This is a genomic window from Pseudomonadota bacterium (assembly GCA_023229365.1).
In the GTDB taxonomy this organism is placed as follows: Bacteria; Myxococcota_A; Polyangia; order JAAYKL01; family JAAYKL01; genus JALNZK01.
This window is the reverse complement of record JALNZK010000012.1, coordinates 1-82,833: the sequence shown is the minus strand read 5'-3', so window position 1 is coordinate 82,833 and position 82,833 is coordinate 1. Positions and strand designations below refer to the sequence as shown.

Genomic DNA, 82,833 nt, shown 5'->3' with positions numbered 1-82,833 from the left:
GGTCGAATAGCATTCGTACGGGCAGACGTCGGCATCCGTATCCGTGTCCGTATCCGTGTCCGTGTCCGTGTCCGTGTCCGTGTCCGTGTCCGTGTCCGTGTCCGTGTCCGTGTCCGAATCGGTACCCGTGTCGCTCTCCGTGTCCGAATCGGCATCCGTGTCCGTATCGACGTCGGTGTCCGTGTCGGAGTCCGAGTCCGAGTCCGAGTCCGAATCCGGTTCGCCGACGTCCGCCTCCATGTTGGCGCAGCCCACCAGCGCGTGCACCCCGCAGAACAGGGCGACCAGAGCGACGCAACGCTTCAACGTATCGATCCTCATGAAAACGCTCTCCCTTCCGCCCCCGTATCTATGACCTCATAATCTAATACATTTGTCGCATAACCTTGCGTCGGCAATGAAATCCAACGTGAATATTTTCTCCAAATGGATGATAAACCATTCGGACGTGTTACCGGAAGAGAGGTCCCAGATGGAGAAGACGGCACACGAACGAACACGGAACAAGGCTCTTCTGCAGTGGGTCGACGAGATCACGGCGCTCTGCACGCCGGATCGGGTGCACTGGTGCGACGGTTCCCAGGAAGAGTACGACAGGCTCTGCGCCGAAGCGGTCGAGGCGGGGATGTTCACCCGCTTGAACCCCGACAAGCGGCCGAGCTGCTTCCTCGTCCGATCCCACCCGAGCGACGTGGCGCGCGTCGAGGAGCGCACGTTCATCTGCTCGCCCGAGAAGGACGATGCGGGTCCGACGAACAACTGGATGGCCCCGGACGAGATGAAGAAGACGCTCCGCGCCTCCTTCGAGGGCTCCATGCGGGGCCGCACGATGTACGTCCTCCCGTTCAGCATGGGGCCGCTCGGCTCCAAGATCGCGCACCTCGGCGTGCAGATCACGGATTCGATCTACGTCGCGGTCAACATGCGGATCGTGACGCGCCTGGGACAGGCGGCGCTCGACGTGCTCGGCGACGGCCCGTTCGTGAAGTGCCTGCACTCGGTGGGCGCGCCGCTCGCCCCCGGCCAGAAGGACGTGGCGTGGCCGTGCGAAGGGGACATCGGCAAGAAGTTCATCAGCCACTTCCCCGCGACCCGGGAGATCTGGTCGTACGGCTCGGGCTACGGCGGCAACGCCCTGCTCGGCAAGAAGTGCCTCGCGCTCCGCATCGGCTCGACGATGGCGCGCGAGGAGGGCTGGCTCGCCGAGCACATGCTCATCCTCGGCCTCGAGTCGCCCCAGGGTGAGAAGACCTACATCTCGGCGGCGTTCCCGAGCGCCTGCGGCAAGACGAACCTCGCCATGATCGTGCCCCCCGCGGGCATCGACGGCTGGAAGACGACGACGGTCGGCGACGACATCGCCTGGATCAAGCCCGACAAGGACGGCACGCTGCGCGCCATCAACCCCGAGAACGGGTTCTTCGGCGTCGCGCCCGGCACGTCGTACAAGTCCAACCCGATGGCCATGGACTCGATGACGCGCAACAGCATCTTCACCAACGTCGCGCTGACCGACGACGGCGACGTCTGGTGGGAGGGGATGGACGGCGAGCCGCCGGCCCACGCGATCGACTGGCAGGGCAAGGACTGGACCCCGGGCTGCGGCCGCGTCGCCGCGCACCCGAACTCGCGCTTCACGGCGCCCGCGTCCCAGTGCCCGACTATCGATCCGGCGTGGGAGGACCCGCACGGGGTGCCGATCAGCGCGTTCGTCTTCGGCGGCCGCCTGTCGAAGACGTTCCCGCTCGTCTACGAGGCGCACGACTGGAAGCACGGCGTGTTCATGGCCGCCACCATGGGCTCCGAGGCCACGGCGGCGGCGATCGGCCAGGCCGCGATCCGGCGCGATCCGTTCGCCATGCTGCCGTTCACCGGCTACCACATGGGCGACTACTTCGCGCACTGGCTGTCGATGGAGGGCAAGGGCTACAAGCTGCCGCGGATCTTCCGCGTCAACTGGTTCCGCAAGGACGCGGACGGCAAGTTCATCTGGCCCGGCTACGGCGAGAACATGCGCGTGATCCTGTGGATCGTCGACCGCGCCCGCGGCCGCGGCGAGGCGGTCCCGAGCCCGTTCGGCCTACAGCCGCGGTACCGCGATCTCGACTGGCGCGGCCTCGACTTCAAGGAGACCTCCTTCCGCAGCGTCACCGAGATCGCGAAGGTCGGCGCCCTGGCCGAGGCCGAGGAGATCAAGGCGCACTTCGCCAAGTTCGGGAAGAAGCTCCCGGCGGCGCTCGAAGAGCAGCGCGTCGCCCTGCACGACCGGGCCGCGGCCGCGGGGGAGATCTGGAGAGCCGAGTAGGCATGGACACCTTCGGAATCACCGGCGTCTGGGATCTCGTCAAGGCCGGCGGCTTCGCCATGTGGCCGCTCATGATCTACTCCGTCGCCCTGTGGGCGGTCGTGTTCGAGCGCATCTGGGCGCTGTGGGGGATCCTCGACAAGTGCCGTGAGTTCCAGGAGAAGGTGATCCCGGTCCTGGCCAAGCAGCAGTCCGACATCGCGACCGACCTGTGCAAGGGCGAGCGGCTCCCGGTGGAGAAGCTGTGCCGGTTCGCGATCTCCAAAAGGAGCACCCAGAACGTCGCGGAGAAGGTCGAGACCAAGCGCAAGCAGATCGTCCACGACCTGAAGCGGCCGCTCTGGATCCTGGCGACGATCGGGGCGAGCGCGCCGTTCATCGGGCTGTTCGGCACGGTCGTCGGGATCATCCGGTCGTTCCACAGCATCGCGACGACCGGGGCGAGCGGCTTCACGGTCGTCTCGGCCGGCATCAGCGAGGCGCTGATCGCCACCGCGGCCGGCATCGTCGTCGCGGTGATCGCGGTGATCTTCTACAACTACTACAACATGAAGATTAACCGGATCGGGCTGTACCTGAAGGGGTTCTCGGACGAGCTCCTCGAGACGTTCGGGAAGTAGCGCATGGCGAGCAGGGGTCCAGACGACGCGGACGACGACGATGTCGGCTTCTCCGAGATCAACATCACGCCGCTGACCGACATCTTCCTCGTGCTGCTCATCATCTTCATGGTGACGAGCACGGTGCTGAGCCAGAGCGGCATCAAGGTCAGCCTGCCCAAGGCGTCGAGCGACACGACGTCCGTGCAGCCCGACAAGGGGATCACCGTCGCCGTCAAGTCGGACGGCAGCATCTACCTGAACGAGAAGAAGACCTCCCTCGAGACGTTGACCGCGGACATCCAGGCCGCCCTGCCCCTCTCGAAGGACAAGCTCGTCGTGCTCGAGGGCGACGAGAAGATCCTCCTCGGCACGGCCGTGATCGTGATGGACAAGGCGCGCAAGGCGGGCGCGCAGCGCTTCGCCATCGCCACGAAGAGCGAGAAGTAGAAGAGGCCCGAATCACTGCGGACGTGCCGCTTCCACCAACCTCGCGACGAACAGCTCCTTGAAACCGGCGAGTTTCTGCGCCTCTCCTCCATCGATCCCGCTCGCCATCGCGAGCTTTGCGACGTCGAGATCGCGCAGCACCCACGCCAACGTCATGGACGAAAAACCGGAGTCGACGAGCGGGGCGGTCTCCATCCCCCGTGCGAGATCCTCTCCGCTTTCCAGCAAGGCGCGAACGTCGATGAGATCGCGGATCTCGGCCCGGCTCATGAGCGTGCAAAGCTTGGCGGCGAGCAGCTCTCCGCGAGAAGCGATCTGCACGGTCGCATCGCCCAACAACACCTCGATCGGCGGGCAAGGCGGCTCAGCAAGCTCGCTGACCAGATCCACGATGACCGTCTCTTCGGCGGAAGAAACCGACAGCCGGACGAAGTCGCGGGTCGACCTGATGCTCGTCGCCTTCAGCCCTTCGGCTTCGATTAGAGCGGTAACTTGGGAACCGAGATCGCCGAGCCCGTCGCTGCGCCGGAAGAAGAGATCCAGGTCGCGTGTCGTCCTGTGACCGAAGTGGAAACCGGCGAGCGCCGCGCCTCCGACCAATGTCCACGGGGGGCTCAGCCGCGCGAGCAGAACCAGGATCCTGGTCTGGAGCCCGCTCAGCCTACTCTCGGCCATCGTCGCCCGTCTCCCACTGCTCGAAGAGCCAGCGCCAGTGCTCTCGCGTGCGCCCGAGGTGCCGCTCGAGGTGGGGCCACAGCTCGCGAATCCTCGCCCTCGTCGTCAGTTTGAAGACGTCTTCGGGCCGCGCTTCGCGCATCAGCTTGGCGTGGAAGTAGCCGCTCACGACGGGATCCGGATCGGCGAGCCGCTGTTCGAGCGCCTCGAGATCCATGTCGACATCCCACAGGAAGTAGGGACGACCTTGAGCGTCGAGGAGCACGTCGTGTTGAGGTTGGCCGGGCATCCATTTTCTCCTCTGCGACTATATCTTGGTCGACGCGGGCCTGCAAACGAAGGGGGATGGGGCGGAGGCATCGCCCCGTCCCACGGAACGACGACGTCGCTCTTTGTGCCGTGATATAGTTTCGGAGGGGTTGAAGCTCGTCGATGTCAAAGCTGTTTGATTGGCGGTTGGCCGGCGCGCAGCGCTTCGCCATCGCGACGAAGAGCGAGAAGTAGGGGGCGACCAAAGCGTGATCCGCGGAGCAAAACGTCTCTGGATTCCCTTGTTGGGGCTTCTCATCCTGGCGGGGCTCTGCGAGCCCACCTCGGCTGAACCCGTCGACCGGCGAAAGTTCTATGCCACGGTCGGAGCGACGGGTGGCTACGCCTTGTTCAAGGAGAAATACGGCGGAGAGCTGCAGGGAGAAACCATAGAGAAGGAACGTTGGTACGGCGGAGCGTTCGGAGGCGTCGAAGCCGGATTGATGTGGCCCGTGGCCACGCGATTGGACTTGGGGGTGCGCCTCGGTCTCGACTTCGGCCGCTTGCGTACGGCGTGTGAATCAATGGCGTGCGGGATGTGCCTAGACGACTCGCAAGACGACACCCTCTGTGATGAGTCGAGCACGAGCTCCGTGGACTGCGTCTGCGACTACAGCAATCGCTTCGCTGTGCTCGGCGCGGCGACCGCGGTGCTGGCCGTGCCTCTGGCAAAACGGATCTGGCTGGAAGCGCAGCTCGGGCTGCTCTTGTGGGTGGACGGGAAAACCGAACCGTCGATGAGCCTGCTCTGGGCAGGCGCGGTGGGCTTCCATCTCGCCGATTTCGGGCGCGTGCGCTTGTTCCTCCGCCTCGAGATCGATGGCGCCTGGCGTATCGATTCCGATCAGCTCGGGCTCCTGCCGCGCGCGGCGATCGGCGTGCGGTTCTAACGAATCTCTGGGTCCAAGGAATTCCGGGGACGGTCCTTAACAGTTTAGTAAGCTCCGGGCGGCTACAGCTCGGCGTCCTTCTCCCGCTCGAGCTCCTTCGCGGCGGCCGCGGCCAAGGCGAGGCGCTTCTTGGAGGCGACCTTGGCCTTCCAGACGATGTAGACGATGTACAGGAGCACGAGCCCGCCGAGCACGGAGAAGGTGATCGTCTTCCCGCGCTGGATGTAGCCGAGCAGCGTGTCGATCTCGTTCCCGAACTTGGATCCCACGAGGAGCCACACCGGGACGCTCACGAGCGCGGCGATCCCGTCGTAGGTGATGAACTTGGCGTAGCGCAGGCGTGAGCTGCCGGCGACGAAGAAGATCGGGGCGCGCAGCCCGGGCAGGAACCGCCCGACCAGGATGATCTTCGGCCCGTACTTCCTGTAGTACGCCTTGACCTTGAGGATCCTTTTGGGCGTGGTGAAGAACATGACGAGCCGGCTGCGGAGCAGCTTCTTGCCGAGCCGCTTGCCGAACCAGTAGATGATCGTGTCGCCGACGAGGACGCCCGCCATGCACACGAGCAGCGCGATCACCCAGGTCGTCTGCTGGAGGTGGATGAGGTAGCCCGCCGAGATGAGCGGGATGTCCTCCGGGATCGGCAGCCCGAGCCCGCACAGGAGCAGGACGCCGAAGATCGCGAGGATCCCCAACCCGCCTTGGAGAGAGGTCAGCTGGAGGAAAAGATCTTCCAAGAAGTCTCCGGCGGCGCGCCGATCCGGCCCGAACCGCGACGCATTTTAGAGCGTGCCAAGCGCGGACGGCAAGATCTTTCACCTGCGGCGACAGCCTTGAACCGCGCGCGGCGAGGGCACATACTCTTGGAGGACCCTCTGGGGTGTACGTTGCCGGGGCGATGAGAGTAATCCCGCTGTACCAAAACCCCGGGGCCTGTTCCTCGTCGCGGTGTGCAGACCGGTCATTGCGTATCGGAAGCCTGAAGCGGCGACACGGGACCCACGTAGAACGGACGCGGGGTTTTGACGCCATTCGGGACGGCACATCCGGAGGGTCCTTTTCTATCTTCCCCTTGAACCTGCCCCGCGGGATGGTATGACGGCTCTCGCGGCCCTTCTACGACTCAACGCGGAGGTGATTCGATGAGGAAGTACTTCGAGAAGATGAACGACATCGGCAAGGCGCTCAACCCCAAGGCGATCGAGCGCAACCGAGACAGCGTCGAGAAGATCCGCGGTGTGGAGGCGGTGCTCGCGGCCGAGATCGAGCGCGTGAAGAGCGCGGGGATCCCGGCGGCGGATCTCAAGAAGCGCGGCCAGATGACCGCGTGGGAGCGCCTCGACTACCTCGTCGACGAGGGCACGTGGTGCCCGCTGCACACGCTCTACGATCCGAAGGGCAACGAGGAGGGGACGACCGGCGTCATCGACGGCCTCGCGAAGATCTCCGGCAAGTGGGCGGTCGTGATCGCCTCCGACAACAAGGTGCTCGCCGGGGCCTGGATCTCGGGTCAGGCCGAGAACATCCTGCGCGTCACCGACCTCGCGAAGCGGCTCCACCTCCCGCTCGTCTGGGTGCTCAACTGCTCCGGCGTGAAGCTGCCCGAGCAGGAGGAGGTCTACCCGGACCGCCGCGGCAACGGGACGCCGTTCTACCGCCACACGGAGCTCGAGCAGCTCGGCGTGCCGGTGCTCGTCGCGATCTTCGGGACCAACCCGGCCGGCGGCGGCTACCACGGCATCAGCCCGACGATCCTCGTCGCGCACAAGGACGCGAACATCGCGGTCGGCGGCGCCGGGATCGTGGGAGGCATGGCGCCCAAGGGCGGCTTCGATCTCGAGGGCGCGCAGCTGATCATCGACGCGCAGAAGAAGCTCCGCGCCACTCCGCCGGGGCGCGTGGAGATCCACTACAACGAGACCGGTTTCTTCCGGCACGTCGAGGAGACGGAGACCGGCGTCCTCGACGTCATCAAGAAGTACATGGCGGACATGCCGGCGTACAACCCGAGCTTCTTCCGCGTCGCCGCCCCGGCGGAGCCGAGGTTCCCGCCCGCGGAGATCGACAGCATCATCCCGTTCGACCAGAAGCAGACCTACAAGGTCGAGGAGGTCATCGCGCGCCTCGTCGACAACTCCGAGCACACGGAGTTCCGGCCGGGCTACGGCCCGGAGATGTACACCGGCCTCGTCAAGATCGACGGCTTCCTGTGCGGCCTCATCGCGAACCGGCAGGGGTTCCTCGGCGCGGGCTACCCGGAGTACGCGGACTACGCCGGGATCGGCGGCAAGCTCTACCGCCAGGGGCTCATCAAGATGAACGAGTTCGTGCCGCTCTGCGGCCGCGACCGCCTGCCGATCATCTGGCTGCAGGACACCTCGGGCATCGACGTCGGCGACGTCGCGGAGAAGGCGGAGCTGCTCGGCCTCGGGCAGTCGCTCATCTACTCGATCCAGTCGACGGACGTGCCGATGATGGCGGTGGTGCTGCGCAAGGGGACCGCCGCGGCGCACTACGTCCTCGGCGGCCCGCAGGCCAACGACAACAACGCGTTCACGCTCGGCACGCCGACCACCGAGATCTACGTCATGCACGGCGAGACCGCGGCGGTCGCGAGCTTCTCGCGAAGGCTCGTCAAGGATCAGGAGGCGGGCAAGGATCTCCAGCCGACCATCGACAAGATGAACGCGCTCGCCAAGAAGTACCACGACCGCTCGCGCCCAGAGTACTGCGCCAAGCGCGGCTTCGTCGACGAGACCGTGAAGTTCGCCGACCTGCGCAAGTACGTCGTCGCGTTCGCGGCGGGGATCCACCAGAACCCGATCTCGTTCTGCCCGCAGCACCAGATGCTCCTGCCCCGCATCATCAAGGGCTGAGCGCGCGACGGGCGACTTTTGACCGCTCGACTCTGCAGCCAGTGCGAGGCCCCGCTCCCGGAGGGCGCGCCGGGAGAGACGGTCCGCTGCGCGTTCTGCGGCGCCGCGCACGGGCCCTTTCTCTCGTCGGCGCAGCGCAAGGCGATCGACCTGATCGGGGCGCTCGAGGCGGCGAAGCGCGAGGGGAGACCCCGGCGCAGCCTCTTCCCGCTCATCCTCGTGATCGCCGGCCTCGCCGTAGCCGCGGCGATCGTGACGGGCGTCGTCCTGGCGGCCCGCTAGCCGTCCGCCGAGTTCGAAACATCCGGGAGCTTCGTTCGTTCCCACGTATTATCATGTAGAAGCTCCGCGAACCCGAGGAGGGCTGAATGCTGACGTTCAAGGCGCGCTTCCTGATCCTAGTCGGCCTCTTCGCGGTCACGGGCTGCGCCAAAGGCGAGATGGCCGGCGGCGGCTCGTCAGGCGATTCGGATTCGGACTCGGACTCGGACTCCGACTCCGACACGGATACCGATACTGACATCGACACGGACACGGATACGGACACCGACACAGACTCCGACTCCGACACAGACTCCGACTCCGACTCCGACTCCGACACAGACACCGACACCGATACGGACACCGACACCGATACGGACACCGACACCGATACGGACACCGACACCGATACGGACACCGACACCGACGACTGCCAGCTCTCCGCGATCGCCGGCGGCTGGGCGTCCGGCGACGACGGCTGGAGCTACGGTGACAACTGGGTGCGCGAGAGCGGCTACATGCGCTTCGACGACGACCCGCACGACACCGGCTACACGTCGGACCTCACCTCGCCGACCGCGAACCTGAGCGGCTGCGCGTCGGTCGAGCTGACCTACGCCATCACGCTCGACGACTACTACGACGACTACTACGGCTACGACGAGGAGATGAAGCCGCAGTGCTGGAACGGCTCCGGCTGGGCGACGCTGACGACGTACACGGACGGCGACGACACCTGGGACGAGAGCTTCGCCTGGACCGTCGCGACGCACGCGCTGCCCGTCGAGTGCCGAACCGCGGCGGCCCAGATCCGGTTCCGGGCCGTCGGCGACGACACCTGGGACATCGACTACTGGGGGATAGACACGGTATCGTTGGGGCCGTGAGCGTCCAGGCAGGATCGAGACGACGGCGCCGGCGGGGAACGCTGTGGCTCGCTGCGGCGATCTGCTCGCTCGGCTGCGAAGTCGCGCCGGAGGGGGATCTCTGCGCGGCGGCGGCATCCAAGATCGATCTTTGGACGAACGGGGCGTGCCTGCGCGGCGCCAACGTCTACCAGCGCCGCGTGTACCCGGAGATCGACGGGACGGGCCTGGGCGCCGGCGCGGTCGGCCCGCCCTACGGCGCCGAGGATTTCGAGGGTCTCGCAGCAACGGGCGCGAACGTGGTCGACGTCTCCCACCCGGGCATCTTCTCCGAAACGGCGCCGTACGATATAGACGAGGCCGTGCTCGAGAACCTGTACGCCGCGGTCGACGGCGCGGCGGCCGCCGGGCTGTTCTCCGTGATAAGCTATAGGACCGGTCCCGGCCGCAACGAGTTCGTTTTCCTCGACGAGGAGGACCCCGAGTGGGTCGGCGAGAGCCTCGACGACGAGACGCTGTGGCAGAGCGCCGAGGCGCAGGACGCGTGGGCAGCGATGTGGCGCGCGACGGCGGAGCGCTTTCGCGATCACCGCGCGGTCGTGGCCTACGACCTGATGGTCGAGCCGAACTCGAACGCGCTCGTCGGCGCCTATTCGCCGGAAGAGTTCTACCCGGCCTACGACGGCAGCCTGCTCGATTGGAACCGCCTGTACCCCCTCCTGGCGGCCGCGATCCGGGAGGTCGACACCGAGACGCCGATCCTCGTCGGCGCGCTCGGCTGGAGCCACGTCGGCTGGCTCGGCCACCTCTGGCCGATCGACGATCCGCGAGTCGTCTACGCGGTGCACCAGTACGACCCGCGCGCCTTCACCTCCCAGGCGCCCGGCGACTGCCTGGCCTACCCCGGGTGGTTCGACGCGGACGGCGACGGCGCCGAGGAGGACGTCGACGAGGACTGGCTGCTGGAGGCGCTCGCGCCCGTCGACTCCTACCGGCAGCTGACCGGCGCGCCCTTGGCCGTCAACGAGCTCGGCGTCGCGCGGTGGGCGCCCGGCGCCGCACAGTTCCTGTCGGACGAGATCGACCTGCTCGAGCGGCTCGACACGGGCTGGGCGATCTGGCTGTGGTACCCGTCGTTCGAGCCGTGGGCCGAATACGACGAGTTCAGCGTCCTGAACGGGCCGGACCCCGCGAGCCACGCCCCTTTGCAGGACAACGAGCTGCTCCGCACGGTGGAGGCGGCGTTCGAGCGCAACGCGATCTTCCCGGACACCGCGCCCTGGTGACGCTGAACCGGAGCTGATCTCACACCGATATCCGCGCCGCGATCCGGACCTCGACGTCGCCCTCGAGCTCGCCGTGGGCGATCACCTCCGCCGCGACGCCGTGCGCGCGGAGCGCGGCCGCGAGGGGGCGCCGCACGCGGGGCGGGACGAGGAGCAAAGGCTTCTCCATCGCGCCGAGCGCCGCCGCGCACGCCGCGACGACGCCGCGGAGATCGGCCTCGGGCATGGCGAGCCGCTCGCCGTCGGCGGTCCGGCACAGCGCGTTGTCGAGCACCGCCTCCACGTCGCGCTCGAGCATCGCGACGTCCACGCTCCTCTCTGCACCGACGAGCCGCGAGGTGATGACGCCCGACATCCGGCGCCGGAGCCGCTCCGCGAGCTCGACCGGGCCGCCCTCGCCGCCGTCCCGGGCGAGCGCCTCGAGGAGGTCGCCGAGGTGCCCCTCATCGAGGCCGTCGGCGCGCATCAGGGTGAGCAGCTCGGCGAGCGCCGGCAGCCCGACGAGGCGCGGCACGGTCTCGCGCACGAGCACCGGCTTCTCGGCGGCGAGCGCGTCGACGAGCTCCTGTGTGCGATCGAGATCGAAGGGGCGGCGCGGATCATCCACCTCGACGGCGCCGTTGCGCGACGCCGTCCTTCCAGCGGCCAGCGCCGCGCGCAGGTGGAGCGCACCGGGGATCGCGAGCAGCGCGCCGACGACGGCGAACGGCCACACCGGGAAGCCCGGGAGGGCGGCCAGCGCGATCATGGCGGCCGCCGCGACGAGCAGCGCGAAGGGCTCCTTCCCGAGCTCTGCCGCGACCGCGCCTCCGAAGCTCTTATCCGCGTCCCCCTGCCCGAGACGGGTGACGAGCAACCCGGCCGCCGTCGAGATCAGCACCGCGGGCAGGAGCGTGACGAGCCCGTCGCCTATCGTGAGCCGCCCGTACGTGTCGAGCGCGGCCCCAACCGACATGCCGTGCCGGAGCGCGCCGACCGCGACACCGCCCACGAGGTTGACGCCGATGATCGCGAGGTTGGCGATCGCGTCGCCGCGGACGAACTTCATGGCGCCGTCGAGCGCGCCGTAGTAGTGGCTCCGCCGCTCGAGCTCGGACCGCCGCCGGCTCAGCTCGCGCGCCGAAATGGCGCCGGAGCGGAGGTCGGTCTCGATCGCGAGCTGCATCCCGGGGAGCGCGTCCAGGCTGAACCGCGCCGACACCTCCGCCACGCGCTCCGCGCCCTTCGTGATGACGAGGAAGAGCACGATCGCGAGGATCCCGAAGGGCACCGCGCCTATCAGGATGTCGCCGCCCACCGCGAAGCTCCCGAAGGCGCCGATGATCTCGCCGGCGTCCGCCTCGGACAGGATGAGCCGCACGGAGGAGACGTTCAGCGCGAGCCGGTACAGCGTCGCGACGAGCAGCAACGTCGGGAACGAGCCGAACGCGAGCGGGCTGCGCATGGAGAGCGCCGCCGTGAACAGGACGACGGAGAGCCCGAGGTTCACGGCGATGAGCAGGTCGAGGAGCGCCTGCGGGATCGGGACGACGAGCACGACGATGACCGCGATCGCGAGCGCGGCGACGCCGACCTCACCGGCGCCCGGTGCGCGGGGGAAGAGACGGCGTCTCGTCGTCTGGGTCATTCGCATCGCCCTCACGGATGCGGTCACATAGCACGGTCCGGGCGGGGCCCGCCATACCCGATCTCGGCGCGCCGGCCGAGGAGCGCGCCCGGCAGGAGCTCGGCGCCGTCGACGAGGAGATCCGGACCCGCAGCCTCGAGCGCCTCCCGCCCGCCGATCCCCCAGGTCACGGCGCAGGTGGCGCAGCCGGCCGCGCGGCCGGCCGCGACGTCCATCGCCGTGTCGCCCACCATCCACGCCGCGGCGGGCTCGACGCCGAGGCGGTCGAGCACCGCGCGGACGACCGCGGGATCCGGCTTGTGCGGGATGTCGTCACACCCCTGCACGACGGCGAAGTGGCGGGAGAGGTCGAGCTGCTCGCACACGCGGACCGCCTGCCGCGTCGTCTTCGTCGTCGCGATCGCGAGCCGGACAGGCGCGAGCCGCTCGAGGCAGCCCCGCACGCCGGGGTAGAGCGCCGAGCTGCGGGCGCAGTTTTCGAAGTAGAAGCGCCGGTACGCGTCGACGGCTTCGGGCAGCAGCGCCGCGCGATCGGCCGGGAGCCAGCTTCGAAAGATGGCGTCGAGCGGCTCGCCGATCCGCGGGACGATCTCCGCGAGGCGCCGCGGCGGGCACCCGATCCCTGCGAGCGCGGCGTTCACGGCGGCGGCAATGTCGTCCCGGCTGTCCACGAGCGTGCCGTCGAGGTCGAAGATCACGAGCTCCACGCGGCAGGGTTCGGTTGGCATACGCGGCACTATAGCCGAGCCGGATCCGGGACGCGATCTCCCGGAGTCGCCTTGTCCTACATTTCTTGACATTTGACTACAACGGCGTCACACAGATCTCATGACGTTCGGATCCCGTTCCCTCGCCTTGCCGTTCGCAGCCGCCGCGCTGTGCCTCGCGACCTGCGGCGCCCCGCCGAGCACCGAGCGCGCGGCCGAACAGCCGGCGATCCGGCGCGCCGTCACAGCCGACCAAGCGGCGCTCCCCGGCCAGCCGATGACCTTCCTGTGGCGGATCGCGTCGCCGACGGGTCCGCGGAAGACCGTTTACCTCTTCGGATCGATCCACGCCGCGACGCCCGACTTCTACCCGCTCGATCCGGTGATCGAAGAGGCGTTCGACGCCTCGGACGCGCTCGTCCTGGAGCTCGGTCCCGGCGATCTCGATCCCGGCGTGGTCAAGGGCGCCGTGGTGAAGCGCGCGCTCCTTTCGGCGGGCGTGACCATCAAAGATCGCCTGAGCCCCGAGACGTGGGGCGCTCTCGAGAGCTGGCTCGAGGAGAGGAAGATCCCGATCGCCATGGTGTCGAACTTCGAACCGTGGTTCGCGGCGCTGTCCGTGATCCAGATCCAGACGAGCGAGATGGGGCTCGACGCGTCGCTCGGGATGGATCGTCACTTCATCGATCGCGCCGGCGCTGCGAAGCCCATCGAGGCGCTCGAAACGCTCGACGAGCAGCTCGCCGTCTTCGACGGCCTCTCGCCAGCGCTCCAGGAGTGGGTGCTCGCCGACGCGCTCGACGACCTCACACCCGAGGGAAGGGCGGAGCTCGAGCGGCTCGTCGGGGCGTGGAAGGCCGGCGACGCCGCCGCCGTGCACGAAGTCTCGCGGGCGCCGTTCACCGAGGATCCGAGGCGCGAGCCGCTCTACGACGCGATGTTCACCCGCCGCAACGCGGCAATGGCCGACGCGATCGACGCGCTCACAGAGACGTGGGATCGTCTCTTCGTCGTGATCGGCGCCGGGCACCTCGTGGGCCACGACGGCGTCGTGGCGCTGCTGGACCGCCGCGGCTACAGCGCGGAGCAGATCCCCGCGAGAGGCCGCTGAATCAACCCTCCAGCTCCTCGAAGAACGCCGCGACCGTCTTCACGCCCTTCCTGAAGCACCCGAGGCTGAGCCGTTCGTCCGGCCCGTGGGCGCCGTCGTCCGGCAGCGCGAACCCCATGAGAACCGCCGGCGCACCGAGCGCCTCGACGAGCACCCCGACGATCGGGATCCCGCCGCCGCACAGCGATCGCAGCGGCCGCACGCCGAAGCCGCGCTCGAACGCCCGCGACGCGGCCCCGAACGCCGGGCTGTCCCCCTCGAGCAGCGTCGCCGCGAGCCTGGCCCGCTCGGAGAGCTCGACCGTCACCGCGGACGGCGCGCGCTTCGCGACGTGCGCCGCGAGGCAGCGGCCGACGTGCTCGGGTTCCTGGGCCGGCACGAGGCGGCAGGTGATCTTGGCGCGCGCCTCGGCCGGGATGATCCCCTGGAACGCCGCGCCGAGGACACCACCCCACATGCCGATGACGTCGAGGGTCGGCCTGGCCCCGATCCGCTCGGCGGGGGAGAACCCGGGCTCCCCGAACGCGGCCGGGGCGCCGGTCTCGCGCAGGATCCGGGCGTCGTCGATCCCGAGCCTGCCCAGCTCGGCGCGCTCCGCGGCCGGGAGCTCGCGGACGCCGTCGTAGAACCCCTCGACCGCCACCCGGCCCGACGCGTCGTGGAAGCTCGCCACGATCTCGGCGAGCGCGTGCAGCGGGTTCATGACGACGCCGCCGTACGCGCCCGAGTGCAGATCCCTGGCGGGTCCGCGCACGACGAGCTCGCCGGCCCAGATCCCGCGCAGGCCGCAGTCGACGCTCGGCCGGTCCGGTGCCGCGATCGCCGTGTCCGACACGAGCACCGCGTCGGCGCCGAGGCCGGCGGCGTTCTCCCCAACCCAGCGCGCCAGGGCGCCGCTGCCGACCTCCTCCTCGCCCTCGTACAGGAAGCGGACGTTCACGGGCAGGCGGCCCAAGGTCGCGAGCAGCGCCTCCACTGCCGCGAGCTGGATCGCGATCTGCCCCTTGTCGTCCGCGGCGCCGCGCGCGAAGAGATCGTCGCCGCGCTCCGTCCTGCGGACGCGGGCCTCGAACGGCGGTGCGCTCCAGGCCTCGAGCGGCCCGGCGGGCTGCACGTCGTAGTGGCCGTAGCAGATCACGGTCGGGCGATCCGCGCCCGCGCCGAGCCAATCGCCGCGCACGATCGGGTGGCCGCAGGTCCGGACGACCTCCGCGTTCGCGACGCCTACCCTCCGCAGCCGCGCGGCGAGCCACTCGGCGGCGCGCACCAGGTCGCCGCGGCGCTCGGGATCGGCGCTCACGCTCGGGATCGCGAGCCACTCGCCGAGCTCGGCGACCAGCCGGTCGAAGGAGGAGTCGAGCCACCTCGCAACGGCATCGTCGGTCTCGGTCATGTCCCCTCCTCTCGAGCGCCCAGCGCGCGCCGGTGTTCTGTGGTACCGTGTTTCGAGACGCTGGAGAAGGCAAAGACAACGAGGGGAGGAAGCGTATGCGAACACTTCGCTGGAAACACGGGCTCTTCGTGTCGGCATCGCTGCTGTGGCTCGCGGCGCTCGGGTGCGCGGAGTCGGCCAACGAGCCGTCCGCATCGGACTCGGACTCCGATTCCGACACCGATACCGACACGGACGTCGACACGGATTCGGATTCGGATTCGGACACGGACACCGATTCGGACACGGACACCGATATCGATTCCGACACCGAGGCCCCGGACCAGGACTCCGACGGCATCCCGGACGACGATGACGCGTTCCCCACCGACCCGTCCGAGTGGGACGATCACGACAGCGACGGCACCGGGGACAACGCGGACACCGACGACGACAACGACTCCATCTCCGACCTCGAGGAGGCGGACTACGGCGCGGACTGCGTGATCTCCGATCCCTTCTCGGCGGACGGAGACTCGGACGACATCCTCGACGTCGATGATCCGTACCCCCTCGATCCGTTCCCGGAGTACATCATCCAGGCGAACAACAACGGCACCTTCTACTTCTACCTGTCGAACCAGGACGGCACCTTCCAGGATCAGATCGAATGGCCGGCGGACGACATCGACGACAACTACCGCGCGTTCGCGATCGCCGACTTCGACGACGACGGCCGGACCGACTTCATCGCCCACGACGCGACCGCGGACGGCACGACGGGCGATTTCGAGATGTACTTCTTCTACCGCACCGACAAGGAGGACGAGTTCGTCCAGATCGACGTCGGCCCCACCGCCTTGCGCGCGGGCGGCATCGTGGCGGACGTCAACTCGGACAACCTGTTCGACCTCGTCACGGCGACACGGTCGCCCTCCTCCGGGTACATCGAGTCGATCACCGGCTGGGTCTTCCTGAACAACGGGACGATCCGCACGGCGGACTGCGCGGTCGCGGACTACCCGGACACCTCGTGCGCCTTCACCCTGCGCGAGGCGTTCACGCTCGGCACGGGGAGCGTCGTGGACGGCCAGTGGGGCTACTCCCAGAGCCGGCAGGCGATGGACATCACCGGCGACGACGTTAAGGACATCGTGTTCGCCGTCTTCGCGAGCGGCGGCGCGACCTCGGCGAACGTCTACCGGCTGGACGGGGTCGGCGACGGCACGTTCAGCTCCACGCCGACGTCCGTCCTCACGCACAACTACCCGGTCAACTCCACCGTGTTCGCCGACTTCACCTCGGACGACAACGGCGATGTGCTCATGGGATTCGACGACGACGGCGATCCGGGGCAGAGCTGGTACTACGTCGGCGACGGCTCCGGCGGGTTCGCCTCGACGGCCTACCCGGCGATCGACCTCGAGCCCGCGATCGAGTCGGGCTCGGACTCGCCGGGCGTGACGAGCAGCGCCCAGGTCTTCGATTTCGACTTCAACGGTGACATGGACGTCATCGTGGGCCACTGCTACTCCGGCGACGCGTGGACGGGCCCGTCCATCCTGGAGATCTACATGGGCAACGGCGACGGGACGTTCGACGCGCCGTACCAGGTCGGGCCGCTGTTCACCGACTCCCTCGCGCAGTCGTTCGAGATCCCGAAGCGGCTGTGCGACTGGTACGAGCCGTAGGCCGATCCGTGGCGAGGCTCACCTGGCTGACGATCGCGGCGCTGTGCCTCGGCTCGGGCGCCGCCGGCTGCGGCGACGGCGCGGCGGGCGACTCGGACACCGACTCCGACTCCGACACCGACTCCGACTCGGACACCGACTCCGACTCGGACGCGGACGCGGATTCCGGTTCCGATTCGGACGCCGGCCCGGACGGCGGTACGGACACGGACACCGAGATCTCCCCCTGCCCCGCCGGGATGGCGCTCGCGGGGTCGGCGTGCGTCGACAGGTGGGAGGCCTCGCTCGTCGACTGGTCCCCCTACGACGTCCCGGAAGACGGAGTCGCGACCTCGATCGGAGGTGTCGTGCCGCAAGGCTACATCAGCGGCGACGTCGCGGCGACGGCGTGCGAGGCCGCGGGCAGGCGGTTGTGCACGCTCGACGAGTGGCTGCGCGCCTGCCAGGGCCCTCTCGAGTGGACCTGGCCGTACGGCGACACGTACGTCGACGGCGCGTGCAACGACACGTACCCGGGCACGCACCCCGTTGTCGACTACTTCGGCACGAGCGATGGCGTCTGGGACGGCGAGCACATGAACGATCCGGGGATCAATCAGCAGGAGGACACGGTCGACACGACCGGCGCGAACCCCGGCTGCGTCACGGCCGAGGGGATCTTCGACATGCACGGCAACCTGCACGAGTGGATCGCGGATCCGGACGGCACGTTCAAGGGCGGCTTCTACGCGGACGGCTCGATCAACGGCCCGGGGTGCACGTACACGACGACCGCGCACACGACGACCTACCACGACTATTCTACGGGCTTCCGCTGCTGTGCGGATCCGGTGTTCTGACCGGCGTTCCCGCCCTTCAACCCGGTGCCCTGCCGCTCGCCTCGATCAGCTCCCGGATGGCGCCGACGCGGCGCAGGGTGAGCTCTCTACCCTCGAGCCGCCACTGCCAACTCCGGCCGGGCGGGCTCCCGGGCGTGTTCATGCGCGCCTCGGAACCGAGGCCGAGCAGATCCTGCATCGGGATCACGGCGAGCCGGGCGACCGATTCGAGCGCGGCCTCGACGAGCGTTCGCGCGATCTCCCGCTCTCCGCCGCGGACGCGCAGGGTCCGCCGCACGTGCTCCCGGACATCCGCACCCGCGGCCCGCCACCAGCCGACGAGCGTGTCGTTGTCGTGCGTGCCGGTGTAGACGACCTGCCGCTCGCGGTGGTTCTCGGGCAGGTGCGCCGCCCCCGCGCCGTCGCCGAAGCCGAACTGCAGCACCGCCATGCCGGGCAGGCCGAACGCGTCGCGCAGCGCGAGCACGTCCTCGCCGACCAGGCCGAGATCCTCTGCCACGAACGGCGCGCGGCCGAGCCGGGCCCTCGCGGCCTCGAGCAGCTCGCGACCGGGCGCCCGCACCCACCTCCCGCGCCGCGCGTCCCGCGCCCCGAACGGAATTTCGTAGCACGCGCAGAGGCCCCGGAAGTGGTCGATCCGAACCCAGTCCGCGAGCTCGAGCTCCCGGGCGAGCCGCGCGGTCCACCAGCGGAAGCGCTCCTCGCGGTGCGCGCGCCAGCGGTAGACCGGGTTGCCCCACAGCTGGCCCTTCTCGGAAAAGTAGTCCGGCGGCACACCGGAGACCGCGCGCGGGCGCAGCTCGCGATCCAGCGCGAAGAGCTCGGGCCGCGCCCACACGTCGACCGCGCCCCGGGCGACGTAGAGCGGCACGTCTCCGAAGAGCCGGAGGCCGAGCTCCCTGCATCGCGCCGTGAGCGCGCGCCACTGCACGTCAAACAGGAACTGGATCGCGCGGTACCGCTCGACATCCCCGGCGAGCGCGGCGCGGGCGGCGCGGATCGCGCGGGCGCGGCGGCGCTTGAGAGGAGCCTCCCACCGCCACCACGGCGCGCCCCGGTGCCTTCGCGCGAGCGCCGCGTAGAGCGCCGCGTCGTCGAGCCAGGCGGGCCCCGCCTCCTCGCAGAACGCCGCGAAGCGGTCGCCGAGAGCTGCGCCCCGGCCCGCGAGCAGCGCGCGCGCCGCCCTGTCGACGAGCGGCCGCTTGAACGCCGCGGCGGTCCGGTAGTCGGCCGCGCCGCGCGGGAAGCCCGGTGGGTCCCACACGTCCCGGCGCTCGAGGAGCCCGCGCGCCACGAGGTCGTCGAGATCGATGAGCAGCGGATTGCCGGCGAACGCGGAGAGCCCGGAGTACGGCGAGCCGGTCGCGTCCGTCGGGTGGAGCGGCAGGATCTGCCACGCCGAGAACCCGCACTCCGCCGCGAGCCCGGCAAAGCGGTGCGCGGCCGCGCCGAGATCGCCCACACCGTGCCCTCCTGGCAGCGACGTGACGTGGAGGAGGACGCCCGCGCCGCGCGCGCCGACGGGGGTCGACCGGGTCGATGGATTTTCCATGCCGGGATCATCGCGCGGATTGGGTTTTTCTCAAAATCGGGTTAACGTTGCGCACCGCACGCGAGGAGGATCGACATGACCGAGCTCACGAAGAAGGACCAGGTGCAGATCTGCAAGGTCGTCGCCCAGGCCATCCTGGCCGACGCGCAGCTCGCGGACGCCGAGCGCGAGATCCTGAACGAGCTGATGGACCGCTACGGGCTCGACGACGCGGAGCGCAAGGACGTGCTCGCCCGCAACATCGGCGACGATCCGGTGGCGCTGGCCGAAGGCATCGAGGCGCTGGACTCCAAGAACGCGCTGATCGTGGAGCTCGCCATGGCCGTGGCCGCGGACGGCGCCCTGGCCAAGGCGGAGCGGGAGCTGATCGCCGAGGTCGCGACCGCCCTCGGCATCGCGCAGGACGAGGTCGACAACCTCATCAAGACCGCGCTGCAATAGATGGACGAAATCGATCGCAGGGCGGGCAGGCCGGTGAACGGTCTGGCGATCGCCGGGTTCATCACCGCGTTCTTCTGCGGCGTCGTCGGGCTCGTCCTCTCGATCCGCGCGCGCAAGGAGACCGACGATTACAACAAGTCCCTGGGCGGCCTGGGCGGGAAGGGGCTCACCACCGCGGGGATCATCGTCTCGATCGTCAACATCGTTTTCGAGGTCGCCTACGTCGTGCTGTCGTTCGCCATGCCGGACACGTACTGAGACCCTGGGTGCGCAACGCGAAGGTGCGCATGGCCGACGCCCCGGACTACGTCGTCATCCGCATCCGCCCGGACGTCATCGAGCACATGGGCCAAGGCTCGCCCCCCACGCAAACCATTTCACAGCTCGGAGATGCGACGTCGGCGGCTGCGTCTAGACCACGATCACGACCCGGTTCTTCCCTTCCAGCTTCGCCCGGTACAATCCCTGATCCGCCTTTTCGACGAGCGCATGCGCCGTCGTCGTGTCCGGGTCGCATGCCGCCACCCCGAGGCTCACGGTGATCGCCTGATCCCCGACGCGGATCGTCATTGCCTTCGCTCGGATCCTCTCCGCCACCTCGCCGGCCTCGGCGGCGCCCGTGCCAGGCAGGATCACGGCGAACTCCTCGCCCCCGTAACGACAACCGATGTCCGAGTCCCTCGAGGAGGCGCGGAAGATCTCCGCGAGCTCCACAAGGACGCGATCGCCCTCCTGGTGCCCGTGCCGGTCGTTGACCAGCTTGAAGTCGTCGATGTCCGCGAGGATCAGGGACACGATCATCCCGTAGCGAAGGTAGGTCTTCAGCTCGAGCCCGACGATCTCGTGGCAGCTCGTGTGATTGAACAGCCCCGTCAAGCCGTCGCGCATCGAGAGATCCGCGATCCGGGCGATGTGCCCCTCGTTGATCACGGTGGAAGACATGATGTCCTTCGTGACATTCGAGAGATAGTCCAGCGTGGCGACGGTGACGCGCACGTTCCGGCCAAGCAGCTTCGACATCGTGTATTTGTGTTGGAGGATGTCGTGCCACAAGATCCGGGCGACGGCGGGGGCGAAGAACTGGTGGGTGGTCGCGTAGAGGAGATCAGTGAAGAACAGATCCTTGCGCCGCTCCTCCATGTCGCTGAGAACTTTTCGCTCCTCCTCGGACAGGGGACGGTCCCCCGCAAACGCGGAGACCAGGCTGACGGTCAGCGCGTCTGGGCTCAAGAGCCCGCGCAGCCGGGCGTCGTCGGCTTCCTTCCGGAACTGCACCCTTTGTGTGTCGTCTCCCATTTTCCTCGTCGTGGTTCGGCACTCCAAACGCTGCATCTTCCGAGCCAACGGCACGAATGGAATGATTGGGGTCAGTTGCCTCTCTTCGGCATGCCGCGGCGCGCAATAATCAATCAAGATGAGCTGCCGTCTCGTTCGAATTGAACAGGATCCGTCTTTACCCCACCACCCCCAACCAGTCGCGGAGCAGGAAGAGCACCCTCCCGATGAGCAGGTAGACGCGCGAGAGGATCGTGTAGCTGAACGACGCGCCGAAGCCGATCATGAGCACCCACGTGCCGACCTTCGCGGAGGCGCCGAGGACCCCGCGGTGCGCCTTCGAGAAGATGAAGTACGTCAGCGCGGCCACGGTCCCGAGGAGGAGCACGATCTCGCCGACGACGCTAACGGGATCCCCTTTGAAGCTCACGTCGATCGTGCCCATGACCTGCTCGATCACGCCCGCGTCCATCTCGGTCGGGATCGCGAGCCCGAGGTCGACCGCGAGCCAGAACGCGAGCGCGATCTTCGCGAGATCCCGGACGCGCTCGATGTACTTGCACGACCACAGGAGGCAGACCACCACGACGACCCACAGGTGCGCCTCGGTCCCGGCGCCCCGCTCCCACAGCGGGCGCACGAGCTCGGGGATGAACACGCGGTCCCAGTAGGTGCAGAACATGTACCCGGTCGACAGGCCGACGAGCAGGTGCTCGATCGCGCAGAACACCGGGTTGTCCTCGACGAGGAACGAGAACACGCCGATCGTGAGCAGCGCGGCGATCCAGATGTAGGGATCGCCGCTCAACGCGTGGCCCCCTTCGCGCGGCCCGCGCGGCCGAGGAAGTACGCCGCGTTCCCGATCACGATGAACGCGAGGATCACGGCGAGCGCCAGCGACTGCGATCCGAGCCCGCGCGTCGCGTCTCCGGGCTCCTTCCGGATCCCGCGTTCGAGGAGGATCCCCTCGTACTCGGCCGCGGCCCGGCCGCCGCCGAGCAGCCCCCGGATCTGCCCGGTCTGCAGGTACGGGTAGTAGTCGGTGGCGTTCACCGCGGTGGCGCCGACGAGCAGATCGATCCCGTGCGGCGCGACCGCGTACTGCACCCAGAACCGCGGCATGGAGTTCGAGGCGACGTCGATCACGGCCGAGACGTCCTTGAGGCTCTTCACGCCCCGCATGATCGGCAGCTCGGCGAGCTTCGTGCCGCGGTCGTCGGAGTGGAAGTACGCGCCGATGTTCGTCCCCATGCCGTACATCGTGTAGGCGTACGCCGAGGCGTAACCGAGGAAGACGTAGTCGACGCCGTACTCGAGCCCGTGCCGCTCCTCCATCCGCTCGAGGTAGCGGCGCAGCGGCGACGACGCCTCGGTCATGAACGTGATGAAGACGACCTTGCACCTGGCGGCGAAGACGCGATCGAGCACCGCGAGCAGCAGAGGCTCCATCTCGGCAACGGTCTGCGGACCGAAGTCGACGCCGACGAGCAGCGGCTTGCCCTCGCCTATCGCCCTCTCGAGCGCGGCGTCGAACGCGAGGGTCTCCCGGGACGGCTCGGCGCGCATCTCGACGGGCGAGAGGAACGGCAGGACGACCACCACCGCGACGGCCGCGAACACCGCGCGCCGATCCAGCCGGGAGAGCCTGCCGAGGAGGGCGCGCGCGTCCATTCGCTCACTCCCCCTTCGTCAGGATCGTCTTGTCGATCCCGAGGATCGCCTTGATCGACACGGAGATGGCACCGAGCGCGACGCCCATCATGATCGCGCGCTTGGCCGCGGTGTTCGGGTACTTGAGGAGGAACTCCGCCGCGTCCCCGAGCGGCGGGATCGCCGCCTGGACGGCCGGGATCATGCCGAGCATGACGATCGCGGCCGACACGAGCAGGATCGTGGCGCCGACCGTCCGCGCGCGGAACGCGCGGAACGCCGCGGAGGCGACGAAGAACGCGAGCAGCGAGAACATCGTCGCCTCGATGGGCGTCACCAGGTACGCGAACCAGTCCGCGAACACGGTGTCGTCCTGGACGCCGTACGCGAGGCCGAGGAACGTCATCGCCGCGGCGGACGCAAGCGTGATCACCGAGTAGCCCCACCGCTCCTGGCGCTTCACCACGCGCCGCGCGTGCATCGCGACGAGCCCGCCGAGCGCGAGGAAGATGATGAACGCGTTGATCGGCTGCTTCCACTGGAGGATCAGCTCCTTCGGGCGCTGCGCGAAAGGGTGCGGCACGTAGTACTGGATCGCCATGAAGAGGCCGAGCACGAGGAGGAGCGCGGCCGGGACGCGGTACCCGATCATCCGCTTCATGGCGTACCGCCGAACAGCGCGGCGGCGATCCGCGCGGCCAGATCCTCGGCGCCGTCCACGCCGAGCCCGTCGAGCATCCAGACGAGCGCCCCGGCGTCGAGGGCGAGCTTCAGCCCGGCGCCGAGCGCGACGCACGCGATGACGAGCGTCTTGAACCAGTCGTGCGCCCGGATCGTGGAGCGGCTGACGGGATCGTCGCTGACCAGCGCGGCCGCGGCGAACACCTCCTCGCCTATCATGGTCTCGTCGCAGGTCGTGATGACGAACGGGAGCTGGGCGACCGAGTCGGTGCCGCCGATCTGCACCGCGCCGGTCGCGGCGCCTGTCTCGGCGAGGATGAGGTACTCCGAGAAGAAGTGCCCGATGAAGAAGTTGGACGCGGTCTTCTCGCGGGTCATCATGCCCGCGACCGCCGCCGCGTACGTGAAGGATCGGCTCGTCAGGTACGAGACGTCGTCCGGCCTGAACTCTTCCGCGAGCCCGACCTTGGCGAACGCCCGGCGCACGATCTCCTGGGCGACCGGGTAGGTGAGCGGATCGTAGTTCGGCACCTTGATCCGCGTGTGCAGGCGCGCGGCCCGCTCGGCGACGCGGGAGAGGACGCCCACCGACGCGACGGTCACCGGGCTCGTCACGGACTCGAGCCCGGGCGCGTAGAGCACCGGGCGGCCCATCTCCGCGGCCCTCCCGACCGCGTCGTCGATCGCCTCGAGCGCGGGGATCGGGCGGATGTACGACGTATCGCCGCGCCTCGCGCGCACGATGAGGACGCCGAACATGACCGCGAGCGCGATCACCGCGGCGAGGCCCGGGAGCCGCGCGCGGTGCACCCACGACGGCTCCGCGATCGCCGTGGCGGACGGCGCGGAGTCGGCCGCCCTGCCGCCCTCGAACACCGCGCGGATCAGGTACCCGTACGGCACGCCGTCCAGGGGGGCCTTCGCCGCGTCGGCGCCGTCGCTGAAGCTCCTGTCGGCCGCGGGCGCCGTGCCGACGGTCTCCCGGGCGCCCTTCGAGTCGATCCGCACGATCTCGAATTCAGAGAGGCCTGGCGCGGCCTCCATCTCCCACGTCACGGAGATGCCGCGGCCGCCGTCGTCCGGAACGTCCTCGGCGCGCACGCTCTCGGGAACGGGAGGTGCAAGCGGGCCGGCCGCCGCCGCCGGGGCGGGCACCAGCGCCGCGAGCGCGACTAACACTATCGTCCGCACGACAATCATGTACGCAGAGGTCGTGCGGCATGGCAAAAAAGCAGCCGAGGCTCAAACGAGCGCAGGAAATCCACCAAGCTCTCTTCATGAATATCCATTCGAGAATCATCGCTCGACAGTAGATTTTTCAACTCTATGTTGCATGCACTTGCGCGATCGCCAGCCGGCGGTCGCGCCGAAAAACCGTAGAGAGGGATTTCCCCTCCGCTGAACCGGGCCTCGTCGTCCAGTAAAGGAGCCATGAGAATGAACGGAAAACTTGGGTGGATTGCAGTGCTGGTGCTGGTATTGGGGTTCTCGACTCTCTCGATCTCCGGATGCGACGACGGAGGCGGAGGCGGCGGTGATTCGGACACGGACACCGACACCGACACCGACACCGACTCGGACACCGACACCGACACCGACACCGATTCGGACACCGACACCGATACCGACACTGACACTGATTCGGACACTGACACCGATACCGACACTGACACTGACACCGACACCGACACCGACACCGACGCGGACGGCGGCGCCGAAGACGCCGGGGTCGATGGCGGCGAAGAGGCCGAGCCCTGCGAGTCGTTCGACGGCGGCGTCATGCCGGAGGGCTGGACCGAGATCCAAGCGGGCGACCCGGCGGGGTGGCAGTTCGAGGCCGATTGGCCGTTCGTGGACGGCGACGATCCCGCGTACGCCTGGCACAACGACGACAACGTGGCCACGGGCGCGAGCGACTGGCTGATCTCGCCGGCGTTCGATCTCACGGGCATGACCACGCCGGTCCTCGTTTTCGAAGAAGCGATCTATTTCCCAACTTACTATGACGGGCACTTCGTGTACGGCGCGGCCCAGGCGACGGTCACCGACGTGACGGACTTCACCCTGATCGCGGAGTACGACTCGACCGGCTACACGAACGAGGTGTGGGTCACGTCGTCCGCAGACCTCGCGGCCTTCGCCGGCGAGCCGGCGGTCACCCTGGCGTTCCTCTACACCGGCGACTGGGCCGACGAGTGGTACGTCGGCGAAGCGTGCGTGTACGACGCCCTGTGCGTTCCCGACACGACGCTGTGCAACGGCGACGCCAACCTGGAGACCTGTTCCGAGGACGGCCTCGAGTGGGTGCTGCTCGACTGCCCGGCGGCGTGCGCGGAGACCAGCGTGGGCTCGGGCGAGTACGCCTGCGAGCAGATCTGCACGCCGGGCGAGACGCAGTGCAGCGTCGGCGACAACATCGAGACCTGCGACGCCGACGGCCTCGGCTGGACCGAGACGACGGTGTGCGATGACGGCTGCGACGACGCCGCGGCTCCGGTGGAGTGCCTGCCCCCGACCTGCGCGTGCCCGGTGGACGGCGTCACCGAGACGGGCGACGTGACCGGCACCTCCAACGGCAACGGCGACATCGCCACCGCCGTGAGCACCGCGGTCACCTTGACGGCGGCCGGCGACGACGTCGCGGCGTGCGGCCTGCTGGAGGACGACACCACGAGCGGCGACGACTACTTCTCGTTCGCCGTGGACGGCGGCACCACCACCGACACGGTCTTCGCCACCGTTTCGTACTGTCTCGAGACGCTCACCGACGACGCGATCGTTGAGATCCGGGACGGCACGGGCACCGTGCTGGCTACCGACGACACGGCGACGGGCGAGGGTTCGTTCGCGGTGACGCTCACCGACGGCGCGACCTACTACATCGTCCTGGACGAGGCCGCCACCGGCTTCCCGGCGGTCGACTACACGGTGACCGTCACGGTGGACTCCATCGTGGCGCTGACGGTTCTGTGGTCCGAGAGCTTCGAGGCGTGGCCGCCCACCAACCTCACCCTCGGCGCGCCGACCGGAACTGCGACTTGGGCACAGGCCGCGGCGACGGTGAACCCGGCCGGCGGTGCGCCAACCGATGGCTCGTACATCGCGCGTTTCAATTCCTACGACTACAGCGGTGACACGGCGAGCCTCGAGTCGGCAGCGATCGATCTGTCTACAGCGACGGTTGCGTTTCTCTCGTTCGACATGTTCCACGACGACGGCTATGGCTACGCCAACGACAGTATCCAGGTGCAGGTATTCGACGGCACGGCTTGGACCAACGTCGGTCCGCTATTCCTGCGCTACTCGAGCGAAGGTGACGCGTGGGCCGCGGAGCTCGTGGATCTCTCGACCGAGCTCGCCGGCAGCGCGACCGCCCAGTTCCGGCTCGTCGCCAATTCCGGATACGGCAACGACGTCTATGTCGACAACATTCGCCTGCTGACCGACTAGAGTCGCGCTCTCATTCGCTGAACCCCCTTCATCTTCGACCGTTTTCCGGAGTAATACTCTCCGCATGCGCGAATTCGGCTTCCAGTGGCACGTGACGGACAGGTGCGACGGCAGCTGCGCGCACTGCTATCAGTCCGACTTCACGAGCGCGCGCGAGCTCGGGCTGGGCGGCCTCGTCGACGTCGCCGGGCGAGTGCTCGGCGGGTTGCGCGACCACCGCGTCTCGATCAACGTCACCGGCGGCGAGCCGTTCCTCCAGCCGCGCCTCACCGATCTTCTCGGCGCCCTGCACCGCCACGAGGCGCTCGACGAGGTGAACGTCATCACGAACGGGACGATCGCCGATCGCGCGGTCCTCGACGAGATCGCGGCGCTCCCCAAGCTCGGGTGCTTCAAGATCTCGATCGAGGGCGGCGATCGTGGGATCGACGATGCGCTGCGCTGGCCCGGCCACTTCGACGCGGTGATGCAAAACCTCCCGCGATTCCTCGCGACCGGTCGCCCGGTCGTGCTCATGCTCACGCTCTCGAGACGCAACGCCGCGTCGATCGCCTCCGCCGTCGACCTGGCCCGGGAGAGCGGGGCTTCCGGCGTCATCTTCGAGAGGTTCGTCCCGCTCGGGCGGGGCGCCGCCATGCGCGGCGATCTCCTCGGCCCGCGGGAGTGGAGCGCGGCCGCGCGCGCGATCGCCGCCGCCGCCGGCGTCGACGCGGAGCCCGGGGATCTGCTCGCGCACCGGGCGTTCTGGGTGGACACGAGCCCGGGCGCCGACGAGCCGCTCTCGGGCGCGCTTTGCAACCTCGGGCCGGACTCGATGTGCCTCATGCCCGACGGGACGGTGTACCCGTGCCGGCGCCTGCCGATCGCCGTCGGCAACGTCCTCGAGGAGCCGTTCGCGGCGATCCGGGAGCGGCTCGCCGCCTGGGCGCCGGACGCGATCCGCCCTCGCCTCTCGGGCCCGCGCTGCGCGGCCTGCGACCTCCCGGGCTGCGCCGGCTGCCGCGCGCTCGCGAGCGCGGTCTCGGGCGATCCCCTCGCCGACGACCCGCAGTGCGCAAACGAACGCTAATCGCCTGGAGCTGTGATACGCTCGCTTCGAAGAGAATGACGATGTCTCGAGGAACAACCACCGGGCTCGCGATCGCGCTCTTTGCGATCGGCTGCTACGGCAGCGCCGCCCAGCACGCGGCCGACTCCGGGACCGACGCCGACGCGGACACCGATACCGACACGGGCTCCGGTTCCGACGCCGACACCGACGTCGACGCCGACACCGACACCGGCGCCGACACCGAGTCCATCGCGGTCGCGGACACGGAGTCCGTGTCCGTCGTCGACATCGACCACCACTACCTCTGGCACACGTTCTGGGCGAGCTCGTTCGAGTCCTACGCCGACGCCATCGCCGTCGACGCCGCGGGCGGGGTCTTCCTGGCGGGGGGATCCTCCTCCTCGTGGGACGGCCCGGAGGACCAGCCGCCGCTCCACCCCCACTCTGGAAGCGTTCGGGACGGCTTCGTCCTCGCGCTGGGCCCGGACGGGGAGTACCAGTGGCACACCTTCCTCGGGCCGTCGTGCTGGGCGGCGGTGATCGCCGCCGGCGGGGACGGCGGCGCGTTCGTGGCCGGCAAGGCGAACGCGTCCTGGGACGGGCCGGGCGGCGAGAGCCCGCTCCACGCCTACACGGAGGGCGCCTGCAACGTTTTCGTGCTCGGCCTGAACGCCGACGGCGGCTACCTCTGGCACACGTTCCGGGCGTTCGGCGATTTGTGCTCTCCTCTGGGGATCGCCGTCGACGGGAGCGGGCACCTCGACCTGGCGATCCCCACGCGGACGAACAACCCGTTCGATCCGTGGTCCTACTCCCACGATCTGAACGTCTTCCAGCTCGACGGAGACGGCGCGCTCCTCTGGAGCGTGCAGCTCGAGGAGGCGCTCGGCGGGTGGCTCGCGATCGACGGGAGCGGCAACCTGTACCTCGCCGGGACGTCCTACGGCGGGATCCACGGCCCGGAGGGGCAGGACCCGCTGCAGGGGTACACGACGGGCTCGGACAACTCCGTGATCTTCAAGCTGGGCCCGGACGGCGCGTACGCGTGGCACACCTTCTACCCCACCGGGACCCACGAGAGCCCGGGGGTCGGCGTGGACGGGAGCGGCGGGGTCTTCCTGAGCGGGCCGTCCGGGCCGGAGTGGACCGGGCCGGAGGGCGAGGAGCCGATCCACGCGTTCGAATGGGACGTCGGCCAGGACTACGTCCTCAAGCTCGACGCGGACGGCGCCTACGAGTGGCACACGTTCCACAGCCGCGGCATCCCCTACTCCAACCCCGTGAAGATCGCCGCCGGCACGGCCGACTCGCTGTACGCGGCCGGGAGCGGCGGGTACTCGGTCGGCCCGGACGGCGAGGAGCCGGACCACGCCCACGCGAACGGCTTCGACGCCAGGATCCTCGCGCTCGGCGCGGACGGCTCCTACGCCTGGCACACGCTCTACGGCGCCGACTCCCAGGACTACGCCTACGGGATCGTCCCGGGCGGGGGCGGCACCCTCTACGTGTACGGGCGCTCCGACTCCTCCTGGGACGGCCCCTACGGCCAGCCCCCGCTGCACGCCCACTCCGAGGGCACGACAGCGGACGCCTTCATCCTCAAGCTCACCGAATGATCTCTTGACAGCCGGCGGCCCGCCTCACGTATTCTTCGGGCACACGAGTTCGTGACGCGCGGACGCAGCGGACCCCGCACCCGAGGGAGCAACATGAGCGGAACCCCGAAGAAGAAGGTCGTCCTTCTGGGCAACGAGGCGATCGGACGCGGCCTCGTCGAGGCCGGCTGCCAGCTCGCGATGTCGTACCCCGGCACGCCGAGCTCCGAGATCCTCCCCTCGTTCATCCGCGCCGCGAAGGCGGCGGGCGTGAAGGTCCACGGCGAGTGGAGCGCGAACGAGAAGGTCGCCTACGAGGAGGCGCTCGCGGCGGCGTACACGGGCAAGCGCGCCGCGGTGATCATGAAGCAGGTCGGCCTGAACGTCGCGGCCGATCCGATGATGAGCTCGGCGTACATCGGCGTGAAGGGCGGCTTCGTCGTCATCTGCGCAGACGATCCCGGGCCGCACTCGTCGCAGACCGAGCAGGACACGCGCCTCTTCGGCTTCTTCGCGAAGATCCCGGTGCTCGACCCGTCCTCCCCGGACGAGGCGCGCCGCATGGTGCCGTACGCGTTCGAGCTCTCGGAGCGGCACGAGATCCCGGTGATCCTCCGGCCGTCGCTCCGCGTCTGCCACGGCCGCGAGAGCTGTGAGCTCGGCGAGCCCGCGCGCGGGGGGCGCCCCGCGAAGTTCGAGAAGGATCCGCACAGGTGGGCCGCGACGCCACGCTGGCGCCTCCTGCTCCACAAGAAGCTGAACGAGAAGCTGCGCCGCATCGCCCTGGAGCTCGAGTCCTCGCCGTGGAACGCCGTGCTGAACCCCGGCGCGAAGTCGCCGCTCGCGATCATCGCCGCGGGCAACCCGTTCGCGACGATCCGCGACATCCTGGCGGAGCGCGGCGTCCTCGACCGCGTGCCCATGCTCAAGGTCGGCGCCGTCTACCCGCTCCCGCAGCGGATCTTGGAGGAGTTCGTCGCGAAGTACGAGCGCGTGCTCGTCGTCGAGGAGCCGGATCAGGTCGTCGAGCTCCAGCTCCGCGATAGAAGGAGCGTGATGGGGCGCGGCGACGGCACGGTGCCGGACGAGGGCGAGCTGACCGCGGGCGTGCTCACCGAGGTGCTCGGCCGCGCGCTGCACGCGCACGGGATCGTCGACGCGCCGTGGAGTGCCAGCCCCGACGCCGCTGCGGTTGTATCCGACCTGAAGCTCCCGGTCCGTCCGGCGAGCCTCTGCCCGGGGTGCCCGCACCGCTCGGCGTTCTACGGGATCCGCAAGACCTTCGGAAAGAAGGGGATCTACACCTCGGACATCGGCTGCTACACGCTGGGCCTCAACCTGGACGCGGTCGACACCTGCCACGACATGGGCGCCGCGATCTCCATGGCGACCGGCTTCTACCACGCGTACGCCCACGACGGCGGCGAGATCCCGCCGATCGTCGCGACGATCGGCGACTCGACCTTCTACCACGCCGGGCTGCCGGCGCTCGCCGGCGCGATCAACTCGGGCGCGCGCTACGTCCTCGTCGTGCTCGACAACTTCGTCACCGCGATGACCGGCATGCAGCCGACGCTCGCGCTCGGCCAGCAGGCGGACGGGACGATCGGGCCGGTGCTGCCTATCGAGGACGCCTGCCGCGGGCTCGGCGTCCAGTTCGTCCGCGTGCACGACCCCTACGACCTCGAAGGCATGACGGCGCTGCTGAAGGAGGCGCAGGCCCACTGCCGCGGCCCGGACGGGCGCGTCGCGGTGATCGTCTCGCGCCACCCGTGCCTCCTGAACGACAGGAAGACCGCGGCGCAGCTCAACACGCACGCCGTCGAGGTGAACGACAAGTGCAACGGCTGCGCGCTCTGCCGCACGACCTTCGAGTGCCAGGCGCTCGTGCCGGCCGCGCCCGTGCCCGGCAAGGAGGGCCGCTTCCTCACCGCGATCGACCCGCGCGTCTGCGCCAAGTGCGGGCAGTGCGTCGCGGTGTGCAACCGCGGCGCCATCGTCGAGATCGCGAAGGCGGATCGGGAGGAGCGCGCATGAGACCTTTCAACGTCGTATTGGCGGGCGTCGGCGGGCAGGGGATCCTCTTCGCGAGCCGGATCCTGTTCGAGGCCGCGATGGCCAGGGGCCAGAAGGTGATGGGGGCCGAGACGCACGGCATGAGCCAACGCGGCGGCTCGGTGGTCTCCCACTTCAAGATGGGCGATCAGGCGAGCTCGATGGTGATCCCGGGGACCGCCGACGCGCTCGTCGCCCTTGAGAAGACGGAGGGGCTGCGCAACCTCGAGTTCCTGCGCCCGGGCGGGGTCTACCTCGTCAACGCGCCCGACCTCTCGCACGTGCCGCCCGCGGTCTCGGCGCTCTTCGAGCGGAGCCGCGTGAAGATCCGCTCCTTCGACGCGGACCGCCTCGCGCTCGCGGCGGGCAAGCCGCTTACCGCCAACCTCTACCTCATGGGCTCCTTCTGCGCGCTCGAGGAGGTGCCGTTCGACGGCGCCGAGGTGCGCGCGATCGTCGCCGCCCTCTCCAAGGGATCCGCCGACGACAACCTCAAGGCGTTCGACGCCGGCCTCGCGGCCGGATGAGGATCGGCTTCGACGAGCTCGCCGCGCGGATCCGGGCGCGCGACCCGAGGACGCTCGTCGTCGTGGGCGCGGAGGAGGGGGCCGTGCTCGCCGGGGTGGCCCGCGCCGCGGCCGAGGGGATCGCCCGTCCGCTGCTCGTCGGCGATCGCGGGGCCATCGAGCACGCCGCCGGAAGGGCGGGCGTGGAGCTCGGCGGCTTCCCGATCGAGGACGTGCGGGATCCGGAGGAGATGGTGCTCGCCGCGATGCGCGCCATCGGTGAGGGCCGGGCCGACGCCCTGATGAAGGGGCGGCTCTCCACTCCTGAGCTCATGCGCGTCGGGCTGAAGCACGGCCTGAAGCGCCCCGACAGGCTGCTCAGCCACCTCACGCTCTTCGATCACCCGCGGTTCGACAGGCTCGTCGCGATGACCGACGGCGGCGTCGTGCCGTTCCCTTCGTTCGCGCAGCGCGTCGAGATCCTGAAGAACGCCGTCGACGCCCTGCGCCGGCTGGGCGTCGCCCGGCCGCGGATCGCCGGGCTCTCGTCCACCGAGGTGCCGGACGAGAGGATCCCGAGCTCCCTCGAGATGGCGCGCCTCAAGGAGCTGTTCGCGCCCGGCGGCGAGCTCGCGGAGCTCGGCGAGTTCGACGGGCCGATGGACCTCTTCTGCGCGCTCGACGCCTGCGCCGCGGGGATCAAGGGGCGCGGGGGGTGCGTCGTCGGCCGCGCCGACGTCCTGCACTGCCCCGACGTCGTGGCGGGCAACCTGATGGGCAAGGCGATGCTCCTGTTCGCCGAGGGGATGCGCTCCGGCGGCTGCGTCGTCGGCGGCGCGGTGCCGATCGTGCTCCTCTCCCGCGCCTCCTCGCCGGACGACAAGTACTGCTCGATCGTCGCCGCGCTCTCCTGCGCCGCGCCATGAGCGCCGCCAAGACGAAGCCCCGTTCGAAGGCCGCGCTCGCGGGCCTCCTCGTCGCCGCGCTCGCCGGGTTCGCGGCGTGGTGGCTCCTCGGCGAGGAGCCCGTGAGGGAGGCGGAGCGCTCGCCGCGCGCGCGCGCGCCGAGCGGGAGCTTCTCGGGAGAGGTCGTCGCGGTGCTCGACGGCGACACCGTCGACGTGATGCACGAAGGCCGCGCCGTCCGCGTGCGGCTGGCGGGCATCGACTGCCCCGAGAAGAAGCAGCCCTTCGGCAAGAAGGCGAAGCGGCGCGCCTCGGAGCTCGCCTTCGGGCGCGTCGTGCGCGTGAGCTCCGAGACCCGGGATCGCTACGGCCGCGCGGTCGGGAAGGTCGCGCTCCCGGACGGCGGATCGCTCAACGAGATCCTGGTCCGAGACGGGCTCGCGTGGTGGTACCGGCAGTACTCGAAGGACACGCGCCTCGGAGAGCTCGAGGCCGAGGCGAAGGCCGCGCGGCGCGGGCTGTGGGCCGATCCGGACCCGACCCCGCCGTGGGAGTACCGCCGCGAGCGCAGAAAGTCGTCGAAAGGCGGTTGATCAGGTCCCCGAGTGGTACGCGGCCGAGCAGGAGTTCGCCATGAGCCGCGCCCAGTCGCCGACCGGGCCGTACCCCGTGCTCGCGTTGGCGTAGCCGTTGCTGTAGATCACCTTGTAGTCCGCTCGATAGGCGTGCGCGATGGTGCCGTCCGTGTAGTGGCCGTCCGCGACCCCGGATCCCTGGAGCGCGAGGTCGTTGCGGAACACGCTCGAGTAGGACGAGACCGCGTAGTGGATAGGGGACATGCCGTCGCCGGAGTAGCTCAGGGACGAGGAGGAGTGGCCCCCCGACGGGCTGTAGACCGGCATGTACCCCGAGCCCATGATCGTCCCGCCGAGCGCCCACCCCGTCGAGAGGGCGAAGACGCCGACGACGACCGTCCCGCCCCAGTCGACGTAGCTCGCGAGGTTGTTCCCCATCGTCGTCGGGTCGTAGTAGGGGTTGTTGGAGTGCGTGAAGACGCAGTCGTACGCCTGCATCTGCGCGAGCGTCGGGGTGGATGATATCGCGTCGATGTGATCCACGGCGGCGCCGGTGATCGCGGCGATGCTGGCGCGGTAGGTGGCGTCGTCGGAGTCCGCGAGCGCGAACAGGATGCTGACGCGGTGGCAGAGGCTCGGCGTGCCGTCGCACGCCCAGTACCACTCGATCTGGCAGCTCGCGTCGCAGCCGTCGCCGCCTGAGGGCGGGCTGTCGCCGTCGTCGCACAGCTCTCCGGAATCGAGGTTCCCGTCGCCGCACTCGATGTCCGTGTCGGTATCGGCATCCGTGTCCGTGTCGGTATCGGTGTCCGCGTCGGCGTCGGTGTCCGCGTCGGTGTCGGTGTCCGTATCCGTGTCCGGACCTGAGTCGCCGTCCGTGTCCGTATCGCTGTCCGTGTCCGAGTCGCCGTCCGTGTCCGTATCGCTGTCCGTGTCGGTATCGCTGTCCGTGCCCGAGTCGCTGTCCGTGTCCGAGTCGCTGTCCGTGTCCGAGTCCGATTGGCCCGGCTCGATAGTGGCGTTCATGCACGCGCAAACCGCCAGCCACGGGATGGACGAAGCGATCAAGGCGATGACCCGTTTCGATAGGCGCATGGGATCGCCCCTCCTCAATAACCCAGGTAGTGGCCCGCGGAGCACGCGTTGGCCATGAGCCGCGGCCAGTCGCCGGTGCCGCCCAGGCCGGCGCTGCCGTCTCCGTTGCTGAACACGACCTTGTAGTCCGGCCGATAGGCGTGCGCGATCTCGCCATCGGTGTACGCGCCGTCCGCGATCCCCGCCCCCTGGAGCGCGATGTCGTCACGGTAGCCGGTCGCATACGACGAAACCGAATAGTGGATCTGGCTCGTGCCGCCCCCCGCGTAGGTATAGGTGCCCGCGACGCTCGTGGAGGACGGGCTGTACACCGGACAATAGGACGATCCCATGATGGCGCCGCCCAGCTCGAAGGAGGTGTACGTCGAGAACACGCCGATGACGACCGTGCCGCCCCAGTCGACGTAGCTCGCGAGCAGGTTCCCGAGCCCGGTCGCATCGGCGTAGGTGCTGTTTGGGTGGGTGTAGACGCAGTCGTAGCCCTGCATCTGCAGGAGCGTCGGCGTGCCGGCCGCCGCGTCGAAGTGGTCCACCGTGCCGCCCGTGATCGCGGCGATGTTGGCCCGGTAGGTCGCGTCGTCGGCGTTCGCGATCGCGAACAGGATGTTCACGTGATGGCAGGCGCTCGGCGCGCCGTCGCACGCCCAGTACCGCTCGATCTGGCAGCTCGCGTCGCAGCCGTCGCCGCCCGCGGGCGGGCTGTCGCCGTCGTCGCAGAGCTCTCCGGAATCGAGGTTCCCGTCGCCACACTCGATATCCGTGTCCGCGTCCGTATCCGAGTCGGTGTCCGTGTCGGTATCGGTGTCCGCGTCGGTGTCGGTGTCCGTATCGCTATCCGTACCCGAGTCCGAGTCTGTGTCCGTGTCCGTGTCCGAATCCGAGGCGGTGTCGGTGTCCGCATCCGAATCGGTGTCCGCGTCCGAATCGGCGTCCGTGTCGCTGTCGCTATCTGAATCCGCGTCCGACTCGCCCGCGTTGTCGGCCGTTTCCATCGACGCGCACCCGGCGAGCACCGCCGCGAGCCAGCGCGTCTGCAAGCAAGAGAAAAGATGGAACCGCATGAAACCTCCCCGAACAAACGCGCCGTTCGTACGGCGTTTCAGGTTCGACGTGCAAACAGTACCATCATTCTACAAGACGTTTTCGGATGATCGACGTGGGCGGGATCAGTCGGCCGGCTCCGAGTCGGCGCCCCTCGTGCGCTTACGCACCGCCTCGAACTCCGGGGTCGCGCGTTCGCGGAGCTTGCCGCCGGACCCGCGCTCGATGAAGAGCGCGGCCAGCCCCTCGCGCTCGGCCGCGGCGTACCCTTCCTCTGGCCCGAGGACGTTGAGCGCGGTGGCCCAGGCGTCGGCCATCATGCACTCCTCCAGGACGACCGTCACCGAGGCGAGCCCGTGGTCGATCGGCCGCCCGGTGCGCGGGTCCATGGTGTGCGACACGCGCTTCCCGCCGAGCTCGTAGGCCTGGCGGTAGTCGCCGGAGGTCGCCATCGCCGTGTCGGAGAGCTCGACGATCTCCTTCACCTCGTGCGCGGCGTCCACCGGCTTCTCGATCCCGATGCGCCACGGCGTGCGGTCCGGCCGCAGACCGTGGCACCGCACCTCGCCGCCGATCTCGACCATGTAGTCGTCGTAGTCGAACGCCTCGAACATGTGGGCGAGCCGGTCCACCGCCGCGCCCTTCGCGATGGACGAGAGATCGAGCTCGACTTCGGGATCGAGCTTGCGCACGGTCCGCGCCTTCTCGTCCACCTCGAAGAGGCGGAGGCCCACCTTCGCCCGCGCCGCCTCGATCTCGGCGTCCGACGGCACCGACGTGCGCGGCGCGCCCCCCCAGAAGCCCCACAGCCGCATGAGCGGCCCGATCGTGACGTCGTACGCGCCGCCCGTCCGCTCGCCCATGCGCCGCGCCTCGGCGATCACCTCGATCGCGGTCTCGGACATGGCGAACGGGGCCGTGTCGCGGCGCTGGTTGAACCTGTACAGCTCCGACTCCGCGTCGAAGCGCGACATCGTGAAGTTGATGAGGTCGAGCTCGCCTGCGACGCCGCGCTCCATCGCCTGCCGTGTCGCGGGGTGCGCGCTCGGATCGACCACCTTGACATGGTACGTGGTCGCCATCGTCTCGCCGCTGAACTCGAGCACGATAGGCTCGTAGTCCGGCTTGCGCAGGAGCAGCACTCCCGCGGCCATCGCCGCGACGAGCGCGACGCCGACCGCTGCGCGCAACGGGATCCGCCGCCCTGTCGGTTTCCTGGTCTCGCTGGTGCCTGGCTCGCTCAACGGCTCACGCTCCGCGCCCATCTTACCCGAACTCGCTCACGGCGCGTAGAGCACCGCCGCCTTGAGGTACTCGCCCTCGGGGTGGAACGCCGAGGTCGGGTGGTCGGCGCCGGCGCCGCCGCGATGGACGATGCGCGTCTCCCGCCCGGCCTCCCGGGACGCGGCCGCGAGGATCTGCTCGAACAGGCCGCGGTCCACGGCCGCGGAGCACGAGCACGCGACGAGGTAACCGCCGGGCACGGTGCGGGCAAGCGCCTTCGCGAAGAGATCCACGTAGAGGCGCGCCGCCTTCTCGACGTGCTGCCGCTTCTTCGCGAGCGCGGGGGGGTCGACGATGACGAGATCGAACGCGTCGCCCGCGGCGCCGAGAAGCTCGGCGCAGTCGCCCCGGACGACCGACACGCGCTGCGCCCCGCCCGCCACGGCGAGCTCCGCGTTGACGGGGACGAGCTCCGCCGCGGACGGCGAGCTCTCGACCGCGGTCACCGACGCGGCCCCTCCAGCCAGGGCGTGCGCCGTGAAGGCGCCCGTATAGGCGTAGCCGTCGAGGACGCGGCCATCCCTCGCGAGCCCGCGGACGATCGCGCGCGTGTCCCGCTGGTCGCAGAAGAAACCGGTCTTCTGGCCGTGGTGCGGATCCACGCGGAGCCGGACGCCCTGCTCCGCGACGTCGATGAGCGGCGGCGTCTCCCCCAGGAGCTGGCCGCTCGGTGCGGTCATCCGCTCGCGGTTGGCCGCGGACTGGTTCGCCCGCTGCAGGATCGAGGCCGGCCGAACCGCCGCGACGAGCGCCGGAAGCCACGCCGGCTCGAGCGCCGCCATCCCGGGCGTCCCGACCTGGACGACGAGGTGATCCGCGAAGCGGTCGACGACGAGGCCCGGCAGGCCGTCGCCCTCGCTGTTCACGAGCCTATACGCGTTCGTGTCCCGCGGGACGGCGTCCTCGCGCAGCGCGGCTGCCGTGCGCAGCCTTCCGGCGAAGAACGCCTCGTCGAGCTCGGCGCGCTCCCGCGCGAGCAGCCGCACCGAGATCGCGCTCGCCGGGTTGAAGGTGCCGATCCCGACGAACGCGCCGTCCGAAGCGCACAGCTCGACCGGGCCCGGCTCGGCGCCGCGCGATCGGCCGAGGTCGAGGGCGCCGTCGAACACCCACGGGTGGCGGGACGCGACGAACGCCTCCTTGCCCTTCTTCAGGAACAGCTTCGGATAGGCCATGGCCAACGTTTAAAGGGTCGCGCCCGCCGTGTCAAAGGCGACGCGAGGTCACGGCAGCGGGAAGCCGGCCTCGGCGAGCTTCGCGGCGCAGTCGGCGCAGAGCGCGCCTTTCGATCGGTCGAAGGTCGACACCGTGCCCTTCGCGTCCTCGAGGAGGCACCCGCGGTTCGGGCAGTGATCGAGGCCGAGCTGGTGGCCGAACTCGTGCGCCGTCAGATCGCGGAGCCGCTGCTCGTACCGCGCCTCGCGCTCGGCGCCGGTCGCGCCGCCCATCTTCTTCCGGATGCGGAACGTGGACACCACCGACGCCGTGCCGGGCATGTCGGCGAGCCCGCAGATCCCCCAGTCCGCGCGCGGCGGCTTGGTCGTCGAGATGTCGAGCGCGGTGAGCGCCATGATCCGGTCCGCGCCCTCGGGGAGCTGCGGCCGCAGCCAGTCGAGGATCTTCTCGGCGCGGTGGCGCTTCCGCTTCGCGTACCACGCCGAAGAAGGCGGGTCCTGCGGCGGCAGCACGTCGACGATCCACCCGTAGGTCTTGGCGATCGAGCTCGTGGCGAGGGCGATGTCGCTCGCCGGGATCTCGCCGAGAGGAAGAAGGGCGAGACGCTTGGGGGGCGGCGGGGGCTCGGGCGGCGCCTTCGGCACCTCCGCCTCGACGGGAGCCGGGGGCGCCTCGACCGTGGAGATCGGAGCCGGATCGACGGACTGATCCGCGGACGAGTCCGGGGCTCGCGCGGCGGTGGAGTTGCCGCAACCGATGGCGAACGCGGCGATCCAGAACGCGGCTGATGCGGTTTTCATATGGCGATGGACACCGAAGCTCCCGGAAAGTTCAAGGGTTTTCGATTTGTTTTGCCTACATGTAGTATCTTTTTTGACATTATCCCATGTGTGTGCCTACGTAGTTATCAGAGGAGGTGACCATGAGCCTGCAACCCCGATGGCAAATGGTGCAGCTGATGGCGCTGCTGGCCTTCACGGCCGCGGCCTGGATGATCGCGGTGACCGCGCGCGCCGCCGGTCCGTCCGAGGCGATCCTGGCGCCTCCGGGCTCTTTGGCGCAAGACGACGGCGAGGCGGATGCCGGGGTGGAGCCCGAGGAGGCACCCGAGGCCGACGCGAAGCCCCCGGAGTACGTCGTCCAGCCGGGCGACTCGCTCAGCGAGATCGCGGAGGCTCACGGGATCCGCACGGCGGAGCTCGTCGCGGCCAACGGGATCTCGGACCCGGACGACGTGCACGCCGGGGCGAAGCTGAAGATCCCCGGCGCGGCCGCCGCCCCTAAGAAGGTCGCGAAGCGGCCGAAGGCGCTCGAGGGCGTGCGGATCACCGTGCCCAAGGGCGTGACCCTGTCGCGCATCGCCGAGATCTACGACATCCCGTGGAAGCGGATCGCGAAGGCGAACGGGCTCGGGGCCACGGGCCGGGTGCGCGCCGGGCAGAAGCTTCTCATCCCGGGCGCTTCGAAGATCCTCGAGATCGTCCCCTGCCTGAAGCCGCCAGTCACCCTGTACCGCGTCCGGACCGACGAGACGAGGACCGTCTCCCTGTGCCGCTGCAACGGCGAGCCGACCCCGGAGGGGATCGAGGTGCTGTCCGCCGTCTCCGCTCCGCCCCGCCAGCCGGTGCCGTTCCCGCTCCACGAGCGGCTCGTCAGGCTGCTGCAGCGCGTCGCCGAGCAGTACCCGGGCAAGCGGCTCGAGATCGTCTCGGGCCAGCGGCCGCGCAAGGAGAGCCAGAAGAACGAGTCGCTCCACAACAAGGGCCGGGCGATCGACTTCCGCGTCGAGGGCGTCTCGAACGCGCGACTGGTGACGTTCGTCCGGAAGCTCGATCAGGTCGGCGTCGGCTACTACCCGAACTCGGTGTTCATCCACCTCGACACCCGCGAGAAGGACGCCTACTGGATCGACTACTCGCGGCCCGGCGAGAAGGCGATCTACGGCAAGGCGGGCATGAAGGCCGAGGAGATCGAGAAGATCCGCCTCGCGCGCAAGGCGGCCGCGACGGAGTCGCCCGAGGCGCCGGCGACCGAGGCCGAGACGGATGTCGACGTGGAAGCTACCGTCGACGTTGGGACCCTGGCGGATCTCGTCCAGGCCGCGGTCGCGGAGTCGCTCGCGTCCCCCGCCGAGGCGCCCGCCGAGGCTGAGGCGAAGGCCGCGCCGCCCATCGTCACGCCAATCGCGGTCAACGTCGTGCCCGAGGGCTGAGAGTCCGGCCCCGCCCCTCGCGCCCCGCTCACAGCACCCGCGCCGCCAGCTTGACCTCCTCGGAGATCCGCGCGAGGTCGAACGGCTTCTCGACGAACCCCCTCGCGCCGGCGGCGAGCAGCGCCTCGACCTTCTCCTCCTCGGCGTAGCCCGAGGCGATCAGGATCGGGAGGTCGGGATCGAGGGCGCGGATCTTGTGGAACGCCTCCTCGCCGCCCATCACGGGCATCAGGAGGTCGAGGATCACGAGCGACAGCTCGCGGCGCCGCGATCGGATCAGCTCGAGCGCCTCGAGCCCGTTGCCAGCGAGCACGACCTCGTAGCCGAGCCGCACGAGGGCGCGCTTGACCGAGCGGCGGATCATCTCCTCGTCGTCCACGAGCAGGATGGTCCCCGCGGCGTCGGCCGCGTGCACCGTCGGGAAGATCCCGCTGATCCGGACCGGGAGCTCGCCGCCCCGCGCGAGCGGGAGGTGGATCGTCGCCCGGGTCCCGGCGCCGCGCTTCGAGTCGATGAGGACCGCGCCCCCGTGGTTCTTGACCGTGCCGTAGACCATCGCGAGCCCGAGGCCGGTCCCGCGCTGCGGATCCTTGGTCGTGAAGAACGGCTCGAAGACGCGCTCGAGGACGTCGGGCTCCATGCCCGCGCCGGTGTCGATGATCTCGAGCCGCGCGTACTCGCCGCCGGGCAGCTCCGTCCACCCGGGCAGCTCCCCGGCCTCGAGGCGGACGGTCCCGGTGCAGCAGGTGATCGTCCCCTCCCCGTCCATCGCGTCGATGGCGTTGATGCACAGGTTCATGATCGCCTGGGAGATCTGCCCGAAGTCCCCCTCGACGGGCGGCATCGACTCGTCCAGCACGAGCTGGAACCCGACGGTCTTCGGGGCTGTGTGCGCGAGGAGCCCGCGCACCTCCTCGACGACGTGGTTCAGCGACAGCCGCTCGCGGCGGTACTTGCCCTTGCGCGCGAACGCGAGCAGGTTGCGCGTCAGGTCCCGGCCCCGCTTCGCGGCGGAGAGGATTCCCTCCACGTCGCCGCGGTGCCGCTCGTCCGCGCCCATCTCCTCGCGGAGGATCGCGCCGAGGTTGAGGATCGCCGTGAGCACGTTGTTCATGTCGTGCGCCACGCCGCCCGCGAGGGTGCCGATCGCCTCCATCTTCTGCGACTGCACGACCTGGTCCTCGAGGCGTCGCTCCATCCGCGGGGAGCTCTTCTCGCGCGAGAGGTCGCGCAGCGTGACGATGACGTCGTTGGGCCGATGCCGCTCGTCGAAGAACCGCCCGCACGAGATCTGCGTCGGGATCGCCGTGCCGTCCTGGTGGAGGATCGCGATCTCCCCCGTCCAGTAGCCGCGCTCGGCCATCACCGCGCCCAGGCCGACCGACAGGGTCTTGCGCCCTCCCGCGTCCGTGAGCTCCTCGAGGCGCCGGCCGAGCAGGTTCGTGCGCTCCTCGTACCCCGTGAGGCTCAGGACGCCCCGGTTCAGGTAGATGATGAACCCGTCGATGTCCAGGATCGCCACGCCGTACGGCGTCGACTCGAGGACCCCGGCGAGCCTCCGCTCCCGCCCCCGCACGAGGGCGTTCTCGTCCTCGAGCTCGCGGACCCGCCGCTCGAGCAGATCGACACGCTCGATCAGCTCGACGACGTCCGGTCCGAGCTCCTCTGCGTCGTGGCCGTCCACCGCGCTCTCCGCTCCCCGTCTCCCCCTCAACGCTTCATAGAACATGGGGCGGCAAACGCAAGCGCCGACGCGCCGCGGTTGACAGGTTTCTGCGCCGGGACGACGATGGACCGCATGAGATCGGCGCCGCCACTCCTCCTCATCGGGCTCGCGCTCGGCGCGGCCGGACCCGCCGCCGCCGAGCCCCCGATCGCGGCGCTCGTCCCGGTCGACGGGGGCGCTGCGTTCGAGCCGCAGGGATCGTCCCCGGGGCAGGTGCTCGCGCGCGGCGACGGCGCGGCGCTCGTGGCCTGCGGCGCCGCCCTCGTTTCGGCGGCGGACGGCTCGCGCGCCTCGATCGCGTGCGGCGGCGGGACCCGCGTGGAGCTGTCGAACGGCGCGTTCCGCGTCGCCGTCGGCTCGAAGGGCGCCGTGATCCGCGTCGGCGCGGCGGAGCTTCGCGCGGTGAACGCCCGCGTCTGGGTTGCCCTCGTGGGCGAGACGTGGCTCGTTCGGTTCGAGCGCGACGGCGAGGAGGGCACGATCGAGGTCGAGGGCGCGGCGTTGGCGCCCGACGCGATGCACGTGCTCCACGGCGCGGCGAGCGCGGACGGGCCCGCGGACGCGGGTTCGGTCGCCGCCTTCCGGGAAGCTTTCGCGCGCCTCTCCCCGCGCGAAGGGGCGAGGCGGGCGCTCGTTCCGCGGCGCATCGAGAGCGCCGACGATTTCAAGGCGGGCGCGACGGCCTCCGCGGAGGGCGGCGGCGAGATCGAGCTCGAGGCGATCGAGGTCGAGGCCGGATGCATCGAGGTCTGCGTCGACTGACGAAGGTGGCGCTCGCGGCGCTGGCGATCTGCGCGTGCGACGACTTCCCCGTGGAGCACTGCGTCGCGGGCCAGGGCATCGCCCTCGACGACGACGACGCGCCGCGGCTCGGACCGGGCGACGCGCCCGTCGAGCTCGCGATCTTCGGCGACTTCCAGTGCCCCGGGACCGCGCAGCTGTGGTTCGGTCTCGGGCCGTTTCTCGACCGGCTGGCCGCGGACGGGCGCTCCGACTCCCTCGCCGTGCGGTTCCACCACTTCCCGCTGACGTCGATCCACGAGCGCGCGTACGCAGCGGCCGTCGGCGCCGCCGCCGCGCACCGGCAGGGGGACGAGGCCTTCTGGAGGCTCTTCCCGCTGCTCCTCAAGCCCGCCGCCGAGCTGACCGACGGGCACATCGCGTCCTACGCCGCGGCCGCCGGGCTCGACACGGAGGCGTTCGCCGCGGATCTCGGGTCCGACGAGGTCGCGGCGGAAGTGGAGCGCGACGCGGCGCTCGCCGGCGCTCTAGAGCTTGCCGGGACGCCCTCCGTGCTCCTGTGCGGGGTGCCGGTGTCGCCGTATCCCGACGACGTCGTCGACAACCTGAGCTACCTGATCTACTGACCGAGCTCCTCGGGACGCTGCCGCTTCAGGCGGACCGTGTCGTCGTACCTGTCCGAGTGCTCGCCGTGGCGCTCGACCAGCGCCGCGTCGCCGCGGAGCACGTAGGTCGCCTGCTCGCCGGCGATGCGCGAGAAGAGCAGCCGGCGCCGCTCGGTCCCCACCATCAGCACGAGCTCGCACAGCTTGTCGTGCTCGGCGCTCGCGAGGTCGGCCCGGCACACCGGACAAGAGAAGCTCCACTCCGTGCCGGGCGGCAGGGCGATGCCCGGTGGCAGGAAGAGGTCGTAGTTCCCGGGCTCCGGGTTGAACCCGAGCAGGATGGTCACGCTGCCCCGCGAGGCGATGAGCGTCACGACCCCGCCAGGGTTGATCGCGGCTCCGCACTTGGGACAGTAGAAGATCCACTGCATGTCCGCCTCCTGCCGGAAGTGTAGTCTCAACCAAGCGCGAGGTCGAATCCCCGACGCGATTTATTGAGCGCCGGCCCGCGACCGGCTAGGTTGGCCCGATGGACGAGCTCGTGCTCACGCCCCCGGTCCACTCGCCGGCCGAGCCCGCCGCAGGCGCCTTCCTGCTCGCCGCAGGGCTCGCCGGCGCCGGGCGGGACGTCGCGCTCCTCGACCTGTCGCTCGCGTTCTTCTGGCGCGAGCTGCGGCGGGGAGAGGGCCGCGTCGGCGAGGCCGCCTTGCGCTACCTCCTCGACGCGCGATCGGGGTACGAGCCCGACAGGCACCGCTCCGCCGTCGGGCAGCTCCACAGAAGGCTCCGGCCGTTCGGCGAGCGGCACCCGGGCTGGCGGCTGACGCTCATGGATCTCGAGCCGCCGGTCCGCGTCCACGACCCAGCGGCGGTGGCGCGATGGCTCGCCGAGAACCCGAGCCCGTTCTCGGAGCTGTGGGAGGAGTCGCTCCGGCCGGTGCTCGAGGCGGAGCGGCCGCGCCGCGTGCTCGTGTCGCTCGCGTACCTCTCGCAGCTCCCGGCGGCGATCGATCTCGTCCGCTTCCTCGATCGCAACGGCGCGCGCTACGCGGTCGGGGGCTCGCTCCCGCGGAGCCTCGCGGCGACGGGCGCAGGGCTCGACGCGCTCAGGGCCGCGATCGGCCCCGTCGATCTCGGGGACGGCTCCGCGCTGCTCGGCGGGGACGCGCGCCGCCCGCTCCTGGACACGCTCGCGTGGCCGCGGATGCTCGCAAAGGATCCGTACCTCTCGGCGCGGCCGATCGTGCCGCTCGCCCTGAGCAGCGGCTGCTACTGGCGGCGGTGCCGGTTCTGCCCGGATCGCGCGCTGCCCTATCGAGGCGTCCCCGCCGCGTCGCTCGAGCGGTTCTTCGGGTCGGTCCCGGCCTCGGTCTTTGCGGCGCGACCCGTCGTGCACCTCGTCGATTCCGCGATCCCGCCGGGCCCCCTGCGGCGCTTCCTGCCGCTCGCGAAGGCGGCGGGCGCCGCGTTCTACGGCTTCGCCCGGCCGACCCGGCAGCTCCTGCGCGGCTCCCTCGTAGACGCCGCAGCGGACGCCGGTTGCCTGATGCTGCAGCTCGGCGTGGAGAGCGGGAGCGGCGCGCTGCTCGGGCGGTTCGACAAGGGCGTCGACCCGGCGGAGGCGGAGCGCGTGATCGCCGCGGTCGCCGGCGCGGGCATCCGGACGTACCTATACCTCCTGTTCGGCCTGCCGGGCGAGACCGACGCGGATCGCGAGGCCACGCTCGAGCTGCTCGCGCGCAACCATCGCCACGTCGACTTCCTCAACCTGTCGCTGTTCAACCTCCCGAGCTCCTGCGAGCTGACCGAGCGGGCCGAGGAGCACGGCATCTCGCTCGGGGAGTTCCCGATCGAGGACGCCGCGCTGCGGCTCTATCGGCCGTTCACCTGCGGCGGCCGCTCGCCCCGCGACGAGGCGCGGGCGTTCCTCAAGGAGCGCGTGCTATGGCACCCGGCGATCCGTGAGGCGGTCCTGCGCACGCCGCGGTGGCTCCGCGCCGCGCACCTCGCGCTCATGCGCCTGCCGGGCCGGCGATCGCCGTGATCTCTAACGCAGGAAGTACCCGCCGGGCGTGAGCTCGGCGTCGGTGGTGAGGTTGATCCCGAGCCGCCGGATGCCGACGAGATCGCCCTGGGTCGGGATGTGCGTCATGTGCATCTCGGTGCCACGCAGGCTGGCGAGCGCCTTCATCCCCGCGTCGGCCGCGGGGTTGCTCGCCGCGCTGATCGCGAGCGCCACGAGCACCTCCTCCACGTCGAGGCTCGTGGCCGAGAGGCCCATGACGTCGCGCTTGAGCCGCGCGAGGTTCTGGATCACCGCCGAGGGCAGGAGGTCGATGCTGTCCGGGATGCCGGCGAGCGACTTCACGGCGTTGAGCACCGCGGCCGACGCCGAGTGGAGCAGCGGCGAGTTCTTCCCCGTGATCGTCGTCCGATCCTTCAGCTCGATCGCGGCGCCGCAGAACATCCCGTCGTGGCCCTTGCCCGACTCCTCGGCGCCCCTCGCCGCGTCGCGCGCGTGCCGCACGGGCGCCCGGTCGGTCGGCTGCAACCCGAGCCTCCGGGTCAACGCCTCGATCCGGTCGACAGTCTCCCGGCGCTCGACGCCGATCGCGTACTCCCACCTGTACCGGAAGTAGCGCCGGAGGATCTCCTGGCGGGACGCCTCGCGTACGACTTCGTCGTCGACGATCCCGCTCGACGCGCGGTTGACTCCCATCTCGGTCGGGGAGCGGTAGCACGGGATGTTGCCGCCGGCCCCGAGAATGCGCTCGATGATTGCCCGCAGGATCGGGAAGTTCTCGACGTCGCGGTTGTAGTTGATCGCGTTCGTTCCGTGGGCGGTGAGGTGGAACGGATCGACGAGGTTGAAGTCGCCGATGTCCGCGGTCGCCGCCTCGTAGGCCGCGTTGACCGGGTGGTCGATCGGCAGATTCCAGATCGGGAACGTCTCGAACTTCGCGAACCCCGCCTGCCTCCCGGCGCGGTGGTCGTGGTACATCTGCGACAGCGCCGTGGCCATCTTCCCGCTGCCCGGTCCGGCGCCGGTGATGACCACGATCGGCTTGGTCGTCTCGATGTAGGGGTTCTTGCCGTAGCCCTGATCGCTCACGATGCGGTCCACGTCGGTCGGGTAGCCGCGGATCTCGCCCTGCGTGTAGACCTTGGTCCCGCGGCGCTCGATCTTGTTCTTGAGCTGCACCGCGGTCGGCTCCTCTGCGAACCGGTTGAGCGACACCGCGATGACCGGCAAGCCGTAGTCCCTGAGATCGTCCAGCGTCTTGAGCGTGGCGGTGTCGTAGGTCATCCCGAAGTCGCCGCGGATGCGGCCCTTGGCCACGTCCTGCGCGCTGACGCAGAACACGATCTCGATCTTGTCCTTGAGCCGCTGCAGCAGCTTGATCTTGACGTTGGGGTCGTAGCCCGGCAACACGCGGGCCGCGTGGTAGTCGAACACGAGCTTGCCGCCGAACTCGAGGTACAGCTTGTCACCGAACCGCGCCACGCGCTCGAGGATCGCGGCCGACTGCTCGGCGAGGTACCGCTCGTTGTCGAACCCGATCCGCTTGCCCGTCACGTCGTTCATCTCACGCCTCCGCTTCGGTTCGGCGCACTATAGTCGGACCCCCTCCTCTCTTCAATCCCGTCCTTTCCAATCTTCCCGTTCCAAACTAACCTGCCTCCATGCACCCGGTCGCGTTCACGATCCCCGGCATCGATCTCCCGATCTTCTCGTACGGGATGATGCTCGCGCTCTCGCTGATCGTCGGGTGGAACATCGTCATGCGCCTCGGCGCCAAGGACGGGCTGCCCAAGGATCGGCTCATGGGCTGCTTCGTCGTGACCGCGATCGCGGCGCTCTTCGGCTCGCGGCTGCTGTACATCGTCACCAACCCGTCGCTGTTTTACGGCGCGAGCCTCGGCACGTTCCTCGATCCGCGCGGCGGCGGGATCGTCGCGTACGGCGGCTTCCTCGGCGGCTTTGTCGGCTCGTGGATCTACCTGAGGCGGGCGAGAATCCGGCTCCTGCCGTGGGCGGACGTCGTCGTGCCGACGCTCGCGGCCGGGCTCGGCATCACGCGCATCGGCTGCTTCCTCTTCGGCTGCGACTACGGCAGGCCGATTCCGGCGGACGCGCCCGGCTTCGTCCGCGCGCTCGGCGTGCGCTTCCCGAACTGGGACGTGCAGCTCGCCGATCTGAAGACGCGCCTCGCCGAGAGCTCGTTCGGCAGCGCCAAGCAGCTCGACGGCGCGCCGGCGTTCCTCCACCACGTGCACGACGGGCTCGTGCGCGCGTCGGACGCCTGGTCGGCGCTCGTCTACCCGACGCAGCTCATGGAGGTGCTCAACGGCTGGATCGCGTTCGCGATCACGATGATCGTCCGGCGGCGCACGCGCTTCCGCGGGCAGGTCTTCCTGGTGTTCACGATGTACTACGGCGCCACGCGCGCCGCGATGGAGCTCCTGCGCGGCGACGTCGGCCGCGGCGGGCTCGGCCCGCTCTCCACCTCGCAGATCATCGGGATCGCCACGTTGATAGCGGCGGCGATCGCGTACTACGTGCTCGCGAAGCGCGCGGCCCTGGATCCGGTCGCGGCGATGGCGCTCGGCCCGGGCGCAAGCCCCGCGCCCGTGAAGCCGAAAAGAAAGAGATGATCCCATGACCCGAGCCGCCGCGATCGCCGCCACCCTTCTCCTCGCGGGCTGCGGAAAGACCGGCCTGATCTTCGGCGAGACGGCCGGCTCGGACGCCGACGCGGATTCCGACGCGGACACCGACGTCGACGGGGATACCGACACCGGAATCCCGGCGACCGTGTGGGTGCGGAGCGCCGGCGGGCCCGGCGAGGATCGCGCCTCCCACGTCGCGACCGCCGCGGACGGCACGTCGATAGCGGTCGGCTCGTTCGAGCAGACCGCGGTGTTCGGCGAGGGCGAGCCCGGAGAGATCGCGCTCGCCGCGGCGGGCGGCAAGGACGTGTTCGTGGCCGCGTACGGCCCGGACGGCGCGCTGCTCTGGGCCGAGAGAGCAGGCAGCGCCGGGATCGACACCGTGCTCGGCGCCGACGCGTTCGCGGACGGCACGTCGATCGTCACGGGCCAGGTCGAGGGCGACGCGGTGTTCGGCGAGGGCGAGGCGAACGAGACCACGCTCCCGTGGGGCGACGAGGAGTACGCCTTCTTCGCCGCTTGGTACGCAGCCGACGGCGGGCTGATCGAGGTGGTATCCGAAGCGGGCGGCGCCGGAGCCGCCGGCTACGCCGCGGCCGCGCTCGAGGACGGCTCCGCGATCGTCGTGGGAATCTTCGTCGGTTCGATCCTCCTCGGGGAGGGCGAGCCCGGCGAGGTGGAGCTGACCGCCACGCCGGGGTGCCAGCAAGGCTTCTTCGCGCGGTACGATCCGTCGCGGTCGCTCGTGTTCGCCCGGGCCACGGACGGCGACGGCAACCTGTTCCCGTACGACGTGGTGGCGTATCCGGACGGCTCGTTCGCGATGGCCGGAGCCTTCTCCGGCACCCTGGTTCTCGGGTCCGGCGAGCCGAACGAGGCCACGCTCTACCAGAGCAACATCGGCCTGGTCGTGGCCCGGTTCGACCCGGACGGCGCGCTCGCATGGGCGGTGACCGCGAACGGCCTCCCTCAAGGCGATGGCGGTCGCGCACGCGCGATCGGCGAGTTCGGCGACGGCGGTGTGACCGTGGCCGGCGACTACAGCTGGGCTGTCACTTTCGGGCAGGGCGAGCCGAACCAGACCACGCTCACCGGGTACCTCGGCGGGATGTTCACGGCGGCGTACGAGCCAGACGGCAGCCTCGCCTGGGCCGTGAAGGCGGGCAAGGGCAGCGGCCACGCCCTCGCATCGATGGAGGGCGCGGCCGGCCCGATCTACGCTGCCGGACAGTTCGGGTGGTCCGACGGCACGATCACGTTCGGCGCCGAGACGTCGGGGGAATGCGTTCTGGCCACCGCTGGCGGCTTCGACGTCGCGCTGGCGAGGTACGACGCCGAAGGCGCGGTAATTTGGACGCGCGCCATGGGCGGCATCGGCACCGAGCGGCCGAGCGCCCTGGCCGCGCTGACGGACGACTCGCCGGTGCTCGTCGGCTCGTTCGAGGACGCAGCCGCGTTCGACCTCGGCCAGCCCGCGGACGACACGGTCGTCTCGGCCGGCGATCGCGACATGTTCATCGCCCGCCTCGCGCCGTGAGGGCGACGCCGGTCAAACACTCGCGCCGAGCGCCTCTCACCCCGCGTCGTCAGGGACGCCGCACACCGGGCAGGAGGGATCGCTGACCACCGCGATCGACCGCATCGTCTCGGCGAGCAGGTCGAAGACGACGAGCGTCGGCGAGACCGCCCGGCCGACCGCGATCTTGAGCGCGCGGGCGACCTCGATCGACGCGGCGGTGGCGACGGTCGCGCAGAGGATCCCGACGTCCGCCGTGGTGGGCGCCTGCCCGCTCGGCGGCTCGGGCCCGAGCGCGCACCGCAGGCACGGACCGCCGGGCACGACCGGGAACGACATCCCGCTCCACGCGAGCACGCCGCCGAACACCCACGGCCGGCGGGCCGCGACGCACGTCCTGTCGATGAGGTAGCGCGCCTCGAAGTTGTCCGTGCCGTCGAGGACGATGTCGACGCCGCCGAGCAGCTCGTTCGCGTTCCGCGCGTCGAGCCGGCCGACCACCGGCTCGATCGCCACCGCGCTGTTGGCGCGCTTGAGCTTCGCGGCGGCCGCGAGCGCCTTGGGGCGCTGCTCGCGCACGTCGTCCTCGTCGATGAGCACCTGCCGCTGGAGGTTCGAGATCTCGGGGGTGTCCGGATCGACGAGGCGCAGGTACCCGATCCCGGCGCGGACGAGCTGATCGGCGATGGCACACCCGAGCGCGCCCACGCCGACGAGCGCCACGCGCGTCCTGCGGATCCGCTCCTGCCCGGCGGCCCCGATCCCGGAGACGAGCACCTGCCGGTTGTAGCGCGTCTCAGGCACGACGGCTCTCCGGTTCGGGCGCCGAGACCGTGTCGCGCCCCTCCGGGATCTCGTCCGGCACGAAACCGAGATCGCGGATCATGGCGAGATCCTCTTCCGGCGGCCGCCCGGTCGTCGTGAGGTACCCCCCGATCATGATCCCGGAGGCGCCGCCGAGCAGCAGCAGCGCCTGGATGTCACGGACGTTCCGCTCCCGTCCGCCGCACACCCGGATGTCGCGCCGCGGCATCATCATCCGCGCGGCGATGACGACGCGCAGGCAGTCGAGCGCCGGGATGGGCGCGATCCCGCCGAGCGGCGTCCCGGAGATCGGCGTGAAGAAGTTGATCGCGACCGAGTCGACCTCGAGCGCGCGGACCTCCTCGAGCAGCTCGATGCGCTGGTCGAGCGACTCGCCCATCCCGAAGATGCCGCCGCAGCAGACCTCGAGCCCCGCCGCCGCCGCGTCGCCGACGACGCGCCGCTGCTCGGCGTACGGCCGCGTCGAGCACACGCGCGGCCAGAACGACTCGGCCGCCTCGACGTTGTGGTGGTACCGCGTGAGCCCCGCGCGCTTGAGATCGTCGAGCACGCCGCGCTCCACGCACCCGAGCGAGGCGCACACGTCGAGCCCGGTCTCATTGCGGATGCGGGCGATCGCGGCGAGCACCGTGTCGAGCATGCTGCCGCGGCGCATGGCGCCCCCGGAAGTCACGATGCTGAACCGCACCGCGCCGCCGTCCGCCGCCTTCCTCGCCGCCCGCACGATCTCGTCCGCGCCGAGGAGCGGGTGCTTCTCGATGGGGGCCTCGGAACGGGACGACTGGGCGCAGAACGCGCAGTCCTGATCGCAGGAGCCGCTGCGCGCGTTGGCGATCCAGCACAGGTTGACCGAGCGGCCGTGCCGGCGCTCCCGCAGGCGACTCGACTCGGCCATGGCGGAGACGAGCGCGTGCCCCTCGAGATCGAGGATGTCCCGCGCGTCGCGTGCGAATAGTCCGGTCATCTCACGATTCTCCCCTCGTCCCCGGGGCCACGCACCGCCCTTGCGGCGCCGCACGATACCATCTCATTCGGCCGAAAGACGCGCAAGCTCCGGCCGCGCGTTCCTCGCCCCGAACATACAAAGCATTTACATTTTTTTTTCGTAATTCCGTGATCATGATGGGAACTTATACGTCCCTCTGTATGTCTATGCATTACGGGAACACCCGTGCGGCGGAGGTCGAGCGATGCTCAAACGCGTGTTGCAGCTCGCCATTCTGACCGCGGTGCTCACCTCGAAAGCCGAGAACGCCCCTCCCCTCTACACGAGCGTCCTCATCCCCGGAGTGCCCCACGTCGTGGAAAAGGAGGACTTCTGCGGCGAGGCGGCCGCCGAGATGTACCTGCGGAAGCTCGGCGAGAACATGGACCAAGACTACGTGTTCGATCGCGCGGACGTCGATCCGGTCGAAGGACGCGGCCTGGACGCCTCCGAGCTGGCGTTCGCGCTCGCGCGGATCGGGTTCGAGATGGGCCGGATCTGGACCCCGATCGGGTCGGACGCCGAGATGGACGCGGCGTTCGCGGCCCTCCACGCCGACCTCGCGAGCGGGGTGCCGTCGATCGTGCTGATGCGCGCCTCGCCGGCCGACGCCACCGAGCACTTCCACCTCGTGCTCGGCTACGAGGGGGCGTCCGACGAGGTTGTGTACCACGACCCATCGATCCAGGACGGCGCGTACCGCCGGATGAGCCGCGAGGAGTTCCTCGATCTCTGGTCGATCCAGGGCCGCTACCAGTGGGGCGTCGTCCGCCTCCGCCTCGACCCGCGCGAGCTGGAGTACGGGGACGCCTCGGACGCGAACACGCCCGCCGACTTCGCGCAGCACGTGATGCGGCTGCGGCGGATCGTGCCGCAGGGCTTCGTGGTAGCGGTCGAGCCGCCGTTCGTCGTCGTGAGCGACGCGCACCCCGTGGAGGTCGAGGCGTACGCGCACGGCACGATCCGGCGGGCCGTCGCGCTGCTGAAGAAGGACTTCTTCGCCCGCGATCCGAAGGAGATCGTCGACATCTGGCTCTTCTCCGCCAACCAGAGCTACACGGAGCACACGCTGCGCGTCTTCGGCGAATCGCCGGGCACGCCCTACGGCTTCTACTCCCGGGAGCACCGGGCGATCGTCATCAACATCGCGACCGGCGGCGGCACCCTGGTCCACGAGATCGTGCACCCGTTCGTGGCGGCCAACTTCCCGTCGAGCCCACCGTGGCTCGACGAAGGGCTCGCCTCTTTGTTCGAGTACCCGACCTCGGTCGACGGCCACATCCGCGGGCTCGTCAATTGGCGCCTCCCGACGCTCAAGGCGGCGATCGCGCTCGGTGAGCTGCCGACGTTCGAGTGGCTGACCTCGCGGACGGACGAGCAGTTCTACGGCGAGGATCCGGGCACCAACTACGCCGAGGCGCGATACATCTGCTACTACCTCCAACAGCGCGGTCTGCTCGTGGATTTCTACCACGCCTTCTACGAAGCTCGCGGCGAGGATCCGACGGGCTACAGGACGCTTCTGCACGTGCTCGGCGGCGGCTCCGCGGAGGAGATCGAGCAGGACTGGTCGAGCTGGATCCTCGGGCTCAGGCAGGCCCGCTGAGATCGTCTCCCGAGAGCGCCGCGCGGCGCTCCGCCTCGGTGAGCGCCTCGTCCATCGCGCCGCTCCTGTACCCGTCGAGGTCCAGCGCGACGTAGAGGAATCCGGCCTCCCGGAGCGCGCGGCGGATCCGCTCCCGCACGAGCGGATCCGAGAGGACCTGGATGGCCGAGGGCACCACTTCGACGCGGGCCAGGTCCCCGTGCACCCGGACCCGGATCGGCCCGCCCACCTCCGCCGCAACGGCCCGCTCGGCGCGCCGGACGCGCGCGATCGCCTCGTCGGTGAGCCGGGCTCCGTACGGGAAGCGGGTCGCCGCGCAGGTGTCCGAGATCCTCGAAGCGGCCTCGAGCCCCATCTCGCCGGCCAGCGCGCGGACCTCGGTCTTCGTCAGCCCGGCGTCCGCGAGCGGGCTCGATACGCCGAGCTCGCGGAGCGCGCGGCGCCCGGGGCGGTGATCGCGCAGATCGTCCGCGTTGCTCCCGTCCAGCACGGCCAGGAGGTCCCGGTCTCGAGCGAGCTGCGCGAGCCTCCCGAAGATGGCCCGCTTGCACAGGTAGCACCTCCATGGAGGGTTCTCGCGGAGCTCGGGGTCGTCGAGCACCGGGACGCGGATCTCGTGCAGGCGGACGCCGAGGTGCGAAGCCGCCGCCCGGGCCGCTCCGGGATCGGGGTGCAGCGGCGTGACCGCGACGGCCGCCTCGACGGGCCCGCGCACGTGTGCGACGGCCTGCGCGACAAGCAGCGCGGAGTCGACGCCGCCCGACAGGGCGACGAGCGCGGAGCCGAGGCGCTCGAGGCTCGCGACGAGAGCGGCGCGGCGGCTTTCCGGGTCCCGGGTCATGGCCGAAGCATACACTCGAATTCGGTTCCGCGCCCCCGGTTGAAGGCGAGTCAAGCCTTGAGTCGGGGGGCTCGAGGGGGTAAAACTGCACAATTGAGACGACGTGTCTTCGACGTCGTTCCTCATCGAGGAGGGTCACGAAGCATGCCTTCGAAACGGGCTGTCCTGTGCGGGGTTCTCGGGGCTCTCTGCGCCGCGAGCGCCCTCGCTTGCGACGAGAGCGGCGGCGGCGCGGCCGCGGATCTCGCAGGAACCTGGGTGCGCACGAGGATCTTCCAGCCGGGAGACGCCTCGGACCCGGAGACGGACACCTGGACGTTGGCGCTGCGAGCGGACGGGACGTTCACCCTCACCCACACGCACGAGGAGGTCACCGCGTTGACGCCCGTCGAAGAGACGACCGCCCGGGACGGCGAGTGGTCCGTCGGCTCCGGCGGGAGGATCTCCTTCAGCGGCGGTTGGGCCGAGGATCTCGGCGAGGTGAGCACCCTGGACGAGCTCGCGGCGGTCTACATGAACTTCACGCAGGACACCATGTACTCGCTCGGCAGCGCCGGTGACGTCCTGTTCCTCGGGCCCGATTTCAACCACGACAGCGTCTACGTTTTTGGAGATTCGTACAATCTCCTGTTCAGTGACGGTGGGAGCTCCTACCTGCGCGAGTCGAACCTCGTGCTGACGGACGGCTCCGGCGCGGTGATCGAGCAGCGCATCGAGAGTTACAACTACACGCTGATAGACGACACGAAATGCACCATCGCGTACTCGTTCGACAACGTTTCCGTGGGCATGCCTTCGAGCGGCGCGGGCACGGTCACCGATTGCGAGTACTTCTACGAGGAGGGCAAGACCGTGGACGGCCTCGACGGGGCCAACACCGCCTTGTCCGTCATCCGGTTCGAGTACACGCTGGACAGCGTCGGCAAGGACGACAACTTCGCGGTCCTCGGCGACGCGCTGATCAGCTACCGCCCGAGCTCCCAGACCAAGGTGCTGGTCGACAACGCGTTCGTCAGGATGTCCGATTGACCGTTTTCCGTTTCGAGCAGGAGGTCGCCATGTTCCCGCGCGTGTTGATTTCGGCCGTTCTCCTATTGTCCCTCGCCATCGGCGCGAGGGCGGAGGCGGCCAAGGTCGTCGGCAAGATCGCCGTCACCGACCAGTTCCGCCAGGCGCTCGTGGACGAGGACGCCAAGGCGCCGACCGCCGTGAAGCCCGGCTACTGGAACGAGCCGAACGCGGTGCGCAACGTCGAGCCGCCGTTCGTCGTGCCGAAAACCGATCTCGGCATCGTGCTCATCCGGGAAGGCGCGCCGCCGCCGAAGGCCGAGCCGGTCGAGGTGGACGTCCGCGCGGGCGGGCTCGACAAGGACGTCGTTGTCGTGCGGCCCGGCGCCGCGGTCAAGTTCCGGGGCGTCGATCCGTTCGATCACGAGCTCTACGTCCCGGGCTTCGACGACTTCAAGCCGGAGAAGCAGTCGCGTGGCTCCTTCAGGACGATCGAGTTCGCGCGGGAGGGCGTCTACGAGGTGCGGTGCCGGCTGATGCCGCACTTCCGCGGCTGGATCGTCGTCACGAACGCGACCTTCGTGCTCTCGGCGGACGGGAGCGGCGGCTTCTCCCAGGACGGCCTCGCCGTCGGCGACTACACCCTGCGCGTCTTCTTCCGCGGCAAGTGGGTCCACGAGCAGAAGATCAAAATCGAGAGCGAACGCGGCGACGTTCCGGTCGAAGTGAAGCTCGACAAGGCTCCCGCCCCGGGCAAGGCGCCCGCGGCACCGGCCAAGGCTCCCGCGGAGCCCGCCAAGAAGCCGACAGGCAGGTAGAGGGAACATGTTTGCATCCCGAATCTGGACGTTGCTGCTCGCACTGCTCGGCGGAGCGCTCATCGCGATCGTGCTGCTCGCCACCGACCTCGTGAACCGCGAGCGCCTGGAGAACTCGACCGCGCTCCTTTACAAAGAGTCCGACAAGGTCGAGATCGCGTTGACGCTGCACGCGCGCAAACGTCTCGACGTGCTGCTCGGCGCCACCGCCGACGAGGACGTCCGCAAGATGCTCGCGGAGGTCTCGGCGAACCCGGACAAGGCGGCCTCGGTCAGAGACAAGCTGCTCAAGGTGCTGCTGGAGAGGAACGCGGCCTTCGGAAAGTACAAGGCCGATCTCCTCATCGCGCTCGACGCCAAGGGCACCGTCGTCGGGCAGATCGGGACGAACCCGCACGCCAAGGGCTACAACCTCGCCGGCTTCCCGGCGGTCGACGGCGCGCTGCGGGGCTACATCCGCGACGATGTCTGGAAGCTGGACAACGACGTGATGCTCGTCGCCGCGCGGCCGGTCGTCCAGGGCGGCCGGTACGTCGGCGCGCTCGTGCACGCCCTGCTCGTGAACGACAAGCTCGCGGCCGAGCTCTCGCCGAAGGTGCTCCTCGCCTTCTTCGCGGGCAACACGATCATCGCGGCGGGCTCCCCGGAAGGGAAGCCGCTCACGAGCCCGCAGCGCGCCCTCATCGCGGAGCAGCTCGAGAAGGTGCTCGTGGACAAGACGTTCCGCGAGAAGGGTTACAGCGAGGTCTCGCGCGTGCAGTCCAAGACCGAGGACTTCATGACCGCCTACGCGCTGGTGCACGGCGAGGCGGCGGCGAACGACGTCGGCTACCTGCTCCTGACGCCGGTGTCGCTCATGGCCAAGCCGACGGAGTTCTACGAGAAGGCGGGCGTCCAGGACATCGACAAGCTGCCGCGCGAGCTGCTCATCGGCGGAATCGTGCTCGTCGTCCTGCTCGGCTGGCTGTGGAACTACCTCGAGGCGGAGCGCCCCGTGGGGAAGCTCCACAAGGCGGTCATGGCGCTCGAGACGGCCGACCCGAAGGATCAGCTCAACATCTACAAGTTCAGCCGCCGCATCCGGAAGACCGCGATCTCGTTCAACAAGGTCGCGGACCTCAAGGTGAAGGCCGCGTTCGAATCCGCCGCCGGCGCGGGGAAGAGCATCGACTCGATCCTCGGCAAGGCGTCGGAGGGACCTCGCCTTTCGTCGGCGTCGTTCAAGTTCGTCGAGGCGAGCGCGGACGACATTCCGGACGCCCCGCCCCCGCCGAGCGCCGGCGCGCCCAGGCCGGCGTCCGGCCCGCAGGCCGCGATCGCCCCGCCCCGCCCGATCGCAGGTGCGCCCCCGCCGCCCGCGTCGGGCAGCCCGGGCACGCGCCCGCCGGTGCCGCCGCCGCCCGCGCCACCCGCGCCCCAGGGGGGGCCACCCGCGCTCTCCCCGGAGGAGGAGCAGGCGTACTTCAGGAAGATCCACGGCGAGTTCGTCGCGCTCAAGCAGAAGCTCGGCGAGCCGGTCGATCAGCTCACGTTCGAGAGGTTCGAGGTCACGCTCAAGAAGAACCGCGACGCGCTCGTCGCGCGGTACGGCTGCAAGGTCGTGCAGTTCCAGGTCTACGAGAAGGACGGCAAGGCGTCACTCAAGGCGACCCCGGTCAAGTAGTCACCGCCTCCCGAGAGAGATCATCCGGACCGCGCGCACGATCGCCGCGACGACGACGGCGATCCCGGCGGCGCCGGCGGCCCAGTCGCGGAGCTCGAGCCCTGCCGCCCCGCCCTCCCATACGGACGCGGCGGGATCCTTGACGACGGCGACGCCGATCACGGCCGTGAGGATGAGCCAGATGAACGCCATCCGCCGCATCCGCTCCGTGGCCGGCGCGGCGGAGTCGTCGTCGCGTCCGCGCAGCAGCCCGTAGGCGACGCGGACGTACACGACCGCGGCCAGGATGATTGCGGCGACCGCAACGGGGATCGGGATCTCGGACAGCATTCCGCGATCCGCGATCCCGACGATGGCCGCGGCCAGGGCCGTCGCTCCCGCGAAGAGGTAGTCCCGCCTGGCGCGCGCCCTCGCTTTGTCGTCCTGTTCCAAGGGCGCTCGATCAACCGAGCAGGAGCGAGAGGAGGCCGCCCGAGTCGCCGAGGCCCGCCGCGCCGCACCCGCACGAGCTGTCGCCGGTCGTGTCGGAATCGGCGTCGCCATCGCCGTCCGAATCCGAGTCGGAGTCCGAGTCCGAATCCGCGTCCGAATCGGTGTCCGAGTCGGTGTCCGAGTCCGAATCGGTGTCGGCGTCCGAGTCGGTGTCCGAGTCCGCGTCCCCGTCGCAGTAGCCGAGGTTCGGATCGTAGCTGGAGAAGAGGCCGTCGTTACAGGTCTCGTCCGCCTCGCAGTCCCCTTCGCCGAGGCAGAAGTCGTGGCAGGTGCCGCCGTAGCACATCAGGCCGTCCGCGCACCCGAGCGTGGTCGACGTGTCCGAGCAGTCCTCTCCGTCGACGTTGCCGACGGAAGGGAAGCACGCGGTCGTGGCGGTCGTGGTGACGTAGCAGGCGTCGTCGTCGCAGTCGCCGCCGAGGATGTCGCACGGCGGGAAGCAGTCGTCGAGCTCCGTCGCGCAGTCCTCGGCGACGCACTCGGCGTACTCGGTGTCATCCGAGATGCCGTCGCAGTTCTCGTACGCGCAGACCATGAGATCGTCGAACTGGCCCTGTCCCGAGAAGGTCGCGGTCAGGTAGCAGCCGATGTAGCAGTCCTCTTCGGTCACCCCGCACCCGGAGGCGCAATCGTAGAGCCCCTCGCAGTCCAGCGTCTGGCACACGGTGTTGTCGCAGCTGCCGTCGACCTGGCACGCATCCGGGCAGACGCACAGATCCGAATCGCTCCCGCAGTCCGGGTTCGACGCCATCGTGTTCGCGACCCAGGTGTCGTAAGCGTCGACGCGGGTGTCGTTGTACGAGCTCATGCACGTCGGGGACCCGCCGACCGTCGAGTTGACGCCGATGATCCGATCGCCGGAGCCGAAGTCGAAGAGCCCCGGGCCGCCCGAGTCGCCGAAGCAGATCCCCGTGCCGTCGTAGTAGCTCGTGTAGGACAACGTGCCGACGTCGCCGATGTCGATGTACGCCGAGCGCTTGACGCCGCTGTCGGTGCCGCTGCCGGTGGTCACCCCGAACCCGACGTAGAACGCCGGCTCTCCCTCCTCCGCCGCGAGCGCCGTGCCGGTGTAGATCTGGAGCGGAGTGATGCCGTCGATGGGGGCCGCGAGGTGGACGAGCGCGATGTCGTTCGCGCTGGTCATGGTGCTGTAGCTCGGGTGCGGGAAGAACGACTCCGCCTGGTAGAGATCGCCCGCGGTCGGCTCCTCGCCGAGGCTCGGCGGGTTCGCGTTTCCGCCGACGTAGAAGTACGTGAGCGCCGGCACCGGCGTGAAGTCGGAGGACGGGAGCACGCAGTGCGCGGCGGTGAGCAGCCAGTCGTCGTCGATGAGCGACGCGGTGCAGAACGATCCCACGTAGCCGTTCCCCGGGTAGTAGAACGTGAGCGCGCCCACTGCGGGATAGCCCGCCTCCACGGAGCCGCCGACGATCTGGCGCGCGTCGGGCGCCGGGAGGGGACCGGGGGCTGCCCCCTCGCACGAGGCCGCCGCGAGGGCGAGAAGACCCATCAGGATCGAACACCGGAAACGCTGCATCGACGCACCTCCGTGTTGGTCGAAATCCGCAGTTACAGTATCACGGAACCCCGAAAGTGGCTCAGCGGAACCTTGCACCCTCCCCCGTTTGCCGCGAAGATGCGCGCCATGACCGAGCGGACCTTCTTCGACGCCGCGCTCGTCGGGCTGTTCGTCTGCGCCGCTGTCACGGTGGTCGCGCTCCTGCGGATCGCCGCGCCGTACGGCCGCCACGTACGCAAGGGGTTCGGCGCGACGATGCCGAGCACCGCGGGCTGGATCCTCATGGAGGCGGTCGCGGCGATCGGCATGCCGGCGCTCTTCCTTTTCGGCGACCGGACTGAGGACCCCGCGGCGATCGCCCTCCTCGCGCTGTGGGAGATCCACTACCTGCACCGCGCGTTCGTGTACCCGTTCCGCCGCAAGGGCGGCGCGCGGCCGATGCCGATCTCGGTCGTCGCGATGGCGATCGTCTTCAACTCCTGGAACGCGTACCTCAACGGCCGCTGGCTGTTCGCGCTCGGCCCGGAGCGTGGCGCGGGCTGGCTCTGCGATCCGCGGTTCATCGGGGGCGCGGCGCTCTTCCTCGCCGGCATGGCGATCAACGTCCGCTCCGACGAGACCCTCCTCGCGCTGCGGCGCCCCGGCGAGCTCGAGTACCGCATCCCGCGGGGCGGGCTCTTCCGCTTCGTGACCATGCCGAACTACCTGGGCGAGCTCGTCGAGTGGCTGGGGTGGGCGCTCGCGACGTGGTCGCTCGCCGGCCTCGCGTTCGCCGTTTTCACCGCGGCGAACCTCGTCCCCCGCGCCATGTCGAACCACAAGTGGTACCTGTCCCGCTTCCCCGACTACCCGAAGGAGCGCAGGGCGATCATCCCGTTCGTGCTGTGAGCGCGACGGTCCGCGCCCCTCGTCACCCGAGCACGAAGGTCGAGAAGAAGTCGACGACGAAGATCGCCACCGCCGAAGAGACCACGGCCTTGTTGACCGACAGGCCGACGCCCGGCGCGCCGCCCGTCGTGGCGAGCCCGTGGTAGCAGCTCGTCACCGCGACGATCGCGCCGAACAGCGCCGACTTGGTGACGCCCAGCGCGTAGTCCCACGGCGTCAGCTGGACGAACAGGTTGCTCCAGAACGTGTACAGGTCCACGTCCATCATCACGTCGCCCATGATCGACGCGCTCACCAGCGCCATCGTGTTGCCGACGATCGTCAGGGCGACGAGCGACACGATCATCGCGAGGAAGCGCGGCACGACGAGGTAGGAGATGGGATCGATCGCGAGGCAGCGGAGCCCGTCCACCTGGTCGGTCACGGTCATCGTGCCGAGCTCCGCCGCCGTGAAGGCGCCCACGCGGCCCGAGAACATGAGCGCGAGGATGATCGGCCCGAGCTCGCGGACGGTGTTGAAGCCCGCGCCGGATCCGAGCTGCGAACGCAGGCCGTAGCGATCGACGAACACGAACGCCTGGATGACGAGGATGATGCCCACGACGAGCGACGTCGCGACCATGATCGACAGCGACTTGTAGCCCATGCGGTAGAGGCACCGCTTCAGCTCGCCGACGTCGAAGGCCGGGGGCACGAGCCGGCGCAGGATGTCGACGGTGAGCCGCGCCGTGCCGCCCACCTCGATCGACGCGTCGAGGAAGACGCGCCCGACCTTCGCCGGGTATGCCGTCACTCCCACGGGGCGCTCCCGAACGGAAGGCGAGCGTCCGCGAGGAAGCGCCGCACCTCGGGCGCGGGGTTCGCGGCGAACGCCTGCGGCCGGCCCTGCGCGATCACGCGGCCGTCCCACACGAGCGCCGCGTCGTCGCACACCGACATGAGCCCCACGACGTCGGACGACACGACGATCACGGTGTTCTGTGTCTGGAACCGGATCCCCAGGATCATCTCGAGGATCTTCCGCGAGGTGACCGGATCGAGCCCTGCCGTCGGATCGTCGCAGACGAGCAGCCGCGGATCGTTGACGCAGGCTCGCGCGAGCGCGACCCGCCGCCGCTGCCCTCCCGAGAGCCGGTTGGGCAGCCGGTCCTCGTAGCCGTCGAGCCCGACCATCCCCAGGCGCTCCTCGGCGCGCGCTCTGATCTCAACGTTCCCGAGCGACGTGAGCCGGCGCAGCGGGTACTCCACGTTCTCGAGCACGGTCATGTGCTCGAACAGCGCGTCGTTCTGGAACTGGACGCCGCAACGGCGCTGGACCGCGGCGATCTCCCGCCGCCCGGAGCGCATGAGGTCGACCCCGTCGACGATCGCCACGCCCGACTCCGGCCGCACGAGGCCGCAGATCACGCGGCACAAGGTCGACTTGCCGCACCCGCCGGGGCCCATCACGCCGAAGAGCACCCCCTCCGGCACGCGGAGCGACAGGCCGTCCAAGGCCTTCTCGCCGTCGAACGTGCGCTGGATGTCCACGAGCCCGATCATTGCGACGAGTCTACCAAGGCGGTGCGCGCCGGTCACGAATCCTGAAAACGGCGCCCTTGGCAAGGCCCGGTGCACCCTCGCGCCACACGTAAAGACGCCATGTCCCAGCCACTCCGCCGAGTGTCCAACCGAGCCTCGCGACGTAGAGCTCCTCGAAGCCGCCCGCGCGGACGACGGCCACCCGCGCCCGCCTCGCCCAGGCGGGATCCGGGCACAGGGCCGGGCTAGCCGTGAGGAGCCTCGCCGGGCACCTCACGCCCAGCGCGTCGACGTGGACGCGATCGTCGATGTTCGCGAACACGAAGACGGCCGCCGCAGACGGGAGGTCTCGCTGGATGACCACGTGCTCCTCGTCGCGCAGGGTCCCGCTCGAATAGCCTTCCCGAATCGCGGCCGCGACCTCGAGGTCCTCGGCGGGAACACCCGGTGCCCGCGAAACGACGGCGAGCCCGGCGCCTGCGAACGAGAGGGCCGCTCCGGCGACGGCGAGCACCGCGGCGCGGGGGTGCGCGGCGAAGCGGGCGAGGGCCGCTTCCGCGAGCGGCAGCGCGCCGAACGCGATCACCGGGAAGAGGAGGCGGAGCGGGTACTGGGAGGGAACGTTGCCGGTGAGGATCACGGCGCCGGCCAAGGCCATGGCGACCACGGTGTGAAGCTCGAGGACCCGCCCCCCGAGCTCCCCGCGAACGGCTGACGCCGCGACCCGCACCGCGGAGACGGCGAGGGCGGCGAGGGCGAGGAGCGCGGTCACGGCCCCCTCCGCCGAGGCGAGCGATCCGAGGACGTCGCCCGGGCCGAAGTGATCGTCGCGGACGCTGCCGAGGTACGAAAACGGCGCTCCCACGGAAGCCCACAGAAGCGCCGTCCACGCGATCGGGAAGATCCACGGAACCGCCGCCACGGCGACCCCGAGCCAGCGCCCAGCGTTCGCCGGCCGTCTTGCGACGACGAGGGCGAAGAACACGGCGGCGAAGACGAATCCTTCGTACCGCACGGCCGTCGCGGCGAGGTAGAGCACGGCGGCGACCAGACCGATGCGGACGTCGCCGGACGCGAGGTACCGCGCGAGCGCCCCGACCCCCGCGACGAGCAGGCAGAAGAGGAGCGTCTCGGAGAGCGGCGCCGTGCCGAGGGCGAGAGAGAGCGGAGAGAACAGGAAGATGCCGGCCGCGAGGAGCCTGGTGCCCCGCGCCGCATTCGGGAGGAGCGCGATGAGCGCGCCGGCGACCAGCTGCAGCGCGGTGGTCAGGACGCGGGGCGCGACGACGAGATCGTGTGTGAAGCCGACGACGGGTCCGTACACGTAGAGGTAGCCCGGCAGCCACTCGTGGGAGCTCGTGAAGCTCGGGTGATCCCACCACCAGTCGGCGTGGAACACCCGGAAGTAGTCGTCGACGCAGATCGGGGCGAGCCCGAGCACGAGGAAGACACCGACGATTGCGCGTGCGCCGAGGAGCGGCAGGAAGCGGGGCCAGAGCGGGCTATCGGTGGCCGCGCTCACTTATCGAGAGCGGCGACCGCTTCGGCGGGGCCCGCGGCGGCCACTGCGTCGCGGATCAGCTTGAGCGCGATTCCGTTCGTCTTCGGCGCCGTCATGAATCGCGGCAGCTCGCCGTTGACGTACACGACGAATCGCGCGCCGGTCTCGCGCTGCATCGCCTTGACCGAGCGCACCATCGGGTGCTCGTCGCCGACCTCGATGTACCCCTCGCGCGCCACGAGAGCGCCTGGGACGTCGACGACCACACCGTTCGGGTTCCGCAGGCGGTAGGCGCTCGCGTACTCGGCCGGCCAGCGGGTCGGCAACGTGATCGTGTCCTCTTCCTCGGTGAGCGCTTCAGCCGCGTCGGACGCGGCTTCCACTGGCTCCGCCTCCGCGACCGCGGATTCGGTCGCGGGCAGTGGTGCGGGCGTCTCCGTTTCCAGATCGACCTCCGCATCGGCGTGGGTCTCCCAGCCGGTGGCGGCCCCCGCGGACTCGCTCGCCACAGCCGAGACGGCGCGGGTCGCGGCCGTGTCGATGAAGGCGATCGGTTCGAGCCGCGCGCTGTCGGGCGCGGAGGAGAGATCGAAACCCGCGATCGCATCGCGGAGGGATCCGAAGTCCACGACCTCGGCCCTTCCGAGCACGTAGACCCCGCCGGCCGCGATCCCGAAGATGAACGCCCACGCGGCGAACGTCCCGAGGCGACGCCGGCGCCGCGTCCGCTCCCTTTCGCCGAGGTGCGCCGGCAACGCGATCTCGCCGCACCCGACCCACGCCGGCTCGGCGGCCGCCGGGAGCGGCGGCGGCGAGGGAACGGTGAGTTCCTCGCCCGCCTCGGCGCGCACCTCGCCGAGCTCGAGGCTCTCCTCTCCTACGATATCGTCGAGACGAATATCCTCGAACTCCGTTCCGGACAGGATGTCGAGGTCGGTCTGCGCGTTGGCGTCAGGAGCATGGGTGGTCCGGCTCGCCTCGTCGAGCAGCGATCTCGACGGCGAGGCGACGACCGTGGAGCGCGTCTCGCGAACCCGGACCGACAGGCGCAGGCGCGGCAGCCCGCCCTCCGGATCGTCCTCGACACCGATTCGGTGGATCGTGCCCACCGTCATCGCCTCGTCGGCCTTCCCGAAGCGGACCGGGATTTCGACCTCGAGCGCCGGGAAGGGGCAGACCAAGGACATGCCGCGCGCGGTGTGCTGATCCCGCAGCGTGTTCACGGCGGCGGTCGATCCGTCGACCCGGAGCCGTATCAAGTCCCTGCCGTCCTTCGCGCTCTTCGTCTCGTCACCGTTGCTCATCGCACCCTCCTATCGCGGACCGCCTCTCCGCGCTGTATGCCCAATGTATACCATGGTGGGGAGATGTAAGCAAAAAAACTACAGATGTTTCGGCGGTCACACAAAAAGGCGCGAAATGATATAGCATCCGAGCCCGCAAAAAGGGCGACCGCGCAGCGGGTTGCCTCCCGAAAGCCTGGAGGGAGGCTGCCCGCGTCGCAGGTCGCCCCACAGGAGCCCAACTCATGCAGGGTCGCAAGATTCTCCTCGGAGTGACCGGCGGCATCGCGGCCTACAAGGCCGCCGATCTCTGTCGGCGCATGGTCAAGGCCGGCGCCGACGTGCGCGTCGTCATGAGCGAGGCCGCGTGCGAGTTCATCACGCCGCTCACCATGGAGACGCTCTCGGGCAAGCCGGTGCCGGTGAAGATGTTCGGCCGGACCGCGGGTGCGCTCGAGCACATCGATCTGCCGAACGACGCGGAGCTGCTCGTGGTGGCCCCGGCCACGGCCGACTATCTGGCGCGATGCGCTTGCGGCCGCGCGAGCGACCTCATCTCCGCCGTGACGCTCGCGTTCACGGGTCCCGTGATCGCCGCGCCGGCGATGAACTCGAACATGTGGGCGAACCCGGCGACGCGGCGCAACGTCGCGATCCTCGTGGGCGAGCACGGCTGGCGGATCGTGCAGCCCGGGCACGGCGAGCTCGCGTGCGGAACGGTGGGCGCGGGCCGGATGGCGGAGCCGGAGGAGATCCTCGGGGCCGTCGCAGCGGCGCTGCGCCGGGATCTCGACGGCAAGCGCGTCGTCGTCGCGGCCGGCCCGACCGAGGAGGCGCTCGACCCGGTGCGGTTCATCTCGAACCGATCCTCTGGCCGGATGGGCTACGCGATCGCCTCCGCCGCGGGACGGCGCGGCGCAACCGTGACGCTCGTGACAGGCCCGACGGAGCTCGAGCCGCCGCGCGGCGCGACCGTGATCCGTGTGTGCACGGCGCTCGAGATGGAGCGCGCGATGAACGACGCCGCGGCGGGCGCCGACGCGATCGTGATGGCCGCCGCCGTGGCGGACTTCCGCCCGGCCCGCCCGAGTGAGAGGAAGATCAAGAAGTCCTTGGATACGGCGCCGACGATCGAGCTCGTGCTAAACCCGGACATCCTCGCGGGGCTCGGCGCGCGCTTCAAAGGGTCGGCGCGGCCCGTCCTGGTCGGCTTCGCGCTCGAGACCGAGGCGCTCGTCGACGCGTCGCGGACCAAGCTTATGGCGAAGCGCTGCCACCTGATCGTCGGCAACCTCGCCGCGGACGCGCTCGGCGGCAAGGACAACACCGCGGTCCTCGTCGACGACGCCGGGTTCGAGCGCAGCACGGGCCGCCTCTCCAAGATCGAGCTCGCGGAAGAGATCCTCGACTGGATCGCGGCGCGGCTCGGGATCGAACCGTGACCGAGAGTCACGGTGTGACCACAGTTCACAGTTTCCCGAACGCCCGACATGCCCCGAAACCGCGCCGTTCCTGACTCCTCGCACTTCTCGGCGAACGGCACGGAGCTTGCAAACGCCTCCTGCAAACAAGGAGGACACCATGAAACACGAACTCGCCATCGGCTGTGCCGCGCTCGCCGCACTGATGCTCGCGTCGGCGCCGGCGTCCGCCGCGGACGTCAAGGTGTGCGTACAGGTCGTCGAGCGGCTGGACGACAGCGCCGGACAGGCCGCGCCTTCGAAGGACGCCGCCGGGGAGGAGCAACCCGTGGCCCAGGAGGCCGCGCCCGAAGCGGAGGCCGCTTCGCCCACGGAAGCGGAGGCGCCGGCGCTGGTCCCGGGCGAGCCGCCTCCCGACGGACAGGACGCGGCGCTCCTGCCCGGCCCTCCCTCCGGGAAGGGCTTCCCGATCACGCCGAGCGGGCGCAAGGCCGCGCCGCCTAGGCCTTCCTTCCCGCCGGCCGAGGGGCCGCCGAAGCCCGGCCGCGGGCCCATCCCGCTGTGGACGAGCGACACGAAGCTGCCCTTCGGCCAGACCTCCGTCGTCTACCTGAAGCGGCTCTTCGAGCACTTCGTCACGCACCAGCCCGGCTACGTCGCCGTCGACGACAAGTGCGAGCAGCGGATCGTCGTCGAGCTGTATCCGCTGCGCGAGGGGTGGACCGTGTTCGCGCGCTACAGCGGCACCGGCCGCGAGGAGCGGGTGGATCAGCTCTTCCCCTCGGAGCTCAGCCAGTACGCGGAGCGCGCCGTGCTCGCGCTCCTCGACGACGTCCCGATCAGTGACACCATCAACCGCGAGAACGTGCTCAGGTCCGACTCGCAGAAGTCCGTCCAGCGGGTCAAGGGGTCGAACCACTTCGTGCTCATCCTGGGCACGCAGCTGCGGGGCGGCCAGATCGACTCGGCGATCGAGAGCGGCGCGAACGAGGGCGGCACGGAGTCGAAGATCCGCGTGTTCAGCCCCCTCAAGGCCGGGCTCGGGTACCGCGGGCGCTTCGAGAACTGGGGGCTCGAGGCGATGGCCCAGATCGGCATCGGCACCCAGTCGACCTCGGTCGACGAGAACCCGGAAGGCGGCCACATCGACCTCGGTGGTGACGCGGGAATGGCCGTGCACTTCCTCCACTACTTCGATCCGCGCGGCCTGAGCTCCTTCTACCTGGGCGCGGGCGCGACCTTCGAGCTCCTGTGGTTCCGGGCGATCAAGGACGTGGATCACCGCGATCACGACGACACGCGCTCCACGCTCGTTACAGGCGGCCTCGACATCGACGGCGTGATCGGCTGGGAGTTCATGCGCGCGTCGGCGGTGCAGTTCTACCTCCAGGGCGAGATCAACGCCCCGGCCTACGTGGCCCAGACCGAGGACACCTCGGGCAAGCTGCGCACGTGGTTCCCGGGCGTGTCGCTGAAGCTCGGCGTGGTGTTCTAGCGGAGCGAGGAGAGGACGACGTGCCGAACCGCGCACCACATGGCCCGCTGCTCGCCGCTGCGCTCGCGCTCCTCGCGATCGTCGCCCTGCCATGCGGCGGGCGCGCCGCGGCGGTGACGACCTGCCTGACCGTCCAGGCGGACGATCCGAAAATGCAGCCGGGGCTCTTGAAGCTCGTCGAGATCGAGCTCGCGCGCCACCCGAGCCACGCGCTCGTCGGGGCCGACTGCCGGGTCGCGCTCACGGTCGAGCTGTTCCGGGTCGGCGGCAGCCAGCAGCTGACGATGCGGCTCGACGAGAACGTCCCGATCCGGTTCACGATCGGCAAGGGAGACTCCCTCCCCGCGCGGGTCTCCGAGGCGATGTCGCTCGTCCTCGGCAACGACCCGGTCTCCCTCGCCGAGGACATCACGAAGCTCTCCGCCATCGAGCGGGCGAGCCACGCCATGGCCGTGCAGGGCGTCAACGTCTGGCGGTTCGAGCTGTTCCAGGCGGCGTACCGCACGGGCTCGGGCGCCGAGTTCGTGCCCGGCGGTGCGTTCGGCGTCACGCGCGGGGCGAGGCACTGGCAGGTGTTCGGGCGGCTCACCTTCTCGGGCTGGCCGAAGGAGGCCGAGGAGGACAAGCCCGTGCTCAAGATAGCGGCCGGCGCCGACGTCGGGATCGGGTACGAGCTGAGCGCGAACGCGGCCGCGACCTTCTACTTCGCCCTCGGCCTCGGCCTGCAGTACCTGAGGTTCGAGCGGCGGGCGGAGGAGTTGGGCGGCGGAATCGACACCATCAACGACTTCGCACCCCACGCCTTCGGGCGCATCGGCGTCAGGATGTTCCGGCTCTACGACTTCGATTTCGACATCTTCGTCGCCGGGTACCTCCCCATGAAGCCCACGAAACAGGACGACAACTACGTGTTCCCCGAGGAGGGGCGGTACACCATGAGCGCCCAGATGGGCGTTGGCGTGGGGTTCTGAGGCGCAGACACCCCCCACGGCACTTGACGCGCCATCTGCCCGCATATATTTTGCGCGGCGGAGAGATGGCCGAGTGGCCGAAGGCGCACGATTCGAAATCGTGTGAGGCTAACTACCTCCGTGGGTTCGAATCCCACTCTCTCCGCCGGGCGTCAAGCCCGCACTCTTTGGAAAAGGAGAGATGACCGAGTGGCCGAAGGTGCACGACTGGAAATCGTGTGTACCGCAAGGTACCTAGGGTTCGAATCCCTATCTCTCCGCCGATCGCCCGAGCCGCCGCGCTCCGCGCGGGCGCGACCATGATGCTGGAGTGAAGAACATGCGAAAGACGCTCGGCCTTGCGTTCGGTGCGCTCGCCCTCTCTTCCTGCATGGCCGGCCCCGAGGGCAAGGGCGCCAACGACTGCGTGGACAACGTCGATCAGGACAACGACGGCCTCCTCGATTGCGAGGACGACGGGTGCGCGGACGACGCGACCTGCATGCGGCAGATCGAGCAGGCCCGGGCCGCCGAGGCCGCCTCCTCCGCCGCGCGCGTCGCGGCCGCCGCCGCGGCCGAGGAGAAGGCGCTCGCCGACCAGATGCAGGCGTACTTCGAGCTCGACGGGATGTGGGTCCAGCAGTACCACAACGGCGAGAACGTCAACCTCGCCGCGGCCAAGGCGTACTGCGAGAAGCTGGTGCTCGCCGACAAGGACGACTGGCGCCTCCCGACCGAGGAGGAGGCGGTCGCGGCGTTCGCGTCCGGCAAGCTCAAGGAAGAGCCCTACGTGATGTGGACCTCGACGCGGCGCGGCGACAAGCGCGGCGTCATCGTCGGCATTACCTCTGGCGCGTCCAACGATTTGGCGGTACGCTTCGATTATGACTGCCGCGCCCGCTGCGTCCGCGGCAGATAGAGTTCGCCAACAAGATTCACACTCCCGGCCGCGTCGTTCCACGTTCCCGGGATAGTGATACACAACGCGAATAGCATGGATTTCATCGAGCTGACAAAGCGGTTGAACCGCAGCCTCTACGACTCTTGCGAGCGTGACGCGCTCCAGAGGATCGGTCGTGCCCTCGACCAGGCGGACGGCATCGCGCCGCTCCTGGAGGGCAACGACGCATCCCTGGCCCCGTTCCCGGCGGCCCGGCTGTGCGAGCTCGCGGACGCCCACCGAGCGTTCGCCGCGTGGAAAGGGGCCGCCCGCGAGCTGCGACGCGTTCTCGGCCAGAGCGGTCTGAAGCTCCCGGACGGCGCCATGAAGATCGCGACCACGCCGCAGGAGCTGGGCGCGCTCGAGCGGGCCGCGCGGATGTGCCAGCGCGCGTCCCACCCGGATCACGACGCGTGGGGCAAGGCGCTCGACGGACACGTGGAGCTGTGGCGGGCGAGCGTCGAGCTGTCGCTGCGCGCCGGATGGATCCGGATCGAGGTCGCGGCGCCAGACCACCCGGACGCAGACCAGTTCTCGTCGCACGCCACCTCGAAGATCGGCATCGCGGAGATCCGCGGCTACCAATGGCTCGGCGCCCGACGCGGCGAGCGCGCGGGGATCCTCCGGATCTCGCTGATTCTGCCGCACGACGAGATCCGCGAGCAGTCCGAGGCCCGCCTCCCCTCGCTCGGGCTTTGCGCGCAGAAGCGCGGCTCGGACGGCGTCCTCGAGGAGCTCGTCCTCGGCAACCTCGAGCGGGCGATCCGCGTCCAGCTCGATCACCGGGCCGAGTCGGAGGCGCTGCGCTCCGCGAGCCTCGCCTACCTCGGTCTCCTGACCGCGCCGCCGGTCAAGGTCGAGCCGCTGCTCGCGCTGTACGTCGGGAGCGTGAGCTCGCCCATCGGCGCCGCGGTGATCGACAAGGCGGGCGTCCCCGTCGCCACCCGGATCATCCCCGGCGGCGAGGACCTCCCGGCCGCTGTCGCGGCGCTCGTCGAGGAGCACAAGCCCGAAGCCGCGGCGCTGCCGATATCCGCGGGCGACACGGATCGCCTGAACACGGCGGTCGCGGCCCTCGGCGAGCTCCCGGTGACACGCGTGCATACGGGCGCGCTCAAGGAGGCGCGCGAGGAGTTGGACGTCGAGCTCCCACAGGCGATCGGAGCGGCCGTCGTGCTCGGGAGGCGCGCGCAGCGCCCGACAAGCGAGTTCGGGAAGGTGGCGCCGGGCGCGCTGGGCCTCGGCGAGTACTCCACCGATCTCGATCCCGAGAAGCTCGACGCCGTGCTGTCCGAGGCGCGCCTCATCGCGGGCTGGGCGCGGCGCGTCCGGCGCAAGGGCGGCGCGGCGCTGGCGGCCGACGGAGGAGGACACCGATCCCAGGCGGTGCGGACGATCAAGCGCCTCAACCCGCTCGTGAAGACCGTCCGCGATCTGAAGCCGGGGATGGTGGTGGACGGCGTCGTCACGAACCTCACGCGGTTCGGCGCCTTCGTCAACATCGGGCTGTCCACGGAGGCGATGATCCACGTGTCGCAGCTCTCGACCGAGTTCGTGGACGAGCCGTCGCAGGTCGTGCGGATCGGCCAGAGCGTCACGGCACGCGTGCCCGAGGTGATCCCGGAGAAGAACCGCATCGCGCTCTCCCTCAAGCCCGCGCCGGTGCCCGGAGAGCGGTCCCAGGCGCCGCGGCGGGAGAGCGGGCAGCACGCCCTGCCCCCCATGGTCGAGACGACCGGCGGCCCGCGCTCGGGCCCGTCATCCGGGCAGTCCGGCGGCGGCGAGAAGAAGAGCCGTTCGGCAGCGCTCGCCGACCTCCACGCCCTGTTCAAGAAGTAGAAGGGGCGCGCCGGTTCTCCTCCCGCGCCCGTCGTGCTCAGACGAGCCGCAGCGCCCCGGCGGCGGCGGAGACGAGCGAGCCGTGGCGTGCCTCGGCGAGCACCTGCCCCATGGCGGCGAGGAACTCGTCGATGTGGATCTCCTCGAGCGCGCCCATGTTGGCGACCTGGAAGTACCCCCCGGACATGGCGCCCTTGCTCTCGTAGACGATGAACCCGCGATCCTTGAGGCCGAGGTAAATGTCCTGGTACGTCATGCCGTCCGGCACCTTGACGACCGTGATGCTGTGCGACGAGCGCTCCTCGTCGACCAGGTCCATGCCGAGCGACAGGAGCCCGCGCCGGATGCGATCGTTCAGGCGCACGTAGTGGTTGCGCCGTCCGACGAGCCCGACCTCGAGCAGCTCGTCCAGCGCCGCGTTGAGCGACATCATCGTGTTGACCGCCGGCGTGAAGGGCGTCTGGCAGCGGTCCCTGAGGAACGCGCGGTACCTTCGCAGATCCAGGTAGTACGACCGCGGCTTGTCGCCCTCGATGGTCTGCCAAACGTCCCGGCGAACGCAGACCGATACGAGGCCGGCGAACGCGTGCAGGCACTTGTTGGCACTCGCGACGCACACGTCGATGTTGTCGCGCACAACGTCGACGTCCTCGGCCCCGAGGCTCGAAACCGTGTCCACGATGAGCGTCACCCCCCGCTTGCGCGTCATGGCGCCCACGGCGGCGACCGGGTTCAGCACGCCGACCGAGGTCTCGTGGTGCACGATGCCCACGGCCTTGATGTCGGGCCGCGCGTCGAGCAGGCGCTCCACCTCGTCGAGCGGGATCGGTGCGCCCCAGGACAGCGCGATCTCCTCGACCGCGATGCCGTGCGTCCGCGCGATCTCGGCCAGCCGCTCGCCGAACGCGCCGTTCCTGATCACGAGGAACTTCCCGGTCGCCGGGACGAACGTGTTGATCGCCGACTCCATGCCGCCCGTGCCCGACGCGGTGACGACGAGCACGTCGTGGTCCTTGTCCGCGCAGAACACCGTCTTCATCTTCCGCGTCACGGAATCGAACAGGCTCGAGAAGATCGGCTCGCGGTGGCACATGTCGCGCGCCCCGACGGCGGCCTTGACGCGCGGTGTTGTCACCACGGGACCGGGGTTCAGCAGCACGGCGTGCTCCCCGGCGTAGGCAGTCTCGAGCGTGTCGCCATGGAGCTGCAGGAGCAGCTCGGCGTAGCGGCGCGCCTGCGGGCTCGAGATGCTGATCCACCGGGCGTTCTCGACGTCCAGCGTGCGCACCTGGCCGCGTCGGGCCATGGCGCGGAGCGCGTCGAGGAGATCGATGTCGACGTCGTGCAGCAGCCGCCGCAGGCGCTCCACGAGCTGTGCGGAGATCCGCACGAGCCCCGGACAGACGCCATCCGCGTCGTCAAGGTCGGTCCCGAGATCGGTGACGAGATCGCCCTTGAGCCGGACCTTGATGCACTCCTCCTCGTCGAACACCTCGTCGCGGCGTCGGTCCACCGCGAGCAGCACCGAGTCCGCGGCGACCGGGCAGTGGATGACGCGCCGCACGAGCGACGGCGGGTACATGTGGTCCGACGGAACGAGTATCGTCTGGTCCTCGATCCACCCCGAAGCGGCGATCAGGGAGTGGGCGCTGCCGAGGTGCCAGTTCTCGTTGTGCACCACGGTGACCTTGATGCCGAGGTGATAGCTCTCGAGCGCTCGCCGCACGCGCTGGTCCTGATAGCCGGTGACGACGATCGCTTCCTCGACGCCCGCCGCGTGCAGGGTCCGGAGGTTCCGGATGATGAGCGGCAGTCCGCCCACCTTCGCCAGAGCCTTCATATGCCCGGAACCATTTACGATTCTAGCACTTCGTTCATCCGCGAGTACGATAGCGCGCTTCATCTCGAAATTCCTCATATTCCAATTCGAAACTGTATCAAAAAGTCACAGTGACACGCGTTTGCCACACTGCAAGCGTGTCGTTTCAGCAACACCTCGTCCCGAGCTTGTCGATTCTCCGTTCCATCATTCCTGGATTTTCGCGTACTTATAACAGTCTTGTCATCTTTTCGGCAAAATCCGTCTCCCGTCGGAAGCAATATTCGAACCAACAGATGGAAGTGAAGGCTCGGGGTCGGTCAGCCGATCGCCTCGCCGAGGTGGCGCAGCGCGTCGAGCGCGGCCGAGAACGCGGGGTTCGGCTCGCTCGTGAACGTCATCCGCCGTCCGAGGATCGGATGGTCGAACCCCAGCAACTCGGCGTGGAGCGCCTGTCCGGGGAGCGCATCGTGGACCGCGCGCAGGGCGGGCTGGAGGTGCTTGGGGCCGTACGCGCGATCGCCGAGCACCGGAAGGCCGTGGTCCGCACAATGCACGCGCACCTGGTGGGTCCGCCCGGTCGACAGCGTCACGGCGAGCATCGCCGCCGGCCCGGCGGGGAAACGCTCCACGGTCTCGAAAGCGCTCACCGCGCTCCTGCCGCGCCTCACCCGCGAGCTGAACAGCTTGCGATCGCCCTCGCGCCTGCCGTGCAGCGTGCGCCACTCGCCGCGATCCGGAGGCGTCCCGGAAACGAGGACCCGGTAGCGTCGATCTACGGTGTGCTCGTGGAACTGCACCGCGAGGTGCGCGTGGGCCGCCTCGGTCTTGGCGACGACCATCAACCCGGAGGTGTCCTTGTCGAGCCTGTGGACGATGCCCGGGCGAAGCGGATCGCCTCCCCGCGGCGCGCACCAGTGCAGCAGGGCGTTCACGAGCGTCCCGCGCGCGTGGCCCGGGGCCGGGTGCACGACGAGCCCCTGCGGCTTGTCGACGACCACGACGTGCTCGTCCTCGTAGCGGATCTCGATCGGGATCGGCTCGGGCTCGGCCGAGAGCGGCTCGGGGGGCGGCACGCGCAACTCGACGATCTGACCGGGCCGAAGGAGTCTCGCCGGGCGTGCGGCCGTTCCGTCGACGCGCGCGAACCCCGCGTCGATGACCCGCTTCAGCTGCGATCGCGTGATCTCGACGTCTTCCTGGCGGGACAGGAACTTGTCGAGCCGCGCACCGCGATCGCCGTCCTCCACGACCCAGCGCCAGACGTCGAGGATGTCGCTTTCCGAAAGGGAAGGTTCGTGGATCACCGACCTACCAGAGCTTGCACTTGATGTGGCCCTTGGACTTGATGAGCAGATCGATAATCGCGCGATCGTAGAAATTCAGCCCGAACAGCTCGGGCATGACGCGGCCGCGGAACAGCTCGCGCCCCTCTTCGATCTCCTCGGCGAGGATCTCGTAGAGGTTGTCGGCCTGGAGCCCCTCGAGGATCTTGTCCTCATTGTAGAGTGACAGGTCCGATGCGATCGCCCGCGCCAGTCGCCGGGCGGCCTCTTCGGTCTCAATTACGCGCATTGCAACCTCCCGAAATCGTTGCCAATCAACTATCACACAGCCGCGGGCAGGTCAATGCGACCCTCTCGCTGCGAGGCTGACGCGAGCGGCCCGCCGGGATAGAATGCCGCGATGGGCCAGCCCGAAAAGAGCGGCCGCCCGCTCATCCTGTCCGCGTCGCGGCGCACCGATCTGCCTGGCTTCCACGCCGAGACGTGCGCGTCCCGGATCCGCGGCCGGGTGGCGCGCTCGAGAACGCGCCCGCTCTATGGCGTCGTTTTCTGGACGAGACACCTCGCACCTTTCCTCCGCGGCGGCGCGCTCCACGATCTCGTGCGCCTCGAGCTCGCGAACCCGATCGTCAACCTCACGATCACGGGACTCGGCGGAGGACGCCTCGAACCCGCGACACCGTCCGTCGACGCCGCGATCGACGCCCTGCCGGCGCTCGTCGGCGCCTTCCACGACGAGCCCTGGCGCGTGCGGTGGCGGTTCGATCCGATCCTCGCCGGACACTCGCGGCTCGAAGACTTCGCACGTATCGCGGCCGCGATGTCGGCGCTCGGCGTGACCACGTGCACGTTCTCCTTTCCTTCGTATCGCAGCCTCAAGGGCGATCTGGCTCCGCAGTTCGAGGCCGCGGGGATCCCTCGCTGGCGCGAAGAGGAGAAACCGGCCTTCGTGCGCTCGATGGTCGAAATCGCGCGACCGCTCGGCATCGCGCTCCTCTCGTGCGCGCAACCCGACAACCTCTCGTTGAGCCCGTACGTCCAGCCCGCGCAGTGCGTTCCCGCGGACATCCTCGCCCATGGCCATCCGCACGGAGAGCCCTGCACGCTGGGCCGGGATCGCTCCCAGCGGACGCACTGCCTCTGCGTCGAGAGCGAGGAGATCGGCCGCTACGACGACGTGTGCCTCGGAGGGTGCGCGTACTGCTACTCCAAGGCGTCCACCGGCGCTCGACAGTCGACGTTCACGGGGTAGGCGGACACGTTGATGGGGGATTGCCGATAGGATAAGGACGCAACGTGGGGACAGACAAGAAAAGAGGGATGCTCGAGATCGCGCTGTTCGTGCGTGCGCCGATCCTCGGCCGCGTCAAGACGCGCCTCGCCGAGGAGATCGGGGCGGCTGAGGCGCTCGCCGTGTACACAGAGCTGCTCGACAGGACCATCGCCGCTGTCGTCGCGGCGTGCCGGGAGCGACCGGATCTCGCACCGGTGCTCTGGCACCTCGGGGAGTGGCCGGCGTCGTCTCCGCTTCCGGCCGCGATCGCCTCGAACCTGCGTCCCCAGCCGAACGCGGACATGCTCGGGAACCTCTGCGCGCTGTTTTGCCCCGACCCGAACGCCCCGCGGCGCGGCGTCGTCGCCGTCGGTGCGGATCACCCCGAGATAGCTCCCGCCGACGTGCTCAGCGCAGCATCCCTGCTCGACGAGGCGGACGTGTCGATAGGTCCCGCCGAGGACGGCGGCTTCTGGGCGCTCGGTGCCACGGTCGATATCCGCGAGGCGCTCCGCACCGTCCCTCTCGGGACAGGAGGCGCGCTCGCCGCGCTGGAGCACGCGGTCATGAGCTCCGGCTTCTCGGTGCGGCGCGGCCCGACGTTGTGGGATATCGACACGGCAGAGGACCTGCGGCGCTGGCGCGAGGGAATGCATCGGGGACAGCGCGAGTAGATCCTTTTTCCCGGCCGCCCGTCTCACCGCAGGAGCACAGGAAATCCACCTGAGCCGTTCAAGGAGGAGAGACATGCGCCGTTCCGTTTCGACAGTCGCCCTCGCGGTCGCCGCCGGCGCCGTCGCCGTAGCGTTGTACGCGGCGCCCGCCGCCGCGCAGAAGATGTCCCGTTCGGTTTCGTGGGGCGGGAGTTTCAGCGTCCAGATCGACTCGGACGACGGCGTCCTGCCGACGTACCATCATCGCGGCTACACCTTCGTCGAAGGGCGCCAGGGGCTGCGATACACGATCCGCGTCTACAACGGCACCGGCGAGCGCGTCGAGGCGGTTGTCACCGTGGACGGCCGTGACGTGATCACGGGCCGCCAGGGCAACTACAAGCGCCAGCGCGGGTACGTCATCGACCCGTATGCCTCGGTGGAGATCGACGGGTTCAGGACGTCATGGAGCGGCGTCGCGGCGTTCCGGTTCACTGAGGTGGAGGAGTCCTACGCAGCACGCATGGGCGACGACAGCGACGTCGGCGTGATCGGCGTCGCGATCTTCCGTGAGAAGGACAGGCGCCCCGTTCCGGTATACGAAGACGACTACTACGAGTCCCGCAGGCTCGGCTCCTCTCACGGCAAGTCGGCCGCGCCGTCCGCGAGCGGTGACGCGGCGGGTGGCTACGCGGCGCGCGAGCGCTCCGAGCAGGGGATCGGCACCGGCTACGGGGAGGATCGTTACTCGCCCGCCTCCGAGACGACGTTCGAACGGCGAAGCCGCCGGCCCGACTCCAAGCTTGCAATCTACTATGACGATCACCAAGGGCTGATCGCCCGCGGCGTCATCCGGCCCTACTACCCGCCGCCGCCCCGCCCCTACGAACCGAATCCGTTCCCACACAGCCCGGACCCCGGCTTCGCACCGCCCCCGCCCCCGCGCCCGTACAACCCCTATTACTACTGGGAGTAGCGTCGCCGGTTGAGCCCCGCCCCACGCCGCACTAGAATCCACGACGACCGACCGCAACGAGGAGGCGACCATGGATCTTTTCCTGGAAGGCGGCTTTGCCATGCCCTTCATCACGCTCTTCGGCCTCGCCGCATTCGTCGCGGCGATCCTCCACGCGGCGTTCGCGCGGAGGTGGTCGTTCATCCTCGGGATCGCCAACGTCCCGGTGCCGCTGCTCGTCGGCGTCGCGGGCTGGGTATACGGGCGCATGATGGTAGCCGAGGCGATCGCCTGGGGGGACGGCTTCGCTCCCGAGATCGCGGAAGTCGGCTACGCCGAGGCGCGGATCCCGCTCATCTTCGGCGCGATGGTCTTCTTCGTCTGCCTGATCCCGTTCGCCGTCGGCATCGCGCGGCAGGTGCGGCGCCTCACCCCGCGCTGAACCCGGGGATCCTATCGAACCGTCCCTCCCGCTGGGGTGAGCCCGCCGTCAGCTCCCGGTCCGCGCGCAGCGCACGCCTGTGTACCCGTCCCGTTGCGTCGGACCGGCGCTGCCCCGCACCTGCGCGGTCGCCAGCGACGGATCGCCCGTGTGCCAGGAGCCGCCGCGCTGCACGCGCCAGTCGTGCTCGCCGTCGTAGGCCGAGCTCGTCCACTCCCAGAGGTTGCCGACGACGTCACAGAGCCCGGAGGCGCTGTCGCCGCCGCGCTTCGAGCAGACCGGCCAGGTCGCACCGCGGCCGCAGCCGTCCCCCTCGGCGCCCCCGCCCCACACCGCCCTATCGCAGGAGACGCCGGCGGCCCCGGCCCACGGCCACAGACGCCCGCCGGCGTCGGACGCCTCCGCGGCCCACTCCTCCTCCGTCGGCAGCCTGCCGCCGAGCCAGGCGCACACCGCCACCGCCTGCCGCCAATCGATGCAGTTCATCGGGTGCTTCCCGCGGCCGGCCTTTCCCCAGTTGCACGTCGCCGCCGCTTCCGGGCGCTCGACGGCGCCGTCGAACGGCACGCCGAGGCCCGCCGACGAGCAGGCCCCGGCGCCCACGCACGCCCGGTACTGCTCCACCGTGATCTCGCTCCGCGTCAAGCGCACGCCGGCGGGAGCCGAGTAGACCCACTCCACGCCCGCGGGACCGACCTCCTTCGACGACGTCTCGCCCTGCGCGGAGAGCCGCTTCGCCTCGCGGATCGCGGTCTTCAGGTACGGGTTGTCCTCTCCCGGGTAGGCCTGGATGAACCGCTTCCAGATCGCCAGCCGTTCGGCCGCGCTGCCCTTCGCCCCGCGCGCGGCCTCGTACGCCTCACGGATCAGCGTCGCCCGCTCGCGCTCGGCGGCGAGCTTCCTCTCCTTCTCGGCGTCCGCACCCTCTGCCGCTGCCCTCGCCGCGAGCGCGTCGTCGATGCGCGCGATCTCCTGCCGCGCGCCGGCCGCGTGCGGGTTCTCCACCGGGTAGTCGCTGAGGAACCGCTGGTACAGCTCGAGCCGACGCTCCAGATCGGCGCCCTTCGCCTTGTCGCGCAGCGCGGCCCACGCCCCCTCGAGCTGCGCGCCGTAGCTGGCGGCGCCCTTCTGCGTCACGGCGACAGGCGGGGTCGCCGCGCCCGCCCCGGCGCCGCTCGCGGGGGCCGCCGGCTGCTCGTCCGCGGCCCGTTCGCCTAAAGGCTCGAGGAACAGCTGCACGATCGCCTGGCAGCGCGGATCGTCGGCGCGCGCCTGCTCGCCGGCGCACGTCTCCGGGAAGCCGTCCTGGCGCAGCGTGCCCGCGCCCGCAGCGGTCGACGCGCCGGCGCCCGCGCCGGAAACGCCTGCCTCCACGCCCGCTCGGCGGCGCGCTTCGGACACGAGGCGGTACGCGCCTATCGCCATGCCGGAAACGAAGTGCGTCGCACGCGCGCACCCGACGGAGAGCGCGTCGCGGCCGAACGCCGCAGTCCGCGCCCGCCGCATCCCGACGATGACGTAGTCGAGCGACCACCTGTCTCCGGCGCGGAACTCGGCGGCGAGGTTCAGCGCGCCTATCGGGAGCTTGGCGAAGATGTCTTCCTGGCTGGTGATGTACTCGGTGCTCGAGCTCGGCGTCGTCGCGACCAGGGCGTAGTCGCCCTCGCGCTCGCAGCCGTACAGGACCTCGAGCTCGCAGCTCGCGTAGCGCACGAGCAGCACCCCGTCCTGTGAGGCCGCCTGGATCCGCGCCTTGTTCGTGCCGACCCACTCGACGAGCCACGGATCCGATCTCCCGGAGACGTCGGCGCAGCGGTACTTGCCGCCGACGTTCCCGCCCTCGCCCGGAGGCCCCTCCGGGATTCGCGGCGGCCCGCAGGCGGCGAGGCAAGCCGCGATCGCGAGGATCCCGGCCCAAAGCCGCTGCGCCTCTCGGGACAAGGCTCCCCTACCCCGCCGTGAACTCGTCGAACGCCGCGAAGATCGCCTCCGCCTCGCCCGCGAGGTAGCTGTCGTCCGTGTTGAGGAGGTCGTACTCCTCGGGGTTCGAGTAGAACGACCCCTCGGTGAGGATGCCGATCGCGTCCGTGTTCTGCAGCACGTACAGCCCGTAGCCGAGCGCGCTGCGATCGCCCCAGGTCTGGTACCCGGTCACGTCCATCACGTCGTACAGGTGGTCCGTCGTCAGCGCCGCCCAGTCGGGCGCGTCCGCGAACCAAGGGTCGTACGCCGTGTCCTCGCCGTAGATCGTGAGCGTGTAGTTGACGACCGTGTCGGTCACCGCGTTGTGGTGGAGCGAGATGAAGTAGTCCGCGGGCCACGCGTTGCACGCGTCGGTGCGCGAGCCGAGCGAGGACACGACGAGCATCGCCTGCTCCTCCGCGCCCTCGTTGTCGAAGTCGTCCGCGAAGATGGTCTCCTCGCTGATGTCGTCGGTCGTGAGGAGCACGTCCCAGCCCGCCGCGCGCAGAAGATCCTCGAGGTAGAACCCGACCTTGCGGTTGATGATCGCCTCCCACAGCTTGTCGCCGTCCGAGGAGGGGTGCCCGGGGTCGAGGCAGACGCTCCCGAGGTTCTCGTCGATGGTGAGCGTGATCGACAGCGCGAGATCGCCGCCGACGACGAACGTGATAGGCCGCGCGCCCGTGCCGCTGAACGCGTAGGAGAACGAGAACTCTCCCGCCGCCGGCGCCGAGCCGAGCAGCCACTCGCCGTCCGCGAACACCTCGAGCGGGCCTGGCGTGTGCCCCGAGAAGAGCACCGGCGCGAGGCGGTAGAAGTGCTCGCCATCGGCGGGCGTGAACAGCGTGAAGGCGTCGGCGTCGGTGTCCGCGTCGCCCCCGTCGGCGCCGCCGTCGGCGCCCGCGTCCGAATCCCCGTCCGTGTCGGAGTCGCCGTCGGAGTCCGTGTCGGTGTCGCAGCTCATGCCGGAGGACGTCTCCCCGCCGTCGCACGCCCCGCTCCCCGCCGCCGCAAGAAGGACGCACCCGATCCGGAACAGCGCACGCATGGCCACCTCCTCGTGTCCCGCCTCGTCGAGTTTGTCGGAATCGCGGCGGATCCACAAGCGCCGGGCGCGTTCTCCGTTGACACGCCGGCGGGGCCAAGTATCGTCCGTGGCCATGCTGCTCGCGTCCGGATCCCTGCTCGCGGACTTCGGCCCCCTGGTCGCCAAGTCCGCGCTCGTGCTCGCCCTGGTCGCGCTCGCCGCGTGGGCCGCCGCGAGGTTCCTCGGCCCCCGCCTCGCCGCGCGCCGCGGGGACGCCCGGATGCGGGTCGTCGAACGGCTCGCGCTCGATCCCCGCCGCAACCTCTACCTGGTCGACGTGGACGGCGAGCTCCTCGTCGTCGGCGTGTCGGAGCACGGCGTCGCGTTCCACAAACCCTCCGCGCCGCGCGCACCCGCCGCGGGACCCGAAGAGGCGCCGTGACCGGCGAGACCGCCATGTTCAGCCACCTCGGCATCATGGCGCTCGCCGCGATCGCGCCGTTCGCGCTCATCGCCGGGACGTCGTTCGCCAAGATCGCGGTCGTGCTCCACCTCATGCGCTCGGCGCTCGGCGCGCCCGGCGTGCCGCCCGCCTCCGTGATCACCGCGCTCGCGGTCGTGCTCAGCCTCGGCATCATGGCGCCGGTCGCCTCGGAGATGGCCGACGCCGCCGAGTCCGTGACCCGCACCGCGGATCCGGCCGCGGCGCCGGGCGACCCGCTCGGGATCGGCGAGGCGCGCGCCCTCTACGACGCGGTGTCGCCCCCCATGGTCGATTTCCTCGCGGCGAACACCCCGGACGGGGAGGTGGCCTTCTTCCGCGATCTCCAGCCCGACGGCGCCGCCTCGGATCCGCGATCCGTCCGCGTGCTCCTGCCCGCGTTCGCCATCACGGAGATCATCGAGGCGTTCATGATCGGGTTCCTCCTGCTCCTGCCGTTCCTCGTGATCGATCTCATCACGGGCAACGCGCTCCTCGCGCTCGGCCTGCAGACGATCCCGCCCGCGGCCGTGTCGCTGCCGCTCAAGCTGCTCCTCTTCCTCGCGGTCGACGGGTGGCACGTCCTCGTGAGCGGGCTTTCGATCTCGTACGCGTAGAGGCCCAGCGGCCGCAGTGGGACGAAGGCGGAGTGGGACTGCTAGGACTTGCGGGACAGGTGGGATGCGGGAGTCCTGCCAGTCCTGATTGTCCCCGCCGTCCCGCGCTTCGCCGCTTCCTCCCGGGTTGCCACCCGCGCCGCACGTGCCTACAATCCCCCGAGACGCCTTCAAGGGACGGTGACATGACGGACGAAAAGACCATCCTCCTCGACGAGCACGGCAACCCGGTCCACAAGCAGGGCGAGCCCGCGAAGCCGGACGAGCACGGGCTGATTCCGATGTCGGGCGAGCGCCCGATGCACCTCATCGTCGTCCCGCTCGACGAGCACATCCTCTTCCCCGGGATGACGCTGCCGATGCTGCTCGGCTCCGAGAAGTCCCGCGAGGCCATGGAGTTCGCGCTCGCGCAGGGGCCCTTCGTCGCGCTCCTGCCGCGGCTCGAGGCGCTCGACGAGGCGCACCCGGAGCCGCCGCGCCCGGAGCAGCTCCTCGAGAGCGGCGTGCTCGCCCGCGTGCTCAAGGTGCTGAACCTGCCCGACGGGAACCGCTCCGTCGTCGTGGAGTGCGTCACCCGCGTGAAGGTCGAGAAGTACGCGCGCACCGAGCCGTTCCTGATAGCGAAGGTCGACTACCCGCCCGACACGTACGAGGACACGATGGCGAACAAGGCCCTGTGGCGCGCCTCGCGGATGTCGCTGCAGGAGCTGTTCCGCGAGATCCCCGGGCTGCCGGAGGGGTTCAACATCGCCGCCGCCAACCTCGAGGGCCCGGCGCAGCTCACGGACTTCGTCGCCTCGCACATCGACCTCCCGAGGAACGACCGGCTCGCGCTCCTCGCGAACACGAAGGTCGAGGAGCGGCTCTTGCTCGTCGCCGAGGCGCTCACCCGCGAGCTCGAGCTCGCGCGGCTCGCCGGGAAGATCCGCGAGGACATCCGGGAGAAGGTCGAGAAGACGCAGCGCGAGTACTACCTCCGCGAGCAGCTCAAGGCGATCCGCCGCGAGCTCGGCGAGGAGGTGGATCAGAAGGAGCCCATCCCGAAGGAGCTCGCGG

78 protein-coding genes, 2 tRNA genes and 1 other RNA gene are annotated in these 82,833 nt (G+C 69.8%); 46 read left to right on the top strand and 35 right to left on the bottom strand.

What is annotated here, in order from left to right:
- Positions 1–321, bottom strand: a 321-nt coding sequence (locus M0R80_09285; protein MCK9459817.1) for a hypothetical protein, incomplete at its 3' end; no start/stop codon positions are given.
- A gap of 151 nt (positions 322–472) precedes the next feature.
- Between M0R80_09285 and M0R80_09280 the strand changes: the two genes are divergently transcribed.
- Genes M0R80_09280 through M0R80_09270 form a run of 3 tightly spaced genes read left to right on the top strand, consistent with a single transcriptional unit; the run spans position 473 to position 3,354 of the window.
- Positions 473–2,305 (top strand): phosphoenolpyruvate carboxykinase (GTP), encoded by a 1,833-nt coding sequence (locus M0R80_09280; GenBank protein ID MCK9459816.1) that lies wholly within the window; start codon positions 473–475, stop codon positions 2,303–2,305.
- 2 nt (positions 2,306–2,307) lie between these two features.
- Positions 2,308–2,925, top strand: a complete 618-nt coding sequence (locus tag M0R80_09275; GenBank protein MCK9459815.1) for a MotA/TolQ/ExbB proton channel family protein — start codon at positions 2,308–2,310, stop codon at positions 2,923–2,925.
- Positions 2,926–2,928: 3 nt separating this feature from the next.
- On the top strand, positions 2,929–3,354 hold the full coding sequence (locus M0R80_09270; protein MCK9459814.1) for a biopolymer transporter ExbD: 426 nt from the start codon (positions 2,929–2,931) through the stop codon (positions 3,352–3,354).
- Positions 3,355–3,366: 12 nt separating this feature from the next.
- Here M0R80_09270 and M0R80_09265 read toward each other — a convergent pair whose 3' ends face one another.
- Both M0R80_09265 and M0R80_09260 read right to left on the bottom strand, forming a co-directional pair.
- Positions 3,367–4,029 (bottom strand): nucleotidyl transferase AbiEii/AbiGii toxin family protein, encoded by a 663-nt coding sequence (locus M0R80_09265; GenBank protein ID MCK9459813.1) that lies wholly within the window; start codon positions 4,027–4,029, stop codon positions 3,367–3,369.
- Positions 4,016–4,318 carry a hypothetical protein gene (locus tag M0R80_09260; protein ID MCK9459812.1) on the bottom strand — a complete coding sequence of 101 codons (303 nt, stop codon included), beginning with the start codon at positions 4,316–4,318 and terminating at the stop codon, positions 4,016–4,018. Before M0R80_09260 ends, M0R80_09265 begins: the two co-directional genes overlap by 14 nt.
- A 229-nt stretch (positions 4,319–4,547) precedes the next feature.
- On the opposite strand from M0R80_09260, the gene M0R80_09255 reads away from it, so the two are divergent.
- On the top strand, positions 4,548–5,228 hold the full coding sequence (locus M0R80_09255; GenBank protein ID MCK9459811.1) for a hypothetical protein: 681 nt from the start codon (positions 4,548–4,550) through the stop codon (positions 5,226–5,228).
- A gap of 62 nt (positions 5,229–5,290) precedes the next feature.
- Here the strand turns inward: M0R80_09255 and M0R80_09250 are convergent, their stop codons facing one another.
- Positions 5,291–5,965 (bottom strand): DedA family protein, encoded by a 675-nt coding sequence (locus M0R80_09250; GenBank protein MCK9459810.1) that lies wholly within the window; start codon positions 5,963–5,965, stop codon positions 5,291–5,293.
- Between the two features lie 132 nt (positions 5,966–6,097).
- Here M0R80_09250 and ssrS point away from each other — a divergent pair.
- The 5 genes from ssrS to M0R80_09225 all read left to right on the top strand — a co-directional run bounded on the left by ssrS (position 6,098) and on the right by M0R80_09225 (position 10,517).
- Positions 6,098–6,285: non-coding RNA, 6S RNA (ssrS, locus tag M0R80_09245), on the top strand.
- A gap of 85 nt (positions 6,286–6,370) precedes the next feature.
- Positions 6,371–8,104: a glutaconyl-CoA decarboxylase subunit alpha gene (locus M0R80_09240; GenBank protein ID MCK9459809.1), complete on the top strand. Its 1,734-nt coding sequence runs from the start codon at positions 6,371–6,373 to the stop codon at positions 8,102–8,104.
- Between the two features lie 18 nt (positions 8,105–8,122).
- Positions 8,123–8,386 carry a hypothetical protein gene (locus M0R80_09235; protein ID MCK9459808.1) on the top strand — a complete coding sequence of 88 codons (264 nt, stop codon included), beginning with the start codon at positions 8,123–8,125 and terminating at the stop codon, positions 8,384–8,386.
- 86 nt (positions 8,387–8,472) lie between these two features.
- Positions 8,473–9,252, top strand: a complete 780-nt coding sequence (locus M0R80_09230) for a hypothetical protein (protein ID MCK9459807.1) — start codon at positions 8,473–8,475, stop codon at positions 9,250–9,252.
- A complete protein-coding gene (locus tag M0R80_09225) occupies positions 9,249–10,517 on the top strand; it encodes a glycoside hydrolase family 5 protein (GenBank protein ID MCK9459806.1) in 1,269 nt (422 codons plus the stop codon). Before M0R80_09230 ends, M0R80_09225 begins: the two co-directional genes overlap by 4 nt.
- Positions 10,518–10,536: 19 nt before the next feature.
- On the opposite strand, the gene M0R80_09220 is transcribed toward M0R80_09225, so the two are convergent.
- Positions 10,537–12,144 carry a flagellar biosynthesis protein FlhA gene (locus M0R80_09220; protein MCK9459805.1) on the bottom strand — a complete coding sequence of 536 codons (1,608 nt, stop codon included), beginning with the start codon at positions 12,142–12,144 and terminating at the stop codon, positions 10,537–10,539.
- Between the two features lie 23 nt (positions 12,145–12,167).
- Positions 12,168–12,872 carry an HAD-IA family hydrolase gene (locus tag M0R80_09215; protein ID MCK9459804.1) on the bottom strand — a complete coding sequence of 235 codons (705 nt, stop codon included), beginning with the start codon at positions 12,870–12,872 and terminating at the stop codon, positions 12,168–12,170.
- 100 nt (positions 12,873–12,972) lie between these two features.
- On the opposite strand from M0R80_09215, the gene M0R80_09210 reads away from it, so the two are divergent.
- Entirely contained in the window at positions 12,973–13,962 is a 990-nt protein-coding gene (locus tag M0R80_09210; protein ID MCK9459803.1) for a TraB/GumN family protein, read from the top strand.
- Between the two features lies 1 nt (position 13,963).
- On the opposite strand, the gene M0R80_09205 is transcribed toward M0R80_09210, so the two are convergent.
- Positions 13,964–15,355 carry a dipeptidase gene (locus M0R80_09205; protein ID MCK9459802.1) on the bottom strand — a complete coding sequence of 464 codons (1,392 nt, stop codon included), beginning with the start codon at positions 15,353–15,355 and terminating at the stop codon, positions 13,964–13,966.
- 482 nt (positions 15,356–15,837) lie between these two features.
- Between M0R80_09205 and M0R80_09200 the strand changes: the two genes are divergently transcribed.
- A complete protein-coding gene (locus M0R80_09200; GenBank protein MCK9459801.1) occupies positions 15,838–17,025 on the top strand; it encodes an FG-GAP-like repeat-containing protein in 1,188 nt (395 codons plus the stop codon).
- Positions 17,026–17,033: 8 nt separating this feature from the next.
- Positions 17,034–17,864 carry a formylglycine-generating enzyme family protein gene (locus tag M0R80_09195; protein ID MCK9459800.1) on the top strand — a complete coding sequence of 277 codons (831 nt, stop codon included), beginning with the start codon at positions 17,034–17,036 and terminating at the stop codon, positions 17,862–17,864.
- 16 nt (positions 17,865–17,880) lie between these two features.
- Here the strand turns inward: M0R80_09195 and malQ are convergent, their stop codons facing one another.
- On the bottom strand, positions 17,881–19,416 hold the full coding sequence (malQ, locus tag M0R80_09190; GenBank protein ID MCK9459799.1) for a 4-alpha-glucanotransferase: 1,536 nt from the start codon (positions 19,414–19,416) through the stop codon (positions 17,881–17,883).
- A gap of 75 nt (positions 19,417–19,491) precedes the next feature.
- Between malQ and M0R80_09185 the strand changes: the two genes are divergently transcribed.
- Positions 19,492–19,857, top strand: a complete 366-nt coding sequence (locus M0R80_09185; GenBank protein MCK9459798.1) for a TerB family tellurite resistance protein — start codon at positions 19,492–19,494, stop codon at positions 19,855–19,857.
- A complete protein-coding gene (locus tag M0R80_09180) occupies positions 19,858–20,115 on the top strand; it encodes a hypothetical protein (GenBank protein MCK9459797.1) in 258 nt (85 codons plus the stop codon).
- A gap of 153 nt (positions 20,116–20,268) precedes the next feature.
- On the opposite strand, the gene M0R80_09175 is transcribed toward M0R80_09180, so the two are convergent.
- From M0R80_09175 to M0R80_09155, 5 genes are all read right to left on the bottom strand, one after another.
- Entirely contained in the window at positions 20,269–21,153 is an 885-nt protein-coding gene (locus M0R80_09175) for a GGDEF domain-containing protein (protein MCK9459796.1), read from the bottom strand.
- A gap of 157 nt (positions 21,154–21,310) precedes the next feature.
- Positions 21,311–21,940 (bottom strand): hypothetical protein, encoded by a 630-nt coding sequence (locus M0R80_09170; protein ID MCK9459795.1) that lies wholly within the window; start codon positions 21,938–21,940, stop codon positions 21,311–21,313.
- Positions 21,937–22,803 (bottom strand): hypothetical protein, encoded by an 867-nt coding sequence (locus tag M0R80_09165; GenBank protein ID MCK9459794.1) that lies wholly within the window; start codon positions 22,801–22,803, stop codon positions 21,937–21,939. Before M0R80_09165 ends, M0R80_09170 begins: the two co-directional genes overlap by 4 nt.
- Positions 22,804–22,807: 4 nt before the next feature.
- Positions 22,808–23,443, bottom strand: coding sequence for a hypothetical protein (locus tag M0R80_09160; GenBank protein MCK9459793.1), 636 nt, complete (start codon positions 23,441–23,443; stop codon positions 22,808–22,810).
- Entirely contained in the window at positions 23,440–24,654 is a 1,215-nt protein-coding gene (locus M0R80_09155; protein MCK9459792.1) for a hypothetical protein, read from the bottom strand. Before M0R80_09155 ends, M0R80_09160 begins: the two co-directional genes overlap by 4 nt.
- Positions 24,655–24,900: 246 nt before the next feature.
- Here M0R80_09155 and M0R80_09150 point away from each other — a divergent pair, with 246 nt between their 5' ends.
- From M0R80_09150 to M0R80_09120, 7 genes are all read left to right on the top strand, one after another.
- Positions 24,901–26,913, top strand: coding sequence for a choice-of-anchor J domain-containing protein (locus M0R80_09150; protein MCK9459791.1), 2,013 nt, complete (start codon positions 24,901–24,903; stop codon positions 26,911–26,913).
- 64 nt (positions 26,914–26,977) lie between these two features.
- The gene (locus tag M0R80_09145) at positions 26,978–27,982 is read left to right on the top strand and encodes a radical SAM protein (GenBank protein ID MCK9459790.1); all 1,005 of its coding nucleotides are present in this window, start codon (positions 26,978–26,980) and stop codon (positions 27,980–27,982) included.
- A gap of 41 nt (positions 27,983–28,023) precedes the next feature.
- Positions 28,024–29,580: a hypothetical protein gene (locus tag M0R80_09140; protein ID MCK9459789.1), complete on the top strand. Its 1,557-nt coding sequence runs from the start codon at positions 28,024–28,026 to the stop codon at positions 29,578–29,580.
- Between the two features lie 93 nt (positions 29,581–29,673).
- Positions 29,674–31,596 (top strand): thiamine pyrophosphate-dependent enzyme, encoded by a 1,923-nt coding sequence (locus M0R80_09135; protein MCK9459788.1) that lies wholly within the window; start codon positions 29,674–29,676, stop codon positions 31,594–31,596.
- Positions 31,593–32,141, top strand: coding sequence for a 2-oxoacid:acceptor oxidoreductase family protein (locus tag M0R80_09130; GenBank protein ID MCK9459787.1), 549 nt, complete (start codon positions 31,593–31,595; stop codon positions 32,139–32,141). The genes M0R80_09135 and M0R80_09130 overlap by 4 nt, the downstream gene beginning before the upstream one ends.
- Entirely contained in the window at positions 32,138–33,046 is a 909-nt protein-coding gene (locus M0R80_09125) for a phosphate acyltransferase (protein ID MCK9459786.1), read from the top strand. Before M0R80_09130 ends, M0R80_09125 begins: the two co-directional genes overlap by 4 nt.
- The gene (locus M0R80_09120) at positions 33,043–33,618 is read left to right on the top strand and encodes a thermonuclease family protein (GenBank protein ID MCK9459785.1); all 576 of its coding nucleotides are present in this window, start codon (positions 33,043–33,045) and stop codon (positions 33,616–33,618) included. Before M0R80_09125 ends, M0R80_09120 begins: the two co-directional genes overlap by 4 nt.
- Here the strand turns inward: M0R80_09120 and M0R80_09115 are convergent, their stop codons facing one another.
- The 5 genes from M0R80_09115 to M0R80_09095 form a co-directional block, all read right to left on the bottom strand.
- A complete protein-coding gene (locus M0R80_09115) occupies positions 33,619–34,695 on the bottom strand; it encodes a hypothetical protein (GenBank protein ID MCK9459784.1) in 1,077 nt (358 codons plus the stop codon). It lies immediately after the preceding gene.
- A gap of 14 nt (positions 34,696–34,709) precedes the next feature.
- Positions 34,710–35,756, bottom strand: coding sequence for a hypothetical protein (locus M0R80_09110; protein MCK9459783.1), 1,047 nt, complete (start codon positions 35,754–35,756; stop codon positions 34,710–34,712).
- A gap of 105 nt (positions 35,757–35,861) precedes the next feature.
- Positions 35,862–36,980 carry an FAD:protein FMN transferase gene (locus M0R80_09105; GenBank protein ID MCK9459782.1) on the bottom strand — a complete coding sequence of 373 codons (1,119 nt, stop codon included), beginning with the start codon at positions 36,978–36,980 and terminating at the stop codon, positions 35,862–35,864.
- 36 nt (positions 36,981–37,016) lie between these two features.
- Complete coding sequence (locus tag M0R80_09100; protein MCK9459781.1) at positions 37,017–38,195, bottom strand: class I SAM-dependent rRNA methyltransferase; 1,179 nt, start codon at positions 38,193–38,195, stop codon at positions 37,017–37,019.
- 48 nt (positions 38,196–38,243) lie between these two features.
- Positions 38,244–38,996: a hypothetical protein gene (locus tag M0R80_09095; protein MCK9459780.1), complete on the bottom strand. Its 753-nt coding sequence runs from the start codon at positions 38,994–38,996 to the stop codon at positions 38,244–38,246.
- A gap of 122 nt (positions 38,997–39,118) precedes the next feature.
- On the opposite strand from M0R80_09095, the gene M0R80_09090 reads away from it, so the two are divergent.
- Positions 39,119–40,408 carry a LysM peptidoglycan-binding domain-containing protein gene (locus M0R80_09090; protein MCK9459779.1) on the top strand — a complete coding sequence of 430 codons (1,290 nt, stop codon included), beginning with the start codon at positions 39,119–39,121 and terminating at the stop codon, positions 40,406–40,408.
- 28 nt (positions 40,409–40,436) lie between these two features.
- On the opposite strand, the gene M0R80_09085 is transcribed toward M0R80_09090, so the two are convergent.
- Complete coding sequence (locus M0R80_09085; GenBank protein MCK9459778.1) at positions 40,437–42,092, bottom strand: response regulator; 1,656 nt, start codon at positions 42,090–42,092, stop codon at positions 40,437–40,439.
- Between the two features lie 105 nt (positions 42,093–42,197).
- On the opposite strand from M0R80_09085, the gene M0R80_09080 reads away from it, so the two are divergent.
- Positions 42,198–42,896 (top strand): hypothetical protein, encoded by a 699-nt coding sequence (locus M0R80_09080; protein ID MCK9459777.1) that lies wholly within the window; start codon positions 42,198–42,200, stop codon positions 42,894–42,896.
- The gene (locus M0R80_09075; GenBank protein MCK9459776.1) at positions 42,872–43,501 is read left to right on the top strand and encodes a DsbA family protein; all 630 of its coding nucleotides are present in this window, start codon (positions 42,872–42,874) and stop codon (positions 43,499–43,501) included. The genes M0R80_09080 and M0R80_09075 overlap by 25 nt, the downstream gene beginning before the upstream one ends.
- Here M0R80_09075 and M0R80_09070 read toward each other — a convergent pair.
- Complete coding sequence (locus M0R80_09070; protein MCK9459775.1) at positions 43,495–43,911, bottom strand: hypothetical protein; 417 nt, start codon at positions 43,909–43,911, stop codon at positions 43,495–43,497. The two genes, M0R80_09075 and M0R80_09070, sit on opposite strands and share 7 nt — an antisense overlap.
- Positions 43,912–44,009: 98 nt before the next feature.
- Here M0R80_09070 and M0R80_09065 point away from each other — a divergent pair, with 98 nt between their 5' ends.
- Entirely contained in the window at positions 44,010–45,524 is a 1,515-nt protein-coding gene (locus tag M0R80_09065) for a radical SAM protein (protein ID MCK9459774.1), read from the top strand.
- 3 nt (positions 45,525–45,527) lie between these two features.
- On the opposite strand, the gene M0R80_09060 is transcribed toward M0R80_09065, so the two are convergent.
- Positions 45,528–47,066, bottom strand: coding sequence for a DUF1846 domain-containing protein (locus M0R80_09060; GenBank protein ID MCK9459773.1), 1,539 nt, complete (start codon positions 47,064–47,066; stop codon positions 45,528–45,530).
- Positions 47,067–47,164: 98 nt separating this feature from the next.
- On the opposite strand from M0R80_09060, the gene M0R80_09055 reads away from it, so the two are divergent.
- Positions 47,165–48,136, top strand: a complete 972-nt coding sequence (locus tag M0R80_09055) for a prolipoprotein diacylglyceryl transferase (protein MCK9459772.1) — start codon at positions 47,165–47,167, stop codon at positions 48,134–48,136.
- A gap of 4 nt (positions 48,137–48,140) precedes the next feature.
- Positions 48,141–49,688 (top strand): hypothetical protein, encoded by a 1,548-nt coding sequence (locus M0R80_09050; GenBank protein ID MCK9459771.1) that lies wholly within the window; start codon positions 48,141–48,143, stop codon positions 49,686–49,688.
- Positions 49,689–49,724: 36 nt separating this feature from the next.
- Here M0R80_09050 and M0R80_09045 read toward each other — a convergent pair whose 3' ends face one another.
- On the bottom strand, positions 49,725–50,471 hold the full coding sequence (locus M0R80_09045; protein ID MCK9459770.1) for a HesA/MoeB/ThiF family protein: 747 nt from the start codon (positions 50,469–50,471) through the stop codon (positions 49,725–49,727).
- A complete protein-coding gene (bioB, locus tag M0R80_09040; GenBank protein ID MCK9459769.1) occupies positions 50,464–51,456 on the bottom strand; it encodes a biotin synthase BioB in 993 nt (330 codons plus the stop codon). The genes M0R80_09045 and bioB overlap by 8 nt, the downstream gene beginning before the upstream one ends.
- Before the next feature lie 226 nt (positions 51,457–51,682).
- Between bioB and M0R80_09035 the strand changes: the two genes are divergently transcribed.
- A complete protein-coding gene (locus M0R80_09035; protein MCK9459768.1) occupies positions 51,683–53,083 on the top strand; it encodes a C39 family peptidase in 1,401 nt (466 codons plus the stop codon).
- Here the strand turns inward: M0R80_09035 and larE are convergent.
- The gene (gene larE, locus M0R80_09030; GenBank protein MCK9459767.1) at positions 53,067–53,924 is read right to left on the bottom strand and encodes an ATP-dependent sacrificial sulfur transferase LarE; all 858 of its coding nucleotides are present in this window, start codon (positions 53,922–53,924) and stop codon (positions 53,067–53,069) included. The two genes, M0R80_09035 and larE, sit on opposite strands and share 17 nt — an antisense overlap.
- Before the next feature lie 144 nt (positions 53,925–54,068).
- Between larE and M0R80_09025 the strand changes: the two genes are divergently transcribed.
- From M0R80_09025 to M0R80_09015, 3 genes are read left to right on the top strand one after another with little or no spacing between them, the layout of a single operon-like run.
- Entirely contained in the window at positions 54,069–54,953 is an 885-nt protein-coding gene (locus tag M0R80_09025) for a hypothetical protein (GenBank protein MCK9459766.1), read from the top strand.
- Positions 54,950–55,750, top strand: coding sequence for a hypothetical protein (locus M0R80_09020; protein MCK9459765.1), 801 nt, complete (start codon positions 54,950–54,952; stop codon positions 55,748–55,750). Before M0R80_09025 ends, M0R80_09020 begins: the two co-directional genes overlap by 4 nt.
- Positions 55,751–55,757: 7 nt before the next feature.
- Entirely contained in the window at positions 55,758–57,413 is a 1,656-nt protein-coding gene (locus M0R80_09015; protein MCK9459764.1) for a hypothetical protein, read from the top strand.
- Here M0R80_09015 and M0R80_09010 read toward each other — a convergent pair whose 3' ends face one another.
- Positions 57,414–57,845 carry a hypothetical protein gene (locus tag M0R80_09010; protein ID MCK9459763.1) on the bottom strand — a complete coding sequence of 144 codons (432 nt, stop codon included), beginning with the start codon at positions 57,843–57,845 and terminating at the stop codon, positions 57,414–57,416. It lies immediately after the preceding gene.
- Between the two features lie 10 nt (positions 57,846–57,855).
- Positions 57,856–59,442: a trypsin-like serine protease gene (locus M0R80_09005; GenBank protein MCK9459762.1), complete on the bottom strand. Its 1,587-nt coding sequence runs from the start codon at positions 59,440–59,442 to the stop codon at positions 57,856–57,858.
- Positions 59,443–59,550: 108 nt separating this feature from the next.
- Between M0R80_09005 and M0R80_09000 the strand changes: the two genes are divergently transcribed.
- Positions 59,551–60,312: a DUF1295 domain-containing protein gene (locus M0R80_09000; GenBank protein ID MCK9459761.1), complete on the top strand. Its 762-nt coding sequence runs from the start codon at positions 59,551–59,553 to the stop codon at positions 60,310–60,312.
- A gap of 22 nt (positions 60,313–60,334) precedes the next feature.
- On the opposite strand, the gene M0R80_08995 is transcribed toward M0R80_09000, so the two are convergent.
- The 4 genes from M0R80_08995 to M0R80_08980 are packed head-to-tail and all read right to left on the bottom strand — an operon-like array spanning position 60,335 to position 64,638.
- The gene (locus M0R80_08995; GenBank protein MCK9459760.1) at positions 60,335–61,111 is read right to left on the bottom strand and encodes an ABC transporter permease; all 777 of its coding nucleotides are present in this window, start codon (positions 61,109–61,111) and stop codon (positions 60,335–60,337) included.
- Positions 61,102–61,854 (bottom strand): ATP-binding cassette domain-containing protein, encoded by a 753-nt coding sequence (locus tag M0R80_08990; protein MCK9459759.1) that lies wholly within the window; start codon positions 61,852–61,854, stop codon positions 61,102–61,104. The genes M0R80_08995 and M0R80_08990 overlap by 10 nt, the downstream gene beginning before the upstream one ends.
- Positions 61,855–61,864: 10 nt before the next feature.
- Positions 61,865–63,355 carry a hypothetical protein gene (locus tag M0R80_08985; GenBank protein ID MCK9459758.1) on the bottom strand — a complete coding sequence of 497 codons (1,491 nt, stop codon included), beginning with the start codon at positions 63,353–63,355 and terminating at the stop codon, positions 61,865–61,867.
- The gene (locus tag M0R80_08980; GenBank protein MCK9459757.1) at positions 63,352–64,638 is read right to left on the bottom strand and encodes an AMIN domain-containing protein; all 1,287 of its coding nucleotides are present in this window, start codon (positions 64,636–64,638) and stop codon (positions 63,352–63,354) included. Before M0R80_08980 ends, M0R80_08985 begins: the two co-directional genes overlap by 4 nt.
- A 224-nt stretch (positions 64,639–64,862) precedes the next feature.
- On the opposite strand from M0R80_08980, the gene coaBC reads away from it, so the two are divergent.
- From coaBC to M0R80_08945, 7 genes are all read left to right on the top strand, one after another.
- Positions 64,863–66,059 carry a bifunctional phosphopantothenoylcysteine decarboxylase/phosphopantothenate--cysteine ligase CoaBC gene (gene coaBC, locus M0R80_08975; protein ID MCK9459756.1) on the top strand — a complete coding sequence of 399 codons (1,197 nt, stop codon included), beginning with the start codon at positions 64,863–64,865 and terminating at the stop codon, positions 66,057–66,059.
- Between the two features lie 139 nt (positions 66,060–66,198).
- Positions 66,199–67,533: a hypothetical protein gene (locus M0R80_08970; protein MCK9459755.1), complete on the top strand. Its 1,335-nt coding sequence runs from the start codon at positions 66,199–66,201 to the stop codon at positions 67,531–67,533.
- Positions 67,534–67,553: 20 nt separating this feature from the next.
- Complete coding sequence (locus M0R80_08965; GenBank protein ID MCK9459754.1) at positions 67,554–68,504, top strand: hypothetical protein; 951 nt, start codon at positions 67,554–67,556, stop codon at positions 68,502–68,504.
- Between the two features lie 59 nt (positions 68,505–68,563).
- Positions 68,564–68,649 (top strand) — tRNA-Ser (locus M0R80_08960).
- 30 nt (positions 68,650–68,679) lie between these two features.
- Positions 68,680–68,764: transfer RNA gene (locus tag M0R80_08955), tRNA-Ser, on the top strand.
- 50 nt (positions 68,765–68,814) lie between these two features.
- Positions 68,815–69,402, top strand: a complete 588-nt coding sequence (locus M0R80_08950; GenBank protein MCK9459753.1) for a hypothetical protein — start codon at positions 68,815–68,817, stop codon at positions 69,400–69,402.
- Between the two features lie 75 nt (positions 69,403–69,477).
- On the top strand, positions 69,478–71,262 hold the full coding sequence (locus M0R80_08945; GenBank protein ID MCK9459752.1) for a S1 RNA-binding domain-containing protein: 1,785 nt from the start codon (positions 69,478–69,480) through the stop codon (positions 71,260–71,262).
- Positions 71,263–71,299: 37 nt separating this feature from the next.
- Here M0R80_08945 and M0R80_08940 read toward each other — a convergent pair whose 3' ends face one another.
- The 3 genes from M0R80_08940 to M0R80_08930 form a co-directional block, all read right to left on the bottom strand.
- On the bottom strand, positions 71,300–73,102 hold the full coding sequence (locus M0R80_08940; protein MCK9459751.1) for an aminotransferase class V-fold PLP-dependent enzyme: 1,803 nt from the start codon (positions 73,100–73,102) through the stop codon (positions 71,300–71,302).
- Positions 73,103–73,401: 299 nt separating this feature from the next.
- Complete coding sequence (locus M0R80_08935; GenBank protein ID MCK9459750.1) at positions 73,402–74,388, bottom strand: RluA family pseudouridine synthase; 987 nt, start codon at positions 74,386–74,388, stop codon at positions 73,402–73,404.
- Positions 74,389–74,392: 4 nt separating this feature from the next.
- Positions 74,393–74,656: a hypothetical protein gene (locus tag M0R80_08930; GenBank protein MCK9459749.1), complete on the bottom strand. Its 264-nt coding sequence runs from the start codon at positions 74,654–74,656 to the stop codon at positions 74,393–74,395.
- Between the two features lie 111 nt (positions 74,657–74,767).
- On the opposite strand from M0R80_08930, the gene M0R80_08925 reads away from it, so the two are divergent.
- The 4 genes from M0R80_08925 (at position 74,768) to M0R80_08910 (ending at position 77,690) form a co-directional block, all read left to right on the top strand.
- The gene (locus tag M0R80_08925) at positions 74,768–75,619 is read left to right on the top strand and encodes a DUF1848 domain-containing protein (protein MCK9459748.1); all 852 of its coding nucleotides are present in this window, start codon (positions 74,768–74,770) and stop codon (positions 75,617–75,619) included.
- Positions 75,620–75,663: 44 nt separating this feature from the next.
- Positions 75,664–76,314: a DUF2064 domain-containing protein gene (locus M0R80_08920; GenBank protein MCK9459747.1), complete on the top strand. Its 651-nt coding sequence runs from the start codon at positions 75,664–75,666 to the stop codon at positions 76,312–76,314.
- Between the two features lie 73 nt (positions 76,315–76,387).
- Positions 76,388–77,269, top strand: coding sequence for a hypothetical protein (locus M0R80_08915; protein ID MCK9459746.1), 882 nt, complete (start codon positions 76,388–76,390; stop codon positions 77,267–77,269).
- Positions 77,270–77,339: 70 nt separating this feature from the next.
- Positions 77,340–77,690, top strand: a complete 351-nt coding sequence (locus M0R80_08910; protein MCK9459745.1) for a hypothetical protein — start codon at positions 77,340–77,342, stop codon at positions 77,688–77,690.
- A 48-nt stretch (positions 77,691–77,738) separates the two neighbouring features.
- Here the strand turns inward: M0R80_08910 and M0R80_08905 are convergent, their stop codons facing one another.
- The gene (locus M0R80_08905) at positions 77,739–79,631 is read right to left on the bottom strand and encodes a formylglycine-generating enzyme family protein (protein ID MCK9459744.1); all 1,893 of its coding nucleotides are present in this window, start codon (positions 79,629–79,631) and stop codon (positions 77,739–77,741) included.
- A gap of 7 nt (positions 79,632–79,638) precedes the next feature.
- Positions 79,639–80,700 carry an N-acetylmuramoyl-L-alanine amidase gene (locus M0R80_08900; protein ID MCK9459743.1) on the bottom strand — a complete coding sequence of 354 codons (1,062 nt, stop codon included), beginning with the start codon at positions 80,698–80,700 and terminating at the stop codon, positions 79,639–79,641.
- A 112-nt stretch (positions 80,701–80,812) separates the two neighbouring features.
- Between M0R80_08900 and fliO the strand changes: the two genes are divergently transcribed.
- From fliO to M0R80_08885, 3 genes are all read left to right on the top strand, one after another.
- The gene (gene fliO, locus M0R80_08895; protein ID MCK9459742.1) at positions 80,813–81,121 is read left to right on the top strand and encodes a flagellar biosynthetic protein FliO; all 309 of its coding nucleotides are present in this window, start codon (positions 80,813–80,815) and stop codon (positions 81,119–81,121) included.
- Positions 81,118–81,777, top strand: coding sequence for a flagellar type III secretion system pore protein FliP (locus M0R80_08890; protein MCK9459741.1), 660 nt, complete (start codon positions 81,118–81,120; stop codon positions 81,775–81,777). Before fliO ends, M0R80_08890 begins: the two co-directional genes overlap by 4 nt.
- 185 nt (positions 81,778–81,962) lie before the next feature.
- On the top strand, positions 81,963–82,833 hold an 871-nt coding region (locus M0R80_08885), incomplete at its 3' end, for an LON peptidase substrate-binding domain-containing protein (GenBank protein ID MCK9459740.1).

Bases quoted from the DNA above. Each gene is read 5' to 3' on its own strand.
- M0R80_09260 (MCK9459812.1), bottom strand. From the start codon at position 4,318: ATGCCCGGCCAACCTCAACACGACGTGCTCCTCGACGCTCAAGGTCGT.
- M0R80_09110 (MCK9459783.1), bottom strand. From the start codon at position 35,756: ATGCGGTTCCATCTTTTCTCTTGCTTGCAGACGCGCTGGCTCGCGGCG.
- M0R80_09080 (MCK9459777.1), top strand. From the start codon at position 42,198: ATGGACCGCATGAGATCGGCGCCGCCACTCCTCCTCATCGGGCTCGCG.
- M0R80_08925 (MCK9459748.1), top strand. From the start codon at position 74,768: ATGGGCCAGCCCGAAAAGAGCGGCCGCCCGCTCATCCTGTCCGCGTCG.
- M0R80_08980 (MCK9459757.1), bottom strand. From the start codon at position 64,638: ATGAGCAACGGTGACGAGACGAAGAGCGCGAAGGACGGCAGGGACTTG.
- M0R80_09130 (MCK9459787.1), top strand. From the start codon at position 31,593: ATGAGACCTTTCAACGTCGTATTGGCGGGCGTCGGCGGGCAGGGGATC.
- M0R80_08990 (MCK9459759.1), bottom strand. From the start codon at position 61,854: ATGATCGGGCTCGTGGACATCCAGCGCACGTTCGACGGCGAGAAGGCC.
- M0R80_09120 (MCK9459785.1), top strand. From the start codon at position 33,043: ATGAGCGCCGCCAAGACGAAGCCCCGTTCGAAGGCCGCGCTCGCGGGC.
- M0R80_09135 (MCK9459788.1), top strand. From the start codon at position 29,674: ATGAGCGGAACCCCGAAGAAGAAGGTCGTCCTTCTGGGCAACGAGGCG.
- M0R80_09100 (MCK9459781.1), bottom strand. From the start codon at position 38,195: ATGGCCTATCCGAAGCTGTTCCTGAAGAAGGGCAAGGAGGCGTTCGTC.
- coaBC (MCK9459756.1), top strand. From the start codon at position 64,863: ATGCAGGGTCGCAAGATTCTCCTCGGAGTGACCGGCGGCATCGCGGCC.
- M0R80_08970 (MCK9459755.1), top strand. From the start codon at position 66,199: ATGAAACACGAACTCGCCATCGGCTGTGCCGCGCTCGCCGCACTGATG.
- M0R80_08900 (MCK9459743.1), bottom strand. From the start codon at position 80,700: ATGCGTGCGCTGTTCCGGATCGGGTGCGTCCTTCTTGCGGCGGCGGGG.
- M0R80_08910 (MCK9459745.1), top strand. From the start codon at position 77,340: ATGGATCTTTTCCTGGAAGGCGGCTTTGCCATGCCCTTCATCACGCTC.
- fliO (MCK9459742.1), top strand. From the start codon at position 80,813: ATGCTGCTCGCGTCCGGATCCCTGCTCGCGGACTTCGGCCCCCTGGTC.
- M0R80_09000 (MCK9459761.1), top strand. From the start codon at position 59,551: ATGACCGAGCGGACCTTCTTCGACGCCGCGCTCGTCGGGCTGTTCGTC.
- M0R80_09175 (MCK9459796.1), bottom strand. From the start codon at position 21,153: ATGGGAGACGACACACAAAGGGTGCAGTTCCGGAAGGAAGCCGACGAC.
- M0R80_09180 (MCK9459797.1), top strand. From the start codon at position 19,858: ATGGACGAAATCGATCGCAGGGCGGGCAGGCCGGTGAACGGTCTGGCG.
- M0R80_09185 (MCK9459798.1), top strand. From the start codon at position 19,492: ATGACCGAGCTCACGAAGAAGGACCAGGTGCAGATCTGCAAGGTCGTC.
- M0R80_09025 (MCK9459766.1), top strand. From the start codon at position 54,069: ATGCCTTCGAAACGGGCTGTCCTGTGCGGGGTTCTCGGGGCTCTCTGC.
- M0R80_09090 (MCK9459779.1), top strand. From the start codon at position 39,119: ATGAGCCTGCAACCCCGATGGCAAATGGTGCAGCTGATGGCGCTGCTG.
- M0R80_09055 (MCK9459772.1), top strand. From the start codon at position 47,165: ATGCACCCGGTCGCGTTCACGATCCCCGGCATCGATCTCCCGATCTTC.
- M0R80_09230 (MCK9459807.1), top strand. From the start codon at position 8,473: ATGCTGACGTTCAAGGCGCGCTTCCTGATCCTAGTCGGCCTCTTCGCG.
- M0R80_09095 (MCK9459780.1), bottom strand. From the start codon at position 38,996: ATGAAAACCGCATCAGCCGCGTTCTGGATCGCCGCGTTCGCCATCGGT.
- M0R80_09160 (MCK9459793.1), bottom strand. From the start codon at position 23,443: ATGAAGCGGATGATCGGGTACCGCGTCCCGGCCGCGCTCCTCCTCGTG.
- M0R80_09125 (MCK9459786.1), top strand. From the start codon at position 32,138: ATGAGGATCGGCTTCGACGAGCTCGCCGCGCGGATCCGGGCGCGCGAC.
- M0R80_09270 (MCK9459814.1), top strand. From the start codon at position 2,929: ATGGCGAGCAGGGGTCCAGACGACGCGGACGACGACGATGTCGGCTTC.
- M0R80_09265 (MCK9459813.1), bottom strand. From the start codon at position 4,029: ATGGCCGAGAGTAGGCTGAGCGGGCTCCAGACCAGGATCCTGGTTCTG.
- M0R80_09070 (MCK9459775.1), bottom strand. From the start codon at position 43,911: ATGCAGTGGATCTTCTACTGTCCCAAGTGCGGAGCCGCGATCAACCCT.
- M0R80_09015 (MCK9459764.1), top strand. From the start codon at position 55,758: ATGTTTGCATCCCGAATCTGGACGTTGCTGCTCGCACTGCTCGGCGGA.
- M0R80_09150 (MCK9459791.1), top strand. From the start codon at position 24,901: ATGAACGGAAAACTTGGGTGGATTGCAGTGCTGGTGCTGGTATTGGGG.
- M0R80_09205 (MCK9459802.1), bottom strand. From the start codon at position 15,355: ATGACCGAGACCGACGATGCCGTTGCGAGGTGGCTCGACTCCTCCTTC.
- M0R80_09005 (MCK9459762.1), bottom strand. From the start codon at position 59,442: ATGCAGCGTTTCCGGTGTTCGATCCTGATGGGTCTTCTCGCCCTCGCG.
- M0R80_09215 (MCK9459804.1), bottom strand. From the start codon at position 12,872: ATGCCAACCGAACCCTGCCGCGTGGAGCTCGTGATCTTCGACCTCGAC.
- bioB (MCK9459769.1), bottom strand. From the start codon at position 51,456: ATGACCGGACTATTCGCACGCGACGCGCGGGACATCCTCGATCTCGAG.
- malQ (MCK9459799.1), bottom strand. From the start codon at position 19,416: ATGGAAAATCCATCGACCCGGTCGACCCCCGTCGGCGCGCGCGGCGCG.
- M0R80_09115 (MCK9459784.1), bottom strand. From the start codon at position 34,695: ATGCGCCTATCGAAACGGGTCATCGCCTTGATCGCTTCGTCCATCCCG.
- M0R80_08945 (MCK9459752.1), top strand. From the start codon at position 69,478: ATGGATTTCATCGAGCTGACAAAGCGGTTGAACCGCAGCCTCTACGAC.
- M0R80_09210 (MCK9459803.1), top strand. From the start codon at position 12,973: ATGACGTTCGGATCCCGTTCCCTCGCCTTGCCGTTCGCAGCCGCCGCG.
- M0R80_09280 (MCK9459816.1), top strand. From the start codon at position 473: ATGGAGAAGACGGCACACGAACGAACACGGAACAAGGCTCTTCTGCAG.
- M0R80_09275 (MCK9459815.1), top strand. From the start codon at position 2,308: ATGGACACCTTCGGAATCACCGGCGTCTGGGATCTCGTCAAGGCCGGC.
- M0R80_08915 (MCK9459746.1), top strand. From the start codon at position 76,388: ATGCGCCGTTCCGTTTCGACAGTCGCCCTCGCGGTCGCCGCCGGCGCC.
- M0R80_09050 (MCK9459771.1), top strand. From the start codon at position 48,141: ATGACCCGAGCCGCCGCGATCGCCGCCACCCTTCTCCTCGCGGGCTGC.
- M0R80_09145 (MCK9459790.1), top strand. From the start codon at position 26,978: ATGCGCGAATTCGGCTTCCAGTGGCACGTGACGGACAGGTGCGACGGC.
- larE (MCK9459767.1), bottom strand. From the start codon at position 53,924: ATGACCCGGGACCCGGAAAGCCGCCGCGCCGCTCTCGTCGCGAGCCTC.
- M0R80_09065 (MCK9459774.1), top strand. From the start codon at position 44,010: ATGGACGAGCTCGTGCTCACGCCCCCGGTCCACTCGCCGGCCGAGCCC.
- M0R80_09240 (MCK9459809.1), top strand. From the start codon at position 6,371: ATGAGGAAGTACTTCGAGAAGATGAACGACATCGGCAAGGCGCTCAAC.
- M0R80_09035 (MCK9459768.1), top strand. From the start codon at position 51,683: ATGCTCAAACGCGTGTTGCAGCTCGCCATTCTGACCGCGGTGCTCACC.
- M0R80_08940 (MCK9459751.1), bottom strand. From the start codon at position 73,102: ATGAAGGCTCTGGCGAAGGTGGGCGGACTGCCGCTCATCATCCGGAAC.
- M0R80_09075 (MCK9459776.1), top strand. From the start codon at position 42,872: ATGCATCGAGGTCTGCGTCGACTGACGAAGGTGGCGCTCGCGGCGCTG.
- M0R80_09165 (MCK9459794.1), bottom strand. From the start codon at position 22,803: ATGGACGCGCGCGCCCTCCTCGGCAGGCTCTCCCGGCTGGATCGGCGC.
- M0R80_08930 (MCK9459749.1), bottom strand. From the start codon at position 74,656: ATGCGCGTAATTGAGACCGAAGAGGCCGCCCGGCGACTGGCGCGGGCG.
- M0R80_09220 (MCK9459805.1), bottom strand. From the start codon at position 12,144: ATGACCCAGACGACGAGACGCCGTCTCTTCCCCCGCGCACCGGGCGCC.
- M0R80_09140 (MCK9459789.1), top strand. From the start codon at position 28,024: ATGTCTCGAGGAACAACCACCGGGCTCGCGATCGCGCTCTTTGCGATC.
- M0R80_09060 (MCK9459773.1), bottom strand. From the start codon at position 47,066: ATGAACGACGTGACGGGCAAGCGGATCGGGTTCGACAACGAGCGGTAC.